Origin of the sequence: Desulfogranum mediterraneum DSM 13871 (assembly GCF_000429965.1) — a bacterium.
In the GTDB taxonomy this organism is placed as follows: Bacteria; Desulfobacterota; Desulfobulbia; order Desulfobulbales; family Desulfobulbaceae; genus Desulfogranum; species Desulfogranum mediterraneum.
This window is the reverse complement of the sequence record NZ_KE387005.1, coordinates 199006-314348: the sequence shown is the minus strand read 5'-3', so window position 1 is coordinate 314348 and position 115343 is coordinate 199006. Positions and strand designations below refer to the sequence as shown.

Below are 115343 nucleotides of genomic sequence, written 5' to 3'. Positions count from 1 at the left end.
ACTACCTCAACTGCAGCGATCGCAGGTTGGCCGGATTTCTCAATGGCCTGATTATCGACCGACGCGGCCGTCGGCAAGGGGAGCAGCCAAAGGCGGAGAAGCGCTTGACCAACAATCTGATCTTCAAAAAGTTGAAGATTGCCCTGGATCTGCAGGCAGAGGAGGTCCTGGCCATCATGGATCTGGCCGACCTGGCCATCAGCAAGCATGAACTCAGTGCCTTTTTTCGCAGGCCTGACCACAAACACTACCGCCTCTGCAAGGACCAGATCCTGCGCAACTTCCTGCACGGTCTTCAGCTCAAGTATCGCCCCAACACGAGCAAGTGAGCTGGGTATGTGCTAACTGGGGCGTATCTTTCATTAAGGGGGCTGTTTAAAGAAAACGGTCGTCCGAGCGCCTGGCCGCCACCTCTTCGGGGCCGGCCTGCATCCAACCGGAGCGACTCTCCTTTACCAGATCAAAGTTCTCGATATAGGGTTTGATATCCAGCAAGGGGGTCTGGTCCACCGTATCGATGCCCTGGATGGTGAGGATATTGTCCCTGATCCCCAGCAGGCGGACGATGGAGAGGCCGATATGGCTGGGGCGCAGGGGCGAGCGGGTGGCAAACACCCCCCGCTGGCTGGTGTCCATGAACGGGGTGACCTCCAGGCTGGTGCGTTTTGCCAGGTGGAAGTGGTAGATCAGGTAGAGATGGCTGAATCCCTCCAGGTCGGCCAGACCCGCACTGAAGCGGGGAAATATCTCGATCTCGCCCTGGAGCCCCTCTGCGCCCCTGGGCTGAATAGGGGCATTTTCCGGGGTGTCGATGGGGGAGTGGATTGTGCCGATGGGTTCAATCGTGAGCATGGCTCTACCTTGGTTGAAAGGGGAGGGGCAGGGTAGCCGAGGCGCTGTCGCCCCGGGCCCCTTTGCTTGGTCTCTGGTTTAAGAATAGCGGAAAGCTGCCTCAGCTCCTGGTCCTGGACTGGACCATGTAGTAGAGCACCGGTACCGCCATTCGGCTGATAAGCAGCGAGGCAATCTCGCCGAACATCAGGGAGATGGCCAGTCCCTGGAAGATCGGGTCCGCCAGGATCACCGAGGCGCCCACCACCACGGCCAGGGCGGTGAGCAGCATGGGCCTGAAGCGGATGGCCCCGGCCTCCACCACGGCCTCGGCCAGGGAGAGGCCGTGGCCGAGGCGCAGCTCGATGAAGTCCACCAGGATGATGGAGTTGCGGACCACGATCCCGGCACCGGCCATGAAGCCGATCATGGAGGTGGCCGTGAAAAAGGCCCCCATACCCCAGTGGGCCGGGAGGATGCCGATCAGGGAAAAGGGGATGGCCGCCATCACCACCAGGGGGGTGGTATAGTTCTTAAACCAGCCCACCATCAGCATGTAGATCAGGACCATCACCACGCAGAAGGCCAGGCCCAGGTCCCGGAAGACCTCCAGGGTGATGTGCCATTCACCGTCCCACTTGATGGCCGGCTGTCGCTCGTTAAAGGGCTGGTTCAGGTTATAGACGCGGACAGTCTCTTCCCCAAGGCTTCCCCCGTAGGCCTGGGCGGAGAGCGTCTGTAACTGCCTGTTCATCGCCAGGATGGGGTAGACCGGACTCTCCGCCGCTCCGGCCACATCACCGGTGACGTAGATCAGCGGCCGCAGGTTCTTACGGTAGATGGGTTGATCCACCGCTGCGCTGCTGACCCGGACCAGCTCACGCAGGGGCACCAGTGGGGCCTGGGGATTGTGGGGCGGGCGCAGGGCGATGTTGAGCAGGGTGTCCACCCGGGCCCGCTGATCGGCGGGCAGCTGGAGGACGATATTGATCTCCTCCTTGTCCCGTGGCTGATGAAAGAGGTCCACCGAGAGTCCGGCCAGGCCCAGTTGCAGGGCCTGGGTGATGTCGGCCTCGGAGATCTGATGTAAGGCGGCCTTTTCCTTGTCCACCGTGATCAGGGTCTTGGTTCGATCCTCCTGGCGGTACCAGTCGATATCCACCACCCCAGGGGTTTGGGCAAAGATCGCCTTGACCTCCCGGGCCAGCGCCTGCCGTGCCGCATCGCTGGGGCCATAGATCTCGGCCACCAGGGTCTGGAGCACCGGCGGCCCGGGCGGGACCTCGGCCACGGCCACCGTGGCCCCGTATCGTTCGGCAATGGCGCTGAGGGCCGGGCGGATCCCCTTGGCAATGGCGTGGCTCTGCCTGTCCCGTTCATGCTTGGGGCTCAGGTTGACCTGAATATCGGCCACCGCAGGGCCGGAGCGCATGAAGTAGTGACGGACCAGGCCATTGAAGTTGTAGGGTGCAGCCGTGCCGGCATAGATCTGGTAGTTGACGACCTCGGCCACCTCTGCGATCACCTCGGCCATCTCCAGGGCCACCCGGCTGGTCTGTTCCAGGGTGCTGCCCTCGGGCAGGTCCAGGATGATCTGGAACTCGGACTTGTTGTCAAAGGGCAGCATCTTGACCTTGACCAGCCCCAGGTAGACCATGGCGCAGGATCCCAGCAGCAGGATAACGATGACCAGGAAGAACAGGCTGCGCCAGAGCGCACTTGCCAGCAGGGGATCCATGATCCGGTGATAGAACCGGGTGAAGAAGTCGTCCGGCGCATGGTCGGGATCATGGCCTCTGTCGTCAGCGGCCGGTTTGCGGCGAAGGATGCGCACCGAGGCCCAGGGGGTGACGGTGAAGGCGATCACCAGGGAAAAGAGCATGGCTGCCGAGGCCCCGATGGGGATAGGGCGCATATAGGGCCCCATCAGCCCACCCACAAAGGCCATGGGCAGGATCGCGGCGATCACCGCCCAGGTGGCCAGGATGGTGGGGTTGCCCACCTCGATAACCGCGGCGATGGCGATCTCCTTGAAGCTCATCCGCTCCTGGCCGGGCAAGCGGAGGTGACGGACGATGTTCTCCACCACCACGATGGCGTCGTCCACCAGGATACCGATGGAGAAGATCAGGGCAAAGAGGGTGATCCGGTTGAGGGTGTAGCCATAGAGGTAGAACAGCAGCAGGGTCAGGGAGAGGGTCGAGGGGATGGCCAGGAGCACGATCATGGATTCCCGCCAGCCCAGGAAGAACAGGATCAGCAGGGCCACCCCAAAGACCGCGATTCCCATATGGAGCAGCAGCTCGTTTGATTTTTCCGCAGCGGTCTCCCCATAGTCGCGGCTCACGCTGACCTGGATGTCGTCCGGGATCAGCTCTCCCCTGAGGCTCTCCACCTTTTCCAGGACCGTGTCCACCACCTTGACCGCGTTGGCGCCGGGCCGCTTGGCCACCGACAGGGTGACCGCCGCCTCCACTTCGGACTGGCCCGGTTGACCGTAGAGCACGTAGGATTGCGGTTCTTCCGGGCCATCCAGGATCCGGGCGACCTCGTCCAGGTAGACCGGTTTGCCCCCATAGACGCCCACCACGATGCGGCCCACGCTCTGGGCAGAATCCAGGAAGGTCCCGGTCTGGACCAGGATCTCCCGATTGAGCGAGCGGAGGGTGCCGGAGAAGGTCTGGCGGTTGGCCTGGCGGAGGTGGCTGATCAGCTCGGCCGGGGTCAGGTTGCGGGCTGCCAGTTTCAGGGGATCAAAGAGGACCCGGAGCTGGCGTCTGCTGCCGCCGATCAGGGTGGTCTCTGCCACCTCAAAGATGTTCTTGATGGAGTCATCCACCTCTGCTGCCAGCCGGCGCAGGGTGTAGTGGTCATAGTTCCGGGAGTGAAAGGTCAGGGCCAGGATCGGTACATCGTCGATGGTGTGGGGCTTGACCAGGGGCGGCGAGACCCCGTGGGGGATCCGGTCGAAGTTGGTCTGCAGCTTCTGGTTGAGGCGGACGATGGCGCTGTCCAGGTCCTCACCCACATAGAAGCGCGCCACCAGCAGGCTCTGGCCGGGCAGGGAGGTGGAGTAGATATACTCCACCCCGGGCAGTTCATAGAGCAGTTTCTCCATGGGGATGGAGACCCGCTGCTCCACCTCCTTGGCCGTTGCCCCGGGCATGGAGACCAGGACGTCGATCATCGGTACCTTGATCTGGGGCTCCTCCTCCCTGGGCAGCAGGTTCAGGGCCAAGAGCCCCAGGAGCAGGGAGGCGGCAATGGTGATCACCGTCAGCTTGGAGTCGATGAAGGCTGCCGCCAGTCGGCCGGCAAAGCCGGGCTGTTGCCGCTTCATGGCTGGACCTTGAGCTGTTGACCGTTGACCAGGGGCGCTTCACTGCTGGTGACTACCCGTTCTTCGGGGTCAAGACCGCTGAGGATCTCCACCATCCCCTGGTGGATCCGGCCGGTGCGGACCAGGCGGAGCCTGGCCCGCTCCTCTTCCACCACAAAGACCCGGTCCAGCTGGCCCCGGGAACGAACCGCCTCCCTGGGGATGAACAGGGTCTGCTCGGCAGCACCCGGAAGCAGTACCCGTGCAAACTGGCCGGTGCGCAGCTTGGCATCACGGGGAAGGTCGATGGTGATCGGGGCGGTGCGGGAGGCAGGGTCTGCCGCCGGGGCGATCTCGGCGACCACCCCACGGGTGGTGACCCCGACCGCAGGTATGGTGATGGTCAGGCTGTCGCCGATCTCGATCTCCAGCACCAGGCTCTCCGGTACCGCGGCCACCACCTGGAGCTGTTGGTCATCTTCCAGGCGCAGCAGTACCACCCCAGGGCTGGCCAGGTCCCCCTCATGGATCTTCTTCTGGGTGATCACCCCGGAGAAGGGGGCGTGGATCCTGGTGTAGCCCAGCATGGTCTGTGCCTCCTGAAAGGCTGCCCGGGCCACCGAGTAGCGGTCCTCCATGGACTTGACCGTCTGTGCGGTGGTGGCCTCCTTCCTGAGCAGCTTCTTTTCCCGCTCCAGGTTTCTCCGGGCCTCTTTGAGTTGGGCTTCGGCCTGTTTGAGCTGGGCTGTGATCTCTTCGGCGCTGATACTGACCAGCAACTCGCCCGGGGCAACTTTGGAGCCCAAGACCACGGGTACCCGGGTAACCACCCCGGTGACCTTGGCGGCAAGGGAGGCGCGCTTTACGGCCTGGAGGGTGCCCACCACTTCAACCAGGACCGGTACCTTGCCCAGGCGGACCAGGGTCGTGCTTACCCCGACGGCCTGGCTGCCGGCCTGGGGAGAGGTGGCGCCGACCAGTGGCGGCAGGGAGAGGAGCAGAGAGCTGACGAGCAGGAGCAGATGAGAGGGGGTTCGCATGATGAGTTGTAGGCAGGAGTGAGCAGGATCGATCAGGGGGTTTGGGGGAACTGTTTGAGCCCCCCGGCCCGGCGGAGATCGGCGATGGCTATCTTATGGTCGGCATTGGCCAGGGCATGACGGACCCGGGCATCGGTCAGCCGGTTTTCAATGTCAATCAGCTCTGAGGAGAGGAGGAGCCCCTCCTTGAAGCGGGCCCTGGAGAGGCGGGCACTCTCCTGGGCGGATTCCACCATCTTGGAGGTGACCTGGATCCGCTTCTCTGCCTGCTCCAGGCTGAGTCGGGCCTGTTCCAGCTCCAGACTGTAGGCCAGTTCCAGTTTGCGCAGTTGCTCCCTGGCCTCGGTAAGCTGGGCCTGGGCCTGTTCCACCTCTGCCCTGGTGCGGTGGCCGTTAAACAGGGCGTAGTTGATCTGTATCCCGGCCAGCCAGGAGTTGCCGGAGCCCTGGTCCAGTTCAAAACCCTTATCCAGCTGATAGCTGCCAAAGGCATCTGCCGTGGGGTAATAGCCGGCTTGAAATTGACGGACAGCCGCCTCCAGCGCCTCTAAGCGCGCCTGCATCTGTTTGATCTCAGCGCGGTTGTGAAAGTCGGGACGTTCCGGGACCGGTTGGGGGCGGCTGCCGGCCAGGTCCAGCTCTCCCCTGGTTTCGTTCAGACCAAGCAGGTTGAAGAAGCCGCGTCTGGCCAGGGCCAGGCCATGCCGTGCCTGGATCAGGTCCTCCCGGGTCAGGGCGTGTTGCACCTCCAGGTTGAGCAGCTCTTCCTTGAGCAGATCACCCGCTTCAAACCTGGCCTGGGCCGCCTTGATGGCTGCTGCCAGGGAGGTGACGGCACCGGTTCTGGCCTGGACCGTCTCTTCGGCCTGGATAATGGTGAAGAAGGCGCGGATCACGGCAAGGCTCAGGGTGGAGCGGATACCCTGTTTGCGGAAATCAGCAGCCTGGCGGCCGGCGGTGGCCCGGTCCAGGGCGGCCTGGTCCCGGCCGCCGTTATAGAGCCGGTAGCTGAGCTCTGCCTTGAGCTGGAGATTATCGGTGACTCCCGGGTCGTTGAAGTCCATGCGGTTGTTGAAGACACCCTGGTTGAGGATGTTGCCAAAGGAATACATGGGGTTGTTGGTGGAGCCGTACCCACCCTGGAGCTTGAGCTGGGGGTAGAAGGCGGCCCTGGCCCGCTGGATATCGGCCTGGGCCGCCTGGATCCGGTGCAGGGCAGCCTTGGCGTCGGGGCTGTGGTCCAGGGCAAAACGGACAGCCTCCTGGGTGGTCCAATGGCTTGGCAGGGTGGACGGCCCGGCTGTTGTCCCTGTCGCCTGATGGGCGGTGAAGAGCAGCAGACCCAGGGAAAGAAGCGTCATCAATGTGGGGCGAGCGGACATGGTACCTCTCGTTGAATGGTGAGAACTTTGTGGTGGAAGACAGGGGGGTCCGGAGAGCTGCGAGCTGGCCCGGCATCCTGCCCGTTGAAACGAGAGGGTCAAAAATCCCCTGCTGCCTGGCTGTGACCAGGATCTGCACCCCTGCAGGCCTGTGTCCTTGCAGCTTGAGTGAAAACAGAGGTGGCCCAGATGGTGCTGCAACGCCGGGGTGCATTCGCTACATTATACACTATCCCAGGGCGATCAATACAAAATTTGAAAAAATCGGCAGAACCGGCGTCTGGAAATTGGCTGTGATTGCAGCCGGGTACTACGCTGTGACCCTCTTTGTGTTTTTTGGGGCTTGGCTGCGGCCGGCTACCCATAAAAGGAGTGGCAGGGTTGTGAAAAAAAATCCTGTCAGGCCGAATTTAATACCTATAGAATACAGGAACATGTATGTTGGTGGCAGGCTATATCCTCAAAATAACAAATCCATGCAGGCCTTGAAGGAGGAGATGGTTTCCCGGCAGGCCTGGCTGAACAAGGAGGCATTATGGAGTGTAAGCAAGGGAACAGGCGGCAGTTGATCTGGGCAGTGATGACATCGGCGACCCTGGTACTGGCCGGCGCGGCCGGCGCCACCGAGGGGCAGCAGAAGCCGGCCACCTGGGATGCCGCCGGCAAGGAGGTCAAGGAGGCGGCCGGCGCAGTGGCCGAGGCCACCGGCGAGTCTGCGGAAAAGGGCTGGCAGAAGACCAAGGAGGTGAGTGCCGAGACCTGGGATAAGACCAAAGAGGTAAGCAGCGAGACCTGGGACAAGACCAAGGAGGAGTCTGCCGAGGCAGTGGAGGCGACCAAGGAGGCAACCCAGAGCGGCTGGCAGAAGACCAAGGCCAAGAGCAAGGAAATGTGGGAAAAGAGTAAGGCCAAGGTGCACGAGGCCACGGCCCCTGCCCCCAAAGAGTAGTCGCCCTTCTTTCCCTGGAGCAGGGCTGTTCAGCCCGGCTCCAGGGAAAAGCTCTGGTGGTTGTCCGGGAGGATAACCCTGGTGCCGGTCAGGAGGGCGCCAAAGGTGGTCATTGCCTCTTCCTCCCCGTGGACCAGGAAGGTCAGCTCCGGACTTCCGGTCTGGCGGTGCCAGTTGAGGAGTTCCTGTTGATCGGCGTGGGCGGAAAAACCACCAATGGTATGGATGTCGGCCCTGACCTCGACTTCTTCCCTGAAGATGGTGATGGAGGGGGCACCGTCGATGATCTGCCGGGCCGTGGTGCCGACCCCGGCATAGCCGACAAAGATGACAGCCGCCTCTTCGCGCCAGAGATTGTGCCGGAGGTGATGGCGGATCCTGCCGGCGGTGCACATCCCTGAACCGGCTATAATCACCACCCCCTGCATCTCTTTAAGGGCTATGGAATCCTCGGTCTCCCGGGAGAAGTGAAGCCTGGGCAGTTCAAAGGGGTCCCGTCCCGAGGCGATCACCTGCCAGGTCTCATCGTCAAAACATTCCGGATGTCTCCGGAAAATCTGAGTGGCCGAGATGGCCATGGGTGAATCGAGAAAGACCTCCAGGTCCGGAGGGAGCAGCCCGTTTTCAATACCCTCGCGCAGATAATAGAGGATCTCCTGGCTCCGTTCCAGGGCAAAACTGGGGATCAGGACGTTGCCCTTTCGAGCCACGGTGGTGGTGATCGCCTGATAGAGCTCGCTCACAGATGGTTCCAGCTGTTTATGGCGGCGATCGCCGTAGGTCGTCTCCATGACAACGATGTCGGCTTGGGGAGGAGGGGTCGGGTCTGGGAGAATAGCCCGGTCACAGTAGCCCAGGTCACCGGAGAAGAGCAGTCGTTTGCTTTGGCCCTGCTCCTCCAGTTCCAGCAGGATGGAGGCTGAGCCGAGAATATGGCCGGCATCGTAGAAGGTCGCGCGGATTCCCGCTGCCAACTCATGGGGACGTTCAAGGGAGACCGTGCAGGTAAAATAATCGAGACTGTTGAGGGCATCAAAGGTGTCGTAGAGGGGGAGTAGGGGTTCCCGGTCTCTGTCGTGTCTGTTGCTCTTGTAGTTTCGATACCTGGCCTCCTCTTCCTGGATTCGGGCCGCGTCGAGCATCACCAGTCGCGCCAGGTCACGGCTGGCTGCGGTGGTGACGATGGTGCCTGTGAAGCCTCGTTTTACCAGCAGCGGGATGCGACCGCAGTGGTCCAGGTGACCGTGGGTGAGCAGCAGCAGGTCAATGGCGGCCGGATCAAAGCCGAAGTCATTGTGATTTTCTTCAGCCAGCTCCCTGCTTCCCTGGTAGAGACCGCAATCGATCAGAATCATGCTTTGACCGCACCTGAGCAGGTGGCAGGAGCCGGTGACGTTCTTGGCGGCACCGTGAAATTGCAGTTCCATGGGTTGTCGTCCGGAGTTGATGGTTGCTCGCCGGAGCCCCGGCCTAGTTGCTGCGCAGGGAGATGGTCACCCGACGATTGAGCGCCCTGCCCGCAGTGGAGCTGTTGGAGGCCACCGGCTCGGCATAACCGTACCAGTAGAGCAGGATCCGCTCCGGCTTGAGTTGAAATCTGTTCAAGAGGTAGCTGCGAACCCGCTCTGCCCGGCGTTTGGAGAGCCTGATATTGTAGGCCTCGGTGCCGATGTTGTCGGTAAAGCCGGAGAGCACGGCATAGCTCTGGGGATGGTGCTCCAGGAAGCTCCCCAGTCTGGCCAGGACCTCCTCCTCCTGGGGGCGGATCTCTGCCCGGTCAAAGTCAAAGAGCAGGTTGCTGAACTGGGCAGAGGTCGTGTTCATGAAGAGCTTGCCAAAGAGGTGCTCCGGATGGTCGTAGACCGTATCAAAGGCCATCACCTGGGAGCAGCTGTTCACCGCACCAAGGGCCTCCACCAGCTCTCTCCCTTCCGGATCAGAGCTGGAGTCGATCACCGTGAAGCAGAGATCAAAGCGCGTCGCCAGCTTCCTGGCCTGTTCCAGGGGAGGGAGCTCCAGCTCAGGAAAGGTTGAGGCCTTGCCGTCGGTGAAGATAAAAATTTCGGTGCGGCCTCCCAGGCCCAGGAGGTGCTCGAGCTTCATCAATCCGGCCTGGAGCATGGGCGGCCCCTGGGGGGTGATGGGCAGCTCGGCGATGGCCGCTGCCAGGGCGCTTTGCTGGTAGCGCTTGAGGGGGTAATAGGGCTTGAAGGCCTGGGGAGAGCCGTGGAGCCAGAGTCCGCCCTTCCAGTGGGGGTAGAGTCCGACCTGCCAGCCCAGCTCAGGCAGGGTGGCATTACTGGCTGTGAGGATTCTGCGTTGGGCTGCGATCCGATTGAGGCCCGTATCCCGGTAGGGGCGATCCATGGTGGTGGAGGGGTCGTAGAGAATGAAGAAGTTGTCGCTCATCCTGAGCAGGCCCTGGTCGGTGGCGCTCACCTGGGGCTGAACCTGGCCGGCGGTCGACCCTGCGGCTGACAGCGGCCTGGGGCTGATCAGCAGGGGCAGCAGGAGGAGAAGACAGAGGGTGGCAAGGCGAGGATAATAGGGATTCATGGGCAAGGACTCCTGTGGCAAGTGGATATCTCAGACTGCGGTGCAAAGGGGTAGCCCTGACGCAGAAGGGGCTCAGGGAGTGGTGGTTTGCTCAAACTCCCCTCCAGCCTTTCCCGGGGCACGGCTGTCAGGGCGTGGACAGCCGGGGGGAGCCGTATGGGTGCGGGCCGGTGATCAGGCTCGCCCCAGGCTTCCTGCCGGGAACCCCAGGAACTGAAAGAGCTGCTCTTCCAGCTCCTGGCAACGGCTGAAGTTCCGGGCAATCAACTCTTGGCGGACCGGGTCGTTCTCTCCATAGTGCTCAAGGATATATTCCAGCCGCTCATCCAGGCTGACCACCCGGTCATGGCGGACACGTTTATCGGCATAGTAGACGATCTCCTGGGCAGTGAATCGACCCTGGCTGCAGCGTTCGGGCTCATGGCCTTTCAGCAGGACATGTTCGGCCACGATGATCGCCACCTCAGGGTAGCCGTGCTCGGCACAGATCTCCGCTCCCACCCGGGCATGGTCACAGGCCCCCTTGAGGCAGGGGGTCTTGGCGATGTCGTGGAGGAGGGCGCCGGCGATGATCAGTTCCCGGCCCCCCGGGGGAGCCGGCAGGCCCCGGCGGAGCAGGGTGGTGATGATCTGGTCGGCCAGCTGGGCCACCACCAGGGAGTGGCGGCGGATATTGCTCAGCATCCCGTAGTGGTCCATCAGCGCGGCACATGCTGCAAGGCCTGGGATCCGGGGTTCCATCTCCTGCCCTCCGTGCCCTTACCTGCCGCTGAAGCGGTGGACCGCTTCTACGGCTATCCGGGCCTGGTCTGGAGAGGTCTGGGGCTGGATGCCGTGGCCCAGGTTGAAGATGTGGCCACGGGCGCCGGCGGCATCCTCCAGCAGCTGCTTGATCCGCTGCTCCAACTCTTCTTTGGGCAGAAACAGGGCCATGGGATCCAGGTTGCCCTGGACAGCGTGCTCGCCGATGCGGGCAATACCCTCCTTGATGTTGAGCCGCCAGTCCAGACCCAGCACATCGGCACCGGCTGTGACGGTATGTTCGATCAGGGTGGAGCCGTTGTTGGCAAAGTAGATGATCGGCACATCGGTCACCTTGCGCAGATCAGTGATGATGGACTGGACGTAGGGCAGGGCAAAGCGGGCATAGTCGACGGGTGCCAGGATTCCGGCCCAGGAGTCAAAAATCTGCAGGGCCTGGGCCCCGGCCCTGGCCTGGGCCTGGAGGTAGAGGCTGGTGCAGCGGGTGATCTTCCGGAGCAGGGCATCGTAGAGTGCAGGCTCCTCAAACATCATCCGCTTGGTCTGATAAAAGACCTTGGAGGAGCCGCCCTCGATCAGGTAGGTGGCCAGGGTAAAGGGGGCCCCGGAAAAGCCGATCAGCGGGACCTTCAGCTCGTTGCGCAGCAGACGGATGGTCTCCAGGACAAAGGGCATGGTCTCCTCGGGATCCGGGATGATCAGTTCGTCCACCTCCTGCCGGCTCCGTACCGGATCTGGAAAGACCGGGCCGCGGCCCTCGTGGAACTCCAGCCGGAGGTTCATGGCCTCCATGGGAATCAGGATGTCGGAGAAGAGGATGGCGGCGTCAAAGTCGAAGATATCAATGGGCTGGAGGGTGACTTCGGTGCAGAGCTCCGGGTTCTTGCAGAGCTCCAGAAAGGTGACCTTGCCGCGCACCTTTTGGTATTCCGGGAGATATCTCCCGGCCTGGCGCATGAACCAGACCGGGGTATAGGCGGTCTTTTCACCGCGACATGCTTTAAGAAAGGTATCGTTCATCGAGCTCCTCTGGGCTGAAGGCAGTGGTGGCGTTCAACTGCCTGGTTGGTAATGACAGAATGGTTCCTGGGCCAGGTAGTCGCCGGTCATGGCATAGGCACGGGCCCGACAGCCGCCGCAGACCTTGAGGTATTCGCAGCGGCCGCAGTTGTCCTTGTAGCTCTTAAAGTCCCGCATGTCCTTGAGCAGTTTGGAGTTTTCCCAGATGTCCTGAAACGACTGCTCGCGGAGGTTGCCGCCGGAGAGGGGGAAGTAGCTGCAGGGCAGGACATTGCCGTCCACATCGATCAGGCAGATCAGCTGCCCGGCCAGGCAGCCCTTGGAGCCGCCGGTGGAGAACTTGAGGTTGCGGCGTTTGAAGCGGCTGCCCTCTTCCTTGGAGCGCTGGAGAACGATCCGGTAATACTGGGGCGCACAGGTGGGGCGGACCAGGATATCCGATTCATCCTGTTCCATCTCATAGTGCCAGTTGAGCATATCCTCGTACTCCTCTTCCGGGATCAGCTCGGCCATGACCTCCTCGCCACGGCCGGTGGGGACGATCATGAACAGGTACCAGGCCGTGGCTCCCAGGGACTTGACCAACTCGTAGATCTTGGGGGCCTCCTCCTTGTTGCGTTGGGTAAAGCTGGAGTTGACCAGAAAGTCGATCTTATGCTCGTTGAACAGCCGGATGGCATTCATGGTACCCTCAAAGGCCCCTGGCTGATTGCGAAAATCGTCATGGACGGCAGCGCTTGAGCCGTCCAGGCTGAGGGAGACCATTTTGATCCCGGTCTCCTTGATCTTGCGGCAGGTCGTTTCGTTGACCAGGGTACCGTTGGTAGCCAGGCACATCCGCATGCCCAGTCCTGTGCCGTAGGCGGCAATCTCGAAGACATCGTTGCGGAGGAGGGGCTCCCCTCCGGAGAGGACCATCACCGGGTCCGCATAGCTGTGGATGTCGTCAAGGATACGCTTGGCCTCTTCCAGGGAGAAGTCGGGATGGTCGTTGACCTCCAACTGGGAGGAGGAGCGGCAGTGCACACATTTCAGGTTGCAGCGGCGGGTGATTTCCCAGGCGATCCATTTGGGTATAAATTCCATGCTCAACTCCGGCAAAGGTATTTTCAGAGAAAGTATTAAAATATAGGCCCTGAAGTCGAACCGGTCAACTTCTTTCCTGAAATCATTGTCCTTTGCCCTTGTGTTGGTGCGCCGCTTGTGCGACAATGTCAGTAGAAAAATGTGAATAATGACTAGCGTTTTAGCATCCCGTAAAGAAGAACGATCTGTGACAACGATATCAGAGGAGGTAAGTATGCAGGAAATTAAACGTGTGCTCACGCCTATTGACTTTTCAGACAACGCCGGAAAGATCGCCAGTGCTGCGGCCTATGTTGCCGGCACCTTCAATGCTGAGCTCCACCTGGTTTTTGTGGCCCAGAACTTTGAAGATTACAGCGGTTTCTTTGTCCCGCCGGTGAACCTGCCCAACCTGGAGGAGGAGCTCTTTGACTCTGCCCAGCAGCGGATGGTCTCGTTTCTGGAGGAACACAAGGCGACCTTTGAGACCTTTGGGATCTCCGGGGTGACCAGCGAGGTGCTCTCCGGCGATGTGGCCGAGGAGATCCTGGGTTATGCTGCTGAAAAGGAGGTTCAACTGATTATCATGGGCACCCATGGCTACAAGGGACTGGAGCGGATCATGTTCGGCAGCGTGGCGGACAAGGTGGTGAAGACCGCCTGCTGTCCGGTGATGACCATCAACCCCTATCGTAAGGAGTGCGAAGAGAAGACCAGCTGATTCTGCCTCCCCTTCTACACGCTTAGATTCGGTTGCTACTGCGGTTGTTGCCCACGGCCAATCGCAGTAGCAGGAGGGATGGACTTTCCCTCCCGGCAACCCTTGCTCGTGGAGCCAAACGTTCCGATCTCAGTCCCCATTGATTCTGCCCCTCTCTCTTGAAGCCCCCCTGAGCCTTCGCTCCCATGGTTGCTCTCCTGGCATCGGCCGCTGACAATTATTCGATATATTTTCCAACCATATCTGCTCCTGTTTCGCTTCCCGTCCTGTCCGTCCGCTACGTTTTCTGCTGTCCTCTCGGTCCTTGCCCAGGGGTAAGGCCCTTTTAAGAGTCAGCCCTTGGATTCGCCCGGCTACCCTTTGCTGCAGGGATGAGACTGTTCTGTGTCGGAGCGTGTTGATCGCGGTGGGAGTTCTGCCCTGGCAATGTGCAGTGGGCCTCTGGGGCAGAAAGGAGCGCATTGTTACTGGACTCTGACTCGGTTCTGTTGTAAGGAAACGCTCCGGAAGGTGTTCAGCTTGAAATATTGTTCAGGTCTGATATTTTCTGGGCACGATGTTTGCTTAAGTAGAGTTGGGGACATTGAGTGCCCCCTGCGATGTGAGTGATCCGGGTTAGGCTGTAAACCTGATCGCTGTCTTGGTTTAACATCGTAGAATAAGGGAGATTTCCCGATAATAGCAAAGCGTCCCGAAAGGGCGCGACGCAAAGCCTCCGGCCTACGTTTCCAGGCAAAGGAAATAGGGTAGCGGGGTTACCGAAAGAGGTATCCTATGAAAGTTTCGAGTATTATTTCAAGTTGTTTCTCTCTCCTCATCCTCTGCATGACCGCCCATGCAGCCCAGGCCGCCCAGGCTGAGTTCAGTTGGCTGCCCAACACGGAACCGGAATTAGCTGGTTACAAAATTCACTACGGGCTAACCTCTGGTAATTACACGGCTGTAATTGATGTCCAGTTACCGACTGTAGTCGATGGCAGGGTCAGTGCCTCTGTCGATGGCCTTGAGGAAGGGGTCACCTATTTCTTTGCTGCCACCGCCTACAACGGTGAAGGTGCAGAGAGTGACTATTCTGCAGAGGTGGTGCATAGTGTCGCGGTAACTTCCTCAACAGAGGGGCAGGCTGATTTCAGTTGGTTGCCCAACGATGAAGCTGATCTGGCCGGTTATAAAATTCATTACGGAGAGGCCAGCCTGAGCTATTCCCAGGTGCTGGATGTAGGGCTGCCTGCCACCGTCGATGGTCGAGTCCAGGCAACGGTGACTGCGTTGCAGCCAGGAACCACCTACTACTTCGTCGCTACTGCCTACAATGGTCTGGGTGAAGAGAGCGATTACTCCGCCGAGGTAGCCTACACCGTGCCCAGTGGCGATCAGCCGGCGGCTCCGGTTGCTCAGGACCTTCAACTCGTCACCATGGAAGACAACCCTGTTGGCGGAGCGTTTAGCGTGGACAATCCCTCGGGCGGCACCCTCCACTATACGATCGTTGCTGCCCCAGCTCATGGGACGCTGACCATCCACGATCCCTCCGGGACCTTTACCTATACCCCTGCCTCCGACTTTAACGGCGCAGATGGTTTCAGCTATACCGTCAGTAACGAGGTCGGCGTATCCAACATCGCCAACGTGAGCCTGACTGTCAAGGCCTCGAACGATGCACCGGTTGCCCAGGATGACACCCTGGTCATTGCTGAAGATCTCACCGTGGCCGGCCAACTGCTTGCCACCGATTCCGACGGGGATGCCCTCAGCTTCCAGCTGGTCAGTGCACCGACCCGAGGCACCGTCAGCATTGGCGCCAACGGAGCCTTTAGCTATACCCCCATGGGGAATGCCTTTGGGGAAGACAGCTTCAGCTTCCAGGCCAGTGACGGTCTCCTCTCTTCAGAAACGGCTGTTATCACCCTTACCATCAACCCGGTCAACGATGCTCCGACAGCGGCAGCCGGCTCTTTTACGGTCAACGAAGATGCGAGCTACAGCGGCCAGCTTTCTGCCAGCGACCCTGACGGCGGCTCCCTCAGTTACCAGTTGATCGCTACCCCGAGCAAGGGGACGGTTACGGTAGCAACTTCAGGGGCCTTCAACTATACCCCTGCGGAGAATGTCTCCGGCAGCGACTCCTTTAGTTTCCGGGTCAGTGACGGTGCACTTACCTCAGCCGCGGCAGTCATCACCATCATCATTAATCCGGTCAACGATGCCCCTGTGGTGTCAGCCAGCTCCTTTAGTGTGGATCAGGGCGCCAGCTACAACGGTCAGCTTGGAGCCAGTGATCCGGATGGCGACACCCTGAGCTATCAGCTGGTCACTCCCCCTGCCAAGGGCAGCGTCACCATCGGGGCCTCTGGCTCCTTTAGCTATAGCTGTCCAGCTGCGGCAATGGGAAGCGATAGCTTCAGCTTTAAAGCCAGTGATGCCAAACTCAGCTCAGCTGTCGCCGTGGTCAGTGTGACGATCAATGCCGTCAATAAGGCCCCTGTTGCCGTTGCCGGCTCCTTTAGTGTGGATCAGGGCCGGAGTTATTCCGGGCAACTCTCGGCAAGCGATCCGGATGGCGATCCCTTGAGCTATACCCTGGTGTCGGCTCCTGCCAGCGGCACGCTTCAGCTGGATCCCAGCGGGGCCTTTTCCTACACGGCTGATGCCGATGCAGCCGAGAGCGATCACTTCAGCTTTCAGGTCAGTGATGGGGCCACGGCCTCAAATCCTGCCTCGGTCACCATTGTCATCAATGAGCTTGCTGCGGAATTTCAGCTTGAACTCGGAGAGCTGGAGGTCAGCTCTGCCTGGCAGCAGGTAGTCTTTGAGAATGCCTTCAGCCAACCGGTACTGGTCGCCAAGATGGCTTCCTCCAACGATCCTGAGCCTGCCGTGGTCCGGATCCGTAACCTGAGTTCAACCGGGTTTGAGATCCGTATCCAGGAGTGGAATTACCTCGATGATACCCATCCCGCAGAAACCGTCTCCTTCATGGTCATGGAAGAGGGCGTTCATCAGCTCAACGAAGAGATGCAGGCCGTTGCCGGATGCAGCAGCGTAAGCGGAGTGAACAACTATCAGACGATCTCTTTTGACAGTCCCTTCGGCAGCCAACCGGTGGTCATGAGCTCGGTGGTCAGTGACCAGGGCAGTGATGCCGTGACCCTGCGAACCAGGGAGTTGACGCCCAGTGGGTTTGAACTGAGCCTCCAAGAGCAGGAGTTGGATGGAACCAGCCATGTGGAAGAGGCAATCTGCTATATCGCCCTGCAACAGTGGCAAGGTCTGCTGGGGAACCTCATGGTCGAGGTCAAGGCCACTGATCCGGTCATCACCGATCAGGTAAGCGTGCTGACCTTTAGCCAGCAGTTTACCGAGGTACCCCTGGTCCTGGCTGCTCAACAGACCGCCAACGGGCCGGACACCGCAGTGCTTGGCCTGGACAAGCTCGATCTGAGCGGTGGGGAGCTGAGGGTTGTGGAAGAGGCTTCCATGGACAGTGAAACCAGCCACGCAGCCGAGATCGGCGGCTATTTTGCGGTGAGCTCTTTTGATCCCCTTGCCGACAGTGATAACGATGGCCTGAGCAACGGGGAAGAGCTGGCCCTGCCGACCCACCCCGGTCGTTACGATACCGACCAGGACGGTCTGAGTGATGGCGAAGAACGGACCTACTGGCAGGATAACGGCCTGGATCTGAGCGCCGACAGCGATAAGGATGGTCTGCCTAACCTGGTGGACCCAGATAGTGATAACGATGGCAGCCTGGATGGCTTGGAGATCCTGGAAGGCTATGACCCGGCCGATCCCCAATCAGTACCCTCCGAACTGCCCATGGAAGTCGGTGAGGTAGCCGTAGGCAGTGAGCTGGTCAGGGTTGCCTTTAGCCGATCTTTTCTTCAGCCGGTGGTGATAGCCAACATCATTAGCCGCAACGATGCAGCTCCCAGCCTGGTACGGATCAGCGAGGTCGACCAGAAGGGTTTCTCCCTGCGGATCCAGGAGTATGGATACCAGGACGACAGTCATGGTGAAGAGATCGTGAGCTACCTGGTCATCGAGCAGGGGGAGTATACCCTGAGCGACTCCACCAGGATCGAGGCAGGCACCTTTTCCACCAACGCCACCTCTGCCGAGCAGCAGACACTGAGCCAGCAGTTTGCGGCGGCGCCGGTGGTGATGACCACGGTCATGTCCAGCAATGATCCGGATGCCGTGATCGGACGGGTGGCTGAGGTAAGCACCACCAGTTTTGCCTATCACCTGCAGGAGCAGGAAGCCAATGCCCAGTCTCATGGGCAGGAGACCGTCGGCTACCTGGCCTGGTCCGCTGGTGCAGGAAGTGTGGACGGGCTGCAGTTCCAGGCCGGGGTGACCCCGGACAAGGTTAGCCATGCCCCCTATACGGTTCAGTTCGACCAAGGGGCCAACAATGCCGCCCCCTTCCTCTTTGCCGGGATGCAGACCAGCGATGGTCCAGATACCTCCCAGCTGAAGATCGCCTCCTTCTCTTCCACCTCCATGGATATCCTGGTCGAAGAGGAACAATCCCGGGAGCCAGAGGTACAACATACCAAAGAGGTGGCGGGTTATTTACTGCTGGTAACCCTCTAGTTTTTCCCTCTCCCTGTTTCCCGTCGAACTCCTCTCCGGAGTTCGACGGGAGCCCCTCCCCGCATACCCATGGGGGAAGAGGCCTTCTCTGTGAAGGCCTCTTCCCCTTTCTCTTTTTCCATTGTATCTGTTGAGGCTGATCTTTCCCGCTGTACTCTTCGAGGCGGCCAGCCAACAGGCTGCTCTGATCCTGCCCGCTTCGCTCGCTGTCAGAATAAGGTCCCGATTCAGGGTGAAGCCGGTCTGCAGCCCTGGCACCTGGCTTTAAGGATCAGGGCCCAGGCCGGCAGTCCCCTTGAGTCTCTGGGCCTATTCCTGTTCCCAGAGGCCGATGAGGCAAGCCGGGGTCTGGCCCCTGTTGTCCTCGGAGTGGGAGAGGGGGCCCAGGAGCAGTTGCAGGGGTTGGCCTGCAAAGGGCTGGAGGGTCAGCCGCGATCTGGAGCCCTCTTCACCGGCCGTGGCCAGCCGCTCCAGTTGCTGTTCCCATTGGCTGAGCAGTGGAGCCAGGTCTTGGGGAGAGGAGCTTTGGTCGAGGAGTCGGCAGCAGAGCTTCTCGAAGATACCGCCGCCGGGGAGAGGCGGAGGGGACTGGGGAGGCGTGCCGAGGCTAGAGGGGGCGGCTGGAAGTTCGATGCTCACCGAGGGGAAAGGTGGTTGGGACGGCTCATTTACGCCCAGATCCAGGCATTTTTCAAAGATATCCCCCTGGCTGGTGATAAAACAGTTGATATCCTTTGCAGCGGAGGCCGAACCCAGGTAAAACAGTTGGCTCCAGGCCTTGAGACGCAGCTGTGCCATGCCGTCGCCCTGGCTGATTGGTTGGCTCAGGCCGCGGGTCAGGGAGAAGAGGCTGTCACTCTCTTCGCGCAACTCGTCAAGGAGGTGGTCCTGTTGCGCGGCCAGTCTCTGCAAGCGAGCGGCGATCTCCTGCTGTTCCCGGTCAAAGAGTTCTCCCAGCTTGAGCACCAGCCTGGCCTGCCAGAGGAGCTGCTCCAGTTCTGACTGCCTGCTGCCCGGGGCACTGAGTTCACTGATGAGCGAGGATCTGGACTCTCCCTCGCGCCTGTCGGCCAGGTGGGAGAGGGAGAGGGCGCTGAGCTGATGGAGGTAATCGTCGCGGCGTTGCTCCAGGTCGGAGACCAGGGCCAGGAAGCGATCACGCTCCTTTCCCAGGGGCGCCGGGGCGTGGAAGCGGAGTTGTTGCCTCTTGCTCAGCTCCTGGCTCAGGGAGCCGGGTGCAAAGCTGCAGGCCGGATCATCCTCCACCCCCTGGAGATAGACCAGTGAGGGACAGAGGGCGGCAAGGGAGAAGAGCAGAGGCTCTTGGACAAGGGTTTGGGGAAATATATAGGCAGTACAATCTGACATGGGAAATATGCGAGAAAAAATTACGTTTATGGTGACCGTGGTGGTGTATGTTCTCTTCCACCTGCGGCTGGGTACGGATCTGAGGAGTACCTGCAATGGTACCCTCTACCAGGTCATGCTGACCGCACCCTATGCTCTGGGGTTTACCTATATCACGGCCATAGTCTTCAAAAGGCTCTCCGGTACAGCTACCTTACCCTGGAATCGGCTGGTGCGCATCTACTGTACCATCGGTATCCTCTTTGCCTTCTTTTTTGCCCTCTATGAGTACGCCGAGAGAGGGCAGCAGCCAGCTGAAGTTCTGGGCCGCAGGCTGTCAGCGGAGCAGACTGCTGGGCGGGTGGTAACCTGAGGGGGCCGTGGTGTTGGGCATCAGGGCGCAGTCTTTGGCCATGATGGTGCCGGGGTTGGTCACGGAGTTACATCCGGTCTGGCTGTTGTCTCCCAGGATGGCGCCGATCTTGCGCAGTCCGCTGTCGATCAGTCCTTCCGGTCCCTTGATGCTGACCGAGCCGGGGAAGAAGCGCAGGTTGGCAAACTTGGTGCCTGCCCCCAGGTTGACGTTGTTGCCCAGGATCGAGTCGCCCAGGTAGGCGAAGTGGCCTGCCTTGGCATCGTTGAGAAAGATCGAGTGCTTCAGTTCGGTGGCGTGTCCCACCACGCAGCGTTCTCCGATGATGCAGTGACCGCGGATATAGGCCCCATGGCGGACCACCGAGTGGTCGCCGATGATCACCGGCTCCTGGATGTAGCTGCCGGACTCGATCAGCACCCCCTTGCCTATGTTGATCTGCTTGCCGATCAGCACTGCACCGGCCATGATCACCGAGGCCCCTTCCAGGGGTTGACCGTTTTCCTTCACCTTCAGTTGCCCCTTGGTGGCGTCGCCGAACTCGATGGTGCACTCACAGGCGTTGCGGAGTTTACCGTTATGAACGATGAACGGGCTCAGCAGGGGGACGCCGTCGGCAAGGCAGCGGTGGCTGAATTCCGGTCTGGTCCGCCTGGAGGTATACTCCTTGAGCTGTTTGAGCACATCCCAGACATGGATGCAGTTGCTGAAGATATCTTTTTCCGGAAAGGTTTCCAAGTCGAAAAACGATGCTGGGCTGAGCATGATGGTGTCCTGTTGGCTGGAGAAACTTTAGGGCAAAATGGATAATAGATCCTCTATATTGGCAGCTTGATATTTATTCAAGTAAATTATCAAGTTCTTTAGACCGTTGTCCGTGTCTTGACTTCACTTACGGTTGTGTTTACCTTCCTGTGGACATTAATTACCCAGTACTCGCCACAGGCGTTTGAAGAGGAGGAAAAACGTGGAATTCGATGATTCGTTGTCCCACAGCATGGATGATTTCGGAGAAAGCCCAAAGGATCTTGAAATTCCGGAATCCGTACCCATGATGGCGGTACGGGATGTGGTTGTTTTTAACTACATGATAATCCCACTGTTTGTCGGCCGTCCTGGTTCGGTCGAGGCCGTCAACGAGGCGGTCAATGGCAACAAACTGCTGATGTTGGTCACCCAGAAAGACCCGACCAAGGATCAGCCGGAAAGTGAAGATCTCTATCAGGTGGGCATGGTTTCGATGATCATGCGAACCCTGAAGTTGCCCGATGGCCGGCTGAAGGTCCTGGTCCAGGCGCTCTCCAAGGCCAAGATCCGTTCCTACCAGCAGAAGGATCCCTACTACCAGGTGGAGATTGATCTCCTGGAGGAGGTCGAGACCACCGAGGTCTCTGTGGAGATGGAAGCCCTGATGCGCACCGTCCGTGAACAGACCGAAAAGATCATGTCCCTGCGCGGCATCCTCTCCTCGGACTTGATGATGATCATCAACAATATCGAGGAGCCGGGGCGACTGGCCGATCTGGTCGGCTCGAACCTGCGCCTGAAGATCGCCGAATCCCAGCAGATCCTGGAGACCCTGGACCCGGAAGAGCGCCTTCGCCTGGTGGCGGAACTGCTCCGCAAGGAACTGGAGGTATCCACGGTCCAGGCCAAGATTCAGTCCGATGCCAAGGAAGAGATGTCCAAGAGCCAGCGGGAATATTTTCTCCGTGAGCAGATGCAGGCCTTGAAACGGGAACTGGGTGATGAGGACAGTTATTCCCAGGAGATCGAAGACCTCCAGAAGAGCCTGAAGAAGAAAAAGATGCCCAAGTACGCCCGCAAGGAGGCGTATAAGCAGCTGAAGCGGCTGGAGATGATGCATCCGGATGCCTCGGAGGCGACCATTGTCCGCACCTACCTGGACTGGTTTCTGGATCTCCCCTGGAAGGAGAAATCCAAGGATCGGCTGGACCTGAAGCTTGCCACCCAGGTCCTGGATGAGGACCACTATGGCCTGGATAAGATCAAGGAGCGGATCCTGGAATACCTGGCGGTGCGCAAGCTCAACAAGGATACCAAGGGACCGATCATCTGTTTCGTCGGTCCTCCAGGGGTGGGCAAGACCTCGCTGGGCCAGGCCATTGCCAAGGCCATGGGTCGGAAGTTCTACCGCCTCTCCCTGGGGGGGATGCGCGATGAGGCCGAGATCCGCGGCCATCGTCGTACCTATATCGGGGCTCTGCCCGGCCGGATTCTCCAGGGCCTGAAGACCGTGGAGACCAACAACCCGGTGTTCATGATGGACGAGATCGATAAGATCGGCGATGATTATCGGGGCGATCCCTCCTCTGCCCTGCTGGAGGTGCTTGATCCGGAACAGAACTCCACCTTTTCCGATCACTACATGAACCTGCCCTTTGATCTCTCCAAGGTGATGTTTATCACCACGGCCAACCGGGGGGATACCATCCCCGGACCCCTGATGGATCGGATGGAGGTCATCCAGTTGTCCGGCTACACCCTGGAGGAGAAGAAGGTCATCGCCCGTCGTTACCTCCTGCCTCGCCAGATCGAGGAGAACGGTATCCGGCCCCGTCAGATCAAGCTCAACGATGCCATGCTGGAGACGATCATCAGCAAATACACCCATGAGGCCGGGGTCCGCAACCTGGAGCGGGCCCTGGGTAAGGTCTGCCGGAAGATTGCCCGTAAGGTGGCCGAAGGCGGCAAGGGACCCTATGCGGTCTCCGAAAATACCCTGGAAAAGTATCTCGGCCCGCCCAAGTATCTGCCGGAAACCGAGCTGGATACCAGTATCCAGCCTGGCCTGGTCACCGGTCTGGCCTGGACCGAGGTCGGTGGAGAACTGCTCCACATCGAGACCGCTGTCCTGCCCGGCAAGGGGAAACTCATCCTCACCGGTCAGCTGGGTGATGTGATGAAGGAGTCTGCCCAGGCTGCCCTGAGTTACTGCCGGGGCAGGAAGGACGAGCTGGGGGTGGATGCCGACTACTTTGACGCCATCGATATCCATATCCATGTCCCTGCAGGTGCCATCCCCAAGGATGGGCCATCGGCCGGGATCACCATGACCACGGCCCTCTTCTCTGCCATCAGCACCAAGACCGTCCAGAAGAACATCGCCATGACCGGCGAGGTCACCCTTCGAGGGCGGGTGCTGCCCATCGGCGGATTGAAGGATAAGGCCCTGGCTGCATTACGGGCCGGGATCACCAAGGTGATCATCCCCCATGAGAATGAAAAAGACCTGGTGGAGATTCCCGAAGAGTTGCGTAAGAAGATCACCTTCTATCCGGTGCAGCACATGGATGAGGTCATCGCCCTGACCCTGGGAAAGATCGGTAAGGGCGGCCGCAAGAAGAAGGGAGCTGGGGCCAAGAAATAGTTTCATCCCTGACTCTCCCTGTCGATACTCTACGCCTGGCGGGCTCTGTTCCGCCAGGCGTCGTTGTCTGTAGGCTCCGCTGCCGTCTCTCCACTCCTGTTGCTTCCACGAGATATACTCTATGCGCACTTTTTTTTATTGGCTCAGCGCCCTCATCCTTATCCTGGTCCTGGGGCTGGGTGGTTGGCTGGGGAGTTACCTGCTCTCCAGTTCAGCCGGCTCAGGAGTGGTGCGGGTGGAGATCCCCCAGGGGGCCGGTGTCCGTGAGATCGGTGAGATACTCCAGGAGCAGGGCCTGCTCAACGGTGATCTCCGCTTTCTGCTCCTGGTCCGTTTTGCCGGCCTGACCACCAGGTTGCGGGCCGGGGAGTATGCCATTCCCCACGGCTTGACCCCCCTGGGGGTGCTCCGGGTGCTGGAGCAGGGCAGGGTGGTCTACCATCCGGTCACCATTCCCGAGGGCTTGACCGTCCGTCAGCTCGCCGAAATTTATGGCCAGGGGGGATGGGCCGACCCCGAGCGGCTGGTCGCCCTGGCCGCTGATCCTCTGTTTGCCCGTTCGCTTGGGGTGGCTCAGGCGGGCCTGGAAGGCTATCTCTTTCCTGACACCTACTTCCTGGCCAAGGGCACGGTCGATGAGGCGGCTCTGCTGAAGATGATGGTGAACCGGTTTTTTCAGGTCGCCGACACCTTGCCGGCTCTGGAGGAGAGTGGTCTTGAACTGCACCAACTCCTGACTCTGGCCTCCATCATCGAGAAGGAGACCGGCGCTGCCCATGAACGGCCCCTGATCGCCCGGGTCTTCCTCAACCGGCTAAAGCGGAAGATGCGCCTCCAGTCCGACCCCACCGTTATCTACGCTATCCCGGCCTTTAACGGTAACCTTACCCGGGCGGATCTGCGGCGTCCCACCCCCTACAACACCTATGTCATCAAAGGATTACCTCCGGGACCGATCTGTAATCCCGGTAGGGAGGCCATCCTGGCTGTGCTCCGGCCGGCAAGCTCCAACGCCCTCTACTTTGTCTCCAAAAATGACGGTACCCATGTTTTTTCTTCTTCCCTGAAGGCCCATAATCGTGCTGTCAAGATATTTCAGCGACGGAAAGCAGAAAGTGGTCAATAATTTCTTTGTTTTTACAGGTAATAGTGGTAATGTCGCCTTATTCAGTAGCCCATTTCCTGTTTTTTGTGCAGCTTAGTATCGGATATCTTTAGTGATGTTTGTAAGGCTGCGATGCAGGAAAAAGACAGGGGGTGGGATAAAACATGCAGCCTAATAAAGGAGATATTAAGGGCAATGTTGAAAGGAACTGTCAAGTGGTTTAACGAGTCGAAAGGGTTTGGTTTTATCGAGCAGGAAGAAGGGCGAGACGTATTTGTTCACTATTCTGCGATCAATGGTTCAGGGTTCAAGACTCTGAGCGAAGGCGACAAGGTCGAATTCGAAATTGTTGATGGACCCAAAGGGCCTGCCGCAGCCAATGTGATGAAACAATAAATTTCAAGATTGACCACCCGACAGGCGCTCTGGCTGCTGTAGAGTCGCTTGTTACAGGCAGCTGTTGCGCCTGGTGATGGCTGCCGACCTCTACTCATGGCTTGCATGAGCTCTTCCCGGAGGGGTTCCTCCATTCCAACTTCGAGCCGAACCTGTTCCCCACCTGTAGCACCGTTACTCCCAGATTAACCTTTCCTCAACCTTCCAATTGCCGTGAAAATAGCCCTTGTTCAAACCAATCCGATTATTGGTGCCTTTGATCGTAACCTGGAGAAGATCCTCTCCTGGCTGGGAAAGGCCCGCGCCGCCTCCTGTGATCTTGTCATCTTTCCCGAGCTGGCCCTCTGCGGCTATCCGCCCCAGGATCTGCTGGAACGGCCGAGCTTTATTCGGGCCCACGAGCGCGCTTTGGAGCGCCTGATAGAGGCGGTCACCGATATCACCTGTGTCATCGGGGTGCTGGAGCCCAGGACCGGGGTCGGCAAGGCGCTCTACAACTCCGCCTTTGTGATTGAGCAGCGTCAGGTCCTCCACCGTGCCAGGAAGCAGCTCTTGCCCACCTACGATGTCTTTGACGAGTCCCGTTATTTTGAACCAGGTACCGAGTCCACGGTCTTCTGCTGCCAGGGGCTCCACTTCGGCCTCTCGGTCTGCGAGGATATCTGGAGTGAGTGCCAATCCTACCCGGTCAACCCCCTGAATGCCTTTGTGATCGGCTCGGTGGTGCCCGACGGTTTGATTAACATCTCTGCCTCCCCCTACTATCATCACAAGCTGGAAGAGCGAAGGGCGGTTTTTTCCCAGCTCTGCCGGCAGAATAACTATCCCCTGCTCTATGTCAACCAGGTCGGGGGGCAGGATACCCTGGTCTTTGACGGTCACTCCCTGGTGGTGAATACCCAGGGGGAGGTGATCCGAGCCGGCCAGGGATTTGTCGAGGACATGGTGGTGGTGGAAAGCGATCAGCTGGCCCAGGGAGGCGATGCCGCACCTGTGGATGGTATCGAGCAGGTCCGTGATGCCCTGGTCTTGGGAGTGCGTGATTATCTCCACAAGACCGGCTTCAGCAAGGCCGTGGTCGGGCTGTCCGGGGGCATCGACTCCGCAGTGACCGCGGCCCTTGCCTGCACCGCCCTTGGTCCTGAAAACGTGCTCTGCGTGGCCATGCCCTCGCCCTATACCTCCCAGGCCTCTGTCGATGATGCCCGGGCCCTGAGCGAGCGTTTCGGCTGCGGCTTTGAGTGCCTGGAGATAGCCGGACTGATGGAGGGCTACCAGCACCTCCTTGAGCCGCTCTTTCTCGGTTTGGCAGAGGATGTCACCGAACAGAACGTCCAGGCTCGAATCCGGGGCAACCTGCTGATGGCCATCTCCAACAAGATGGGCGGCCTGTTGCTCTCCACCGGCAACAAGTCGGAGATGGCGGTGGGCTACTGCACCCTCTACGGGGACATGAGCGGCGGCCTGGCCGTGCTGGCCGATGTGCCCAAGGATATGGTCTATCAGTTGGCGCGACTCTATAATCGAGACCAGGAACTCATCCCCGAGCGGATCATTACCCGGCCGCCCACGGCCGAGCTCAAGCCCGAGCAGTGTGACCAGGATGACCTGCCTCCCTATGAGATCCTTGATCCGATCCTGGAGGCCTATCTGGAGCGACACCAGAGTGTTGAGCAGATGGTGGAGCAGGGCTTTGAGCGAGCCACGGTTGAGGATATCGTCCGCCGGGTGAACCGCAATGAGTACAAGCGGAAACAGGCACCCCTGGGAATCAAGGTGACCAGCAAGGCCTTTGGTCCCGGGCGCCGTTATCCGGTGGTCCAGAGTTTTCAGGAGTGAGGCTGAACCAGGGTCGCCTCTGGATATCGGCCAGGGGCGAGATCTTCCCGCCGGAAATCAGTCCCCTTGGCGCTGAGCCGGGAGTGCTATGAATCGTCTACAGGGGAAGTTGCGAGCGATCCTGGTTGTGGTGCCCTGTATCTTAGTTGGGCTGGGGGTCCTGTTCTTTAGGGAGACCACCACAGAGCGCCCGGAAGAACTGACCGTGACCACGGCCGGCTACGTGGAGATGTGTCTGGCCTGCCATACCAGGGAAAAACTGGATCCAGCCCACGACAGCCTGATCGTCGGCTGTTCGTCCTGCCACCTGGGCGATGCCCTGGCCGTAGATAAAGATCAGGCCCACAAGGGCATGGTCCTCAATCCCGGAGACCTGCGGGTGGTCGCCCGGACCTGCGCGATTGAAGGCTGCCACCCTGCGGACCTGGCCAAGGTGAAGAACTCCCTGATGGCGACCAACCGGGGTATCCTCTCGACCCTGCTCTACTACTGGGGGGAGCGGGAAACCCAGGACGCCGAGATTACGGTGGAGCAGCTCCTGGCCAGTGGTGAAACCTCCCTGGCCCTGGACTATTACCGTAAGCTCTGCGCCACCTGCCACCTCTGGAAACAGAAGAATGACCTGCCCGGCGCCCCTGCCTTTTTCAATGAAAAGGGCGGCGGCTGCTCGGCCTGTCACTATCAGGAGGTGAAGGGGGGGGAGCGGAGCACCGTGACCTCCTTTGGCGGCGCCCAGGGGGCTGATCCTGCCAAGGTGGTGACCAAACCCCATCCGCGCATCGTTAAAAAAGTCGCTGACGACAACTGTATCCGTTGTCACAATCGTTCAGGTCGGATCGGCCTCTCCTATATCGGCCTGTTTGAGGCAGAGGGGTACGGTACCCCCTATGAACAGGGGGGAACCTCGTCCAAGAAATTACCAGGAGACCGCTTTTACCTGGAGATCGGTGAAGACGTTCACCATGCCAAGGGGATGTCCTGTATCGACTGCCACACCAGGGAGGAGATCATGGGCGATGGCAACCAGTATGCCCACTACGAAGAGCAGCTGGAGATCAAGTGTGTCAGTTGTCACCAGGACAGGCCGGGTACGACCAGGAAGGGAAATGAGCTGACCAATGTGGTGCGCGCTGCCGAGGGGATGGTGCTGGTGGGGAAAAACGATGCTGCCCAACACCCCTTACGGCCGCCCAAGCCTTCGGCCTGCGGCTATCCCGGCCATAGGCGGCTGAGCTGTGAGGCCTGCCACTCCACCTGGGTACCCCAGTGCTACGGCTGTCATGCCAAGCGTGACCAGCGGGAGACCCATCTGGATAAGCTCAGCCTCAAGGAGACCCCGGGTTGGTGGGAAGAGGGGCGTTCCTACATCCGTTACGAAAAACCCATGCTGGCGGTGTGGCAGGATGAGGTGGTCATCGTTACCCCTGGTTGCCAGGATATCGTCACCCTGGTCGATGATCAGGGCAAGGTGGAAGAGAGCTTCAACCGTTTCACCATGGCTGCGATCAACCCCCATACCACCCAGGCCAAGGGCCGGAGCTGTAAGGAGTGCCATGCCTCTGCCAAGACGGTGGGGCTGGGGGAGGGGACTGTCCAGAAAAAAGGGGGAGAGTGGACCTTCCAGCCGGTGGATCGGGGCGTGGATACCCTGGACGGGCGCAGCGTGGGCCTGGATAACTTTGTCACCATAGAGGGGGAGCCGCTCCAGTATGGCTCCCGGCCGGACCTGCGTCCCTTTAACCGGGACGAGTTGCAGCGGATCCTGCGGGTTGGCCTCTGTCTGGATTGCCACAGCAGCTACGATGATCCGGCCTATCAACAGTATGATCCCCGTCGACCCTGCCCGGTCTACCAGGAGCCCTGAGGAGTGACGGGCTCACGGTCATGGTGCCGGATCCCATCGTTATGCTGAAAAAAAATATTGGGAGCAGCTCCCTGTGGTCTTTTTTTTTGAATGGGATGATCTTGGACAAAATATCTCAATATTCAAGCCGGCTTTGAGCCTTTTTGGAAAAAATTCAGTTGTGAAAAGCGGCTGAACACGTTAGAGCTTACCGTTCTCTTGTTCAGCCGGAAAACGTTTTTAAAGGAGAAATGTATGTCGTCAGAACCCATAGCGCTTGCAGATCGGGTGCTGCAGATTGCCCCTTCGCCTACCCTTGCCGTCAATGCCAAAGCCAAGGCCTTGCGGGCGACAGGCGCTGATGTTCTCAACTTCAGTGTTGGTGAGCCTGACTTTCCCACACCTGCCCACATCTGTGCAGCGGGAAAACAGGCCATTGATGACGGGCATACCCGCTACACTCCGGTACCGGGTGTTTTGGAGCTGCGGGAAGCCATCAGCCAGAGGTTCAAAGAGGACCATGGCTGGGATTATGATCCGGATCAGATTCAGGTCTGTTGCGGCGGTAAACACGGACTCTATAATCTCTTCCAGGCAGCCCTCAATCCCGGGGATGAGATCTTGATCCCTGCCCCCTACTGGGTCTCCTATCCCCCCATGGTCCAACTGGCTGGCGGGGTGCCGGTGATCGTGCCCCTGGATGAAGAAAAGGGTTTTGACCTGGATCCGGCAACCCTGGAAAAGTATGTCACGCCCAAGACCCGGGGCATCGTCCTCAACAGTCCCTCCAACCCTACCGGTGCAGTTCTTTCCAGTCGCGCCCTGGAGGCGGTTGCCGCCCTGGCCCTGGAGAACGACTGGCTGGTTGTCTCCGACGACATCTATGAGACCCTGACCTATGAGCAGGGCGTGCTGCCCCACATCCTGGATGTGGAGCCTGCCATCAAGGAGCAGTTGATCATCCTCAACGGGGTTTCCAAGTCCTTTTCCATGACCGGCTGGCGGATCGGCTACTCGGCTGGTCCGCTCCATCTGATCAAGGCCATGAACAAGATTCAGAGCCAGTCCACCTCCAATCCGGCCGCACCTTCCCAGTATGCCGCTCTGGCTGCCCTGAGCGGGCCCCAGGATTTTCCCAAGGTCATGCAGGAGGCCTTTGCCCCCAGGCGAGCCTATATGGTAGAGACCCTAAACAGCATCCCAGGGGTAAGCTGTGTTTCCCCTGGTGGCTCTTTCTATGTCTTTCCGAACTTTTCGGCCTATTACGGCAAGGCCTTCTACAACCATGCCATCGTCGACTCGCTCTCCCTGGCCGACTATCTCCTGGACGAGGCCATGATCGCGACGGTGCCCGGAGTAGCCTTTGGCGCAGATGACTTTATACGATTTTCCTTTGCCACCTCCATGGAGGTGCTCTGTGAAGGGATGACCAGGCTGAAGAAGGCTTTGGAGGCCCTGCAGTAAGAGGGGCCGAACACTCAGGGGGCGGGAAAACCCGCCCCCGGCGAGGTGCACCACGGGGAGAGGGGTGGAGCCTCGGACTCGGAGGCGGATTAAGGCGGATTACAGCTCTGGCCGGATCGGCCGGGGGCGACGGGCAGGAGCTCAGCTCTCCTGCTGCTCTTTCTCTGTCCGGTATTTTTCCAAAAACGACTGGAGCTTGGAGGGGAAGGAGAGGCATTCCTTGCTCTGGATGCTCTCTGCGGCAAGCTCGCAGAAGGTGAGAAATTCCGCCATCAGCCTGGTGATGATCTTGTCCTTGTGCTGGATGATCCTGAGCTGACGACGCATATCGATGCCCTCGATGGGCAGGATGTTGAGCCAGCCGTGTTCGGTCTCGCGGCAGACGGTGAGCATGGAGAGGCAGGCCGCGCCGGCGCCCGACTCCACGGCCTTCTTGATGGCTTCGGTGTGGCCGGTTTTGGTCACCACCTTGAGCATGGAGGCGTGTTTTCCCAGCTTCTTGGTAAAGATCTCCGCGGTTCCCGAACCCTCTTCGCGCATGACCCAGCTGGTTTCCTTAAGGTCTTCCGGGATCTTAAAGTGACTGCGCTCGGCCAGTTTATGGCTGGGGTTGACGATGATGCCCAGCTCATCTTCAAACCAGTCGGAGGCAACCAGGGAGTCGATATTGATCTCTCCTTCGACAAAACCGAGATCCGCCTCTCCCTTGGCCACCAGATGTTCGGCAGCCATGGTGTTGACCACCAGCATGTTGATATGGGCATCGGGGTGGAGGCGCATGAAGGCCCCGATCAGGTGGGGCAGGACATAGTTGCCGATGGTCGAGCTGGCCACAATTTCCAGTACCCCGGCCACGGTATCCCGCTGCTCGGTGAGCATGGTCTCCACGTTGGCGACCTGGCTGAGAATCTGCTTGGAAAGTGGCAGCAGGTAACGGCCGCGGTCGTTGAGCAGCAGGCTGCGACCGTGACGGTCGAACAGGGGCCCGCCCAGCTGGTTTTCCAGCTCACCCAGGGCCATGGAGACGGCAGACTGGGTGAGGAAGAGTTTCTTACTGGCCCTGGTTACCTGCTGGGTCTCGGCGACGGCGATGAAGATTTCGAGTTGTCTGAATGTGATGGCCATAGTTGGTTGATATCAAGATAATTGAACGTTAGTATTATTGCAATTGAAGTCAGTGTGCTACACTACCACTTCGGTAAAATTGGTCAATGATTTTTAGTGGATTTTTTATCCGTATCTTTGAGGTCTTGGCGTGGTACGCTCCTAATATGTTGGAAGTTTTGCGCTTGACAGGGAAAAAAAATCTCGATATATATATTAAGATGTGCTGATGTGAAGTATCAGTTTAGCTTATGAAGGGGGTGCTTAGAGGTGGTGTCTATGGAGCCGGTTGTTTTAACCAACATTGTCTATGTTGCCATTTTTTTGATAGGAGCCTTACTCTTTGGGGTCGGTCCTATCGTAATCGTCAAGTTATTCAGTCCTACCTCCCATACCCGGCAGACCGCCGGCAAGACCGGGCAGTTGATCGAGTGCGGCATGGAGCCCATCGGCAGCGCCTGGATCCGTTTTGGGATCATCTACTATCTCTATGCCTTGATCTTCCTCGCCTTTGATGTGGACGTGCTCTTTCTCTTTCCTGTGGCTGTTGCCTATAACAGTCCTGAGTTCGTGATCCGCGATTTTGTTGAGGTGGTTATCTTTGTTGGTATTCTGTCGCTGGCCGTTGTCTATGCCTGGATTAAAGGAGTGTTCGAGTGGAACCGGAAAACGTACCGTCATCAATAGTTCAATTCAGCCAGCTGGATAAGCTGCTCAGTCTCGGACGAGCCAACTCGCTGTGGCCCATGACCTTCGGCCTGGCCTGTTGCGCCATCGAGATGATGTGCACCGGCGGCTCCCGTTACGATATCGCCCGTTTCGGTGCAGAGGTCTTTCGTCCTTCTCCCCGCCAGAGTGATGTCATGATCGTGGCCGGCACCATCAACAAGAAGCTGGAAGAGGCGGTTAAGACCCTCTATGACCAGATGCCCGAGCCCAAGTGGGTGATTGCCATGGGCAACTGTGCCATCTCCGGCGGCCCGTTCAAGGTCAAGGAAAATTACAACGTGGTGGAGGGTGCGGATCAACTGTTTCCGGTGGATGTCTATATCCCCGGTTGTCCGCCGCGTCCCGAAGCCCTCCTGGAAGGCATTATGAGCCTGGAAGAGAAGATCACCGGCAAGCGCCGGTGGCCAAGAGTCTGAGACCCCAGTGGAATAATCTGATGACTATTTTAGAACAAACGCAAGCAGCTTTGGCCCCACTGTTCCCTGCCCAAGAGGAACCGCCTGCCGCGGCCGAGCCGGAGGGTGAGGAGCCCGTCGAAGCGGCCACTTCCCCTGCAGAACGCAGGCCGGGAGTGGCGACGACCGAATATAGCCGGCAGGGCTACCATCTTGAGGTGCTCTGCGAGCCCGGACAACTGGTGGCAGTGGCCGAGATCCTGGATCGCCAGCGATTTTTCATCGAGTCCATCGCCGGGGTTGACTGGCCCAAGCAAGAACAGCTGGAGGTAGTCTACGATTTCACCACCTATGAGGCCGAACCCTGCAGGGTCGCGGTCCGCACCGTGGTGCCGCGGACAGCGCCGCTGGTGCCCACTATCTCCGGGGTCTTCAGCGGTGCCGACTGGCACGAGCGGGAGACCTTTGACTTCTACGGCATCATCTTTGACGGCCATCCCGATCTGAGCCGCATTCTTCTTCCCGAAGATGCCGATTTCCATCCCCTTCTCAAGGACTATATGCCATGACGCTCCCTGTTGAATTGCGGCATGATGAAACCTTTGTGCTCAACCTCGGTCCCCAGCACCCCGCCACCCATGGGGTGCTCAGGGTAAAGCTGACCATGGACGGGGAGTACATCGTCCATGCCGAACCGGTCCTGGGCTACATCCACCGGATGCACGAAAAGATTGCCGAGGCCGGCAGCTTTCCCCAGTTCATGCCCAACACCGCCAGGATGGATTATCTCCATGCCCTGGCCTTTAACCATGGCTATGCCCTGGTGGTGGAGAAGGCTGCAGGCATCGAGGTGCCTGAGCGGGCCGAATATATCCGGGTGATCACGGTGGAGCTGAACCGGATTGCCAGTCATCTGCTCTGGTGGGCGGCCTTTCTCCTGGATCTGGGCGGCTTTACCCCGCTGCTCTACGCCTTTGATGACCGGGAAAAGGTCCTGGATCTGCTCGAGCGGATCACCGGCTCCCGTCTGACCTACTGCTATATGCGTTTTGGCGGCGTCTATAATGATATCGACGATGAGTTCATTGCCGGTACCAGGGACTTCATCAGACGGCTCCGTTCCCGGATGCCCCGTCTCTACCATGACCTGGTCACCCACAACATCATCCTGATCAAGCGGATCACTGATATCGGCTTCATCTCTGCCGAGCAGTGTCGCCGCTACGGGGCCACCGGCCCGGTGGCCCGTGGTTCAGGCATCGATTTCGATGTCCGCAAGAACGAACCCTACTCGGTCTATCCGGAGTTTGATTTCGATGTACCGGTCTACCACGAGTGCGACTCCATGGCCCGTTACATGGTCCGGGTGGATGAGATGGAACAGTCCATGCGGATCATCGAGCAGGCCCTGGATAAGCTCCCCGACGGTCCGGTCCAGGCCAAGGTACCCAAGAACCTGAAGCCAGAGGCCGGTTACTACTACTCTGCCGTAGAGACCGCCCGTGGTTCCTTGGGCCACCGTTTGGTTTGTGACGGCGGCAAGAATCCCTACAAGCTCAAGCTTCGTTCCCCGACATTCTCCAATCTGAGTCTTTTTGGCGAGGTTGCCGAAGGCATGCTCCTGGCTGATGCCCTGGCCTTTATGGGGAGTCTCGACCTGGTTATTCCTGAGATTGATCGCTAAGTTCTGCATTTAGAGACAACACGTTATGGAAACATCTATCTGGCGTCCGATTATTTATCTGGTGGGTATCATGGCCTTTGCCGGTGTGAATGCCGCCTACCTGGGCTGGTGTGAGCGCAAGGGCGCAGGTCGCATCCAGCGCCGGCCCGGTCCCAAGGAAGTGGGCCCTGCCGGGCTGCTCCAACCCCTGGCCGACGGCATCAAGCTGATGACCAAACAGCTCCTGGTCCCCCAGGGGGTCGACGGGATCATCTTCCGGGTGGCCCCGGTCATTGCCATGATCCCGGCCATCACCTCCATGGTGGTGATCCCCTTTTCCGGCAACATCCAGGCCCGGGCCATGGAGCTCTCGGTACTGCTGCTCTTTGCCCTGGCCTCCCTGGCCATGATTGCCATCCTCCTTGGCGGCTGGGCCTCGGGCAACAAGTATGCCATCATCTCCTCGGCCAGGGCGGTCTCCCAGAACCTGGCCTACGAGATCCCCATGCTCCTGACGGTGATCGCCATCGTCATGATCTCCGGTTCCATGAACCTGCGGGATATCGCCATAGATCAGCAGGGCGGCTTCTGGCACTGGAACATCTTCCGCTTTGAAAATGGCCACTTCCTCTATATGTGGGTGGGCTTCATCATCTTCTTCATCTGTTCCATTGCCGAGACCAACCGGGCCCCCTTTGACATGGCCGAGGCCGAGAGTGAGCTGGTGGCCGGATTCATGACCGAGTACAGCTCCATGGGCTTTGGCCTCTTCATGATGGGCGAGTACCTCAACATCGTGGTAGGCGCCTGCCTGACCGCCACCCTCTTTCTCGGTGGCTGGGACTGCCCCTTTGGGCAGACCCCCGGGGTCTGGTGGTTCCTGTTGAAGATCTACATCCTGATCTTCACCGTGATCTGGGTGCGCTGGACCTTTCCCCGGACCCAGGTGTACCGCCTGCTCAACCTTTCCTGGAAAATTTTAATTCCGTTTTCCCTTGTCAACGTGCTGGTGACGGCGGCATTCATCAAGGTGTTTTGATTATGAGTGGATACTGGAGTGATATTCTGGTGGGCAGTAAATCGCTGCTCACCGGTATGATGATAACGGCCCGGGAATTCTTCCGGCCCGTGGTAACTGAGAACTACCCCTATGAGGTCCCGGTGATGACCGAGCGCTTTCGCGGTCATATCGAACTCATCCCCAACGAGGAGAGCGGCAAACCCAACTGTATCGCCTGCATGGCCTGCCAGCGGGCCTGCCCGTCGGATTGCATCTCGCTCAAGGGGAGCAAGAAGGAGGGGGACAAGAAGAAATCATTGGACAGCTATATCCTTGATTTCACCAAGTGCAGCCTCTGCGGTTCCTGTGTGGAGAGCTGTAACTTCAATGCCCTTCGTTTTTCCAAGGAGTATAATCTGGCCAGTTTCAATAAAGATGACTTCATCATCGACCTGCTCAAGCGACTGGAGGATCAGAACTGATGCAACCACTTGTCTGGCCGCCGATGGCCAACCCAACCCTCTTCAGCCTGGAAGGGGCCGTCGGCATAATTTTTCTGCTGACCATCGCCCTGGTGGTCACCGGCGGGTTGATCGCCGTGGTCTCCCAGCGGCTGGTCCGCGCCGTCTCGGGGCTGGCCATCTGCTTCACCGGTCTGGCCGGGGTCTACTACTTCCTGCTCAGTCCCTTTGTGGCCATGATGCAGCTGTTGATCTATGTGGGCGCGGTCTCCATCCTGATCGCCTTCGGCATCATGATGGCCACCCCGGAACAGGAGATCGGTCCCGGCAACGCCTGGATATCCAGGCTGGTCGGCCCCCTGGGCGCCAGTGTGGGCGGGCTCTTCTTTGCGGCCCTGACCATCCTCGGACTCAAGACCCCATGGCAGGTCTTTCCGCGCACAGCGGAGGCGAGCGGGGATATCGAACAGGTCGGTAAGACCCTTCTGACCAGCCACTCCATGGTCTTTGAACTCATTTCCATCGTGCTGCTGATGGCCATCATCGGCGCACTGGTCATTGCCCGGAGGGGGAGGAACTAAGGTATGCTTGTCTTGAATCTCTATAACTGTCTCCAGACCTACCTGGCCCTGGGGGCCCTGCTCTTCGGCTTAGGAGTCTATGGCCTGGTGGTCCACCGTACGGTCATCGGCATGCTGATCTCTTCCGAATTCATCCTGGCCGCTGCCTCCACCAACTTCATGGCCTTTAACCGCTTTCTCGCCCCGGACCCGTCCATCGGTCAGGTTTTTACACTGTTTATCATGGCCATTGCCGCGGCTGAAGCCGCCATTGCCATCAGTATCGTGATTGCGGTCTACCGCAACTATAAAACCATCGATGTCGAAGATCTTGGCGATCTACAGGGGTAACCGGAGATACACACCATGGATGCTGTTTCCACCACCAATATTGTTGAAAATTCCAACCTGCTGCTGGCAGTGATCATCCCGCTGTTCGGCAGCCTGGTGGTCATGACGCTGAAAAAGAACCCCAACCTGCGGGAGGCAGTCTCCTCCTGCGCCTCGGTGCTGCTCTTTCTCATCGTCCTGTCCTTTATCCCTGCCCTCAAGGCAGGTAAGACCTTGATCTACCCGCTCTTCCAGCTCCTGCCCGGGCTCTCCATCACCCTGCGGGCCGATGGCTTTTCCATGATCTTTGCCCTGGTAGCCTCTTCCCTGTGGATGATCGCGGTTTTCTACTCCATGGGCTACATGCGAGCCCACGACGAGCCCTGCCAGACCAGGTTTAATGCCTGCTTTGCCCTGGCCATCTTCGGGGCCATCGGGGTGGCCTTCTCGGATAACCTCTTTACCCTCTATCTCTTCTACGAGATCGTCTCGGTCTGCACCTATCCCCTGGTGGCGCATCACCAGGATCAGGAATCCTATGACGGTGCCAGGAAGTACATCATCTACCTGACCACCACGGCCAAGTTCTTTCTCCTCCCGGCTTTGATCCTGATCTACGTGCTGGTGGGTAACCTGGACTTTCCCCATAACATCTTCACCGGGATCATCCCCACCGACACCAAGAGCTGGGTGGTGGTGATGCTCTATGTGTTCTGCATCTTCGGCTTTGCCAAGAACGGGATCATGCCCTTTCACCACTGGCTGCCCGGCGCCATGGTTGCCCCCACCCCGGTCTCGGCCCTGCTCCATGCGGTGGCCGTGGTCAAGGTCGGGGTCTTCTGCACCACCCGGACCATGCTCTATGTCTTTGGGGTGGATACCATGCATGCCCTCAACCTGGGGATCCCTACGGCCTACTTTGTCGGTTTTACCATCATCATGGCCTCGGTGATCGCCCTGTCCAAGGATAACCTCAAGGCGCGGCTCGCCTACTCCACGGTGAGCCAGCTCTCCTATATTATCCTGGGCGTGGCCATGCTCACCCCCCACGCCATCGACGGCGGCCTGATCCATATCGTCAACCACGCCTTTGCCAAGATTACCCTGTTCTTCTGTGCCGGCGCCATCTACATCGCCAGCCATAAAAAGTATATCTCGGAGATGAGCGGCCTGGGACGGACCATGCCCTTTACCTTTGGCGCCTTTGCCGTTGCCTCGCTCTCCATGATCGGAGCACCGCCGGTGGCCGGTTTTGTCTCCAAGTGGTATCTGCTGGTCGGATCCATGGAGGCCCATCAGATCGGCATCCTCCTGATACTGATCACCTCCACCGTGCTCAACGTGGGCTACTTTGCCCCGATTACCTACAAGGCCTTTTTTGGCAAGCCCCCTGCCGGTGAAGCGGCTGTCGGCATCAAGGAGGCACCGCTCAGCATGCTGATTCCCATCCTCATCGCTGTGACGGTCTCCGTGATCATCGGCATCTTTCCCGGATTTATGATGCAATTTGTTCAGATGGTGACAGGATGATACCCATAATTGAATACCTGACCAAACATCTCAAGCCCTTTATCTGGGTATGTTGCGGCATCCTTGCCGTGATCATCGGTTTTTCCCTGGTGGTGGATACCAGTCATGCCCACTCCTGGGTGGAACAGCACATTCCAGCCTTCTGGTCCCTGTTTGCTGCCGCTGCGGCTGCGATCATCATGGTGGGCGCAAGCTGGCTGGGCCGTGCCGGGCTGCAGGTGCGACCAGACTTTTATGGCTGCTGCCCGGAAGCAAAGACCAGTGAGGAAGAATAATGACCAGTAGTTTTATCCATCCATCGTTCCTGTTCATTGCCGGAGCCCTGATTCTGCCCTTTGTCCGGGGGCCTCTGCGCAAACCCTACCTCTTTCTGGTGCCCATCCTGGCCCTGGCCGCGGTGGCGATGAATGCCAACCTCTCCGATACCTTTGCCACCTTCCAGTTCATGGACTGGCAGCTGATCTTCGGCCGGGTGGACAAGCTCTCCTCGGTCTTTGCCCTGATCATGGCAGTGATGGCGGTGATCGGCACCCTCTACGGCCTCCAGGTCGATCGGGCCGGAGAACACATGGCCGCCTGGTTCTATGTGGCCGGCTCCCTGGGGACCATCTACTCGGGTGACTACCTGAGTCTCTTCTTCTTCTGGGAGATGATGGCCTTTTCCTCGGTCTTTCTGATCTGGTTTCGGAAGGGGAAAAAGAGCCTGGCCGTGGGCTATCGCTACCTGCTGGTCCATACCGTGGGCGGGATCATCCTCCTGGCCGGAATCATGCTCCGCTACCAGGCCGAGGGCAACATCGTCTTTGAGCTGATGGATGTCACCCATCCCGCACTCTACACCTGGCTGATCATGATCGGCTTTGCCCTCAACGCCGCGGTGGTACCGCTTCACTCCTGGCTGCCCGATGCCTATGGTGAGGCCTCCTACAACGGCGCGGTCTTCATGTGTGCCTTTACCACCAAGACCGCCGTCTATACCCTGGCACGAGGCTGTGCAGGCATGGACATCCTGATTGTCCTGGGTGTGGCCATGGCCCTCTACGGGGTCGTCTATGCGGTGCTGGAGAACGATATCCGCCGGCTGCTGGCCTGGTCCATCGTCTCCCAGGTAGGCTACATGGTGGCAGGCGTCGGCATCGGCAGCGACCTGGCCATCAACGGGGCTGCGGCCCATGCCGTGGTCCACATCCTCTACAAGAGTCTGCTCTTCATGGGCACCGGCTCGGTACTCTACATGACCGGCAAATCCAAGTTCACCGAACTGGGCGGGCTCTACCGGAAGATGCCGGCAACCCTCTTCTTTACCGTGATCGGTTGCCTCTCCATTTCGGCGGCTCCCTACTTTGCCGCCTATGTCTCCAAGTCGATGATCATAACCGCCGGCTTTGAAGAGCACCTTACCTGGGCCACCTGGCTGTTGATGTTCGGTGCCACCGGAACCTTCATCTACAACGGCCTCAAACTGCCCTACTTTCTCTTCTTCGGCAAAAACAACTGCAGCGATGAGACCTGGGAGGCGGCCGGCGATCCACCCTGGAACATGATGATCGCCATGGCCCTGGGCGCCACCCTCTGCGTGGTGGTGGGCTCTGCCCCCAGCTTTCTCTATGAGATGCTGCCCTATCCGGTCCACTACAACCCCTTTACCAGCTATCACCTCCTGGAGACCCTGCAGTTGATGGGTGCTGCCAGCGTGGTCTTCTTTCTCTTAAAAGGGCTGATTGCCCCCCAGGACCGTATCAGCCTGGATCTGGACTGGTTCTACCGCAGCCTGGGCCGGGTCTTCCTCTGGCTGGTCCGCAATCCCATCCAGTGGTTTGACACTGCCTGGGGCGAGGCCTACAGGGCCGTGGGCCTGCGCAGCCTGATGACCCTCAGCCGTTTCTGGGCCTGGTTTGACTGGCACGGTATCGACGGGGTCGTTGACGGCTTTGCCCGTTCGGTTCGGGCCCTGGGCGGTCGGGTGCGGACGCTCCAGTCCGGTCAGCTCCAATATATGCTCTTTTACGCCTCCAGCCTGGCTGGAGTGGTCTTAATAACATTCATATTATATCAATATTTATAAGGGGTAGGGGGGAATGGACGTACTACTAATCAAAGAGGGCTTTCCTCTGCTCAGCTTCCTTATTTTTTTCCCACTGGCCGGCGCTCTGGTGCTGCTCGCCTTTCCCAAGGAATCCTTTGCCAAACTGTGGACCCTGGCCGTGACGGTCATCACCGCGGTGGCCTCGCTGCCGCTGTTGATGGACTTTGATCCGGCCACCACCAAGTACCAGTTTGCCGAGTTTCACCACTGGATCCCCCAGTTCAAGATCAACTATATCCTGGGTGTGGACGGCATCTCCATCCTGTTGGTCATCCTGACCACCCTGATCATGCCCTTCTGCGTGCTGGCGAGCTGGAACTACATCTCCCGGCGGGTGACGCCCTTCATGTTCTGCCTGTTGATCATGGAGGCCTCCATGATCGGGGTCTTTGTGGCCCTGGACTTTGTCCTCTTCTATATCCTCTGGGAATTCATGCTGATTCCCATGTACCTGCTGATTGCCATCTGGGGCGGGCCGCGTAAGGTCTATGCCTCGATCAAGTTCTTTCTCTACACCCTGGCCGGCTCGGTGCTGCTGTTGGTGGCCATCATCGCCCTCTACCTCAAGACCGGCAGCTTCTTTATCCCGGATATGATGTGGCAGCAGACCTCCAGCCTGTTTCAGATCCTGGTGTTCCTGGCCTTTTTCCTGGCCTTTGCCATCAAGGTGCCGATGTTTCCCTTCCACACCTGGCTGCCTGCAGCCCATGTGGAGGCCCCGACCGCAGGTTCGGTTATCCTGGCCTCGGTGCTCCTGAAGATGGGGACCTACGGCATGCTTCGCTTCTGCCTGCCGATCACCCCGGAGGCCACCCTGCTGCTGGCACCCTATATCCTCTGGCTTTCCATTGCCGGGATCATCTACGGTGGCTTTACCGCCCTGGCCCAGCATGACATGAAGAAGCTGATCGCCTACTCCTCGGTGGGCCACATGGGTTTTGTCACCCTGGGAATCTTTGTGCTCAACACCCAGGGGGTGGAAGGGGCGATCATGCAGATGATCAACCACGGGGTCACCACCGGTGCCCTGTTCCTCTGCGTGGGGATGATCTATGAGCGGACCCACAGCAGGGAACTCAGCAAGGCCGCCGGGGTAGGCAGGTACATGCCCTGGTATGCCACCTTCCTGGTCTTTTTCAGTCTCTCTTCCTTCGGCTTTCCAGGCACCAACTCCTTTATCGGTGAGTTCCTGGTGCTTGCCGGGACCTTTGAGTTCAGCACCCCGCTGGCCCTGGCAGCCATCCCGGGAGCGGTTCTGGCTGCAGCCTATATGCTGCGGATGCTGCAGAAGATCGTCTGGGGCGGGACCGATAATCCGGATCAATCCTACTTAAGCGATTTGAGCAAACGGGAGATCGTCATCCTGACCCCCTTCCTGCTCTTTGTCTTCTGGATTGGCCTGGGACCGCAACCCTTTATCGACCTGATCCATCCTTCTGTGGCGAACCTGCTTGAACAGCTGCAGCAGTGGCAACACCATCAGGTGGCCCTCCTCACCCTGCCCTAGGGCAGGGGAGCGGTCCACCGTGGAGAACTTTGTCTCCTGTCCGCAGATTTGATCTGCGGCAAAGTTGATGAACACTCACCTAAGGCGTATTTATGATAGCTCTCTTACCTGAACTTGTGCTGACCTTTGGCGCACTTCTCTACTTCATTGTCAGCCTCTTCAAGGCACCCGATATCGGGCTGCAACGTAACGGGGCCATTGCCATAGCCCTGCTTGCCTTTGCCACCGCCTGTCTGGCCGGGGGCCAGGAGGCCACCCTGTTCTACGGGGCCTACCAGGTGGATACCTTTTCCCAGCTCTTCAAGGTCCTGATCAGCTTTGCCTTCCTGGTGGTGGTCATCTTTGGCCAGCACCTCAAGGGGATTCGCAGCGAGATCCGTCCTGAATACACCATGTTTCTGCTCCTCAGCGTCCTGGGGCTGATGCTGCTGGTCAGCTCGGTTGAGCTGATCGCCATCTTCATCTCCCTGGAGCTCTCCTCCTTTGCCCTCTATCTGCTGGTGCCCCTGCGTGACGACCACCACGGTACCAGGATGCAGATGGAGGCCGGGATCAAGTATATCCTCTTTGGGGTCATGGCCACCGGCCTGATGCTCTATGGGATGAGCTACCTCTTCGGGCTCACCGGTTCCACCTATCTCAGCGAGATTGTTCCTGCCATCTCGGCCATGGGTGATCAGCCGGCGGTGCTGATCGCGGTGGTTATGATCCTTGCCGGTTTCTTCTACAAGCTGGCGGTCTTTCCCATGCACTTCTGGGTTCCGGATATCTACCAGGGAGCCAGTAACGAGACCACCGGTTTCATCGCCACCGTTCCCAAGCTGGGGGCCGTGGCCCTGTTGATCCGTTTCATGACCCTGCCCACCGGCTATCCCGAGTTCCTGAGCGAGCTGCTCGGCGGGGTGGCTGTCTGTTCGATGTTTTACGGTAACCTCAGCGCCCTGGTGCAGACCGATGTCAAGCGGATCCTCGGTTATTCCGGGATCTCCCACGCCGGCTTCGTGATGCTGGGTCTGCTCACCCTGGGGGCCGAGGGCTATGGGCTGGCCATCTACTATATTGCCGGCTATGTGGTGATGAACCTGGCCTGTTTCCTGGTGATCTGTCAGGTCTCCCGGGAGGGGGAAAATCTCAGCGTCAAGAGCCTGGCCGGACTCCACCGTCGCCAGCCCATCCTGGCGATCATCCTGGCGGTCAGCCTCTTTGCCCTGGCCGGGATTCCGCCCATGGTCGGTTTCATGGCCAAGTTCTTTCTGCTCACCTCCACCCTGGAGCAGGGGCACCTGGTTCTGGTGATCCTGGCAGCCATCAACACCGCCATTGCCATCTTCTACTATCTCTCCATGGTCAAGGCTGCCTATACCGATGATGCCGATGATGCCGATGATGCCGATGATGCCGATGACGCCCATGAGGCTGAAGGTGCAGGGGCTGGTGGAGAGCTGCAACTGGATCCCCTGACCCGGATGACCGGGGTGAGTCTGGTTGTCCTGATCCTGGTCATGGGCGCTCTTCCTGCCAAGCTGGTGGCCATGGCCGGCAACATCGTCCAGACCATCATGTAGCCAGAGGGCATTGCCCACAAAAAAAGGAGGTTCATCCCTGGATGAACCTCCTTTTTTTATGCCCGGCTGCAGCAGCGCTGCAGCCGGGTTGGAACAAATGGTCCGGGCGTAAGACCGGCTGATCAGCCCTTGCTCAGGTGCTCCAGGCCGGGTGCCGGAAAGGCAGCGCAGAGGTCCTTGACCGCCTGGGCCGTCTCTGCCTGGAGGGCCTGGTCCTCGGGAGCAGAGACAATGGCGTTGATCCAGTTGCCGATCTTGACCATCTCCGCCTCCTTGAAGCCCCTGGAGGTGACGGCCGAGGTCCCCAGACGGACGCCGCTGGGGTCAAAGGGTTTTCTCGGGTCAAAGGGTACGGCATTGTAGTTGAGGACAATACCGGCCGCATCCAGGGCCTTGGCCGCCACCTTGCCGGTAACGCCCTTGTTGGTCAGGTCAATGAGCAGCAGGTGGTTGTCGGTGCCGCCGGTGACCAGGTGGAATCCCTGCTCATTCAGGGTGGTGGCCAGGGTCTTGGCGTTGGCCACGATCTGGGCGGCGTACTCCTTGAATGCCGGGCTGGCCGCCTCTTTCAGGGCCACGGCAATGGCTGCGGTGGTGCTGTTGTGCGGCCCACCCTGGATCCCCGGGAAGACCGCCTTGTCGATGGCCTGGGCATGCTCTTCTTTACAGAGGATCATGGCGCCCCGTGGTCCCCGCAGTGACTTGTGGGTGGTGGTGGTGACCACATCGGCATAGGGGATGGGGGAGGGGTGGGCGCCACCGGCCACCAGACCGGCAAAGTGGGCCATGTCCACCAGCAGCAGGGCATTGACCTCGTCGGCGATCTTGCGGAACTCGGCAAAGTCCAGCACCCTGGAAAATGCGGAGTGGCCGGCGATCAGGATCTTTGGCTTGCAGGCCTTGGCCTTGGCGCGGATGGCATCATAGTCCAGGGTGCCGGTCTCCTGGTCCAGGGAGTAGGATTCGGCATTGAAGTATTTGCCGGAGATGGAGACCTTGGAACCGTGGGTCAGGTGACCGCCGTGGGGCAGGGCCATGCCCAGGATGGTATCTCCGGGCTTGATGAAGGCCAGGTATACGGCCAGGTTGGCCGGGGAACCGGAGTAGGGCTGGACATTGACATGGTCGGCGCCAAAGAGGTCCTTGGCCCGCTGGATGGCCAGGAGCTCAACCTGATCCACATACTGCTGGCCTTCGTAGTAACGCTTGCCGGCATAGCCTTCGGAATACTTGTTGGTAAAGACCGAGCCAGTGGCCTCCATCACGGCGCTGGACACGTAGTTTTCCGAGGCGATCAGGCGGATCTTGTCGGCCTGGCGTTGTTCTTCCTGCTGGATCAGGTCATAGATCTCCTGATCCTGCTGCTGTAGGTTGTTCATGGGTTCTCCTTCATTATCTATTGTCCCGCTCTCTGGCGGGATTGGTTGGTCAGCTATGGCTTCCCTCACCCGGGCCAAGGCCGCCTTTTGCGGCCCCTTGCCCCTGGCTGGGTTTTTGGCTGATCGCTATCATAATCAACCTTGCAGTGCTTGCACAGCAGAAAATCCCATGCCATGGTCCGGAGTTGCAGCCGGTCAGGCTGCCCTCTTGGTCCGGCGGTCAAACCGCAAGCTGCGATTGCCATTTTTCGCCAGGAGCATTACTCTTTTTCAGACAGAGGTTCAAGATTTTATCCGCACCCCTCCTGCCTGACGCTCTTAGTTTCAGGTGAGGAACCCAAGGGAGAATGTTATGCATCCTCTAGTACTCTCCTGCCTCCTCGTCCTGCTCGGCCCTCTCCAGGCCAAGGGTACAGAGGTCCTCTACACCGTTCAGGACCAGACTTTTGCCGGTTCCTTTTACAGAGCAGGAGCCGCCGCACCCCTGGTGGTGATCCTCCATGACTGGGACGGGCCCACAGCCTATGAACAGAGACGAGCCCGGATGTTGGTCGAAGAGGGCTATGATGTCTTTGTGGCTGATCTCTATGGAGAGGGTGTCCGGCCGACAGAACGTGCGGAGATGCGACGTCTGGCCGAAGAGCTCTATGGAGATCGCCACCGGATGCGACTCCTGATGGATGCGGCACTCAAGGCAGCCGGCGGCCAGGGGGCGGATCTGACAAACAGCCTTGCCGTGGGCTACTGCTTCGGTGGGGCCGCGGTCCTGGAGTGGGCGCGTTCCGGGGCCAAGCTCAAAGGATTTGTCAGCTTCCATGGCGGATTGGGGACCCCGGAAGATCAGGACTACAGCCGGGTCAGAGGAGAGGTGCTGGTCTTCCACGGCAGTCGTGATGCCGCAGTCAGCCTGGAGGAGTTTGCCGAGCTGGCCGAGGACCTGGAAGCGGCCTCCATCCCACATGAGATGACAACCTACAGCGGTGCTCCCCATGCCTTCACGGTCTTCGGCTCGCCACGCTATCACCCGCTTGCTGATCGTCGATCCTGGGCAAGGTTCCGCTTCTTTCTCAGGGAGGTGCTTCACTGAGCAGCCGTCACACCATCATGCTCTTGGTGCAAAAGGGTGTTGGGGAGCCTTACTGTCTGCGGGAGGATTGACAGGGCCCCTGATTTGGGGAACAATAGCACCGTTTCAGAATGACAGTCAGGAGAAGGGGGCAACTCTGCCCTTCTCTACGGTTCCCCTCTGATCTAGGAGAAGGTATGGCGAGTACTCAAGGATTACTGCTGGTGTTTACCGGCCATGGTAAGGGTAAAACCACCGCAGCCCTGGGCATGAGCATGCGTGCCGCCGGCAACGACATGCCGGTCTGTTTTATCCAGTTTATCAAGGGGGCCTGGAAATATGGCGAGCTAGATGGGCTGGCACGTTTTGAGGATCTCATCGATCTTCATGTCATGGGACGGGGCTTTACCTGGAAGTCCGATGATCCTGAGCATGATCGCGCCCTGGCCCAGGGTGCCTGGGACAAGGCCAAGGAAGCCATCTTTTCCGGCAAGTATCAGCTGGTGGTGCTCGATGAGTTCACCTATCTGCTCTCCTACCGGATGATCGAACTCTCCGAGGTCCTGGACGTGCTCGGCCGTAAACCCCCTGAACTGCATGTGGTGATCACCGGACGGGATGCCGCCGGAGAGCTGATCGAGCTTGCCGATCTGGTCACCGAGATGCAGGTGGTGAAGCACCCCTACCAACAGGGGATCAAGGCCCAGAGAGGGGTGGAATATTAGCCGCTCTTCCCTGGGGCAGCAAATCTCAATATCGCGGAGATGCAGCGGCTTACCGGCTGGAGGAGCGTGGCCGCTCCATGCCTGCCGGGCAGCTGCCCTGTTTTTTTTTTAGGGGCTTGGAAAATAAAATACGATGCGGTATGGTACCCCTTTGATTTTGGAAGAACCCTGCTGGGGAGTGTGTAACGGCAAGGGCCGTGCGCTGCCCGAGGAGGGCACGGTTGTTGTGATTGCAGTGCCTTCAGGCGAAGCAGGCAGAAGACGACAGCGGAGGTAATTGTCGGGTATGTCCGGCCTTGCGGCTCTTGTCGAGGGTCGAGGGAATGAAAGATGGAATGAAACAACGGGTAAGGAACGCTATGGGAGAAAAATCTTTATTTTGCTACGGTACGTTACAATCACCGCTGGTCATGAAAGCTGTTACTGGAAAGGCATACTCCGGCCAGGAGGCGACCCTGCATGACTGGGCGCGCTACCGGGTAGAGAAAACAGAGTATCCCGGAATTATCGTCGAAGAGGGTGGAGCGGTTTCCGGGAAGATCTACTGGGGGATGGATGAGCAGGCCATTGCCAAACTCGATGCCTTTGAAGGGGACAAGTATGAGCGGGTGGTGGTTGCGATCACCCTGCCTGACGGATCCGTTGAAGAGGCCTGGGCCTATGCCATCAAGGAGGAGTATACAAAACTGCTCTCCGGCGATCCCTGGGAATTTGATCGTTTTCTCCAAAACGGCCTGGAACGATTCATCAACTGGTTTGTCGAGGATCGCCGGGATCTGTTTGATCGGGGTGATATCTAAATCCTTCCAGGGGACAGCGGGTCGATCCTTCCCGAACACCCCTGCCAAGATCTTTGGACCCCTCCATAGCCGACCTCTCTTGAGGTCGGCTATTTTTGTTTTAAGCCCCAGGGCAGAGCGTGGACAAGGCAGCCCTGCCGGCTCAGGGGCGGAGCTGTTTGTCCCTGGGCAGTTCCGGGTTGGCCCGGTAGAGGAGGACCATCTTGCCGATGAGCTGGACCAGGGTGGCTTCGCTCTGCTCGGCTAGGAGTTCGGCCGCCTCCTTCTTGGCAAGGGGGCAGTTGGAGCCGAGTTTGATCTTGATGAGTTCATGGGCCTTGAGGGAACTTGCCGCCGCCTTGACCACACTGGCGGTGACCCCCTCTTTGCCGACGTACACCGTGGGTTCCAGGTGGTGGCCATGGCCGCGGAGGTTCTTTTTCTGTCTGGTGGTCAGGCTCGGGGTATGATCTTCTGTCATGCGTTGCTGTAATGGTAGAGGTGAATAAAAGGACTGTCGGCCAGCTGCTGTGCGGTACTTAAGGTTCAGCTCAACAGGTTGCTGACGATCCGGTAGCCGCCCAGCCAGGTACCGATACTGGAACCCAGGCCGGTGAGGAGAAAAACCAGAAAGACCCGGAGGAGCTTATTCTTCCACCAGCCGGTGAGCGAGGAAATATCCTGGCCCACCCGGTCAAACTCTTTGACCACAGGTGGTTTGGTCATGATCTGGACAAAGGCGCAGACATAGCCGGCGCCGATCACCGGAGTCAGGCTGGTGAGCGGTGCTGCGGCAAAGGCCGAAAAGATGGTGGCCGGATGGGCCAGGGCAAAGAGGGCGCCGATGGAGGAGGGGATCCCGTTGGCCAGAATCCAGTACAGGGCATTGGCGCCGGCCTCACCTGCCCCCTGTTTGAGGCCGATCAGGAGGATGGAGCAGAGGATCAGGACCGGAATGGACCAGCCCAGCATCTTCCAGGCCCGCGACACCGGCGGGATGGTATTGATCTCTTCCATCAGGTGCTGGTTGTCGTTTTCCAGGGCCTGGATAATCCCGGCCACATGACCGGCTCCCACCACGGCAACGGTGCGTTCTCCGGGGCAGTGTTTGATCTTCTCCGCCATAAAGACATCCCGTTCATCGATCAGGACCCGTTTGGTGTCGGGAAAGGTGCCGCCCAGTTCCTCCATCAACTCGGAGAGCATATCCTTGCTCCGCAGTTCGCTGAGCTTGTCTTCGTTGAGCTGGGTGCTGTCAAAGAGACTGGCCAGCAGGCTGGTGAGCAGGTAGCCCTTTTTAAAGAGTGAGGTCGCTCGCCAGGCACGGCGCAGGGTGATCCGGATGTTGCGGTCACAGAGTTCTATGGGGATATCCTGTCGTTCTGCTGCCCGGGCGGCGGCGAGCAGTTCGGTTCCCGGCATCACCCCGAGCTGTCCGCCGAGTTTTTTCTGGTAGGAGGAGAGGATCAGGTTGACCATCAGGGTGGAGAGCTGTTTTTTGCGCACCACCTCCTTGAGGTCAAGGTTTTCCCAACGCTGGGGCTTGGACAGGGCGGCGTAGCGTTTCTCGTCGAGCTCTATGCAGACCATGTCGGCATCTTCCCGGTTGATGATCTCCTCGACGAGATCCGCTGACTGCCTGGAGATATGGGCGGTACCCACCAGGAGAATGGTTTTTTGGTTAAGCCGGATCGTGGTGACATCTTCGGGATAATCGCCAATGGGAAAGTTGGTTGTATTCATAAAACCGTAGAGAAGATGGGATAGAGGTAGGTGATCAGAGCTGTTTTTGCCTGAGGGTGTTGGATCCTGGGACTGGCTGCTTTGCCCCTTGTCGCTGGATAAGGGTTGGTGGACAGGGTGGGAAGAGCTGGTCGACGACTCTTTGTCTTTGAGGCGGCCCAGGCGGCCTAGGTTTGAGGGGGACAACCCAACCCCCCCTGTCTGTTCAAGGACAGCTCATACCATAAACCGATTCAGAGAGAATGCAACTCCAAGTCGATGCAAAATCCCGGCTAAGGAGCAGAATGATTGCGGAGCCGTCGTTCTTCAGGGAGGAGACCACTCGGGGGGCCGGCTCTGTGGCCATTAAGCTGGAAAGAGCGGTAGCCATATACCTGCAGCCTTATACCTTCTTGATGACCAGTTTGACTCCCGGATGGATCAGGTTGGAGGGGAGGTTGTTCCAGGAACGTAACTGCCGGGCAGAGACCTGAAACTTTCGGGCAATGGTCCAGAGGGAATCGCCGTTTCTGACCTGATACCAGACCTGACGTTCTGCGGCCGGGCTGGCTGTAGCCGGCTGCTTTTTCTGGGCCCTGAGGATGACGACCCCGCTGGTTCCGGCAGGATCGGCTGCAGCCAGGCGGACCGGTTCAGGGGAGGCGATGTAGAGGGCGATCTGCTCACCGGCCCGGATCTTACGGACATCCCTGATTCCGTTCCACTGCATGATCACGGCCACCGGCACATCGTAGCGTTTACCGATCTTGGAGAGGGTGTCACCCTTCTGCAGCTGGTGGAGGATCATCCGCCCGTCTTTGCCGGCTGAGGCAAAACGACTTGCCGGAGTCTCCCCCTCCTTGAGCAGGATATACTTGGTGGTCCGGTAGGGGATCCGTAGTCGCTGGCCCTTGCGGAGCGAGGCGGTGCGCAGCTTGTTGGCCTTGAGCAGGATGGTCTTGTTGATCTTGTACTGCCTGCAGACCTTGGTGAGGGTATCACCCCTGCGGACCGTATGGGTGGTATAGGCGGTGGTGATCACCGGGTGGAGGCGGTGCATGTTCTCGGCCACCAGTTGGCGGGTGCCCTCGGGGATGCGCAGCAGGTACTCCTTCTTGCCCGGCGGGGTCTGATTGCGGCGCAGTTCGTTGTTGAGCCTGCGCAGGGTCTTGATATCTGTGGCTGCGGTGACGGCCACGGCCTCCAGGTCGGTGGCCGCCGGCACCTTGATCCGGTCAAAGGTGGCCGGGCTCTGGTAGGGTACCTCATTGAAGCCGTATTTTTCCGGGTCGCGGCCGATGATGATGGCGGCAATCAGTTTGGGGACGTAACGTTTGGTTTCCAGGGCGAGGTACCTGCGGCTGGCCAGATGCCAGAAATCTTTGGATTTGTAGCGCTTCAGGCCACGGCCGATCTTGCCTTCCCCGGCGTTATAGGCTGCCACGGCCAGGTGCCAGTCGCCAAACTCCCGGTAGAGGAAGGAGAGATACTGGATCGCTGCCCGGGTGGCCTTTTCCGGGTTTCTGCGTTCATCGACCCAGGAGTTGATCCGTAGGCCGTAGCTGCGACCGGTGCCCCGGATGAACTGCCACAGCCCGGCGGCATGGGCCTTGGAGTAGGCGGAGGGGTTAAACCCCGATTCGATCATGGCCAGAAAGACCAGGTCCCGAGGCAGCCCGGCCTTGTTCAGCTCTGCCTCGATAAAGGGTTGAAACTGGGTGGAGCGGGCCAGCCAACGTTGAAAGTGGCGCCGCTGTGGTCCCTGAAACTGATCAAGGTAAAACTGGACCTGGGTGTTGATGGTGATGGGAAAGTCATAGATGACTGCAGCTGGCCCCTGGGATATCTCCTCCGGGGCCGTGGCTTCCCAGGCTCCGGCCTGCTCCAGGGCAGCCAGCTCTTCATCCAGATGGTCTTCGCTCTCTATGTCCAGGTAGCTGATCTCTTCTGGAGTGGGCTGGTCGAGGGCCTCGTTGGCGGCCTCGATGCCTCCCCCCAGGGTCGAGGGCTGGAGGCTGGTGAGGGGAGCACAGGCGGAGAAGAGGGCGGCGCAGCTGCAGAGGGCGCAGCAGAGGAGTAGACGGGACGATACAGTCATAGAAATAGGTAGATAGGGCTGCGCGGATATTGCCTTGGAATCATATTGTTTTTTTTGGGCTCCGCAGTATGATGATCGTGAAAAATCACTATTCTGCGAGTTTAATACCACTACCAGGTGGTATTGTACAGGATAAATTCTGAGGGTAACTCGCCTTTTTTGCCCTGAGTTCTTTCTTTTTTTTGATCTGAGCGTCCTGCAGCAGGCGGCGGCCGGAGGGGCCGGCGCTGGCCTGGGCAGACTAGAGAAATCACTAATTGACCTTTGGTCCTGGATGATATGTGGAAGGTGTTGAAATACTGTATGCTGGTCGGCTGTTTTCTGGCCTTCTTAGGGGCGGCCCTGGTGGCCGGCGGACTCTACTATCTGGTGGTGGTCAATCCCGGACCTGAGATTGAGACCGCCTACATCGAGGATATCCTCGGCCGCGAGAGTCAGGTCTACTTTCAGGACAACACCACCAAGCTGGGGGTGCTCTTTGAAGGGATTCATCGCCAGTACCTGGGCTACCGGGATATCCCCCCCCACTTTGTCAACGCCATCGTTGCCGCCGAAGATGATGAGTTCTTCAGCCATTTCGGAGTGGATATTCCCGGGATTATCCGGGCCATGGTGGCCAATCTCAAGGCAGGGCGGGTGGTCCAGGGGGGCAGTACCCTCACCCAGCAGACCGCCAAAAATCTCTTTAAGCGCGAGTCCCGCAGCTATAAGGCTAAGCTCAAGGAGCTGCTCTTTGCCCTGCGCCTGGAGTATCGCTATCCCAAAGAAAAAATCTTGGAATTCTATAGTAATCAGTTCTTTGTCAGCGGTAACGGCCACGGGCTGGGGGTGGCGGCCCGCTACTACTTCAACAAGGAACCTGCGGCCCTGGATCTGCTGGAGTGCGCCTTTATCGCCGGCAGCGTCAAGCGGCCCAACTACTATAACCCCTTTACCACCTGGAATCAGGCCCATCCTGCGGCTGCCAGAAAAAAGGTCGACCAGCGGCTGGGCTACGTCCTGGCCAAGATGCTCAAGGCCGGCACCATCACTCCAGAACAGTATGCAGCGGCAAAGGAACGGGATCTGATCTTTGATCGGGGCAAGATGGCCTATCGACTCAATACGGCCATGGACATGGTCCGTGACGGTCTCCGCACCCAACTGGTCTCCCAGGCCCTGGAAGAGCACGGCATCTATAATGTGGCCACCTCAGGGATCAGGGTCATCACCACCCTGGATCAGGAGATCCAGCGTCGGACCCTGTACGCCCTCAGGTCTCACCTCTCCGGCCTGGATGTACGCCTGCGCGGCTACGACCGCCGGACGGTCCAAGAGGAGTACGCTGCCCTGGATTATAAGGGAGACCGTGAACTGCTGCCCGGGGCCTTTGTCTTTGGGACCATCCTGGAGATTGCGGACCAGAAGCAGCAGGGAGCCGTGATCACCGTCAGCCTGGGCAGGGAGGATGGGGCCCGGGCCGTGATCGATGAGGCCGGGCTGGAGCGCATGGTCGAGGCCCTGGCCAAGAACCGCAACAACCGCTGGAGCACGGCCGCTCCCGAGGATCGCAAGGCCCTGCTGCGCCAACTCCAGCCAGGAGATCAGGTCTACCTGAGCCTCAAGGAGGAGCAAGAGCAGACAGCAGCCAGCGATCTGGAAGATGCACCCTTGCTCCAGGCGCGTCTTGAGCGCTATCCCCAGGTGGAAGGCGGGGTCCTGGCCCTCCAGAAGGGGGCCATCCGGGCCATGGCCGGAGGAATGCAGGATCGTTTTTTCAACCGGGCCGTCGATGCCCGGAGGCTGATGGGTTCCACCTTTAAGCCCTTTGTTTTTGCCGCAGCCATGCAGTTGGGCTGGAGTGCGGTGGATATCCTGGATAACCGTCGTGATGTCTTTGTCTTCATGGGCCACCCCTATTTTCCCCGGCCCGACCATCACAGTCCCCATGAACGGGTCTCCATGAGTTGGGCCGGAGTCAGTTCAGAGAATGTGGCCGCGGTCTGGCTGCTCTATCATCTGGCCGATCACCTTACCCCGCCCCGGCTGCGCGAGCTGGCCCAACAGCTGGATATGGCCCCACGCCGGGACGGTGAGCAGGAGGAGGGCTACCAGCAGTTTCGTCGGCGCATTCGGGACGACTTCGGGGTGGTGGTGAGCAGGGAGACACTCAGGGAGGCGGCCTTTACCAAGGCGAAACAGGCCCTGCGGGCCGACTTTCTCTTTGACGATGACAGTGCGGGGTATGAACAGCTCAAGCGCCTCCACTATGGGCTGGGTTTTGGGCGTTTCCAGGAAGAGTTGGCAGCGGCACAGAAGGCCAAAGGCCTTAGGTCCAGGGAAAAGGCCGAGCTCAAGCTGCGCCTCCGTCTCCTGGAGTCGAGTTATCTCAGTCTGGCCGAGGTATATCAGGGCTTGACCACCCTCCGCAGTCAGGTTGAGCAGGCCGTGCACTTCAGCGGCAGCAGCCCTGCCTGGCAGCAGCCCTTTCCCGGGAGCCTGGTTCAGGATGGGCAGGGCCGGGTTATCTATACCTTCAAGAAAGAGCTGCCCGAGGGGTGGATGGTCTGGCCCATGGAGCAGGTGGTCTCCTTTGTCGCGACCCTCAACTCCGCTCAAAAGCTCCAGTTTTGGGAGGAACTCCAGCTGGAGGGGGTGGTGACGCTCTCGGCCTATCAACGCCTGAAGGAGCAGGTCGCACGGGAAGAGGCGGCCCTGGCCGGGTCGCTTCCCTACTCTCTGGAGGTCCTGGGGCATGTCCGTGACTATCGGGTCATGCTGGGGCTGCGTTATCTGGTGCGACTGGGCGAACGCTGCGGCCTGAGCTCCAAGCTTGAGCCGGTGCTCTCCTTTCCCCTGGGCTCCAATGTGATTACCCTGGTTGAGGCGGTTCGGATGTATGAGACCCTGGTTACGGGTAAACGCTATCAGCCGATCATGCCCCGGGAAGCGTCTGAGGAGCAGGAGGAAACCGCTGCCGATCTTGCCGGCCTGGCCATTATCCAGCGGATAGAGGCCCCGGATGGCGAGCTCATCTACCAACAGCAGATGAGTGCGGAGCCGGTGTTTGATGCCAAGACCGCGGCTGCGACCAGCCATATCCTGGAAAATACGGTTCAACACGGCACCGGCAGGTACGCCCGGAGGGCAGTGCGGCTGCACAGCGTCAACCCTGAGCGGGAACAGGGCTTGGCAGAGCTTGATCTGCCGGTACCGCTTCTGGGAAAGACCGGCACTGCCAACGGTTACCGTAATGCCTCCTTTCTCGGCTATGTGCCGGTGCTCCAGGGCGAGAACGAGGCCCTGATGCAGCTCGATCAGGGCTACAGTCTGGGGGTCTATACCGGCTATGACACCAACGAATCCATGGTCAAGGGTACCAACAGGGTCAGCGGCGCCATGGGTGCCTTGCCTATCTGGAGCGAGGTGGCCGAGGCCCTGCTTGCCCGGGACGGGGTGGGTGAGAGGCTTGACCTGGTGGATCTGACCTTCAACGGTCTGCAGCTCCGCTACCCTCCGGTTGATCAGGTCTTTGTCCGGGTGCAGCCCAAGCAGGGGGGGCTGTTGCCTTCCCGCGGCAGCCTTGTCCGTCGTCGAACCCCGGGTCGTGCCCCGGTCAGCCTGAGCTATGGAACCATGGCCAGCGATGGCCAGTTTGAGCCCAGGCGCTACTTCCGTCCCTACTGGGCCAACATCCCGGAGAGGAACAGCCCGGAGGGAGCCCTGTCTTCTGCGCCCTGATTGCTGCCTTTCCCGGGAAGCCCGGGGGAGGGGGGGCGGCTGCTGTAGCAGGGAGACGACAGGGTAACTGGCTGATCTTTGGTTGTTGGCTGGTCGCTCCGGACAGGCAGCTGTCGGCGCAGGGCTACAGTGGACCGCTTACAGTCGTGGCGGTCGGACCTGCACGGAGTGTAACTCTCTGTTGATCGGTGGTTTTAGCTGCTGGCACAGTGATTGCTTCAGAGGGGGATCGGTGCCTGGATGGCTGCAGTGGGCTGCAGCAGGTCCAGGCATTCCTATGACCAGCTTGAAAGATACGATTCAAGCTGGCCCAATGATCAACCATCACTGTAGAGGAGAATAACCATGGGACGAACACGCGTAATCCTGACAATAACGGCAATGGCAGCCCTGTTGGCCGGGGCGACGATCAGCTCTGCCGATAATGTCCCCCTGGAGCTTGATCTCGATCGAGACGGCTACATTTCCGCCCAGGAGGCCGAGCGGGTGCCTGAGCTGCTGGAACAGTTTGGGGTGCTTGATATTGATAAGGATGGAAAAATCAGCCACAGTGAGCTGATCCTCTTTGTCCAGCAGTAGCTGAAACCCCGGGTGCAGTGATCGCCCCTGCTGTACCCGCTGTTCCCTGTCAGGGATTCTCCCCGCTGTTGAGCCGAGAGCTGCATTCAAGCCAGACTTCATCCTTTCTGCTCAGCCTTCTGCCAAGGCTGTTTTTTTTCGGGCATTTTTTCTGCCGGAGCCCCTCAAACCACTGGATTTTCCCGCTAGTGCCACGCTGTGTCTCTTGCCTGGTCCGGGACCTTGGCCTATGATTGCACTCGCTGTATAGGATTTTTCATTAGCTTAACCAGAGGGGGAGCGTCGTGGAAATAGATGGAAGCGTAGCCAGGGAGAGCGTTCAACTGCAGAGGTCATTGCTGAGCCCGGAGGTTGAGTCCGGCCGCCAGGCTGCTGCATCGAGGGAGGCGGTCAAAGGCGGTGATACGGTTGGCAGCGACACGGTGGAGCTTTCCGAAGAAGGGCTGGTGAAGTCCCAACAGGGTCAGGAAAAGACAGCAGCCAGTTCTGAGGAGTCCCAGTCTCCGGTTGAACAGCTTCTCAAAAAGATGGAAAAGCAGATTGAGGAGCTGAAAAAGGAGATCCAGGCCCTGGAGCAGGCTGCTGCTGTGGATGACGAGGAGCAACAGGAGATGATAGCGCACAAGAAGGAGCAGCTCCTCCAGTTGGAAGTGCAACATGCCGCTGCCGTGGCCGCTAAAGAGCAGGGGGAGTCCTAACCTGCCTGCTGGAATAAAGGCCAGCTTGAAAAGTTGGCTTATCTTCCAACCTCTACTTTGCTCTGCTTTATGGTGAAGATTTTATCCTCATAATATCAAACCGCTGCCTCAGGTGAAATCTATCTTGCGACTTAAGCTAGAGCAAAAGCTCTTATTTTTCAAGGTACCTGGAGGGGGCTCTGCCTGATTCGCCGGCCTCTCGAAAAACGGGGTATGATATTCTGAAGGCCGGTCTCGCCAGAGGGCGTGAAGAGGCCCCCTGGCCATGCGCCCCGCCAGCTCCTGCCCCTGATTGCTTTTCCCTGGTTTTTCCTGCTTTTGGTAAGAAAGCGATTGTCCCTCCCGCTTTTATTTGATATCTTTCCGCATATTTTTATCTTATCCCTGCCCATTTTCCCCCCTGTATCCGAACCTCTCCGCAGATGACGGTGTGGTGCTGCAGGGAGGGCATCGATCCGGCCCTGTCCGCGGCAGCCGCCGGAGCGATTGTGCTCAGCCGTCAGCAGCGCTCTGCGCCCCGCTGAGAGGCCGAGTCTTGGGTGTCACGTGGTTTCAATAAACAGGCGAGGTTTTGTGGTAAACGTAATCCAGGCCAGTGTGGTCGGTGCTGCCGGGCGATGGCTCAGCCTGGGCGGCTGTTGTCTCCTCCTGCTGGGGGGCTGTGTCGCCCAGAAACAGTCCATCAGCCCCTATGAGGGCCGAGCGCAGCGTCAGGCAGCTATCCAGCGTGAAGGTGTCGAAATCGCCCCCCTCCGGGTGGAGGAGAAGGAGCCTGGGGCGGTGGTGCCGGTTCAGGAGCTGCTCATGCCCACCCTGACCCTGATCAACGACCGGATCTATGCCTATGAGCAGCGCTTGGAGAGGCTCCAGGCCCTTCAGCAGCAGGCCGCCAACCGTCCCCGGTCCCAGGAGTTGCTCAATACCCTCAGTGCCTGCCGGGTGCAACTTCAGGAGATCCTGGTGGGCTACAACGCCCTCCATCGGCGATTGCTCGATAAGGAGGAGCTCCAGGCTGCCCAACTGCTGGCTGCCGACTCCCTGCTCAGTCTCAGTGAGCAGGATTTCCGCTATCTGGAGGGCGACTGTAATCAGGACCTCACCACGGCTCCGCCTGCCCAGTCCCTGGAACGGGTTCAGGTCTCCACCCTCCATGCCGAGGAAGAGCAGCTCAAGAAACATTATGACCAGGGGGAGTATGCCCAGGTCATCAGCCGTTACGAGCAACTCCCCCTTGAAGAAGGTCAATCCCCTGCCTTTACGACCACCTTTCTCTATGGCCAGGCCCTGCTGAAGAGTCGCCGTGAGGCCGAGGCCCGCCCGGTTTTTGGCAATCTGCTGGCCACCATCCGCAAGCAGGACCAGGCCCAATGGGAATTTCGCCTGATTCAACTGATCGGCGATCTGGAGTTCGGGCTGGAGATCTATGACTCGGCCCGGGCGAGGTATCGGGAGATGGCTGAGATCTACTCCAGGCTGGCCGTCAAGAATGGCTGGGCCGATCAGCAGCTCTCTGCCCTGGAACGGCAGAGCTATCAGGGCGAGGAGGTCAAGGGCTATGCAGCCCTGTTGCGCAGTTACCTGGGCTATAATCCGGACCGGGATGGCTACGGGGTGGTACAGCAGGCCCAGCAGTACATTGAGCAGTATCCCTACTCTCCGGTTGCCTCCAATGTCGATGTTCTTCTGAAGCTGGCCCGTAAGGAGGCTGATCAGTGGCTGGAGAAGCTCCTGGCAAAGATCGACACCCTGGCCGGTGGCAAGGAGTATCAGGAGGCCCTGCTGATGATCGAGCGGGTTCCCCGTGGAATTCTGCCCCTGGATAAACAGGAGCTGCTCCGCCGAAAGAGTGAACAACTCCTGACCTCTGAATCCATCGCCATCGAGACCGATCGGCTGGTTCAGGAGCAGGAACTCCAGGAAGATTGGAACCAGGGGATGACCCTGCTCGAGGCGCGGGAGTATGATCAGGCCATCGAGGTCTTCACTACTCTCCTGGCCTCACCCTATGAGGGCAAGGCCAGGGTGCGGATCGATGAGGCGGCCCGGCTGGCAGCCGTCGAAGATCGGGGCAGGGCAGCTGAACTGTTTGTTCGGGCCAACCGCACCGGAGATCCCGCCGGCAAGGCCAAGCTCCTCTTTGCCTCCCGGAAACTGCTCCAGGATATCCTGGTCAAGTATCCCCAGGCCGGCCTGGATGAAAAGGTCAGGCGGAACCTGGTGCGGATTAACGAGGAGATCGAGTCGCTTGACCCGACGCTGTTGACGGCACCTCTGACCGTCGGCAACGATGCCTCCCTGGAGGGGGGCCTGCCGGTCGAGCTCGTACCTTCGGCAGGAGATGAAGCGAATAATTGATGAATCTACATCAAAGACCGTAACTTATCACAGGAGTATGCACATTATGGAGAAGAACAGGAATTTGATCATTGGGGGGTTGGTGGCGCTGTTAGTGGTCTGCTCAATCTGGGGTTCTATTAACAGTCGTGCTGCCAAGACGCTTAAGCTGGAGTTGAAGGCAGCCCAGACCGAAATGGAGGCCCTCCAGGCCGAGCAGCCCGCGGCCCCGGCCGAGGCCGTGGTTGAAACCATCGTGGTGACGGAGGATGCCGGCGAGATTGAGGCCCTCCAGGCCGAGATCGCTGCCCTCAAGTCCAAGGCACATCAGGTCCAGGCCGTGGTTCCCAAGCTGCAGAAGGCCCGCAAAGAGCTGGTGGTGTTGCGTAAGGCCAACAAACGCTTCGAGGCCCAGGCCGCCGAACAGCAGGCGGTTATTGCCAAGCTGAAGCAGGCGGTCAGCGCCCAGCAGCAGCAGGGGAGTGCGGTCAGTGAAGCGAAGAAGGCGCTCCAGCAGGAGCTGGCCTCCAGCCGCCAGGCTCAACAGGCTGCAGAGGCTGCCGGCGTAGAGCTGGCTGAGGCCAAGGCCGATCTGGAGAAGCAGCTTGGCCAGCTGCAGGAAGAGTTGAACCTTGCCCAGGAATCCGTGGCCGCCTATCAGGAAGAGCAGGCTGTGGCGGTTGAAGAAGAAAAAGAGCTCTCTCTCAAGATCGTGATGGATCTGGAGACCGCCAGGGCCCAGGTCATTGGCTTGGAAAAGATCGTTGAAGAAAAAAATGCAGCCCTGGAAGAGACCAGCCTGGAACTCGATCGGATCAAGATCAACATGGATGTGCTCCTGGGCAAGATCTCCGACCAGCAGGACACCCTCCAGGAGCTGGAGCAGGAAAACATGGATCTGGTCAAGGACCTGACCGAAAAGAATAAGCAGCTCGCCGATTTTCAAGACCAGTTGCTGCAGACTCCTCTGCAGAATTAATCGTCCTGTTCTCTCTTTGTCCAACGAGATGTACCGGGGAGCGGCCTCTGGCCGCTCCTTTTTTTATGGGCAGCCATGGCACGACAGGACGAGCACGCAGGCCCCTGGCTGAGCGGCCGGACCAGGCCGCAGCAAGGCCATCTTCCCGGCTTATCCCTTGAGCGTTGACAAAGGAGCTGATCTCGCTTACTTCTTTCTGGTGTCGACCCGTGGCGGTATCTTGAAGGAGACCTCCACCGAGCTTCCCATCAAAAGGAGATCTACAACTCATGACTGAAATCGCTCAACAACATCTTGACTGTGACGGCTGTCCGGTCCATTATCTTGAGGCAGGCGATCCTGCCGGTCCTGTGGTGGTACTGCTCCATGGTATGAAGTTCAACGCCGCGACCTGGCAGGAACTGGGAACCATCGAGTTCCTGGCCGGCCTGGGCTATCGGGTGATCGCCGCGGACATGCCCGGCTTCGGGAACAGCCCGGCTGCAGAGCGGCCGCCGGTGGAGGTGCTTGAGCGGTTTTTGGCAGCACTGTCGCTTAGCCAGCTGACCCTGGTCGGCCCATCCATGGGAGGGCGCACTACCCTGGAGTATGCCCTGGCCGATCAGAGCCGCCTCCAGGGGCTGGTGCTGGTCGGAGCCGTGGGGGTGGCAGAAAATAAGGAGCGGCTCTCGGAGATCGCCGTGCCCCTGCTGGCTATCTGGGGGGGAGAGGATGCGGTCTCGCCCGTGGTGCTGAGTGAGTTGCTCGTTGAGCAGGTGGTCGCTGCCCGTCGGGTGATTTTCCCCGGTGCCCCCCATCCCTGTTACCTGGAGCAGACCGATCAGTTCCATGAAACCCTGAAAGAATTTCTTTCCAGCCTCTAACCCTTACCTGCGCACAGCGATCCCATGGAAAAAACACTGATCATTGCCGAGAAACCAAGCGTTGCTGCCGATATTGTCAAGGCGCTGCCAGGCAAATTTACCAAGTCTAAAACCCATTTTGAGGGCGACGACTATATCGTTTCCTATGCCATTGGTCACCTGGTTTCCATCGCCTATCCCGAGGAGATCAGCCCGGATTTTCAGAAGTGGTCCCTGGACAACCTGCCGATTCTCCCTGAGGAGTTCCCCCTGAAGGTTCTGCCCGGGACCAAGAGCCAGTACAACGCCCTCTCCAAACTGATCCGGCGCCGTGATGTGGGCGTGATCGTCAACGGCTGTGATGCCGGTCGGGAAGGGGAGCTGATCTTCAAATATATCCTCAAGCAGGCCTCTACCCGCTCGGTCCAGTCCAAGCAGATCCGGCGCCTCTGGCTCCAGTCCATGACCCTGGACGCCATCCGGGAGGGGATCGCCCATCTCCGGGCCAACGAGGAGATGCTGCCCCTGGAAGACACCGCCCTCTGTCGCTCGGAGGCAGACTGGCTGATCGGGATTAACGCCACCCGGGCCCTGACCTGCTACAACTCTCGCTTCGGCGGTTTTCGTAAGACCCCCTGTGGCCGGGTGCAGACCCCGACCCTCTCCCTGCTGGTCAAGCGTGAGGCAGAGCGGCGGGCCTTTGAACCCACCACCTACTGGGAACTGCGCGGCAGCTTTGTCTGCGAGCAGGTGGCCTATGAGGGGGTCTGGATTGATCCTGACTTCAAAAAAGACGAGACCCGGCCCCATGGCCGGCAAAATCGGATCTGGGAGCAGACCAAGGCCGAGGAGATCATCGCCCGCTGCACGGCTAAACCGGCCCAGGTGGAGGAGACCAGCAAGCGCTCCACCAAGGGGGCCCCGCCCCTCTATGACCTGACCCTGCTCCAGCGTGAGGCCAACAGTCGTTTCGGCTTCTCTGCCAAGAATACCCTGGGCCTGGCCCAGGCCCTCTACGAGAAGCACAAGCTGCTCACCTATCCCCGAACCGACAGCCGTTGTCTGCCCGAGGATTACCTGCCCACGGTCAAGAAGGTGGTAAGCGCCCAGCAGCAGTGGCAGTACGGCGCCTTTGCCCGCGAGGCCCTGGAGAAGAACTACCTGAAGAAGGATAAGCGGATCTTCAATAACAAGAAGATCAGCGATCACTTTGCCATCATTCCCACCACCGGGATCGCCACCACCCTGAGCGAACCGGAGCTGAAGATCTACCAGATGGTGGTCCAGCGTTTCCTGGCGGTCTTCTTCCCGCCGGCGGTCTACCACAACACCAGGAGGATCTCCCTGGTGGAGGAGGAGACCTTCCTCACCGAAGGCAAGATCCTGGTAGAGGCCGGCTGGAAGGCGGTCTATGGTGCCGGCAGTGGTGCTTCCAAGGAGGACAACGAGCTCCAACCCCTGCCTGCAGGCAAGGGCGTGGACTGTAGCGCGGTGGAACTCCTGGAACAGCAGACCAAACCTGCGCCCCGCTTCTCCGAGGCCACCCTGCTCTCGGCCATGGAGCATTCCGGTAAGCTGGTGGATGATGAGGAACTGGCCGATGCCATGAAAGAGCGGGGCCTGGGGACTCCGGCCACCAGGGCCTCGATCATCGAAAAACTGCTCAAGGAGCAGTATATTGTTCGCGAACAGCGGGAGCTGGTTCCCACGGGTAAGGCCATCGAACTCCTGGCCCTGCTGGAGGCCAGGAGTATCGATGTCCTGGCCTCGCCTGAGCTCACCGGTGAGTGGGAGTATAAGCTCAACCAGATCCTCAAGGGATCCCTGACCCGTGAACAGTTCATGGAGGAGATCCGGAAGATGACCAGCACCATCGTCGGCAAGGTCAAATCCGGGGAAGAGTCCTCCACCAAGGAGGCGCCCTTCTCGCCCCTGGATGGTCGGCGTTTCTTTGAAACCGCCACCGCTTTTGAGTCTGAGGATAAGAAACTGGTGATCCGCAAGGTCCTGGGTGGTCGGGTGATGAGCGAGGCGGAGATCGTCGAGCTGATCAGCGGCAAGACCCTGGGGCCCTTTGCCGACTTCCGTTCCAAGAAGGGAAAACCCTTTACCGCGGCGGTACGCATTGCCAACTCCAAGGTGGAGTTCCTCTTTGCCGATTCCACCGATGAACTGGATCTGGAGGCGATCAGGCAGCAGGAACCCCTGGGACTCTCGCCGGTGGATCAGACCCGGGTCTTTGAGACGCCGGTGGGTTTCCTCTCGGATTCCGCCCTGGAGGGGGACCGCAAGAAGGGCTTGCGGATCTCCAAGATGATCCTGGGCCGCCGCCTGGACCGGGACCACATCGAACAGCTCCTGAACCAGGGCAAGACAGAGTTGATTACCGGTTTTATCTCCAAGAAAAAACGTCCCTTTGATGCCTTCCTGCTCCTGGACAACAAGGGCAAGATCAGCTTTGAATTCCCGCCCCGCCGGAAGCGGGGCGCTACTGCAGGCAACAAGGAGTGAGCCGGGGGATGACTGGGATGCTGGCCGGGGGCCCCCTGTCTGTCCGTCCCGTCAGCCGAAGAGGCGGATGGAGGCGGATGGAGGCGGATGGGGGCGTTCGAGTCTGTCCCTGGCTGCGGCATCCTGCCTGGGCCCAGGCCGAGAAGATGCCGGGGGTGCGCGAAGCGTCCTGGTGAGAATATAAGAAGAGATCCTGGTTATTTGTTATTGAATTTATCCCGGGGCGTGGCCTGACCGCGACCCGATGAGGAACCCATGAGACAGTTAAAAGAAGAGTACCGCGAGAAAACAGGTGAAGAACTGGCCGCGATCAGCGCCAAGGTCGCCCTGGATGCCAAGGCAGAAGATCTGGTGGTGCTCGATGTGCGGGGCATTGCCTCGTTTACCGATTATTTCATTATCATGAGCGGCCGTTCCAGCCGGCATGTCCAGGGCCTGGCCGAGGCCATCGAGAGTGAGCTGCGCTCCAAGCGGGTGAGCAGTAAGCACAGTGAGGGCCTTGGGGAGGGGCAGTGGGTGTTGCTGGATTTCGGTGACCTGGTTGCCCATATTTTTTACAGTGAGAAGAGAAGTTTTTACGACCTGGAAGGCCTGTGGCACGATGTCCCCAGGCTGGAGGTGGAGGAGCTGATCAGGGGACTGGAGTAAGCAGTCCGCCTGGCCTGCGTCGTTGGCTCGCCGTCCATGGTGAGTACCGTTGAAGAGAGTACCATACAGGAAACTACCATGCGCTATATTAGTACCCGGGGCGGGATTGATCCGATCCCCTTTAGAGAGGCCGTGATGATGGGGCTTGCCAGAGATGGCGGCCTGCTCCTGCCCCAGACCCTGCCCACGATCACTGCCGGCCAGCTGGCAGGATGGCAGAACCTGAGCTACCAGCAACTGGCGGCCGAGGTGATCTCCCTCTTTGTGGATGACATCCCCAGACAGGTCTTGGAGGAGCTGATCGAGCGCTCCTATGGTTCGTTCAATCATCCCCAGGTGACCCCGATCACCAGGCGGGGCGGGCTCTATATCATGGAGTTGTTCCATGGTCCGACCCTGGCCTTCAAGGACGTGGCCCTTCAACTCCTGGGCAACCTCTTTGAGTATCAGCTGGGCCTGACCGGCGGCCACATGAACATCCTGGGCGCCACCTCCGGGGATACCGGCAGTGCTGCCATTGCCGGGGTGCGGGGCAAGAAGGGGATCAACATCTTCATCCTCCATCCCCATGGTCGGACCAGCCCCATCCAGGCCCTGCAGATGACCACGGTCCTGGACGAGAACGTCTTCAACCTGGCGGTGGAGGGTACCTTTGACGATGCCCAGTCCATGGTCAAGGAGTTGTTTAACGACCTTCAGTTCAAGGATGCCTTCCAGCTCGGAGCCATCAACTCCATCAACTGGGCCAGGGTCCTGGCCCAGGTGGTCTACTATGTCTATGCCTATCTCAAGCTGCAGAAGCAGGGGGCCGAGGCCGTGGACTTTTCGGTGCCCACCGGAAACTTCGGGGATATCTTTGCCGGTTTTGTGGCCAAACGACTGCTGCCCGCCGGCTGTATCGAGACCCTGATCCTGGCCACCAATGCCAACGATCTGCTCACCCGCTTTGTCAACCAGGGCCAGTATGCCAAGGGCGAGGTCAAGGTCACCTCCAGCCCCTCCATGGACATCCAGGTGGCCTCCAACTTCGAGCGCTATCTCTACTACCTCAGGGACGAAGACGGCGCCCAGGTGCGGGCAGACATGGAATCCTTTGCTGCCAGCGGCAGCCTGGATCTCAGTGGGCTGCGTTCCCGGGTGGAGCAGGAGTTCAAATCCCGTTCGGTCTCAGAGGCAGAGACCGAGGCCATGATCCGTGATTTCTATCAGGCCGAGGAGTATCTGCTGGATCCCCACACCGCGGTAGGGGTCAAGGCGGCCCTGGACTGCAGGGTTGATGGCCGACCGGTGGTCTGTCTGGCCACGGCCCATCCGGCCAAGTTCGGCGAGGCCGTTGCCCGGGCCATCGGCTCGGAGCCCGAGCTGCCGCCGGCCCTGGCTGAGCTGGCGGACAAGGAGAGCCGCTGTGAGCTGATCGCGGCAGACCCGGCCCTGGTGCGCTCCTTCATCGAAGAGCACGGCCTGCGCTGATGGCCGGGTTAAGCTACAGGCAAGAGGTGGAGGAGTGCGTGGCCTTTCTCCGCACCAGGCTGGAGCCCTTGCCCGAGATCGTCATTCAGCTGGGCACCGGTCTGGGGGACCTGGCGGAGCGACTGGAGGGAGCGGTCAGCCTTCCCTACAGTGAACTGCCCCACTTTCCCCTGTCCACGGTGCCCAGCCACCAGGGCAACCTGGTCTGTGGCCGGCTGGGGCGTCACCAGGTGGCCGTGCTCCAGGGGCGGTTCCACTACTATGAGGGCTACTCCACCCGGGAGGTCACCTTTCCCATTCGGGTCCTCTCCCTCCTGGGTGCCACCACTGCCATCATCACCAATGCCAGCGGCGGCCTGCGCAGTGAGCATGCCCCGGGTGAGATCATGGTGATCGACGACCACCTCAACCTGCTGCCGGAAAACCCCCTGCGGGGTGCCAACGTCGAGGCCTGGGGCGAGCGCTTTCCGGATCTCTCCACCCCCTATGACCCTGTTCTGCGGGAACAGCTCCTGGCTGTGGCCAAGACCAGGGGGATCACCGGGCTCTGCAGCGGCACCTATGCCTGTATCCCCGGTCCCAGCCTGGAGACCCCGGCAGAGACCCGCTACCTGAAGATCATCGGCGCCGATGCCGTGGGCATGTCGTCGGTGCCCGAGGTCATCGTCGCCATCCACGCCGGGATGAGGGTGCTGGGCCTGTCGGTGGTGGCCAATGTCAATGACCCGGATAACTTTCAACCGATCCTCCTGGAGGAGATCGTCCAGGCGGCCCAGGCCGCCGGACCCCGTCTCCAGGAGCTGATCGCCCACCTCCTGGAGGAGTTCTGATGTCTAGCCCTGTTGCCGTTGATCTGCTCCTCTTTGGCCGCTACCTCCTTACCATGGATGAGAAGCAGGCCATCCTGGAGCATGGCGGTCTGGCCATTGCCGGGGACAGGATCGTGGCCGTGGGCACGCGCCAGGAACTGAGCCGTGCTTATACCGCTGCCCAGGTCATCGACGAGCCCCATGGGCTGCTCATGCCGGGTCTGATCAATACCCACACCCACGGAGCCATGACCTGCTTCCGTGGTCTGGCCGACGACCTGCCCCTGATGCAGTGGCTCCAGGAGTATATCTTTCCGGTGGAGGCCAAGCTCAGCGGCGAGATCGTCTATCACTCCACCCTGCTGGCCCTGGCCGAGATGATCCGCTCCGGGACCACCAGCTTCTGTGACATGTACCTCTTTGCCGCCGATGTGGCCCGGGCCGTGGAACAGTCCGGGATGCGGGCCTGGATCGGTGAGGTGCTCTATGACTTTCCCTCTCCCAACTATGGGGAGCTGGAGAACGGCTTCAGCTATAGCCGCGATCTCCTCGCCCACTACAGCGATCATCCCCTGATCCAGGTGACCATCGATCCCCATGCGGTCTACACCTGTTCACCGGAGCTCCTGACCCGGCTGGGGCAGCTGGCCCACGATCACCAGCGGCTCTACCACATCCATCTCTCGGAAAGCCTGGAAGAGGTGGAGACCTGTCGGCAACGCTACGGCTGTTCTCCGGTGGAGCACCTGGAACGACTGGGTCTTTTGGGTGAGCAGACCGTGGCCGCCCACTGTGTCCAGCTCAGCAGAGGCGAGATCGAGCTTATGGCCAGGCGGGGGGTCAAGGTGGCCCACTGCCTGGAATCCAACATGAAGCTCGCCTCCGGGGTTGCGCCGGTGCCCGGCATGCTGGCCGCCGGCATCACGGTGGGCCTGGGGACCGACGGACCCGCCTCCAACAATGACCTGGATCTCTTTGGCGAGATGAACGCGGTGGCCAAGGTCCACAAGGTGACGGCCATGGACCCCACGGTGATGGATGCCGCCACCACCCTGGCTGCCGCCACCAGGGGAGGCGCTGCCGTGCTGGGCGCAGCCGACCGGCTGGGCAGCCTGGAGGTCGGCAGGCAGGCGGACTGCATTGTCCTGGACCTGGACCAGCCCCACCTGACCCCTCTCTATAACCCGGTCTCCCACCTGGTCTATGCCGCCGGGGCCGGTGACGTCATCCACTCGGTGATCAACGGTCGGCTGGTGATGCAGGATCGTCGCCTCCTGACCCTGGACGAGGAGGCCATTGTCGCCAAAATGGCCGAGATTGCAGCAGGGATCGGCAGCCAGGGGAATGGCGGTTGACACGGCCCCGACCATAGTGCTATTATTGACCGTCTATATTTTCTTGAGTTAATTTTTACTGAGGTATCCTCATGTTCGGACTCGGAATGCCGGAACTGATTATCATTCTGGTTATTATCGTTATTATCTTTGGCGCTGGTAAACTGCCGGAAATCGGCAGCGGGATCGGTAAAGGCATTAAAAATTTTAAAGATGCCACCAAGCATGAGGAAGAGAAGAAGTCCATCGAGGACGATAAGGATAAAGAGGCCTGAGAGCGCTGAGCCAGGCTCTCCTCCATCATTACTTGAATTCCCAGGAGACTGACCATGTTTGGATTGGGTACCCCTGAGCTGCTCGTTATCTTCGGCCTTGCCGTGGTGATCTTTGGGGGCAAAAAACTGCCCGAGCTCGGCAGCGGCCTGGGTAAGGCCATGGGCTCCTTTAAAAAGGGGCTCAGCGAGGCCGAAGACCTGGGCCTTGATCTCAGCCAGCAGCTCCCCGGGGTGCGTGAGGTGAGCGCTGTCCGGGACAAGGTGGATAGCGCCAAAAAGCTCTCCAAGGTCTTGACCAAGTAAGTTCCCACCTCTCTGTTTCCCAGCCTTCATCGCTCCAGCTGTCCCCCCTTGGCAGCCTCTTTCCCTGCAGGCCCGGGATAGTTTCCGGTTGCATCAGATATATCAGATACTAGATATCAGTATCGCCTAACGTGTTGAGTTAACCAGAGAAATCTCCTTTGCTCTTGACAGGGCGACCCCGTTTCAGTACCTTCAATGTCCCGCAATTCAGCGAACATCTCGTCCGACAGCACCGCACAGCCCTGCCGGCGAAATGAGTTCTGCCTGTACTGTGCACTCAGGTTACCAGTTTCCTGGTTTTTATCCGTTTTCAAGAACGACTTTTCAGGAGTAATGCATGTGCCGATTAGCTCTAAAAAGCGCAGACACCCCTTTTTCCCCCTACGAAGTCCTGACTGCCATGGAGGCCATGCAGGAGGGCTATGACGGGAGTGGTCTGGGGCTGTTGCTGCGCGGGGTGAAGTTTGAAGATTTCAAGCTCAAACCCAACCATGTGATCCTCTCCGGGATCGCCCATACCGAGGCTGCTCTCCAGCGTATGGCCGACTTCATGGGCGAGTATGGTTTTGAATTAAAATACCAGCATGACTTTGAGATGCGGCCCGGGGTGATTGAAACCTGGGACCGGGATCGCTACAAGTATGTGGTCCGGGTCTACAAGACCCCGGACTGGAAGTATCTGAGCACCGAGCAGAGAGAATTCAACCTCACCGAAACCAGGCTGGCCCTGCGCAAAAACGGTGAAGATCACGGCGGCGACCTGACCGTCTTTTCCCTCTGGCCCGATGTGGTGACCATCAAGGAGGTGGGCTGGCCCCTGCAGGTGGGCGACGGCCTGGGGTTGGATGACGGCCGAATCAAGGCCAGGGTGGTCATGGCCCAGGGGCGGCAGAACACCAACTACGGCATCAATCTCTATGCCTGTCACCCCTTCTTTATCCAGGGCATCTCCACCATGACCAATGGTGAGAATACCGCCTTTATCCCCATCAAGGAGTACCTGGAAGGGCGCGAGATCCCCGGATATATGGGCTATCACTCCGACTCGGAGGTCTTCACCCATATCCTCCATTACGTGACCAAGGTCCTCAAGCTGCCCCTGGAAGTCTACAAACACGTGATCACCCCTTTAAAGAGCGAGGAACTGGATGTCCATCCCCAGGGCGAGTTTCTCAAGGGCTTAAGGACCGCCTGCCGCCGGCTGATCATCGATGGCCCCAATGCGGTCATCGCTACCCTTCCCGATGAGACCTGTATGCTGGCCATGGACCAGAAGAAGCTGCGTCCTGCCACCGTGGGCGGTCGTCCCGGAGCCTGGGCCATGGCCTCGGAGATGTGCGGGGTCGATGCCCTGGTCCCTGATCGCGATCCGGCCCTCGATTTCCAGCCCATGCGGGAACACACCGTCATTATTCCACCTGAACGAAAGGAACTCTTAATATGGTCTCAGTTCGATCCCTTTACACTTCCCCAGGCAGCTTAACCTACCACGATCTTCCCTGGGTGATCCATCACCGGGAGGATCGCTGTACCCTCTGCGGCCAATGTACGGCGGTCTGTCCGGTCAATGCCATCTATCTGACTTATCGTCGCCAGCGGGTTCCCAAGCTCGATGTGCTCAAGAAGAAGCGGGGCAACGAGTATCGCCATTTTGTCGGCATCCGCCAGAAGACCGATATTGCTCACCGCTGCATCGGTTGTGGAATGTGCTCCATGGTCTGCCCCAACGAGGCCATCGGCCCGGAACCCAATCAGAACGAGAATCGTTCCCACTTTCTCCACAATCAGAAGGGCGAGGCCTATAAGCGGGGCGGTCGGCGCAACATGCCGGGAACGACTATCCTGGACCGGATCTCCTTTGACCGGATCTCCATGCTCACCGACCCGGCCCTGGATGCCGGCCGCCATGAGTTCAACTACAACACCGTGCTGGGACGGGTCCTGCCGCCCGAGGAGTTCCTCCAGAAGAGCGCCAGCGGCGAATGGGTACCGCCCACCCGGGAGGTTTTCCCCTTTATCATCGGTTCCATGTCTTTTGGGGCGCTCTCGCCCAACATGTGGCTGGGTCTGCTCCAGGGCGTGGCCTACTGTAACGAGGTCCTGGGGATCCCGGTGGTCATGGCCACAGGGGAGGGCGGCTGTCCACCCTGGGTACTGCGCTCGCCCTTCCTGAAGTACATCATCCTCCAGATCGCTTCAGGCTACTTTGGCTGGGATGAGATCATCCGGGCCATCCCGGAGATGCAGTGCGATCCTGCGGCCATTGAGATCAAATACGGCCAGGGCGCCAAGCCCGGTGACGGCGGTCTGTTGATGTGGTTCAAGGTCAGCAAGCTGATCGCCCGCCTGCGCGGGGTGCCCGAAGGGGTGGACCTGCCCTCGCCGCCGGTGCATCAGACACTCTACTCCATTGAGGAGAGTGTGATGAAGATGATCCAGACCATGTCCATGGCCTTTGGCTTCCGGGTACCGGTCTATCCCAAGATCTCCGGCTCCACCTCGGCCAAGGCGGTCTTGAACAACCTGGTCCGCAATCCCTATGCCGGCGGCCTGCTCATCGACGGTATCGACGGCGGCACCGGTGCTGCCTATGACGTCTCCATGCAGGCCACCGGTCATCCGGTGGCCTCCAACCTGCGGGAGTGTTACCTGGACCTGGTGGCCCAGGGGAGGCAGAACGAGATTCCCCTGTTTGCGGCGGGCGGTGTCGGCAAGAACGGCAACGTCACCCAGAACGGCCTGGCCCTGATCATGCTCGGCGCCTCCGGGGTCCATATCGGCAAGTACATCATGCAGGCCGCCGCCGGTTGCCTGGGCAACGAGCTGGGTCGCTGTAATGTCTGCAACACCGGGATCTGCCCCAAGGGGATCACCAGCCAGAATGAGAAACTGTTCCGCCGACTGGATCCCGATGATGTCGCCCAGCGGGTGGTGGATACCTTCATGGGCATCCGCACCGAGATGAAGAAGGTCATGGCTCCCCTGGGACGTTCGCAGAGTCTGCCCATCGGCATGTCCGATGCCCTGGGAATCGATGATGCCGATGCTGCCAAGCGGCTGAAAATTAACTATATCTGTTAATCGCGAATATTATGACACAAGAAAAAAACAAGATGGTCACCGTCCGCGGCAGGGATGAAAATAATCTGCGGGTCTCCTCCAAGGTCTTTGAGGAGGAGGTGCGTGGGGCCAGTGCGGCTGCAGATACCCTGCTCTTGGAATCCTTTGGCCAGCATAATATAGGTATCCGTCTCGGCTCCCTGGACCGTCCGATCCATCTCACCGTCACCGGCCCGGTGGGCCAGCGGTTGGGCTGTATGGGGTTGCCCGGGGCCACCATCGTCTGTGAAGGGTCGGCCTCCGATGATGTGGGCTACCTCAACATCGGCGCAGACATCGTGGTCAAGGGCGATGCCACCAACGGGGTCTGTAACGCCATGGCCGCCGGTAGGGTGATGATCGGCGGCTCCATCGGCTCCCGCGGCCTGACCATGACCAAGTGGAATCCCGATTATGCCAAGCCCGAGATGTGGGTCCTGGGTTCGGTGGGTGATACCTTTGCCGAGTTTAACTGTGGCGGCCTCGGGGTTATTTGCGGGGTGGAGGCCAAGAATCCGGACAATGTCCTGGGCTATCGTCCCTGCGTGGGCATGGTGGGCGGCAGGATCTTCTACCGGGGCAAGACCGACGACTCCTTTTCCAGGAACAACGCCAAAGAGGTGGCCCCCAGTGACGAGGACTGGGCCTGGCTGATGGCTCAGCTGCCCGAGTTTCTTGAGAGGATCGAGCGACCAGAGCTGCTGGAGTCCCTGTCGGTGCGGGCGGAGTGGTCCATCCTGGAGGCGATCACTCCCCAGGAGCGGGCCCTGATGTTCTCCGGTCCCATGCCCATGGAAGAGTTCAGCCGGCGGATCTGGAGTGCTGGCTTTGGCGGTGGTGACCCCCTCCGCGATCTGGCGCCCACCCTGGAGCGGGGCGTGATCGGCGTGGTGGAGACCGGCGAGTTCCGCCGCAAGAAGCCCTTCTGGGCCAACCGCAGCTCCGCCGCCCCCTGTACCTTCTACTGCCCCATCCATATCCCCACCATTGACAGGCTGCGGATGATCCGCGAGGGCCGCAATGAGGAGGCCTATGAGATGCTGCTCCGCTACACCCCCTTCCCGGCCTCGGTCTGCGGCACCATCTGTCCCAACCTCTGCATCCAGAACTGTTCCCGGGAAAAGGTCGACTACTCCATCGATGTTTCGGTCCTGGGCCGGGCAGTGCAGGCCGTGGATCCTCCTGCGGCCGAGCCCGGCATCGGCAAGCGGGTGGCGGTGATCGGCGGCGGTCCTGCGGGTATGGCCGTGGCCTGGCACCTGGCCCTCCACGGGGTGGAGGCCCATATCTATGAGCGCGACAGCTTCCTGGGCGGCAAGCTGGCCCAGACCATTCCCTGGGAACGCCTCTCCAAGGCGGTCTGGGAGATGGAGGTGGAGCGTTTCCTGAAGAGCGAGAATATCCAGGTCAACCTGGGGGTCAGCCTGACTCCGGAGAAGGTCGAGGAGCTCAAGGCCGAGTATGATTATGTGGTGGTCGGCGTCGGTGCCCACCAGCCCAAGATCCTCTCCTTTCCCGGCCATGAACGGGTGATTCCGGCCCTGGACTACCTCAAGGCCGCAAAGAGCGACACCCCCATGGTCACCGGCAAGCAGGTGGTGGTCATCGGTGCCGGTAACGTGGGCTGCGATGTGGCGGCCGAGGCCTATCGTTTAGGCGCGGAACAGGTCACCCTGGTTGACATCCAGAAGCCCCTGGCATTCGGCAAGGAGCGTGATGCAGCCGAGGCCCTGGGCGCCACCTTCCAGTGGCCGGTGATGACCAGGGAGGTCACGGCCGAGGGCCTGATAACCGCCGAGGGTGAGCTGATTCCGGCCCAGACCGTGATTATCTCCATCGGCGATATCCCCAACCTGCCCTTTCTGCCAGCCTCGGTTGAGGTTGTCGAGGTGGCCGGCGGTTCCTGGATCAAGACCGACGAGACCGGCCGGACCACGGATCCGCAGATCTTTGCGGTGGGCGACGTGGAACGTCCGGGCCTGGCTACCAATGCCCTGGGAGCGGGCAAGCGCACAGCCGAGTACCTGGTGGCCCAGTTCAAGGGAGAGCCCTGGCTCCCCTTCAGTCAGCGTCTGATCAAGTACGAGGACCTGACCATTGCCCACTATGATCCGGAAAAGGACCGTGCCCTGACCGAAGACCAGCAGGCGGCCCGCTGCCTGAGCTGCGGCTCCTGCCGCGACTGTCATCTCTGTGAGACCATCTGTCCCACCAACGCCATCAGCCGCCAGGACAAGGCGGTGATCGGTGCCGATGGGGTGGACTATGAGTATGTCTCCGATGACAATAAGTGCATTGCCTGCGGCTTCTGTGCCGACACCTGTCCCTGCGCGATCTGGGTGATGCAGCCCTTCTAGGCCGCAGCCCATCCCTCCACCAAAAAAAAACCTCCCCTGCCGGCCGGCAGGGGAGGTTTTTTTTGGGCGTGTGCCTTGGCTTACTTCTTCATGAAGCGCAGCTTGACCTTATAGCGGCGACCGTCCAGATCCTTGGGCAGGGCCATGCCGTTGGGGATCAGGAGGGTCAGGACCTGACCGTTATGGGGGTCCTGGCGGAACTGCCTGCGCCGCTCCTCTCCCTCGGGGCGTTTGATGGACTGGCGGGGAGGGCGGACGTTGAGGATCTCTGCCTCCACGGTGCCATCATGGGTGGCGGGTTTGCCTGCCTCTGTTCCGGTGGGCTGGATGGAGCCGATGATGATGTCAACCATGATGCTTCCTCCCTGAAGGTTGGTGCCGCTGTACCTGCGTAGAGCTGAGTATACCTTGTACTATATAGTGTATCGTCTTGAAAGACCAGCGCTTTTAAGCCTGCCCTTCACCGGTCTGCTGTTCGGGCGCTGGGCTGGGGAGGTCGTGTTCTGGGCAGGCACGGTCGATAACCTTGAGTAACAGGGCCTCCAGGCCAAGCTGGCGCTGGAGCAGGAGGCCGGCCGCCCGGTCGAGGCTCTCCACCTTTTCTTTGCCAAGGGCCTGCGTGATCCGGCTGCAGCTGTAGTTGAGGCAGAAGATCGGTTTGAGCAGAAAGCTGCAGCCCCTGGATCCCAGGTAGCAGCAGCTCTCTTCGCTGCCTCCCCGGTGGTCCGGGGCACAACCCAGCAGGCGGTTCATCAGCAGCTGGATCACATCGGTGTTGCCTCCCATAAAGGCGCTGCAGCAGCCGCCTCCCTCATCGGCGGCGCAGCCGCTGCAGAGGAGGCCCAGGCCCATGGCAGCCATCATCTCGGCCAACTGGTCCATGGCTGGCTGGAGTTCTGCCATGGCCTCCCGGATCTGCGGATCCCTGTGGATGACCTTGCTCCAGGTATGGTCCAGTTCCCCGGCCAGGGCGTGTTTCTCGGCGATGCTGCCCTCGTAGTAGCGGTTCAGGGGAGAAGGGGGGGGAGAGTGGGCTGGTGATGTGTTGGGGTTCATGGTCGGGCCTCCTGCATAAAGGTTTTCCAGATGGGTGCCGCTGCCCGGCCGCCGGTTTCGCCCTTTCCCAGGGGCTGATTGCGGTCATGGCCCAGCCAGACGCCGGCCAGGAGCCGGCCGCTGAAGCCGATGAACCAGGCATCGGTGTTGTTGTTGGAGGTCCCGGTCTTGCCCGCGGCCCCGGGGATGCCGGCCGCCTTCCTGCCGGTGCCCCGGCTGACAGCCTGGCTGAGCAGCCCCTTGATGGAGCGGGCAGACTCGGGCCGGATGATCTGGCGGGCTTTGGGTTGGGGCCAGGCCCGGCGTCTGCCGCGATGGTCGCGCACCGAGGTGATGCAGACCGGCCGGATGCTGTACCCCTGGCCGGCAAAGGCGCTGTAGGCCCCGGTCATCTCCAGAAGAGAGACCGGTGAGGTGCCCAGGGCCAGGGTCAGGTCAGGCTCCAGGGGCGTACTGATCCCGGCCTGGCGGGCCAGGCGGATGACCGGCTTGATTCCGGTCTTGCGCAGCAGCTTGATGGCCACGATGTTGCGCGAGTGGATCAACCCCTGGGCCAGGCTGGTCGGTCCCCTGAAGCTGCGGTCATAGTTATGGGGCCGCCAGGTGCTGCCGTTGCGGTTGCGGATGGCCAGGGGGGCATCGTTGATCTGCTGGTTGAGGCTCATCCCCTGCTGCAGGGCCGCGGCATAGATCAGGGGCTTGAAGACCGAGCCCGGCTGCCTCTTGGCCTCCACCGCCCGGTTAAAGGGACTGGCGCTGTAGTTGGTGCCGCCGACCATGGCCCGAATACGGCCGCTGTCGGCCTCCATGGCCACCAGGGCGCCCTGGGGCGGCGTCTTTTGCTGGCGCTCGCCCACCTGGCGGCTGCCCTCCAGGATGGCTCGCTGGGCCAGGCGCTGCAGTCGGCTGTCCAGGGTGGTGGACACGGTCAGGCCCTGGTGGAAGATCGCCTCTCTGCCGTAGCGGGCGGCCAGCAGGCTGCGGACATAGGCGCTGAAGTAGCCGTTCTGGCTCTTGTCTTCTCCGGCCTTGCGGTAGCGCAGCGGCTGGATGTAGGCCCAGCGGGCTGTGGCGGGCTGGATATAGCCCTCTTCGGCCATCCGGTTGAGCACATAGCGCTGTCTGGCCTTGGCAGCCTGGGGATGTTTCAGCGGTGAGTAGCGGCTGGGTGCCTGGGGCAGGCCGGCCAGGATGGCGCACTCGGCCAGGTCCAGTCGATTCAGCGGCTTGCCGAAGTAGACCTGGGCCGCGGCAGCCACCCCGTAGGCCCCGGCCCCCAGGTAGATCTCGTTGAGGTAGATGTAGAGGATCTCTTCCTTGCTCAGGGTCCGGTTGAGCCGATAGGCCAGGATGGATTCGGTCAGTTTACGGCGATAGCTCTTTTCCCTGGTGAGCATCAGGGCCCGGGTGACCTGCTGGGTGATGGTGGAGCCCCCCTGACTCCGCCTGCCGCTGATCAGGTTGTTGACCGCGGCCCGGCCGATGGACCAGAGGTCCACCCCGGGATGCTCCCAGAAACGACTGTCCTCGGCGGCGACAAAGGCCTGGGCCAGGTGTCTGGGCATCTTGTTTAAGGGGGTCAGCAGGCGATACTGGTTGTAGATGGCGTCCAGGGGCTTGCCGTGGCGGTCCAGGATGACAGTGGCCACTTGGGGCCGGTAGTCGTCGATGGAGCGGATATCAGGGATCTTCAGCATCAGCAGCCAGGCCAGGCCGGTGCCGATCAGCAGGGTGACCAGGCCTCCGCAGGCGAGCAGCAGCAGGCAGAGATGTATATGGCTGTAGCGCCTCTTTGGCCGGCTTTTTTTTCGAGCCGGGCTGCGTTTTTTTTGTGCTGGTTTGGTAGACAAGGCAACAGAGAAACAGTAGTGTTAAGGGGGAAAACAGCCAGGACAGCCGGGGCCACTGATTGGCCGGCAGCCGGCTGGGCCTGGGATATTGGTAGGATCGTTTCTACCATGATTGTCCGGCTTGAGCATCATTAAACCACTTCTTCTACCAGGTCTACCAGGTCTATAAGGCGGGCACGTGTCGCGGATTCGTATTCTCTCAGAACATCTCTCCAATCAGATCGCCGCCGGTGAGGTGGTCGAGCGTCCGGCCTCGGTGATCAAGGAGTTGATCGAAAACAGTGTGGATGCCGGAGCCGGCCGGATCGATATCCAGGTGGAGGGCAGCGGGGTCCGCCGGATGCGGGTGGCCGATGACGGCTGCGGCATGGTGGAAGACGATGTCCTGCTCTGCCTGGAGCGTCACGCCACCTCCAAGATCCGGGATGAGAGTCAGCTCGCTGCCATCGCCACCCTGGGCTTTCGGGGCGAGGCCCTGCCCAGTATAGGCTCGGTGGCCCGGATGACCATCCTCTCCCGGGCCCGCGAGCGGGACACCGGGACCAGGGCCGAGATCCGCTACGGGGTGCTCCACGCCGTCCATGAGGCGGGCTGCTCCACCGGTACCATCATCGAGATCCAGAACCTCTTTGCCAATGTCCCGGCCCGTAAGAAGTTTCTCAAATCTGCCCGCACCGAGACCTCCCATATCGAGGAGGCGGTCAGGAACCAGGCCATGGCCATGCCTGAGCTTGGCTTCAGCCTGCAGCTGGATCAGCGGAAGGTGCTGGACTATCCACCGGGCGGCGACCTGGAGCGTCGGGTGCGCCAGGTCTTTCGCTACGACGGGCCCCTGCTCAGCCTGGAGCACTGCGGGGCCGGCGCGGACGAGACCCTCCAGGTGGGAGGCTACCTGCTCCTGCCCGAGGCCATCTCCGGGCGGAGGGCCAAGCTGCGTTTCCTGGTCAACGGCCGGGCGGTCCAGGACCGGATGCTCCGCCACAGCGTCATCGAAGGGCTGCAGGGCTTTCTGATGAAGGGCTATCAGCCGGCCGGGGTGGTGACCATCCAGTTGCCGCCGGAGCAGGTGGATGTCAATGTCCACCCTGCCAAACGGGAGATCCGTTTCCGTAACGCCCAGCAGATCCACGGCCTGGTCTCCAGGGTGGTGGCTGCGGCCATCCAGGCCCACCAGGAACATACCCGGGAGCAACTCTTTACCCCTGCCGCCACCGGGGCAGGGGAGAGGGCGGTGGAGCGGGTCCGGGAGCAGGAAGGGGCCGGCCCTGTCGCGGAGGCGCTCGAGCAGATGCCGCTTCCCGGCCCTGCGCCTGGGCGGCAGCCGACAGGGGCCTCGCCCTCTGGCTGGTCCAGGTCTGCAGCAGCAGAGCAGGCAGAACCGCGCCAAGCCCGCGAACCTGGGCGCCCCTCCAAGGTGGCAGGGGCAGAGCAGCAGGAGGCGGAGCCCTTATCGGCGGCGGCCGATCTCCTGACCAGGGAACCGTCTCCGCCAGGATCGCCGACCCCGGCAGAACAACAGCAACTGGAGCCAGAGCAGCTGGGGGAACCGGGCCAGGCTTTTGGCGGTCTGAGGCTGATCGGGCAGCTCTTCTCCCTCTACCTGCTCTGCGAGAAGGATGGCCACTTTATCGTCATCGATCAGCATGCCGCCCATGAACGGATCCTCTACGGTCAGTTGAAACAGGACTACCTGGAGCGCACCATTCCCAGGCAGCGGCTGCTCTATCCGGCCAGCGTGGAGCTGGGCCCGGATCAGATGGAGACCCTGGAACGCTACCAGGACGAGCTGGTCCAGTTCGGCCTGGAGGTGGATTATTTCGGCGACACCACCTGGGTGATCAAGAGTGTGCCGGCCATGATCGGTTTTCAGGAACCGGCCGCCACCCTCCACGAGCTGCTGGAGGCACTGGCAGGGCAGGGCGGCAGACCCCAGGGCTTTGTGGCCGGGGTCGTGGATGAGCTCCTGGCCTCCATGGCCTGCAAGGCCGCGATCAAGGCCGGCAACCGCCTGGCACCGGAGGAGATGATGGGCCTGCTGGAGCAGATGGAGGCCAGCGGGGTCTTCTCCCACTGTCCCCATGGTCGGCCGGTGATCAAGCTCTTCTCCCGGACCGACCTGGAGAAATGGTTTCACCGCCACGGTGGCTAAAGAGCAGCAGAGAGTGGCTAAAGAGCGGCTGAGGGTGGCGGAAACGAGAACTGAAGATAAGAAAAGATCTGTACTAAAAAGGAGTTGGAATGGTTGAAGTAGTGCGTGCAGCCGGTAAAGAGGGCCAGGAGCGGCTCGAGCGGCTGAGAAATCGTTTTGTCGAGGCAGACAGCGGCTGCCGGGATGCGGTCAGCGAAATCCTCCAGCAGGTCCGCCAGGACGGAGATCAGGCGGTGCTGGAGTATACCCGCCGCTACGATGCCCCGGAGATGGAGCTTGGCGGGCTGCGGGTGGCCCCGGAGGAGTTTGAGCGGGCCCGGGAAGAGGTGGACCCCGCCTTCCTGGAGACCCTGGGCCTGGCTGTCCAGCGGATTCGGACCTTCCATGAGCGGGAGATGGAGGATTCCTGGATGCTGACCCGAGAGGACGGCACCATCACCGGCCGGTTGGTGCGACCGGTGGATTCTGCCGGCCTCTACGTTCCCGGCGGCCAGGGCGGCTCCACCCCCCTGGTCTCTTCGGTGCTGATGAACGGGATCCCGGCAGCCATTGCCGGGGTTGAGCGGCGGGTGATGGTCACCCCGCCCAATCAAGAGGGCCTGGTCAATCCTGCCCTCTTGGTCGCTGCCCGGGAGATAGGCATCAGCGAGGTCTACAAGACCGGCTCTGCCTGGGCCATCGCAGCCCTGGCCTACGGCACCCCCACCATTCCCAGGGTGGACGTGATCGTCGGTCCGGGCAACCAGTATGTGGCCGAGGCCAAACGTCAGGTCATGGGCAGGGTGCGCATCGATATGATCGCCGGGCCCAGCGAGGTCCTGATCCTGGCCGACGACAGCGCCGAGCCCGCCTTTATTGCCGCCGACATGCTGGCCCAGGCCGAGCATGATCCCCAGGCCGCAGCCCTGCTGATCACCACCTCAGCCGAGGTCGGTAAAGAGGTGGGCAAGGAACTCGAGAGCCAGCTGGAGCAGCTCTCCAGGGCCGAGATCGCCCGTACAGCGCTCCGGGATCATGGCGCTATCCTCCTGGTGGACAGCCTGGATCAGGCCGTGGCCCTGGCCAACGAGATCGCCATCGAGCACCTGGAGCTGCAGATCCGTGATCCCTGGGCCTGGCTGCCAAAAATTCGTCATGCCGGAGCGATCTTCCTCGGCTCCCACACCCCGGAGGCGGCCGGCGACTATGTGGCCGGCCCCAACCATGTCCTGCCCACCATGGGCACGGCCCGGATCTCCTCGGCCCTGGGGGTGGAGACCTTTCTCAAGAAGAGTTCGATCATCTCCTACTCTGCCCAGGCCCTGCAGCAGGACGCAGAACACATCCAGCGGCTGGCCGCCCTGGAAGGGCTCACCGCCCACGGCAACTCCGTGGCCATCAGGGTGAAGCGTGGAGAGTAGAGAACTGCTCCGTTCGGGCGCTGCCAGCCTGGGGGTGGAGCTGGGCGACGAGGAGCTGGAGCGGCTGCTGATCTACCTAGGGGAACTGATCAAGTGGAGCCGGCGGATCAACCTGATCGCCCGGGACAGCGACCCGGCCACCATCATCGAGAACCATTTCCTCGACTCCCTGACCCTGGTCTCCCTGGTGGACCGCCCCGGGCTGACCCTCCTGGACGTGGGCAGCGGGGCCGGCTTTCCGGGCCTGGTCCTGGCCGCGGTGCTGCCTGCCCTGGAGTGCACCCTGGTGGAACCCCGCAAGAAGCGGGTCTCCTTTCTCAACCATATCATCCGCACCCTGGGTCTGGGCAACGTCCGGGTGGTGGCCGACCGGGTGGAGACCCTGGCCGAACCGGCCGCAGGGCCCTACAGCTTTGTCACCAGCCGGGCCGTTGCCAGCCCGGAGCTGTTTCTTCCCCTGGTGGAGCGCTTTCTCCGCCAGGGCTCCCGGGCCCTGGTGATGGCGGCCCACAGGGAGCGGTTGGCCGAGATCCCCACCGGGGAAGGGCACTTTCGGCTGGAGCAGGTCAAGGAGATCAGACTGCCCGTATCCCGGGCACCCCGGCTGGTGGCCCTGGTGAGTGCTTGCCAAGGCCAGCCTGCTGAGGCTAGCTGAGAGTTCGCACTGGTAACTTGCCCGATTTTCTGGTAGGTAAAAAGGTTCGCGCGGGCACAGCCACCGAATGCAGGGGGTATTTTCCCCTGCAACCCTGGCGCTCGGCAGACGAGACTGGTTTTTTCCTGCCCCAGGCTGCAGCGGGGCCAGGTTATTCATTATATTAAGAGGAGTCGTATGAACAGCAAAATCGCGGTACTGGCCGGTGATGGCATCGGACCTGAGGTAATGGCAGAGGCACTGAAGGTTCTTGGGGTGGTTGAACAGAAATTTGATTGCAGCTTCGAGTTCACCACCGCGGATGTGGGCGGCATTGCCATCGATAACCACGGCCAGGCCCTGCCCCCTGAAACCCTGGCGGTCTGCGAACAGAGTGATGCGGTCCTCTTCGGCTCTGTGGGCGGACCCAAGTGGGAAGGCCTGCCTCCGGAAGAGCAGCCCGAGCGGGCCGCGCTCCTGCCGCTGCGCAAGCATTTTGACCTCTTCTGCAACCTCCGGCCTGCCCGGGTCTTTCCCTCCCTGGCTGCGGCCTGTCCCCTGCGGCCCGATATCGTTGGCAACGGCTTTGATATCCTGGTGGTCCGTGAGCTGACCAGCGGGATCTACTTTGGACAGCCCAAGGGGCGAGAGGGCAGCGGTCCCGAGGAGCGGGCCTGGGACACCATGGTCTACACCCGTTCCGAGATCGAGCGGATCACCCGGATGGCCTTTGAGGCGGCCATGGTCCGCAACAAACGGCTGACCTCGGTGGACAAGGCCAACGTCCTCACCGTGATGGTGCTCTGGCGGGAGGTGGTCAACCAGATCGCCCAGGAGTATCCCGAGGTGGAGTGCAACCATATCTATGTGGATAACGCCACCATGCAGCTGGTCCGCGACCCCCAGCAGTTCGATGTGATGCTCTGCGGCAACATGTTCGGGGATATCATCTCCGATGAGGCTGCGATGATCACCGGCTCCATGGGCATGCTGGCCTCAGCCAGCCTCAACAGCGATAAGTTCGGCCTCTACGAGCCTGCCGGCGGTTCTGCCCCGGATATCGCCGGTCAGGGCAAGGCCAACCCCGTTGCCCAGATCCTCTCCGCTGCCATGCTGCTGCGTTACAGCCTGGGCCTGGAGGATGCGGCCGCTGCCATCGAGCAGGCCGTCTCCACCACCCTGGAGCAGGGGATCATGACCCAGGATATCGCCACCCCGGGATGTAGTCCGGTCTCCACCGCCGCCATGGGCGACGCCGTGGTCGCTGCCCTCTCCTAGGAAACGATAAGGAGCGGAATACGGAGCGGAATAAGGAGCGGAACAAAGAGCAGCCCAAGAGAGAGGCAGACCATGGCAAAACGAAAGAGTATTCTTCTGATCAACAACCAGGCCGCCAGGGACCTGGCCGGGGCGGTGGCCCAGGAACTGGACCTGCCCCGCACCGAGATGAAGCGGCAGAAGTTTGCCGACGGCGAGATCTACCATGCCTTTCCCGTGGATCTGGCGGCCAGACATGTGGTGATCATTGCCTCCACCCCGGATGACTCTGCCCACCAGGAGCTCTTGGACCTGATCGCCGGGGCCCGGTACTGGAACGCCATCTCGGTGAACGTGGTGATCCCCTACCTGGGTTACTCCACCATGGAACGGGCCCGGCCCGAATCCGGTGAGATCCCCAAGGGGGTCACCCGCACCCGGCAGATCTTTCGGGCCCGCCCCAACTACGTGGCCTTTGTCGATCTCCACTCCGAGGCGGTGCTCCATGCCCATAGCGGCGAGGTCCGGACCCGTCATCTCTGGACCGAGCGCTATGCCGCGGAAAAGATCCGCGACCTGGGGCTGAGCGACTATGTCCTGGTCAGCCCGGATTACGGTTTCTCCAAGCGGGTCTCCCGGCTGGCCGGGCTCCTGGACTGCCCCCATACCGCGGCCAACAAGGACCGCTATGATGTGGATCAGACCATCGTCAGTCAGCTCTCCGGGGTGGTCCGGGGCAAGACCGCCATTATCTGTGACGATATGATCCGTACCGGCGGTTCCATGCTCCAGACCGTGGAGCGTTGCTATGAGGCCGGGGCCGTGGACGTGGCCGTGATGGCGACCCACCTGGTCCTGGCCGGCGAGGCGCGCAAACGTTTTCGGGAAAAGGGGATCAACTGCATCATCGGGGCAGATACCTATCCGGGGAGCAGAAGCGATGAACTGGTGGAGACCTACTCGGCAGCACCCCTGATTGCCCGGGAACTGTGCTCCTATCTACGTCTGAAGAAATAACATCAAACTATCACCATATCAGTTGAGAACAAGCATGAAAAAAGTAGGGATTGTCGGTTGGCGAGGAATGGTCGGTTCGGTCCTGATGGATCGGATGCGGGCGGAAGATGATTTTCAAGGCTATGAGCCACGGTTTTTTTCCACCTCCCAGGCCGGCCAGGCCGGGCCGGAGATCAAGGGCACGACCTACCAGTTGCTGGACGCCCTGGATGCCGCCCAACTGGCCGAGCTGGATGTGATCGTCTCCTGCCAGGGCGGCGACTATTCCGGCCGGGTCTATCCCCAGCTGATGGAGCTGGGCTGGCAGGGCTACTGGATCGATGCGGCCTCCAAGTTCCGGATGGACGCAGACTCGATCATCGTCCTGGATCCGGTGAACCGCAAGGTGATCGACCAGGGACTGGCCGCTGGGGTGAAAAAATACATCGGCGGTAACTGTACGGTCTCCCTGATGCTGATGGCCCTGGGCGGTCTCTTTGAGCAGGGCTGGGTCGAGTGGGTCACCTCCCAGACCTACCAGGCTGCCTCGGGCGCCGGTGCCAAGAACATGCGCGAGCTGGTGGAGCAGATGCGGATCATCGGCGAGAATGCCGGCAATCTTCTGGATACCCCCTCCTCGGCTATCCTGGAGCTGGACCGCAACATCACCTCCACCCTGCGCAGTGAGCTCTTTCCAGCGGCCAACTTCGGCGCACCCCTGGCCGCCAGCCTGATCCCCTGGATCGACAGCCCCATGGAGAACGGCCAGACCCGTGAGGAGTGGAAGGGCTGTAGCGAGACCAACAAGATCCTCGGAACCGGCGCCAGCCTGATCCCGGTGGATGGCTGTTGTGTGCGGGTGGGAGCCATGCGCTGTCACAGCCAGGCCTATACCATCAAGCTGAAGCAGGATGTGCCCCTGGCCGAGGTGGAACAGGCCCTGGCCCAGCAGAACGACTGGGCCTACCTGGTGGCCAACACCAAGGAGGAGACCCTGCGGGAACTGACCCCTGCCCGGGTCACCGGTACCCTGGATATCCCGGTGGGCCGGGTGCGCAAGATGAACCTGGGACCCGAGTATATCAGCGCCTTCAGCGTGGGCGACCAGCTCCTCTGGGGTGCGGCCGAACCCCTGCGGCGGATGCTCAAGATCGTCCTGGAGCATCTGGACTAGTCCCCCCTTTTCCCAGGCAGGGTATCAGTCGGCTGATACCCCCATTCCCCAGCGCATCCGGCAGAGAGGATGCCTCTTTGCCGGTGCGCTGCCACTGCCCCCGCCCGGGAGGCAGTCCTGTCCCCGGGCCAGATGAGGAGGTGCACTGCCATGGCCATGGATTATCGGGGAGATATCTTCAGACCCCCCAGCGAGGCCCACTCCATCTTGCTCCAGGTGACCACCGGTTGCTCCCATAACCGCTGTACCTTCTGCGATATGTACAGCCAAAGCCCCTTCACCATCAAGCCCGAGGCCACGGTGATGGCGGATATCGCGTTTGCCGCCCTCCACTGCCGTCGTCAGAGCCGCCTCTTCCTCTGCGACGGCGACGCCCTGATTATGCCCCAGCAAAGGATCCTGACCACCCTGGACAGGATCGCCGAGCAGCTGCCCTGGGTGGAGCGGGTCTCGATCTATGCCAACGCCCGTTCCATCCTCCGCAAGAGCGAGGCCCAGCTGGTGGAACTGCGCGAGCATGGCCTGGCCCTGGCCTACCTGGGGCTGGAGTCCGGCGATGACCAGACCCTGGCCGCCGTCAACAAGGGCGCCGATGCCCGGGCCATGATCCAGGCCGGCCAGCGGCTGCGCCGGGCCGGGATCAAGCTCTCGGTCACCGTGCTCTTAGGCCTAGCCGGTCGGGAGCGCTCCCTGGAGCACGCCCGGGCCACCGGTGCGGTGCTCACTGCCATGGACCCCGAGTATGTGGGGGCGCTCAGCCTGATGCTCACCCCGGGCACGCCACTGCACGACGACCACCGCAAGGGCAGCTTTGATCCTCCGGGCCCCCTGGGGCTGCTCAGGGAACTGGGGGAGATGATCGAACATACCGAGCTCAGCAGCGGCTACTTTCACGCCAACCATGCCTCCAACTACTTGCCCATCAAGGCCCGACTGCCCGAAGACAAGGAGGCCACCCTGGAGTTGATCCGCAAGGCCATCAAGGGTGAAGTCAGCCTCAAGCACGAGGCCTCTCGCCTGTTTTAAGGGAGGGGCTCGCCGTGTGCTGGTTGTGGTGTTTGTTGTCGTGAATGCAAAGGGTTGATTTGGTCCGATCCCGGATTGACCGGAAACGCCCTGTACGGACCCGCATGCAGTGTGTTGTGGGGGCTGGGGGAGAAATTCCCCCGGCTACCCGATTATCTGATATTTAATTGTAACTGCATTTCTATTAGTTGGTGCTTGCCGACGACTTCAACGTTTTGGATAAAGTAAAAACCAAATTTTTCATAATATTTTTTTAAGTGTTCATGCGCATGAATTTCAATAGTAGAATAACCTGATTTTTTAGCATGAGATATTAGGACATTTATTATTTTTACTGCGATTTTGTTACCTCTATACTCTTCGGTTACAGCCACTCTTGCCATTACAGAATGCTTTCCGTCCGATGAATATAGACGTGCAGTTGCTATTGGTGAACCGTTATCAGTTACAAGAGCGTGACTTGATTTCTCGTCAAGTCCATCAAGATCCAATTCAGGGGGAATACCTTGTTCGCCTACGAAAACTTTGTGACGAATGATCTGTGATTTTTTAATTATATCAGTATTGTTTCCGATTTTTAATTCCATTTATTCTGTTTTTCCTTTACACCTAACGTTAAGTTAAGTTCACCGGTCGAGTAGCCCGAGGTTATCCCTAGGCCCTCACAGAACCGTATGTGAAACTCTCGCTTCATACGGTTCCTCGACGTTTGGCGTGAATTTCATTTAAAAGATCAAAATCACACCAAAGGTCGAGGAGCCATATCCAGTCGCCCTATACGCTCCTTCCTGTTAGCACCCAACTGGAGGTTTTATTCCCTAGCCGATTACGCCCCCTCTTTACACACACACCTTTCCAAGAAGAGACGACATCTATCCTAATAGAGGGGGCCATCACTTCATTTCTTGAAGAGCACAACGTTATGCTAACCGGCGCAAAAGAGTGAAGGGAGCAATAGCGGCCGGAACCCTTTTGCGTCCTAGTTCAGCGCCGGGCTATATTTCGACTGTTGCCCCTTTCCAACCCGAATATGAATTCTCTGCAACAACTAAGGTATTTTGGGTCCGATCTGCGGCTGCAATTAATCCAGATGGTCCCCAGATAGCGCTTTTGCCTGTCGGAACCCAGGCGCCGGTAGGTTTGTTGTAATTTGCCATTGCAACGAGCAAACTAAATTTTCTGGCATAGCTCTCTAACTTTTGCGTATCAGTTTCATATCCGTCAGCGCTAACGAGAACTCCAGCAATATATATCGATGCGCCCATATTAACGCAGGCTTCAACATGGTTCGGATTGTTTGTATCAGCACAGATCGCATTGAATATATTTAATTTACCGAAACTGACGGAATGGTAGCTTTTGCCGACAGAAAAATATTTTTCTTCTCCCGGATGTAAATTCATTTTAGAATATGTTTCGATCTGTCCGTTAGGCGTTATAATAAACTCACCGATACAAGGGAGGCTGTCGTTTTGCAGCGGAGCTCCTGCAACGATATGAATTTTATAATCAACTGCTGCTTCTGTTAATGGCTTTAACCGGGGATCATTTTTAGAAAAAGCCAGTTCCGCTGACAATTGCGGTTCATAGCCTGTCAATGATAATTCGGGAAATACAATATATGAAATGCCAGAATCGACAGCTTTTCTCACTGCATTAAGGTGCATTTTGATATTGGTAGAAACATCGCCTTTTACTGAAGAAATCTGAGCAACTGAAATTTTGAAATTATTATTCAATTTTACCTCGAAATATAACGTACTGCTCGAGTGCAGCAAATTGTGTACGCCCGGCATGGGCGTGATCTTATGGGGTGCAAGTCCCCTCTATGTAAACCCTGTTACTGTCGTGATGACAGGAGCATAAATACTAGCCGAAAGCAAGGGCGACCTGGCGTACCTTAAATAGGGTCAGAGTAAAATTAAATTGTTTTTTTTCGTCACCCCAGCGGCCGTCCCCTTTTTCTTGCCTTTACCCTCCTGCCGTTTAACTTCTCAATTTCTTTTTTAAATCGATGAGTTCCGACAGCCAGCCCTTTGTTGGTATTCGCTCGTACTTTTGTCAACAATCTCCCTTCTACCTGCTGGGCAAACAGAGCACGATACCTATTCCGCCGTTCCACGGAATCGGTACCCAATCCAAGGTATTCAGGGTGCGGTGTACACAGATCAGAAGCAACACCGAGTCCATTGACCGGATAATCTGCTGGAGTACTCTTTGAGCCAACCAGCATATGCGCCAAAGTCTTCTTCTGAAGCAAAACAGATCTGGCCATTGCTTCTTTACGGGAGTGGTGATAGTTATGAACGTCGACTTACCATTCCTGAGATCGTATTGATACAGTTTAATTTTACTCTGACCCCATTTATTTTAGACCAGTATTACCGAGTATTTCACGAGAAATCGTACTTTGAGAACGGCCGATATCTTTTGCGATCTGGTTGCGAGATACTCCCTTTTTTCGGCTTGTCTCGATATAGTGCCTTTCTGCAAGGCTTAGGTGTTGGTAGCTCATTTGTGCCCTCTGGAAATAGTTTGGTAGCTTTTTCCAAAATACACCTAAGTCTTGCTTTTCTCAAAGATGCGTTTCTCTTCAGCTACCTACAGAGGTTATGCGCTTATTATACGAATTCAGGAAATATGAGAAAATCTCCCTGTTCGCCTATGACTCAATCGCCGAGGCCCGCAAATCGATCATGCGCTATCTTGATTGGTACAATCGCAATAGACCCCATTCAAAATTAGAGAAGAAGACGCCCGATGAGGCGTATGCCGTAATGTTGCCGACGGTCGAACAGGCAGCGTAACTTGGCAGGAGATTCCACCTTAAAAGCAGTAAATCTTGTCCAAACAAACGAAGCCACCTCTCCTATGATGTAATAATTGTCCTATTTTCAAGTATTAGTTGGTTTGGATCGCCTTCCGCCGCCAGCCAAACAGCCCAGCTAAACCGAAGCCCAATAAGAGTAGAGTGGTGGGTTCGGGGACGGGGAGCACATTTACACTTGTGTTTTCCAGCGTGGGATCCGCTAGGACAAGCCCAAGAGCATCGCTCAGAACGACGTTATCAAAAATGAGACCGCTACCCCCTAGGTCCGCCGCCGTAAAAGTTACACTCACGAGGAGGAAGCTCTCCGGTTGGAGGAGGTCTAACTCACTATCGAAAAGCAGGGAAACCTCCTCCACATGGACTACCCCGGGTATGCTTGCATCCACAAATGTACTGGTCTCGAAGGCAAAAGGATCCGGATCCCCCAAGAAGGGAAAAAAATGCACAAACTCGAAGTCCAGGATCGTGCTGTCATATGTGATGTCAAATTCGAAGGCGCCCAGGGACTCAGGCCCTCCAGAGGCCAGGTCAGAGATACCAGCACTAACCACTACCGGCGCGCCTGGTGTAATAAGATGCGGCGATGAGGCCGAGAGGGACAGCGTGATCGCCATGGCCTGCCCGGCAACCATGGTTGTGGAAGAAAGCAGGATGAATAGAACCAGGAGCCTTCTCATTTTCTCTCTCCTTATTTAATTGTTAAAGGATAGTGATTCAACTATCTTCCCATCTAGCAGAAGAAGTGGAAGTTATAAGGCCACCTTGAAAAATTGCTTTTTCTTCCAATCTCGGCGTTGCACTCAAAATTTTATCCTCGGAATATCAGATATATGCCTGCGGTAAAATTTATCGCACGCCTTGACCTTGATCGAAAAATCTAATTTTTCAAGGTACCCATAAGTCAAATCATTCCTGACAGCGTGCTCCTCGAGGATTGGTGAAGTAGGTGACCAACTTACGCGCATCAGCGATGTTCACTGCCCCGTCTCCATTGATATCAAACTCCAGGCCCGGGTCCACCTCGGAACGCCCTCGGATAACATTCAGGAGAAGGTTTAAATCCAATCGATCCACGCAGTTATCGGCGTTGAGGTCGGTATCAGTAAGCACAATCCTCCACACGCCTCGACCAAGCGTGCCGATGTAGATGTTTAGCCTGCCAACCAACTTGTCGTTCACTATCCCGGCCGGCTCATGGTCAAAGTAGGCAAACCAGGGATTCGGCAAGTGCGGGACACCGGAGATGCCGGAATCGAAGGGATCGGTCAGCAGGTCCCAGTGAAATCCTCCGTCTTGGCTGAGAAATATCCCCGAGTCATGGCCAGCCGCCACGATGAGGTTTGGGTCCTCCGGGTCGAAGGCGATCAATGTGGGCTGGGTATAGCCCGCAAGGCCACCAAAGGCGCTTGAGCCAAGGAACGTGTTGGGACCCATAAAGTTCTGGTACTTAAAAATCCCTTTGCCTGTCATTCGGCTGTCTAGCCCTACCATCTCCTCAGATCTGGGTAGATCGCGATCTCTCTGCCAGGTTGTGCCACCGTCATTCGAGAAGAGCATCCCCCGAAATACCCCCACCTCATCAAAGTACGAAGCATACAACCGATTGGGATCACTCGGAGCTACTGCGAAGATTCCAACGCTTCCGCTATCAAGACCGCCGGGGATGTTGGTGTCAATGCGCTCCCAGTTACCTGTCCCGTCTATTCCCTCGAACTTCCAGAGCCTATGAGCCACGCGTGATTTGTCGCCAGGGAAGGCTCCTACCAGAACATAAAATGTCGGTGTGCCGCTGTCATCGACGGCAACCTGAACTTCACCAAGCAGATCGATTTCGCTAATGTCAGTGGGTGGTTTGGTTGTCTTCCCAAGCTCTGTCCAGGTGATTGTATTGGCAGTAATATCATCGGTAATGAAGACGCCGCCGTCTTCACTCATGGCTCCGCTAGGGCAGGGAGACAGGGTATGCGTAGTGGAGTCTTGATCGCAGTCCTGCGTCAATACAACAAAGTGATTCCGCTCCCAAGTGGCCACTCCCTGTGCGAAATGACTATTATCGATCGCACCATGACCGGGATTAATATTTGTATTTCCAGCCAAATGTCGATCGGTCAGAAGGAGGCCTCCAGCATTGCTGGTATACAACACACTGTTCCCATCCGTAGCCACGTCATAGACATCGCAACAATGTCCGGCTTGCCAGTCGGGTTTTGGGCTCTGCCCGGCATTCGTGGTGCCCCAGATGGCATTATCCTGCGTGCCGAAATAGAGATCTTCCTCGGCGTCGCCTGGCTGATCGGCGCCTCCCATCCCGTACACCCACAGCACGTGCGGGGAAACATCTGGCTGTTCCCACTGTGGATTTTGACAACTTGCGCTGACGTCGGTGTTGTAGTAAACCCCACCGTCGTTGGAAAACATCAGCGGGCACGCGTTCTGGACCACCCTCGAATCTTCGAATACAATGCTCCCAACATCGACGTGAGCGCCGCTTGATGCGTACTCCCAGGCCGGCAGGGGAGGCGTTGCCGATGCCAAGGGACATCGTAGCCCGCCACCAACTGGATTGCTTTGGCAGCCGACCCGATACAGATAGACGTCACCAAACCAGAGGTCAAAGGCATCTCCTGTCCGCGCATTCGTTTCCACGAATGCGATTCGATGAGCCGTCCCGGTTGTTTCGGGGGTTCCCAGATTGTTCCAGGTTATGCCCCCATCGTCCGATTCATAGGCATGCTCGTCATTGGCGGCAATGAAGAGCACATCCGCCTCGTGGGGAGAAACAGCGATAGAGCAGCGCCCCTTTGGTACTCCGCCGCCTCCGGTCCATGTGTTCCCATCATCGATTGAGCGGAGATGGCCGTCATCACCACAGATGTCAATTATCCCGTTATCGTGCACGACGACATCCCAGATGTTATTGGCAGAGTTGGAAGGACTAGGTGTGGGGTCCACAAATCTCCAGCTAAAACCGGAATCGTTGCTGATTGCAAGACCACAGTTCGTACCGATGTAGACGTTCCGAGTATTGTCTGGATCGATACTTATCCCAAAGGCTGAAGGCTCGTCTCGCGCATCAATGTTCCTGTCTTTAGCAGGGTCTAATTCACAGAAATTTTTCGGCGGGATGGCCGTGGTGGGATGCACCCAGGATTCGCCACCGTTTAAGCTCACCTGGATGCCTGAGAGGGGAAATGATCGGCCATCGTAGAAAGATGTCGCGTATATTTTTTCTGCGTTAGTCGGGTCAACCTCCACATCCCACATGGCGGTCGGAAGGTGTCGATCCAACCTAAACCATTTTCGCCCCTTATTCGTTGTCTTGTAAAGCCCGCCCCATTCGCTGGCTGCATAGAAGACATCATCATTGCCAGGGGCTCTCGCAAGCCCGTTAATACGACCGGATGAACCCACGCTGGGATCGAGATTTGAGTTGTCAGGGTTGATATCCTGGATGGAGATTAATTCTAATGCTGCGCTGGCGGGGAGCGTGAGCACCAACGCTGCCGTGATGTTCAGGAAGAAGAGGATGGCAAATCTTTCCAGTCTGTTATAAAGACGATCATTCATGCACTTCACCTCCTCTTTCTATTGAGTTTAGTTTTTCACACCTGCCAACTTAGCTAAGACTCCTTTCAATTGAATTGGGTCTGTCCAGTCAGGGAATCGGGCAGGATAAACCGCCGCCCTTTGCCTGACTTTTACTTTTTTAAGGAAATCAATTATCTCATTGTTTGTTTTCTGTCTATACAGTCTCCTCTTTTGGAATTACTCCTATGCGGATCTCATAAAAAAGCCTCTACTGTAGAGATGAAACTCTGTATAGACTTTAAAGTTAATAACTTCGGACTTTTAAGGTGTGTCATGGTCGATGTTTTAATAAACGATATTTTGGTATTTTTGAAAATGGCAAGGTGCTGACTTGTAAAAATGCAATTTCCGCACCTAAAGATTAACATGGCACTTAACAGTTTTGAATCATGAGGTTAATACGTCGAGGTGTTATCTTGAGAGGGGACGGCAAAGATGGAAATTCCCGAATAACGGTTTGGACTTCTGGAATTAATCGGCATAGACGGAAAATTTAAGCTCTTTTTTTTGTAATGACCACACGAGCCGAGGAAGCTATTTCAGCAGCTATTCAAAGAGGTTTTTATCATTAATGATAAATGAATATTTGAGCTGGCAGGGGTAAATTTTCGGAATTGGACAAGTGTAAAGATGTTTCCTGATTATACCTCAACCTTCGGGTGCGCCAGGCGAAGTCTGGCTGAAACAGTATCGCAGCTTCTTTGGGTTTTCGATCCGGGCTCAGGGCGTTGGCAGATTCGGATAGATCTCAAAAAGTCTATGAAATCAAGAGGATGTTAGTCTGTCGTTTGAAGGGTGCTGTCCATGCTGTGGAGAGGCAGGGGCAGGCAGCGTGGGAGGGGCGAGCCCGTCTGGTCCTGGGGTGATTACCAGGGGCTTGCTGGAGGATGGTGTGGGGGGAGTCAAGGCGCAATCAGCCGGGTGACAGCAGCCGGTTTTTCCGGATCCGGGTGACAGCTGCAGGGCTTCAGGGCAGATGGTTCCTGATTTCTGATAACTCCGGGTCAGGGGGCGAGTGGCCAGAATAGGGGGATCGTCACCATCAGGATGACAAGAATCAGCAGGCTCAGCGGCACCCCGACCTTGACGTAATCCATAAAGCGATATCCGCCCGGCCCCATGACCAGGACATTGGCCGGATGGGAGATGGGTGAGGTGAAACTGGAGGAGGCTGCCATGGCAATGCCCATCATCAGAGGGTAGGGGGAGATTCCAAGCCCGGCAGAGGTCTTCAGGGCAATGGGAACCATCAGTACCACCAGGGCTGCGGTGGGAATGATGCTGGTGGCGGTAAAGGTTATGACAAGCATCCCGAAGAGGATCGCCTCGGGGCCGTAGGGCCCGAGGACGTCAATCACATTTCCGGCCACCAGGGCTGCGGCCCCGGATCTTTCCAGAGCCGTTCCCAGGGGAAGCATGCCGGCAATAAGAAAAACCGCCTTCCAGTCGATGTAGCGGTAGGCCTCATCCATGGTCAGACATTTGCTCAGCACCATCAGGGCAGCCCCGATCACCACGGCGATATAGATCGGCACCCAGCCAAGAATCACCGGCAGGAGGACCGCAACCATGATCGCCAGGGCGGTCGTGGCCTTATCTTCCCGGGCAGGTTCCTGCATATTTTCCGTTAACACCAGGAAATCCGCCTCCTGGCCGAGAAAGGACAGCCGTTTCCAGTCGCCAAAGAGCAGCAGGGCGTCCCCCAACTGCAGCCGCAGGTCCCGAAGTCCTGAACGGGTGACCTGGCCATTGCGCCAGACGGCCAGCACCGTCAGACCATATTTCTCCCGGAAACGGAGTTCCCGCAGGCTCTGGCCCAGATGGGTGGAGTAGGGGGAGAGCGCAACCTCCACCAGGCCCACCTTCTCGTTCTCCAGGATTGAGATATCCTCGCTGCTCTCCTCATCTTTCACAAAAACTCCCTCAAGTCCGCGCATCAGGAGGACGGCGATCATATCCGAGAGTCCGGAGATGATCAACCTGTCGCCCGGCTCAAAGTGCATATCAGAGGAAGGTATCATGGCAGTGCCGTCTTCCCGGACGATGGAGAGAATCTGCATGTCCAGGGCATCTCCAAGGCAACTTTCACTGACCGTCTGGCCCAGGAGTTTGGAGTCCCTGGGCACGCTGAACAGGCGCATCTTCCTGCCAAAGGCATAGTGACTCCGGATCACTGCTTTCTCCAGGACTCTCGGCGGCAGCACTCCGGCGATCGTAGCCAAGGCGTCAATCCGGGCAATTGGCCCGCATACCACCAAGGTATCCCCATCCTGGAGCGGCACGGTCTTGACATTCTCGATGATCTTCTCCTCATCTCGCTGGATAAAGAGGACATTGAGCCCATACTGGTTGCGAAAACCAATCTTGGAAATGGTCTTTGCCTGGAACTCGGATCCTGTACCAAGCCGGACCTCCGCCACCTGGATGCCGTACTCATGGAGGCTTGATTTGTCGGGATCCCGGGCCTCGCTTAAGAGCTGGCCCCAGTTATTCATCTCCTGGATCCGGTCAAGCCGCCCTTCGACAACCAGCTCATCTCCCGGCAGGATGGTTTTGGTTATCTCCGGGGCAAGATCCGAGATCCCTCCACGATTAATGCCTATCACATTCAGACCCAGGCGTGAGCCAAGGTGGCTGTCTGCCAGGGTTTTGCCGATCAGGGCGGAATGTTCGGGGATCTTGATACGAAAAAGCCGTTCCTGCAATCGATAGTGGGCCAGTACCCCCTTGTTTTCCGTTCCTGTCGGGCTGACGACGCTGGTTTTCCGGGGAAGCAGGCGCGTACCGATATAGGTGACAAAGAGGATGCCGCTCGCCATGACCAGTAAGCCGATCGGTGAAAAGTCAAAGAGTCTGAACGGTTCAAGCCCGTTGGCGCGTAATGCCTCACTCACCAGGATATTGGGTGGGGTCCCGATCATGGTGGTCACCCCGCCCAGCAGCGTTCCATAGGCGAGGGGCATCAGCAACAGCGAGGGGGAGCTCCGGGTCTTTCGGGCAACATCCATGACCACCGGCAACATCAGGGCGGCCACGGCAACATTGTTCATAAAGGCTGAGAGAACCCCGGCGATCAGCATGATCACGATCACCAACCGGGATCTCCTCCTGCCGACCACCCTGAGGAGAAACCTGCCGAGGATGTTGGCGATCCCGGTCCTGGTCAGACCGCCGCTGAGGATAAAAACGGCCCAGATGGTGACCACCGCCGGGTTGCTGAATCCGGCCAGCGCTTCAACCGGACTCACCAGGCCGGTCAGTGCCAAGGCGCCCAGAACGAGGAGGGCCAGGACCTCAAGCGGCATCCACTCGGTGATCAGGACAAGGAGCACCACCGCCAGGATGCTGAATACCATGGTGATTTCCGGTGTCATCGGTGCATGCCCTCTTTGTATGTGACCGATCAATGGTGCGCGGTGGAGCTGCCAGATTCCTCTAGCTGACGAACGGGAAAGTGGTTTCTTGAGATAAGTATAGCATACTCCACCCGGGAGTGGTTTTCCTGCACTTATCGGCGGGAAAAAACTGCTTAGCCATGAAACGCAGCCATTTTTCTTCTATCTCGGGGGACAGATTGAATTTTTTGGTACTGAGGTAGGGGGCAGTTTTTTTCTGTCATTGCCACGCAGGCGGGAAGCCCATCTTTGAGGGACCAGGCAGCGCTCCAGCGTCTCCATCTTGGCGAGCAGACCGAAGGGGACACTCTACACCGGTGTGAGCAGCGATCAGCTAAGGCCTTTCTGGGAACAGAAAAACATTCAAATAGAAACCCTTATCAAAAAAAGAAGCAGTGATGAAATGCCCCCCAGTGCATCGCATTATATCAGGCAAGACTATATCTTGATCGAAAAATATCATTATTCAAGACACCCATAACAGACCCGGATGCCTGCCTGCGCGGGCATGACGGTAGGGGCAATGGCATGACGGTAAAAGAAGAAAAAGGGAAATAGAATCAGCGAACTGTCTACATAGATAGATATATCTTGGCTGAGTATTATACGTAATTGCATAACAAAAGTGGCCGCTTCAGGCAGATCTATGACAGAAAGGGGGGCTCTTTATTCCAGGGCTCAATTGACCTTGAGGTCACCTCTGTTTTCGTCTCTCAAAAGTGCGTTCTGCCTCCTTTCCTCTACCTGTGGGGTCCCTGCGCCATGCTCTACTCCTGATCGCCGAAGATGGGGGCGAGAGTTTGAGAACTCGCTGCGCTTGCACCGTTCACCCCCTCTCAGACCAGGTTCAGGAGTAACGCGGGGTAGGGCTTATCAGCTCGACTTGATCCACCATGAAGCGCGGCAGGGAACTCCTGCCGCGCTTCTAAAAAAAATGCCGATTACTTTCACCCGGCCTTTTTTATTTTTGAGAGATGGACCGTTTCACCGCTGTAGCAGCACTGGAAGAGCATTCTCATCTCCTCCGGAGTCGGCTTTCTGGGATTTGTACCGGTGCAGGGGTCTGCCATGGCGTTTTCCACCATTGCCTCCAGTTTTTCTTCCCATGCCTTCGGATCAATGCCGTATGCCTGGAAGCTGTCTTCTATTCCTACCCTTTCACGGAGTTTTTCGATCTCGATGACGAACTCTTCAACAGTTTTCTTGCCAAGGGCCTGGGCCAGCAGGGAGTACTTATCGGTTTCCTGGCTGTTGTAGCGAATGACGTTGGGCATCAGGATGGCATTGGCACGGCCGTGGGGAACTCCGAACATTCCACCTATCTGGTGAGATATGGAGTGAACAATTCCAAGAATGGCGTTGGAAAAGGCCATTCCCGCCAGGCAGGAGGCATCATGCATGGCCTGACGAGCCTCTATCTCTTCTCCATTCTCGCAGGCACGGGGAAGGTTCTTAAAAATCATCCGGACTGAATCGACAGCCAGGGCGTCGGTGTGAGGGCTTGCCAGAGCTGCGACAACGGCTTCAACATCGTGGGATAGGGCATCCATGCCGGTGTTTGCAGTGACGTTGGGAGGCATGCTCTTGGCCAGCTCACCGTCAACAATTGCGATGTCCGGGCAGATCTCATAGGAAACCAGCGGATGTTTAATTCCCTTGGCGGTGTCCGTGATAACCGCCACGCAGGTAGCCTCGGTTCCTGTTCCGCTGGTGGATGGGATCGCCACGAAGCGGGCCTTGTTCCGCAATGGCTTGATGGTGAAGGGGGCTGTTATCTCATCAAATGTTACTTCAGGATATTCATAGAATACCCACATGGCTTTGGCTGCATCAATGGCTGAACAACCACCCAGGCCGATGATGAGGTCAGGGTTTTCACGGTTGAAGAGATCAACGCCCTTCATGACGGTTGTAACAGAAGGGTCGCTCTCCACGCCTTCAAAGACCACCGAGGCTATGTCCGCTTCCTCTAAAAGGGCGATGGTTTTTTCCAAAAAACCGAACCGTTTCATTGAGCTGCCGCCGGTGACGATAACTGCCTTTTTCGCTCGAACTTCCTTCAGGTTCTCCAGGGAGCCGGGGCCGTGATAGGTGTGTCGTGGAACTATAAATGAGGACATGAATTACTCCTTGTTGTTGGGTGAACTTTCTGATCTTGTGGATGCACTGCTTTGTTGAGCTCGGCTGGAAATATAGGTGCATCTGCGGCAGAAGGGAATATCTGTTTCTCTCTAAATATTGCCTTTTTATGTCATTCGGGATACTCTGAGGTCGTTAATTGGTTCAATTCATATCTTTTGCTGTCGCCGAGAGGCCTGGTAAAGAATGGGGTGCAAGGAGGTCGTCCATGTTCGGGATGATAGGGCTGCTTGAGCAGTTTTGTCTGCAGGAACTGTTCACAGAGTCACGATTGAAAGGGGTTCGATTCTTCAAATCCTGTAACCATATTCCAAGAACCCCGCTTATCTATGATTCTGGAATTTTTATAGTCGCTCAGGGGCGAAAGATAGGTTACCTGGGGGACCGGACCTTCCAGTATGATGCCAATAATTACCTGGTCGCTTCTGTTCCCATCCCATTCCAATGTGAGACCTTTACCAGTGGGAGTGCGCCGTTTTTGGGGCTGTATATTGACATCGAAATGGTCATCCTCCATGAACTGATAGGACTGGTGGGACAGCACAGCGGGGGAGAAAGCGCTAAACCGAGTGAGATTCCCAAAGGGGTAGGCCCGGCTATGCTGGACGAGGAGATGTATGACGCTGTTTGCAGGTTGTTGAAGAGCCTTCAGTCTGAAACTGAAGCCAGGATACTGGCTCCGGGATGTGTCAAGGAGATACTCTATCGAGCCCTTTGCGGGACCCAGGCTCCGTCACTGTATGCGCTCGCCATGCACAATGGGAATTTTGCACGGGTTTCAAATACATTGAGATTGATTCACAGTGACTATTCCGCGAAGCTTGAGGTGGAGCAACTGGCCCGGCTGGCAAATATGAGTTTGTCCACCTTTCACAGAACCTTCAAGGAGGTGACCTCCGAATCACCTGGCCGCTATTTGAAAAAGGTACGCTTGACCAAGGCCCGAGATCTTATCCAGCACGAAAAGATGAAAGTATATATTGCGGCCGATAAGGTGGGCTATGAAAGCGTTTCCCAGTTCAGTCGTGAGTTTAAACGCTATTTCGGTCAGAGCCCGGCTCAAATGATGAGAGCCTTTCGTGGGGAATAGATCCCGGGATCTGGTGTGCGATCGGAATATGTCAATGGTTATGAGACAGCAGTATTCGTTCATGAGACGCCCGTTCCTTCTCTGGAACTGGGGGGCGGGGCGGCGGCAGGGTGTGGAGTCTGCACCCTGTGAGCGCTGCCCCTGGGGATATGATCTTGACTCAACAGTCAATTTTCTGTTGACCCGAGTGGAGTTGCTATGCTTCAATTTGGTAGGTTGTTTACTCATCTTTCCATGGAGAAATCTTATGCAAGAGGACAAGACCATCACCGTTAGCTGCCCCAAGTGCGGCAGCAAGATCACCGAGAAGCTCAGCCACTTCAAGACACCGGGCAAATCCTGCACCGCTTGCTGTCGTCCCTTCTCCTCGACCCGATTCAAGATGGCCATCGAAAAGGCTCAGGAGTAGCTGCCTCGGAGGCGCCTGCTGTGCAGCCGGGCTGAGGGCCGTTCGGGCGCCAGCCTCGAAGCAGGCCGGCTCGGATGAGGGTGGAGAGGCTCCCCGAACGACTCCTCCCTTGAGGCGTACCGGCAAAGGCCCTTTGTCGGCAGCCACAGGGGGGGTGGGCGAAGCTGGGTGCCAGGATCGTCACCAGGGGCGCAGCAGGACTGCGCTCCCTGGTGACGATCTTGGCCGACTAGATTTCGATCTTGGCACCCAGGAGGTGGATAAACTTGGCCAGCCAGCTAGGATGGGCCGGCCAGGCAGGGGCGGTCACCAGGTTGCCCTCCACATGGGCCGCATCCATCTCCACGGCCACGTAGCTGCCTCCGGCCAGGGCCACTTCCGGAGCACAGGCAGGGTAGGCCGAGCACTCACGTCCCTGGAGTACGCCTGCTGCGGAGAGCAGCTGGGCGCCATGGCAGATGGCGGCCATGGGCTTGCCCGCCTGGGCAAAGGCCCGGACCAGCTCCAGCACCTCCGGGTTGAGGCGCAGGTATTCCGGGGCGCGACCGCCGGGGACGATCAGTCCCAGGTAGTCTTTTGCCGAGACCGCTGAAAAGTCCGCATTCAGGGTAAAGTTGTGCCCCCGTTTCTCACTGTAGGTCTGGTCGCCCTCAAAGTCATGGATCGAGGTGCGGACGATTTCGCCACCCTTCTTCTCCGGACAGACGGCATCCACCTGGTAGCCCAGCATGGACAGGGCCTGAAAGGGGACCATCACCTCATAGTCTTCCACGTAATCGCCGACAAGCATCAACAGCTTCTTGCTCTTCATATACCTTCTCCTTGACTGATTAATACCCAACTCCTGGGTAGTTTATACTGACTGGCTCAGAGCGGGAACCATGGGAGGCGGCCACAGCTCCCAAGGCCAGGGCTTCACTTGCCGGCGCTTCGGGCAAGGCCGGCAATTCCGACGGATCAGCGGCGCTGCTCACCGGGACTATCGCCAGCAACAGCCCGGCTGCAGGCAAGCAGTTTTTTTCTGGAAAAACAAGCCGGCAGCTGCGCCCCTGCTCCAGGCTGAAGGCTACAGTCCATTGCCGGACCATCCTAATTGGTCTGGCTTGATGCCTTCTCTCAGCTGCCTTTATCGGTGCCATTATCGTTATCTTCCTCGACCACTGCGATAACGACGATTCCAGCCTTTTGCTCTGTCTCCACATAACGATAGGCAGCAGCGATCTTTTCCAGGGGATACTCTCTGTCTATGACGGCGCGGAACTCACCCGCCTGGATACGCTCCCTGAGAAAGGCGAGAAAGGACGGGTCCTGACGGGGGATGGGGAACACCACCCGGCCGGTGCCGGTGAGTGCCGACCAGGTCGCCAAGAGGAGATTTTGCCAGCAGGGGCCAAGATCTGTCGCAGCAAAGACGCCGTCTCTTTTCAGCAGAGGGCGACATTGCAGGTAGGAGCTCTTGCCGACCGCGTCGAGCACGAAATCAAAGCAATTCCCAAGCGCTGTAAAGTCTTCGGCCGTGTAGTCGATGACCCGGTCCGCCCCGAGCTCTCTGGCCAGGCTGAGATGGGGGGGCGAGACCACTGCGGTCACCTCGGCCCCATGGATTTTTGCAAGCTGGAGGGCCGAGGTGCCGATCGCTCCGGATGCCCCGTAAATCAGGATCCTGTGGCCGGGGCCAAGCCTGAACCTCTCCAGGTAGGTGTTGGCGTACCAGGCGCCCTCGCAGACGACCAGCTCTTGAAATCGTTTGCCGGGCGGCATGGGGCTGACCGCACCTTCTGCCGGCAGACAGAGGTACTCTGCGTGTGCACCGTATCCGTCCGGGGTCAAACCGAAAACGCGGTCTCCCTCGTGGAATTTTACCACCCCCCTGCCGAGCGCCTCCACCGTACCGGCGAAGTCGAGGCCGAGTATGGTTCGCCTTGGACGGAGCAGCCCTGTGGCCGCTCTCACGAAAAAGGGATGGGCCCGCAGGGCACAACTGTCGGTGCGGCTCACCGTTGTTGCATGGACCCTGATCAGGATTTCCCCGGCCTCTGGTTGCGGTGTAGGCAGTTCTCGGATATCGAGGCGGTCCGGCGAGCCATACGCTTCATTAACCACGGCTTTCATTGCAGCTGCTCCGCTGAGATTATTGCCTTATTGCCTTATGCTGATGACGATCTTTCCCCTGTGCTGCCCTCTTCCGAAGTAAGCCAATGCCTGGGGCACCTGGCTCAGGGGATAGATCCTATCGACCACAGGGAGAATCTTGCCGGATTCGATCAGCTCCCTCAGCTCTGCCAACCCCTGATTTGGCCCCTCTGCCACGAGACAAAGTTTCCGGTCATCGTGGGTCAGTCGCCCAAGGAGGCTTAACAACCACAGTTGGTAGACTCCTGTCATGGAACCGCCGACCATGGCATAGGTGCCTCCAGGTTTTAAGGCACGCCTATTGGCGAACATGGAACGAACATTCCGGCAATCGATGATCAGGTCGTACGTTTTCCCGGTTTGGCTGAAATCTTCCCGGGTGTAATCAACTATATGGTCTGCGCCAACAGAGCGAAGGAGCCTGAGTTTAGCTGCGGCATCCACGGCCGTTACTTCTGCTCCACAGAGCCTGGCAAGCTGCAGGGCAAAGGTACCCACGCCGCCTCCGGCCCCATTGATCAAGACCTGCTCTCCCGGCTGTATCTGTCCGGCCTTGCGAAGTCCCTGCAGGGCCAAGACCCCTGCCTGGGGTACGGCTGCTGCCTGCTCAAAGCTCAGGTTCACCGGCTTTGCTTCAAGGGCCGTTTCGTGGGCGCAGGCATATTGGGCAAAGCCGCCCCAGTTATCCCAGAGGTCCCCGAAGACCTCGTCCCCAGGCCGGAAACGCGACACCTTTCTGCCCACCGATTCGACTCTCCCTGCAATGTCAGCGCCCAGTACCTGTTTTCTCGTTTTTGGTCTGAAGAGGCCGTAAAGGAGTCGATTGAGGAGTGGTCTGCCGCTCATAAACTCCCAGTCCCAGGAGTTGACCGATGAGGCGTACACTTTTACGAGTACGTCATGGTCATCTGCTAAAGGCTTGGGAACCTCTGTCAGCTGCAGGGCGTCCGGAGTTCCGTATCTGCTAAAGACGATCGCTTGCATCATTCCCCTCTACGGACAGGATTGCTGATTGCATCCGGATGTCGCAGCTCCTGATGGTAAAGCTGTGCTGATGGAAGGTTTGAGCGTGTGGGAGCTCTGTTGTTCACTCATACCATAAAGAGGGTCCCTGCCTGCGCGGGAATGACAGCCCAAAAATGGATGACTGGGAGGGGGGAGCCCCCGGAGTTCATGCCTTGGGAGATCCGGATAGACCCCTTTTTTTTCCAGGCCTTGCTCTTGAGGCCACCTTGAAAAAATCCTTTTTCTTCCAATCTCGGCCTTGCGTTCAAAATGTTATCCTCGGAATATCAAATAAATGACTATGGTACAATTTATCACGTGCCTTGACCTTGATCGAAAAATCTAATTTTTCAAGGTACCCTTGAACAAGATCGTTCACTATTCAGGCTGGTCTAGAGTAATTTTTTGACCAGGGACCTGGCCTTTGCCTCCTGCTTTGCCGAGAGCTGCTGATCCGGCTCTTTGCCAACCAGGCCTGTAAAAAGGGTACCGACCGGGGTGGCGCCGATCATCTGAGCGGTGGTCTTGAGTTGCTTGCGGGTCCCGTAGAGCCAGCGGCCAAAAAAACCGGGAGCTGCGCACGAGGAGACAAGCAGGGCCTTCTTCTTGGCCGCATTGGCCTTGCGCAGCTTGGGCGCATTCATCTCCCATGGCCAATAGCCATAGACCATCAGTCGTTCCAGAAAGCGCTTGAAGAGCGCCGTGACCGTGCCGAAGTTGGTGGGTGAGGCCAGGATAAAGCCATCACTCTGTTCTATGGTCTTGATCAGCTCCCCCATGGCATCATTCCGGATGCACCTGCCCGGCAGTTCGCCGGGCTGTTGGCAGCACTCCCGGCAGTTACAGCAGAACTCGATGGGGTAGTTGCGCAGCAGGATCGTTTGGATCTCTGCCCCGGCGCTCTCAAGTTCCTCTGTCATCGTCGTGATAATCTGGTCGGTAATACCCCTGTCCCGGTATGAGCCATTGATCACCAGTATCCTGGTCACGGTTTCTCCTCCCTAAAAAAACTGATATGCCGGGTTTCTCTTTCCCCCAGAGCAGCTCGTTTAAGTGATTATGGGCCACCTTGAAAAATTGCTTTTTCTCCCAATCTCGGCGTTGCACTCAAAGTTTTATCCTCGGAATATCAGATATATGCCTGCGGTAAAATTTATCGCGCGCCTTGACCTTGATCGAAAAATCTAATTTTTCAAGGTACCTTATGATCTATTTAATCACAATGAACGGCTTTTGAACATGGGGAGAATGGCTGGTGGATGGGGCTGGCCGGATCTCCCTTGACAGGAGCAGCCAGCAGGAGTACCCACTTGGGAAGATCAGGGCTTTGAGCTCTTTTTTGCGGACCATGATTCAGGTCCGTGGTCAGGACAGTGGGCCCAGATTCTGGAGGTTCTTGCCTGCCAGGTGCAAGCGTTCCATAAACCGGAGCACAGCCCGGCATCCGAATCAGGAGTTGGAAGATCACCGCAGCTGAGATGGAAAAGCAATGCCAAGATTATATCTCGAAGAGTATCACCAGGCCTTAACAGGCAAACATATCACCATCGCCTGTCGGGAAGGTATCTTACGGGATAACCTGCCCCACATCCTGGCGGATGTGAAGTTTTTGGTCCGTCACGGTATCCGGACGACGATCTATCACAACATGGCCAACCGTTTTGCCAACCAGAAGCATTTTCGTCTGCTTGCCGAGCGTCTCCCTGAAACGGAAATTCGGCGTGTACCGGCGGAGCAGGATTTTTATAGCTATGTGCTTGACCGGGAGCAGTCGGTCTTCAAACTTATTTTTTTGGAACGAAAATATCTCTGTGATCGCAAGGGGCATCGGATCAACACCCTCACCACCAGAGATACCATCGAGAAAACCACCGAAATCTTTGCCAATGTCAACATTACCGGGGTCTTGAACCAGATCTGCAGTCGCATCATCGCCGGGGCCTATGATCGAGTCCATATTCTGCCGGCAGGGAAAAACACCATCAAGCATGAGCTGTTCACGGTTGAAGGCACCGGAACCCTGATCGCCAATAACTTTGAAGAGCAGTTTCTCCCCGCTCTCAGCGATCAGGAGGTAGAGATGGTGGCCGGCATCCTTGAGCTCTATAGTAAAAAGGGATTTCTTAAACCGCGAAACAGGAAATATCTCTATGCACATCGGGGGCAGTTCCACCTTACCATGATCGACGGGATCGGGGTTGGCTGTGTGGAGATGATCAGGATTGATTCCCGTACCGTTGAACTCGGAGCCCTGGCCATCTCCACCCGATTCCGGAATCAGCGGATAGGCGTCTTTACGGTTCGCGCCTTTGAAGCCGAGGCAAGGCGGCTGGGCTTTAAGCGTATCATCTCGCTCACCAACAACCCCCGTCTGCATGCCCTCTATCTCCAACTCAACTACCAACAGGGCAGTCTGCCGGAGTATGCTGCACGACAGGCAGCATCAGCCGATGTGGCTATGTTTTCTAAAACCATCAGCTGAGGAGCTGATACCTGGGAGGTTTTTGCCAGCAGGGCGGGGCACATGCTTCCGGGCAAATTGCTTCCAGGAAAATGGTCGCTTCCAGGCCGGAACGATTGCAGCGATGCAGGAACTGTCCGCCAGGAATGGTATGGCGGATAGCGGGACCAGGAGCCCCCTGCCATTTTTTATGAAGAGTAGAGACCTCAGAGTGGTCGAATGCCTTGACCGCTGGCAGGTTCCTGACCATTGTTACCTCAAGGTCAGGGCTGATGACGGGGCTCGCTCCATCATCCGTCACCATGTGGCTGCCGGTCATCGGCAAGGGGCCATGTTTGAGCGAAGCCGCTGAGGCGGACAACCTGCAGGGAGTATTGGATATGACACTGAAACTGAGCTCCAGCGCATTTTTCCATCTTTCCCCAATTCCTGTAGTGCATACCTGTGACGGCCGTGATCTGTCACCGCCTTTGAGCTGGACCGGGGTGCCGCCGGGGACGAAAAGTCTGGCTCTTATTGTCTCTGATCCCGATGCCCCGGATCCGGCTGCACCCAAAATGACCTGGGTCCACTGGGTGGTCTATAATCTGCCCGGCGATGCCACCGGCCTGCCCCAGGACGTTGGTGCAGCCCTCCCTGCCGGTACCAGGGAGGGCTTGAATGACTGGCACCGTACCGGTTACGGCGGCCCGTGTCCGCCCATTGGCCGGCATCGCTATTTCTTCAGACTCTACGCCCTGGGTGTGGTCTTGCCCGATCTGGGCAGGCCGACCAAGACGGCATTGGAAAAGGCCATGCGTGGCCATGTCCTTGCGGAAACGGAACTGATGGGCACCTATCAGTGCTGAGAGGGCTGCACACCGCTCACCAGCTGCTGCAGCATCTGGAGATTGCGCGCGCTAGAGCCTTTTTCATCGTTATCAAGGCAACCTGAAATGGCCGGCCTCTGCCTCCCTTATCCAGTCTGCTCCAATACCTTCCGGATACAAAACACCTTTTTTTGATTGTACACCAGCCTGAGCTACAGATACGGATATCGTCTTCGGGCGTGTCATTCCTTTGAGGTGTTCTTCTTTGACTCAAACTCGCTGAGGGGGGCATTCCAGTCCGAGGGCTTGGTATCGGTAATTTCCGTACCAAGATCATCCGGATTGTCGATATCGAACGGACCTGACCAGTTTTCCGGGGCTTCACATGGCTCTATCTCCAATTGATACCAGGTCGCAAAGTCTAACTCTTCCACATCGCCGTCAAAGTGTTGTATCTCGACGGTCCGGGTGTCTTCATCCACCACGACCACGAAAAAACGTTGCCCCTTATCCAGATGGCAATACCAGTTTCCGGCAATCGGATATGTTGCTGTAGACATGTTGCTTCTCCTTTTTAAGATCTGACCTGACTTGAAGTCGGGCAGGGGGAAACTTTCCAGCTGTTGTCGTCTATAAGCTCTCAGATTCGTCTGCTCCTTTTTGTACACTCAAAGAAAAAGGGTCTATCCTGCTTGATGTAGGATACTATAGTTTTCATCCCTATAGTTTGTACATTTGAAATCAGGGACGAAAATCCAGCGGAGTAGTTCGCCTCACGCTGAGGTTGCCCTAATCTGTAAGCTGTTGATGTCTGGGCTGGTAAATCAAGAAGTTTTCTGCCGGCAGGGGGACGAACATTCTCGCGGGCCGTCGCTCGTTTTTTCCTGCAACGATTGCAGCGATGGAGGAATCTCCTTAAGGGGGGAGGGTAAAGGAAAACAACCTCGGAAAAATAACAGACAACTGCTCCCCGGCATGCCGAGACTGCTTCTCCCTGTCTCTTCGTTAATCCGAGAGTTGTTCCCTCAGCATATGAAATTCTTCCTCTACCTCTTCAAAGGCCGCGACAAGAACTGGATCAAAATGGGAACCGGAACAACCGACGATCACCTCCCTGGCCTTTTCCCTGTTGAAGGCCTCCTTATAGATCCGTTTTGTGGTCAAGGCATCATACACGTCTGCCAGGGCCATGATTCGTGCGGCAACGGGTATATCCTTTCCTGCAAGGCCTAAGGGGTAACCAGTGCCGTCCCAGCGCTCATGGTGATACATGGTGATCTCATATGCCAGGCGAAGTCTCCTTGAGGACGATTTTCTCAGGATGCTGCTGATCAGATCTCCGCCAATCTTGCAGTGTGCCTGCATCAGGTTGAATTCAGCAGTTGTCAATCTTCCAGGTTTGTTCAGGATTCCATCTGCAACCCCAACCTTGCCGATATCATGCAGCGGGCTCATCCTGGAAATATCACGGGCAATACTCTCGGTTATTCCTACTCCCCGATTTCCTTTAATAAGCTGAAGACTGAGCAGCAGGGTGAACTCCTTGACGCGCTCCAGGTGCTTTCCCGTTTCCGGGCTTCTGCAGTCTGCAAGCTTGGCCATGGAAAAGATAAGATCATCCTGGCTCTCCAGCCGCAGTAATCGTTTGCCGTTTTTGAGCCGCAGGTTCAGCTCCCTGTGAAAGATCGGCTTGTGCAGGTAGTCGTTTGCACCGTACTCAAAGGATTGTATCAGCGAATCACGATCCGAAGAGACGGTGATCACGATTATGTAGATCTGGGTCAGCTGGGTTTGTCGTATCTCGCGGATGAGTTCAAAACCATCCATCTCCGGCATGATCAGATCGGTAATAACCAGGTGTAAGTCGAAATTTTCTTCTATGATCCGCAGGGCTTCGATACCGTTGGTCGCTTCAAAGACGGCAAACCCTCCCTTTTCCAGGTGCCTCTTGATCAGGTGACGCTGGCTGGGATCATTTTCGACCACCAGGACCTTGTCCTTTTGGTTGAGGAGTTGGAGTCTCTGGTGTAGCTCGCCTTGATCCTGATTTTGACGGTAGCCAAGATCTGTGAAGAATCCTAGGTCGGTTTTGAGGACGTGGTTGGCCAGCCAGACTTTGAGCTCTTCCAGGAGTTGACCGGCTCGTGCCGAATCGCTTTCGTCCCCGGTAAAACGTATTTTTTGTAATTTCTCTGTGAATGTTTGATGCGATCTGTGGTGTGTCTGATACTGCGGATGAATTGCGAGCATCTTTTCTTCTGTTCGGAAGTGTAATTCTGTATGCGCTACTACCCCGCTGAGTATTTTTTCAAACTCTTCCCGGCTGTTGTTGTGCTCAAGGGCAATGATCAGCTTGTTGACAAGGGAAAACAGTTGCTTGTGCTGTTGGTCGAGTAAGTCTATGCCAACGGAAAATGAGTCATGCCATTTAATCAGTTTCATCCAGTCTCTCCGGTGTAAGTCGGTACTAGTCCTACCGGGTAGTATGGCATGTTTCCAAGCCGGTGAGAAGGTAAAATCTCTCAATAGGTTGTTGCCCAGTCGAGGTAACAACCTATTGATCGAGGGGCAAGCGCGGTCAGGATAGATGAGAGGAAGCGATTTTTATGCAATTGCGCCAGTTGAGTGGCTAGGTGGAGAAGAGGGCAGGGGACAACTGTTTCATTCGGTGCTGGTGTCCTGAGCAGTATCCGACTCTTGCCGGCGACCAACTTGTCCTCTTGATCGGTCGGCTACTTGAGCAGGGTGGTGATTTGCGATCAAGAGGGAACCGGTCACTCTTGTTCTGTTCAACAACAATAAGTCGGTTCCCTCTGAGCTGGCCGCGGGGCTGCGACCCCTTATCCGGCGACGTTCCTAGGGTTTGGTCGCTGCTCCCCCCTGCTCCACAGAGATCTTCTTGGAAAAACGTTTTTTCAGTCTTGTCAGGAAGCGGGATATGATCAGTAGGATCTCCTCATCATGGAGATGATGGCATTTTCGGGCGATCTTATCCACCTGCTCAAGGCTTAGGGTCTTGGACTCCAGATCTGCAAAGTGACTGTGGGGGTTTTGGTTGATGTGATTCATGACACCTCCTTTCTATCGATTATCGATAATGTGAGTTACGGTTATTTTTTACTCTTCCCTGGGTATTCGTATCCCCTGCCGTACTGTTCGCCTTAGCGTTTGTCCTGCCAGTGTCTGCCGAGTTCGCGGTAGTGATTTGCCAGATGGCGGGCAGCATCCTGGCGCTGCTGTTGCTCAAGTGCGGCCACTATGGGTGGATGCAGGGCGTAGAGCTCACCCAGGGGCATGGCCGCCTCTATATGGGTGGAGAAAATTTGTAACTGGATCTTGAGGGACTCCCACATCTCCAGCATCCGCCGATTATGGGAGGATTCGATGATCAGCCGGTGAAACATGTTGTCGGCCTGGGTAAACGAGTTGAGATCATGGCTCGCCAAGGCCTGGTGCATCCTGTAGAGTTGCTCCTTCAGTTGGCCGCTAAGTCGGCTTATTTCCGGTTCCGCCACAATCAGGCAATGGCCTTCAAGGGCTTCGCGGATCTGGTATGCCTCTTCTATCTCTTTCTTGCTGAATGTTTTTACCAGGGCTCCCACGTGAGCCTTGTGCTCCACATAGCCGAGGGCCTGGAGGCTGCGAATTGCCTCCCGCACAGGGGCCTGGCTGGTACCAAACTCTGCGGCGATCTGGAGTTCCTTGAGTCGGTCACCAGGTGAGAGGGTCCCCTCAACGATCCTGTCGATGAGAATGGATTGTATCTGTTCCGTGAGGCTCTCACGTCTGACCCGCTTATGCTGCATCGTACCCCCTTGGTTGATTATCAATTATCGATAATATGCAGGGCGACTCCTGTCAAGACAAAACAGGGAGCCGGAAGCCACCGTTTCGGTGTGACCGTGGCCAGAGATGGTTGCCTGTCCAAGCCATCCGGTCCATTGCAGAGCTGCCGGTTTGGACGGCTTGCTGGTTGGTGGGCTGATCCCGGTTAAGCCCTGGCAGGGAATCTCGATTGCTGTCCAGGTGATGGTTAGCTTGAAGAGTTGCCTGTTCTTCCTGGCTCGGCACTCTGACTACATTCTTGGAGGTACACTTTTGGGTATACTCTTATCCGCGGAATATCCGTGTCATCCCTCCAGCACAGCTCTATACATGGTCTGCTCTCGCTTGAACAGGCTCATCATTCAAGCTCCCCAATATACGCTACGGACGTATTGCCCGGACGTAGCCGCTTGTTTTCAGTGCGTTGACATAACGGAACTCAGGGTCACAGAGGATGTAGCTTTCCCAATGGCCAAGACTCGCCTTTCCAGCTCTTGAAACAGACCAGAATTCACCGCTTTGCTTGAGCTCACAGCCCTGGTTCTTTTTCCAGAAAGAGAGGCGGAACAGCTGTAACAGTTCTTCGTTGGCAGGTAGGCGCCAATCATCGTAACCGCCCAGTTGTAATTGGGCTGCATACTGTTCAGCCTCCTGCAGGGAAGAGAATGGGCCCCCTCTCTCCAGCTGCCACATCTTTCCTGAGGTGAGTTCCTGACAGAAGCCTTTCCCCTCTCCACCAAGCAAGATGTTTTTTTGGGGGGCACAGCCAAAGGCTGCCAGGCTGAGAACTGCAAGAACCATGGCGGTAATGAGTTGATCTTTCATGGCAGTCTCTCCTTTTCCTCTGTTGGATATGAAAGGATCATTTTGCCTTGCCTGAACGGCCTGTGCTCCGGGGGAAGAGATTTGGGCCCCTCCATATTGGAGTAGCAGCCATCTTGAATAACGAGCCGCTTGGACCAAGGTGCTCAAACTGAAGCTGCTCAAGGTGAAGCTGCAAGAGGGGTGGGGGGCATCTGTCCAATATTCCACGGATACTGTATCGTAGCATACGCTCGGGCCATAGATCAAGAGTCAAAGGTGGAGCCGATCTATTGGTCGGGCGTCCCCTGAGGCTTAGCTTGACAGTCACTCTCTGTGACTGCTAAAGTTTAGCATGACCATGAAATATGGAGCAATAACCCTGCTGCTTACTCTTTTGACCGTCCTCAGCGGCTGTGCCAGGATGGTCGCGGGCAGCTTCATCCGACCGACCCTGGCCAACCTGCAGCGCCAGACCGACATCGAGCTGGTCTGCGAAGGAACCCCCTCCTTCCTGCTGATGATGGACAGTATGCTTGCCTCGTCCCCCAGGGATAAACAACTGCTGCTCACCGCCACCCAGGCCTTCAGCGGCTATGCCGCCGCCCTGGATGAATGCAACCGGCCGGAGCGTGCCGTCACGGTAAGCAACAAGGCCAGGCTCTACGGCATGTCCCTGCTCTGGAACGGTGCTGATCCCCAGGAGGTGTCGACCCTGCCCCTGGCCGATCTGGAGCAGACCCTGGCCGAGTTGGACAGGAGTAGGGTCGACCACCTCTTTTGGGCCGGCAACGGTTGGTCGACATGGATTCGCCACCAGCAGGGATCACCGGCATCCCTGGCCCAGCTGGTACGGGTGGAACAGATCATGTTGCGGGTGCTTGAGCTGGACGAGTCCTACTACCACGGAGGCGCACACCTCTTTCTCGGCAGCTACTATGGTTCCAAACCGAAACTTCTTGGCGGAAAACCGATGACCAGCCGCGCTCATTTTGAACGGGCCCTTGCCCTGGGCAAGAGGCAGTTTCTGCCGGCCCTTGTCCTCTATGCCCGGAGCTATGCCCGAATGGCCTTTGACCGTGAGCTCTTTGTCAAGCTGCTGGAGGAGGTGCTTGACTTTCCTCTGGAGAGCCGGCCAGACCTCGGCCTTGCCAATCAGCTGGCCAGGCGGCAGGCAGCCAGGCTGCTGGAACAGACCGATCAATTTTTCTAAGAGGCCCCATGGATCTTTACAGGCGCAACCCACTCCTGCTGACCCTCTTCTTCGCCTTGCTGCTCAGCTGCAACCAGGTTCAGGCCAAACCCAGGTACCTGTTCAAGGTTGCCTCCATCGCCCCTGAGGGCAGCATCTGGATCAAGCGCTTTCACGATTTCGCCGCAGAGGTCGGCCGGAGGAGTGATAATGCGATAGGCTTCAAGGTGTATCCCGGCGGTATCATGGGAGATGATCGCGCGGTGTACCGTAAGATGCGGATAGGCCAGCTCCAGGGCGGCGGCTTTACCATGACAGGCATCGGCAGTGTGGTACCCGATTTCCGGGTCATGGGGATCCCCTTTCTCTTTCACTCCTATCAAGAGGTCGATCACGTGAGAAAGGGGTTGTGGCCCTTCTTCAGCAGCGCCTTCGCTGCCCAGGGGCTGGAGCTCATTGCCATGACCGAGGTGGGATTTGTCTACTCCATGTCCACCTCGCCGCTCTCCACGCTCAAGCAGTTACGAAAGAGCAAAATCTGGGCTCCGGAGAATGATCCCGTCAGCATCGCCTACCTTGAAACCCTGGGCATAACGCCGCTGCCCCTGGCCATCCCCGATGTGCTGACCTCGCTCCAGACCGGTATGCTGGAAACGGTCTTCAACTCCCTCTATGGTGCCATTGTGATGCAATGGTTCACCAAGACGAACTATATCTCCGACATTCCCTTTGGTTACGCCTATGGCGCCCTGCTCCTGGATCGGAAAAGATTCGCCAGCCTGCCCCAGGCCGACCAGGCGATGATCAAGGAGACGGCCAACAAACATTTCAGTCTGCTGGTCAGTGATACCAGAGAGAGTAACCGCGACTCCAGGCAGGTACTCAGGGATAACGGGGTCTCCATGGTCGCCCCTGAAGCGGGAGAGGTGGAAGAACTGACCAGGATGCGCGATAGAACGGTGGAGCGGCTGCAGGACACCGCCTTTAGCCTGCAGGTCTACCAGACCACCATGCAGCTGCTCCGTGAGTATCGGCAACAGGCCCGGACCGAACAAGCCGAACCGGGTAAGGAGTAATCCACCAGATGAGCCAGCCCGCGGACCGCAGACAGATTATCACGCAGCTTGCAGTCTTTGCAGGGCGGCTGATAGACGGCCTGCTCTGCCTGCTGCTGCTGGCGATGATCATCCTTGCCTGCCTGCAGATCGGCCTGCGCACCTTCTTTTCCGGCGGTCTGCTCTGGGTCGACCCGTTGCTGCGCTACCTGGTCCTCTGGTCCGGTATGCTGGGTGCCGTGGTGGCAACCAGGGAGGGAAAACACATCTGTATCGACGTGGTCGGCTACCTGGCGCCGGAACCGCTTAAGCCCTGGATAGGGGTGGTTATCGATCTCTTCTCCACCCTTGTTGCCGCCGTCCTTGCCTGGGCGGCGCTCCACTTCGTCGGCAACGAACGCCTCTTTGCCGGCCCCGCCCTGCTGGGAATCCCCTCCTGGTGCTGGAACCTTGTCTTCCCCCTGGCCTTTGGCCTGATCACCCTCTACTTTTTCCAGGCCGCCATGGCCGGGATCAAGACCATAGCCTCCTCCCTGGTCCGGGATAGTGCAACAGGAACGGGTGGATGAACAGTCTCAAGCTGCTCACCCTTCTCCTGGCCCTGCTGGGTTCTCCCTTATTCATCGTCATCGCAGCCGTGGCCCTGCTCTCCTTTGCAGGTGTGGGGATCGATCTCTCGGTGGTGATCATTGAGATGTCCCGCCTGGCTGATACCCCGCTGCTGCTGGCCCTGCCCCTGTTCATCTTTGCCGGAACCGTGCTCTCGGAGAGCGGCACGCCCAAACGGCTCCTTCACCTCTCCCGGCTTCTTTTGGGGTGGCTCCCCGGCGGTCTGGCCGTTGTCTCTCTGCTGGTCTGTGCGGTGTTCACCGCCTTTACCGGTGCCTCCGGGGTGACCATCTTTGCCCTGGGCGGCCTGCTCTTCCCTGCGCTGATCAAGGACCGTTACCCGGAGAACTTTGCCCTTGGCCTGATTACCTCCTCCGGCAGCCTCGGCCTCCTCTTTCCACCCAGCCTGCCGCTGATCCTCTACGGCGTCATTGCCGAGGTCCGAATCGATCAGCTCTTTCTGGCCGGTATCCTTCCCGGGGCCTTGATGCTCAGCCTGCTGGTGGCCTACTCCATGTACAGGAGCCCTCCCAAAAGGGATCCAGGCGAACGGGTCAGCAGCCGGACCATCTTTGCCGGTCTGAAAGAGGCTGGCTGGGAACTGCCCCTGCCCTTTATTGTCCTTGGCGGCATTTACGGCGGTTTCCTGGTGGCCTCGGAGGCGGCTGCCGTTACCGCCCTCTATGTCCTGGTGGTCGAGGTCTTTCTCTATCGGGACATCAGCCTGGGGCAGCTGCCCCGGCTGATGGTCAAGTCGATGATGCTCTTTGGCGGGATCCTGGTGATCCTGGCCGCATCCATGGCGGCAACCAACTTCCTGGTGGATCAGGAGGTGCCCATGCGCCTGTTTGAGTTCATCCGCCACTATATCTCCAGCAAGTACACCTTTCTCCTCCTGCTGAATATCTTCCTGCTGATTGTCGGCTCCATGCTGGATATCTTTTCCGCCCTGATCCTGGTGGTGCCGCTGATCGTTCCCATTGCCAGGGGCTACGAGGTTGACCTGATCCACCTTGGAATCATCTTTCTGACCAACCTGCAGATCGGCTACTGCACACCGCCGGTGGGCCTTAACCTCTTTCTGGCCAGCTACCGCTTTGAACGACCGGTGATCCAGCTCTATGGTGCCAGCCTGCCCTTCCTTGCCCTGTTGATGTGTACCCTGGTCATCATCACCTACCTGCCCCTGCTGAGCCTGTTTTTAGTACGCCTTTTCGGCTGATGCGAGCTGCCGCTATTGCAGCTCGGTTTTGAAAAGAGGTTGCTGAAGATAAGGCAGAACCTGCCCCTTGAGTGCTGGTTCTGCTCGGCTGGAGGTCTGGAGCCGAAGGATGGGGAAGGGGCGTGTTGATCAGGAATAGGGGGCAGGAGGCCTCAGGGGCAGGCCACGCAGGCAAAGCCGTTCTTGCCGTCTCTTTTTACCCCATACATGGCCATGTCGGCCTGACGGATGAGGTTGTCGGCCACCAGGCCGTCTCTGGGGTAGAGGCTGACCCCGATGCTGACGCTGATGCCCTGATAGTCCTGTTTTTGGCCGAAGGCGTCATCGATCAGGCCGCAGATCTTCCGAGCTACCAGCATGGCATCCTCTTCAGAGCTCAGGTTATGCAGGGCGATCACGAACTCATCGCCTCCCCAGCGGCAGAGCAGGTCCGAGTCGCGCAGGCAACGGCGGAGCAGGTTGGCCAGTTTCTGGAGCAGGAGGTCGCCCTGTTCATGGCCGTGACGATCATTGATTTTTTTGAAGTTGTCCAGATCAAGGAAGAGAAAACCCACCATCTTGCCCTCGCGCAGGGCCTGACGCAGGCACTGGTCGATCAGGTCATGGAAGAGGCGTCGGTTGGGCAGGCTGGTCAGCTGGTCGTGGTAGGCCAGGTGCTGGAGCTGCTCCTTGACCCGGTTGAGGTCGGTGATGTCATGGAGCGAGATCACGGCCCCGAATTTTTCACCCTTACGGTCAAACATGGCCTGGCCACTGACGCGCAGGGTGCGCGGGGTACCGTGTTTCGCGCTCTTGATGATAATCTCCTGGTTTTTGACCTGCTCTTCATGGAAGGCCTTGACCAGGGGGATCTCCCCGGTGGCAAGCAGGGTCGCCCCATCGGACTGGTAGAGTTTATAGTGGGTTGCCCACTCTGCCATGGGGACCTGGCTGATATCCTGGCCATGGATCTCTTTGCTGGTGCGGTTGAACAGGGTCAGTTGTCCCTGGGCGTCACAGGCGACAATGCCGTCCTGGATGTGTTCCAGTACCGCCTCCTGAAATTTCTGCTGGACCTGGACCGCCCGTTCGGCCTGCCGCAGCGAGGTGATATCAAAGAAGTACCAGACCCTGGCCAGGTAGTTGTTGCCGTTGTAGAGGGGGTAGGAGTGGCGGAAAAAGGTGCGGCCATCCACAAGCTCAATCTCGTCGGTGGAGCTCTCGTGGGGGGCCTTGTAGAGGGCATGGACCTTTTCCAGAAACTGTTCCGGCTTCCTGACCTGTTCCAGGATCGTCTGCAGGCACTCCCCATCATCCCGACTCGCAGAGACCTGCTCGGGTATGGACCACATCTGGAGGAACTCGTCGTTAAAGGAGAGCATCTCCATCTCCTCACTGACCAGTAAGATTCCGGCAGGGTTATGGGCGTACTGGGCTTCCAGGATGAGACGCTTGCTACAGGGGACGGTACAGGCCTTGGTGGTCGCATCCTGGCGTTCCAGCAGCAGGAGCAGGGCGTTGTCCGGAAGGCGTGAGGCCTTGATGGTAAGGTCGATTTCCTGGCGCCTGGCAGTGTAGGCTCTGCTCAGGCGCACCAGGAGCCGGAGGGGGCGGCCATTGACTTCGCTGAGGGCGGTGGTGACGGCCTGCCGCTGCCAGCGGGTGATGGTCTTCAGGAAGGAGGTGTCCTTGAGGTCCGAGGGGGCAGCGGCCATCAGCTCGTCGGCCTGGGCGTTACTGTTTCTGATAAGGAGTTGAGGGTCGAGGATCAGCGCCGGACAGGGGAGGTGCTCAAACAGGGGGATCAGGGTCAGCCCCTGGTGGTGTGCTGCGTCTCGGCAGCTGCTGTTGCTGGTGGTTTCGAGTACGGGCATATCCGGCTACCTGATTGTGGAAAAGAGATGGTCTACGCTCGGGTCTCATATCCTCTCATCCTAGCACGGATGATGATAAATGGTGAGTAATTTTTTGATGTAAAATCAAAGAGAAGGGCTTGCGGGGTGAGGTCTGGAAAAAGCCTTTGTTTGCAGTGCTTTCAGAGGGGTGGTTTTCCTGGTCAGGGGGGCGTACTTTTTTTAGAGTCATGGATGGCGGGGTGCCGCAGCTCTTGCGGCAGGGTTACGGCTCTTTATGAGGGCGGGGAGAAGACCACGGTTGAGTTGGGCAAAGCAGGGCCTATCAGGAAGTGCTCTGCCCAACCTGGAACAGGCTACTCTATGCGGGTGACCGAGGTTCTGGTGGTGGTGGTGGGTCCTTGAAATTCGGCAAAGACGGTCTGGTCTATGGCCATCGCATCGGCGGAGATCTCCCTGCCGTCCTGATCAACCAGCCGGTCGGCAAACATCTCCAGGGATATTTGGTAGAGATTACCAACGCTTGAGACGTAGAATCGTTTGTGCATACTGTCCTCCGTTTTCTGGTCTATGAATAGGGAATACAGGCGTGCTGCCGTTCAGCAAGCCACCACAGCCTGGTTCAGGTCCGCAGCGGCTCCATTTCGGAGGCCTGCTTCCCTCCAAATACAGCGAGCAGCAGTTGCACCGCTGCCACCGCAGGCAAGGTACCCTCTGCTACCTGCTCTTCAATGGTGCCCAGGATCT

The 115343-nt window shown here is 58.5% G+C and carries 100 protein-coding genes and 1 riboswitch (2 of these 101 only partly in view); of the genes, 61 read left to right on the top strand and 39 right to left on the bottom strand.

Translation table 11 applies throughout. The features are described 5' to 3' along the window. A protein-coding gene (locus tag G494_RS0118040) for a YehS family protein (protein ID WP_028585645.1) crosses the window boundary here: on the top strand, positions 1–329 show its 3' portion. The gene continues 142 nt to the left of window position 1, outside the view; the window shows 329 of its 471 coding nt (coding positions 143–471); its start codon lies beyond the left edge, outside the window; it ends in the stop codon at positions 327–329. Positions 330–375: 46 nt separating this feature from the next. On the opposite strand, the gene tsaA is transcribed toward G494_RS0118040, so the two are convergent. From tsaA to G494_RS0118020, 4 genes are all read right to left on the bottom strand, one after another. Beyond that, on the bottom strand, positions 376–852 hold the full coding sequence (tsaA, locus tag G494_RS0118035; RefSeq protein WP_028585644.1) for a tRNA (N6-threonylcarbamoyladenosine(37)-N6)-methyltransferase TrmO: 477 nt from the start codon (positions 850–852) through the stop codon (positions 376–378). A 100-nt stretch (positions 853–952) separates the two neighbouring features. Continuing rightward, positions 953–4171 carry an efflux RND transporter permease subunit gene (locus G494_RS0118030; protein ID WP_028585643.1) on the bottom strand — a complete coding sequence of 1073 codons (3219 nt, stop codon included), beginning with the start codon at positions 4169–4171 and terminating at the stop codon, positions 953–955. Beyond that, entirely contained in the window at positions 4168–5190 is a 1023-nt protein-coding gene (locus G494_RS0118025; RefSeq protein ID WP_028585642.1) for an efflux RND transporter periplasmic adaptor subunit, read from the bottom strand. The genes G494_RS0118030 and G494_RS0118025 overlap by 4 nt, the downstream gene beginning before the upstream one ends. A 32-nt stretch (positions 5191–5222) precedes the next feature. Then, positions 5223–6572, bottom strand: coding sequence for a TolC family protein (locus G494_RS0118020; RefSeq protein ID WP_232362594.1), 1350 nt, complete (start codon positions 6570–6572; stop codon positions 5223–5225). 164 nt (positions 6573–6736) lie between these two features. Here G494_RS0118020 and G494_RS0118015 point away from each other — a divergent pair, with 164 nt between their 5' ends. Both G494_RS0118015 and G494_RS25780 read left to right on the top strand, forming a co-directional pair. After that, the gene (locus G494_RS0118015; protein WP_153305940.1) at positions 6737–7141 is read left to right on the top strand and encodes a hypothetical protein; all 405 of its coding nucleotides are present in this window, start codon (positions 6737–6739) and stop codon (positions 7139–7141) included. Then, the gene (locus G494_RS25780; RefSeq protein WP_051305844.1) at positions 7108–7521 is read left to right on the top strand and encodes a hypothetical protein; all 414 of its coding nucleotides are present in this window, start codon (positions 7108–7110) and stop codon (positions 7519–7521) included. Before G494_RS0118015 ends, G494_RS25780 begins: the two co-directional genes overlap by 34 nt. A 29-nt stretch (positions 7522–7550) precedes the next feature. On the opposite strand, the gene G494_RS0118005 is transcribed toward G494_RS25780, so the two are convergent. The 5 genes from G494_RS0118005 to G494_RS0117985 form a co-directional block, all read right to left on the bottom strand. Continuing rightward, entirely contained in the window at positions 7551–8948 is a 1398-nt protein-coding gene (locus G494_RS0118005) for an MBL fold metallo-hydrolase RNA specificity domain-containing protein (protein ID WP_028585639.1), read from the bottom strand. Positions 8949–8991: 43 nt separating this feature from the next. Then, complete coding sequence (locus G494_RS25775) at positions 8992–10077, bottom strand: OmpA family protein (RefSeq protein WP_051305843.1); 1086 nt, start codon at positions 10075–10077, stop codon at positions 8992–8994. A 174-nt stretch (positions 10078–10251) separates the two neighbouring features. Next, positions 10252–10818, bottom strand: a complete 567-nt coding sequence (locus G494_RS0117995; RefSeq protein WP_028585638.1) for an HDIG domain-containing metalloprotein — start codon at positions 10816–10818, stop codon at positions 10252–10254. An 18-nt stretch (positions 10819–10836) separates the two neighbouring features. Then, positions 10837–11859 (bottom strand): uroporphyrinogen decarboxylase, encoded by a 1023-nt coding sequence (hemE, locus tag G494_RS0117990; RefSeq protein ID WP_028585637.1) that lies wholly within the window; start codon positions 11857–11859, stop codon positions 10837–10839. A gap of 33 nt (positions 11860–11892) precedes the next feature. Continuing rightward, on the bottom strand, positions 11893–12945 hold the full coding sequence (locus G494_RS0117985) for a radical SAM/SPASM domain-containing protein (RefSeq protein WP_028585636.1): 1053 nt from the start codon (positions 12943–12945) through the stop codon (positions 11893–11895). A gap of 214 nt (positions 12946–13159) precedes the next feature. Here G494_RS0117985 and G494_RS0117980 point away from each other — a divergent pair, with 214 nt between their 5' ends. Together G494_RS0117980 and G494_RS0117975 are read left to right on the top strand one after the other, a co-directional pair. After that, complete coding sequence (locus G494_RS0117980) at positions 13160–13645, top strand: universal stress protein (RefSeq protein ID WP_028585635.1); 486 nt, start codon at positions 13160–13162, stop codon at positions 13643–13645. Positions 13646–14315: 670 nt separating this feature from the next. Beyond that, positions 14316–14408: riboswitch (cyclic di-GMP riboswitch) on the top strand. Between the two features lie 11 nt (positions 14409–14419). Further along, complete coding sequence (locus G494_RS0117975; RefSeq protein ID WP_028585634.1) at positions 14420–18244, top strand: Ig-like domain-containing protein; 3825 nt, start codon at positions 14420–14422, stop codon at positions 18242–18244. A 309-nt stretch (positions 18245–18553) separates the two neighbouring features. Here the strand turns inward: G494_RS0117975 and G494_RS0117970 are convergent, their stop codons facing one another. Then, entirely contained in the window at positions 18554–19612 is a 1059-nt protein-coding gene (locus tag G494_RS0117970) for a hypothetical protein (protein WP_028585633.1), read from the bottom strand. A gap of 7 nt (positions 19613–19619) precedes the next feature. On the opposite strand from G494_RS0117970, the gene G494_RS0117965 reads away from it, so the two are divergent. Beyond that, the gene (locus tag G494_RS0117965) at positions 19620–19964 is read left to right on the top strand and encodes a hypothetical protein (RefSeq protein ID WP_153305939.1); all 345 of its coding nucleotides are present in this window, start codon (positions 19620–19622) and stop codon (positions 19962–19964) included. Here G494_RS0117965 and G494_RS0117960 read toward each other — a convergent pair. Next, positions 19929–20729, bottom strand: coding sequence for an LbetaH domain-containing protein (locus tag G494_RS0117960; protein ID WP_028585631.1), 801 nt, complete (start codon positions 20727–20729; stop codon positions 19929–19931). The genes G494_RS0117965 and G494_RS0117960 overlap by 36 nt on opposite strands. A 202-nt stretch (positions 20730–20931) precedes the next feature. On the opposite strand from G494_RS0117960, the gene lon reads away from it, so the two are divergent. The 6 genes from lon to G494_RS0117930 all read left to right on the top strand — a co-directional run bounded on the left by lon (position 20932) and on the right by G494_RS0117930 (position 30002). Next, positions 20932–23355: an endopeptidase La gene (gene lon, locus G494_RS0117955; protein WP_051305842.1), complete on the top strand. Its 2424-nt coding sequence runs from the start codon at positions 20932–20934 to the stop codon at positions 23353–23355. Positions 23356–23476: 121 nt separating this feature from the next. Then, positions 23477–24481 carry an endolytic transglycosylase MltG gene (gene mltG, locus G494_RS0117950; RefSeq protein ID WP_028585629.1) on the top strand — a complete coding sequence of 335 codons (1005 nt, stop codon included), beginning with the start codon at positions 23477–23479 and terminating at the stop codon, positions 24479–24481. Between the two features lie 174 nt (positions 24482–24655). Then, entirely contained in the window at positions 24656–24856 is a 201-nt protein-coding gene (locus G494_RS0117945; RefSeq protein ID WP_028585628.1) for a cold-shock protein, read from the top strand. 213 nt (positions 24857–25069) lie between these two features. Continuing rightward, positions 25070–26695 (top strand): NAD+ synthase, encoded by a 1626-nt coding sequence (locus G494_RS0117940; protein ID WP_028585627.1) that lies wholly within the window; start codon positions 25070–25072, stop codon positions 26693–26695. An 88-nt stretch (positions 26696–26783) separates the two neighbouring features. Beyond that, a complete protein-coding gene (locus G494_RS0117935; RefSeq protein WP_028585626.1) occupies positions 26784–28559 on the top strand; it encodes a hypothetical protein in 1776 nt (591 codons plus the stop codon). Positions 28560–28793: 234 nt separating this feature from the next. Further along, a complete protein-coding gene (locus tag G494_RS0117930; protein WP_028585625.1) occupies positions 28794–30002 on the top strand; it encodes a pyridoxal phosphate-dependent aminotransferase in 1209 nt (402 codons plus the stop codon). A 141-nt stretch (positions 30003–30143) separates the two neighbouring features. On the opposite strand, the gene G494_RS0117925 is transcribed toward G494_RS0117930, so the two are convergent. Then, positions 30144–31127: a LysR family transcriptional regulator gene (locus G494_RS0117925; RefSeq protein ID WP_028585624.1), complete on the bottom strand. Its 984-nt coding sequence runs from the start codon at positions 31125–31127 to the stop codon at positions 30144–30146. A gap of 258 nt (positions 31128–31385) precedes the next feature. On the opposite strand from G494_RS0117925, the gene G494_RS0117920 reads away from it, so the two are divergent. The 13 genes from G494_RS0117920 (at position 31386) to G494_RS0117860 (ending at position 42932) form a co-directional block, all read left to right on the top strand. Then, positions 31386–31793 (top strand): NADH-quinone oxidoreductase subunit A, encoded by a 408-nt coding sequence (locus tag G494_RS0117920; protein ID WP_028585623.1) that lies wholly within the window; start codon positions 31386–31388, stop codon positions 31791–31793. After that, positions 31763–32251: an NADH-quinone oxidoreductase subunit B gene (locus G494_RS0117915; RefSeq protein WP_028585622.1), complete on the top strand. Its 489-nt coding sequence runs from the start codon at positions 31763–31765 to the stop codon at positions 32249–32251. The genes G494_RS0117920 and G494_RS0117915 overlap by 31 nt, the downstream gene beginning before the upstream one ends. A 155-nt stretch (positions 32252–32406) precedes the next feature. Continuing rightward, a complete protein-coding gene (locus G494_RS0117910; RefSeq protein WP_232362593.1) occupies positions 32407–32799 on the top strand; it encodes an NADH-quinone oxidoreductase subunit C in 393 nt (130 codons plus the stop codon). Continuing rightward, a complete protein-coding gene (locus G494_RS0117905) occupies positions 32796–33914 on the top strand; it encodes an NADH-quinone oxidoreductase subunit D (RefSeq protein ID WP_028585620.1) in 1119 nt (372 codons plus the stop codon). The genes G494_RS0117910 and G494_RS0117905 overlap by 4 nt, the downstream gene beginning before the upstream one ends. 25 nt (positions 33915–33939) lie before the next feature. After that, a complete protein-coding gene (nuoH, locus tag G494_RS0117900) occupies positions 33940–34932 on the top strand; it encodes an NADH-quinone oxidoreductase subunit NuoH (RefSeq protein ID WP_028585619.1) in 993 nt (330 codons plus the stop codon). Between the two features lie 2 nt (positions 34933–34934). After that, positions 34935–35375, top strand: coding sequence for a NuoI/complex I 23 kDa subunit family protein (locus G494_RS0117895; protein WP_028585618.1), 441 nt, complete (start codon positions 34935–34937; stop codon positions 35373–35375). Continuing rightward, positions 35375–35935, top strand: a complete 561-nt coding sequence (locus G494_RS0117890) for an NADH-quinone oxidoreductase subunit J family protein (RefSeq protein ID WP_051305841.1) — start codon at positions 35375–35377, stop codon at positions 35933–35935. Before G494_RS0117895 ends, G494_RS0117890 begins: the two co-directional genes overlap by 1 nt. Positions 35936–35938: 3 nt before the next feature. Further along, complete coding sequence (gene nuoK, locus G494_RS0117885) at positions 35939–36265, top strand: NADH-quinone oxidoreductase subunit NuoK (RefSeq protein WP_028585616.1); 327 nt, start codon at positions 35939–35941, stop codon at positions 36263–36265. 15 nt (positions 36266–36280) lie between these two features. Beyond that, entirely contained in the window at positions 36281–37774 is a 1494-nt protein-coding gene (locus G494_RS0117880; protein WP_028585615.1) for a monovalent cation/H+ antiporter subunit D family protein, read from the top strand. Then, positions 37771–38049 carry a hypothetical protein gene (locus G494_RS24330; protein WP_051305840.1) on the top strand — a complete coding sequence of 93 codons (279 nt, stop codon included), beginning with the start codon at positions 37771–37773 and terminating at the stop codon, positions 38047–38049. Before G494_RS0117880 ends, G494_RS24330 begins: the two co-directional genes overlap by 4 nt. After that, the gene (locus G494_RS0117870; RefSeq protein WP_028585614.1) at positions 38049–39839 is read left to right on the top strand and encodes a Na(+)/H(+) antiporter subunit D; all 1791 of its coding nucleotides are present in this window, start codon (positions 38049–38051) and stop codon (positions 39837–39839) included. Before G494_RS24330 ends, G494_RS0117870 begins: the two co-directional genes overlap by 1 nt. A gap of 13 nt (positions 39840–39852) precedes the next feature. After that, positions 39853–41367: an NADH-quinone oxidoreductase subunit M gene (locus tag G494_RS0117865; RefSeq protein ID WP_028585613.1), complete on the top strand. Its 1515-nt coding sequence runs from the start codon at positions 39853–39855 to the stop codon at positions 41365–41367. Between the two features lie 92 nt (positions 41368–41459). Further along, positions 41460–42932, top strand: coding sequence for an NADH-quinone oxidoreductase subunit N (locus G494_RS0117860; protein WP_028585612.1), 1473 nt, complete (start codon positions 41460–41462; stop codon positions 42930–42932). A 122-nt stretch (positions 42933–43054) separates the two neighbouring features. Here G494_RS0117860 and G494_RS0117855 read toward each other — a convergent pair whose 3' ends face one another. Then, positions 43055–44311 (bottom strand): serine hydroxymethyltransferase, encoded by a 1257-nt coding sequence (locus G494_RS0117855; RefSeq protein WP_028585611.1) that lies wholly within the window; start codon positions 44309–44311, stop codon positions 43055–43057. A 352-nt stretch (positions 44312–44663) separates the two neighbouring features. Between G494_RS0117855 and G494_RS0117850 the strand changes: the two genes are divergently transcribed. The 3 genes from G494_RS0117850 to G494_RS25770 all read left to right on the top strand — a co-directional run bounded on the left by G494_RS0117850 (position 44664) and on the right by G494_RS25770 (position 46902). Then, entirely contained in the window at positions 44664–45398 is a 735-nt protein-coding gene (locus tag G494_RS0117850) for a dienelactone hydrolase family protein (RefSeq protein WP_028585610.1), read from the top strand. Between the two features lie 176 nt (positions 45399–45574). Further along, on the top strand, positions 45575–46102 hold the full coding sequence (gene cobO / locus G494_RS0117845) for a cob(I)yrinic acid a,c-diamide adenosyltransferase (RefSeq protein WP_028585609.1): 528 nt from the start codon (positions 45575–45577) through the stop codon (positions 46100–46102). A 323-nt stretch (positions 46103–46425) separates the two neighbouring features. After that, positions 46426–46902 carry a gamma-glutamylcyclotransferase family protein gene (locus tag G494_RS25770; RefSeq protein WP_084457057.1) on the top strand — a complete coding sequence of 159 codons (477 nt, stop codon included), beginning with the start codon at positions 46426–46428 and terminating at the stop codon, positions 46900–46902. Positions 46903–47044: 142 nt separating this feature from the next. On the opposite strand, the gene yhbY is transcribed toward G494_RS25770, so the two are convergent. The 3 genes from yhbY to G494_RS24320 form a co-directional block, all read right to left on the bottom strand. Continuing rightward, positions 47045–47362: a ribosome assembly RNA-binding protein YhbY gene (yhbY, locus tag G494_RS0117835; RefSeq protein WP_028585608.1), complete on the bottom strand. Its 318-nt coding sequence runs from the start codon at positions 47360–47362 to the stop codon at positions 47045–47047. Between the two features lie 65 nt (positions 47363–47427). Beyond that, positions 47428–48624, bottom strand: coding sequence for a TraB/GumN family protein (locus G494_RS0117830; RefSeq protein ID WP_028585607.1), 1197 nt, complete (start codon positions 48622–48624; stop codon positions 47428–47430). Positions 48625–49006: 382 nt separating this feature from the next. Beyond that, complete coding sequence (locus G494_RS24320; RefSeq protein WP_051305838.1) at positions 49007–50701, bottom strand: LysM peptidoglycan-binding domain-containing protein; 1695 nt, start codon at positions 50699–50701, stop codon at positions 49007–49009. A gap of 288 nt (positions 50702–50989) precedes the next feature. On the opposite strand from G494_RS24320, the gene G494_RS24315 reads away from it, so the two are divergent. The 16 genes from G494_RS24315 to G494_RS0117740 all read left to right on the top strand — a co-directional run bounded on the left by G494_RS24315 (position 50990) and on the right by G494_RS0117740 (position 72659). Then, on the top strand, positions 50990–54421 hold the full coding sequence (locus G494_RS24315) for a transglycosylase domain-containing protein (protein WP_161630013.1): 3432 nt from the start codon (positions 50990–50992) through the stop codon (positions 54419–54421). 345 nt (positions 54422–54766) lie between these two features. Then, complete coding sequence (locus tag G494_RS0117810; protein WP_035247320.1) at positions 54767–55000, top strand: EF-hand domain-containing protein; 234 nt, start codon at positions 54767–54769, stop codon at positions 54998–55000. 284 nt (positions 55001–55284) lie between these two features. Then, entirely contained in the window at positions 55285–55698 is a 414-nt protein-coding gene (locus G494_RS0117805; protein WP_153305937.1) for a hypothetical protein, read from the top strand. A 573-nt stretch (positions 55699–56271) separates the two neighbouring features. Beyond that, positions 56272–58053, top strand: coding sequence for a hypothetical protein (locus G494_RS0117800; protein ID WP_028585604.1), 1782 nt, complete (start codon positions 56272–56274; stop codon positions 58051–58053). 46 nt (positions 58054–58099) lie between these two features. Then, positions 58100–59011: a coiled-coil domain-containing protein gene (locus G494_RS0117795; protein ID WP_028585603.1), complete on the top strand. Its 912-nt coding sequence runs from the start codon at positions 58100–58102 to the stop codon at positions 59009–59011. Between the two features lie 269 nt (positions 59012–59280). Further along, the gene (locus G494_RS24310) at positions 59281–59874 is read left to right on the top strand and encodes an alpha/beta fold hydrolase (RefSeq protein WP_051305835.1); all 594 of its coding nucleotides are present in this window, start codon (positions 59281–59283) and stop codon (positions 59872–59874) included. A gap of 24 nt (positions 59875–59898) precedes the next feature. Further along, on the top strand, positions 59899–62364 hold the full coding sequence (locus G494_RS0117785) for a DNA topoisomerase III (RefSeq protein ID WP_028585602.1): 2466 nt from the start codon (positions 59899–59901) through the stop codon (positions 62362–62364). Between the two features lie 255 nt (positions 62365–62619). Continuing rightward, entirely contained in the window at positions 62620–63012 is a 393-nt protein-coding gene (gene rsfS / locus G494_RS0117780) for a ribosome silencing factor (RefSeq protein WP_051305834.1), read from the top strand. 78 nt (positions 63013–63090) lie between these two features. Continuing rightward, the gene (gene thrC / locus G494_RS0117775; RefSeq protein ID WP_028585600.1) at positions 63091–64482 is read left to right on the top strand and encodes a threonine synthase; all 1392 of its coding nucleotides are present in this window, start codon (positions 63091–63093) and stop codon (positions 64480–64482) included. After that, positions 64482–65312, top strand: a complete 831-nt coding sequence (locus G494_RS0117770) for a purine-nucleoside phosphorylase (RefSeq protein ID WP_028585599.1) — start codon at positions 64482–64484, stop codon at positions 65310–65312. The genes thrC and G494_RS0117770 overlap by 1 nt, the downstream gene beginning before the upstream one ends. Continuing rightward, entirely contained in the window at positions 65312–66646 is a 1335-nt protein-coding gene (locus G494_RS0117765; RefSeq protein ID WP_028585598.1) for an amidohydrolase family protein, read from the top strand. Before G494_RS0117770 ends, G494_RS0117765 begins: the two co-directional genes overlap by 1 nt. A gap of 71 nt (positions 66647–66717) precedes the next feature. Next, positions 66718–66900, top strand: a complete 183-nt coding sequence (tatA, locus tag G494_RS0117760) for a twin-arginine translocase TatA/TatE family subunit (RefSeq protein ID WP_028585597.1) — start codon at positions 66718–66720, stop codon at positions 66898–66900. A gap of 54 nt (positions 66901–66954) precedes the next feature. After that, positions 66955–67203, top strand: a complete 249-nt coding sequence (locus G494_RS0117755; protein WP_028585596.1) for a Sec-independent protein translocase subunit TatA/TatB — start codon at positions 66955–66957, stop codon at positions 67201–67203. Positions 67204–67540: 337 nt separating this feature from the next. Further along, positions 67541–68686, top strand: coding sequence for a class II glutamine amidotransferase domain-containing protein (locus tag G494_RS0117750; protein WP_028585595.1), 1146 nt, complete (start codon positions 67541–67543; stop codon positions 68684–68686). Then, entirely contained in the window at positions 68644–70284 is a 1641-nt protein-coding gene (locus G494_RS0117745; protein WP_028585594.1) for a glutamate synthase-related protein, read from the top strand. The genes G494_RS0117750 and G494_RS0117745 overlap by 43 nt, the downstream gene beginning before the upstream one ends. 11 nt (positions 70285–70295) lie before the next feature. Continuing rightward, complete coding sequence (locus G494_RS0117740) at positions 70296–72659, top strand: FAD-dependent oxidoreductase (RefSeq protein ID WP_028585593.1); 2364 nt, start codon at positions 70296–70298, stop codon at positions 72657–72659. An 80-nt stretch (positions 72660–72739) separates the two neighbouring features. Here the strand turns inward: G494_RS0117740 and G494_RS0117735 are convergent, their stop codons facing one another. The 3 genes from G494_RS0117735 to G494_RS24305 form a co-directional block, all read right to left on the bottom strand. Then, entirely contained in the window at positions 72740–73012 is a 273-nt protein-coding gene (locus tag G494_RS0117735) for a hypothetical protein (protein WP_028585592.1), read from the bottom strand. A gap of 94 nt (positions 73013–73106) precedes the next feature. Further along, complete coding sequence (locus G494_RS0117730) at positions 73107–73715, bottom strand: hypothetical protein (RefSeq protein ID WP_028585591.1); 609 nt, start codon at positions 73713–73715, stop codon at positions 73107–73109. Continuing rightward, positions 73712–75565, bottom strand: a complete 1854-nt coding sequence (locus G494_RS24305; protein ID WP_051305833.1) for a penicillin-binding protein 1A — start codon at positions 75563–75565, stop codon at positions 73712–73714. The genes G494_RS0117730 and G494_RS24305 overlap by 4 nt, the downstream gene beginning before the upstream one ends. A 178-nt stretch (positions 75566–75743) precedes the next feature. Here G494_RS24305 and mutL point away from each other — a divergent pair, with 178 nt between their 5' ends. The 7 genes from mutL (at position 75744) to G494_RS0117690 (ending at position 84201) form a co-directional block, all read left to right on the top strand. Then, a complete protein-coding gene (gene mutL / locus G494_RS0117720) occupies positions 75744–77714 on the top strand; it encodes a DNA mismatch repair endonuclease MutL (protein ID WP_028585590.1) in 1971 nt (656 codons plus the stop codon). A gap of 89 nt (positions 77715–77803) precedes the next feature. Then, complete coding sequence (hisD, locus tag G494_RS0117715; protein ID WP_028585589.1) at positions 77804–79114, top strand: histidinol dehydrogenase; 1311 nt, start codon at positions 77804–77806, stop codon at positions 79112–79114. Next, on the top strand, positions 79104–79769 hold the full coding sequence (gene rsmG, locus G494_RS0117710) for a 16S rRNA (guanine(527)-N(7))-methyltransferase RsmG (protein ID WP_051305832.1): 666 nt from the start codon (positions 79104–79106) through the stop codon (positions 79767–79769). Before hisD ends, rsmG begins: the two co-directional genes overlap by 11 nt. Positions 79770–79946: 177 nt before the next feature. Further along, positions 79947–81026: a 3-isopropylmalate dehydrogenase gene (leuB, locus tag G494_RS0117705; protein WP_028585587.1), complete on the top strand. Its 1080-nt coding sequence runs from the start codon at positions 79947–79949 to the stop codon at positions 81024–81026. Positions 81027–81098: 72 nt separating this feature from the next. After that, the gene (gene prs / locus G494_RS0117700; RefSeq protein WP_028585586.1) at positions 81099–82022 is read left to right on the top strand and encodes a ribose-phosphate diphosphokinase; all 924 of its coding nucleotides are present in this window, start codon (positions 81099–81101) and stop codon (positions 82020–82022) included. 34 nt (positions 82023–82056) lie between these two features. Continuing rightward, on the top strand, positions 82057–83175 hold the full coding sequence (gene asd, locus G494_RS0117695; protein ID WP_028585585.1) for an aspartate-semialdehyde dehydrogenase: 1119 nt from the start codon (positions 82057–82059) through the stop codon (positions 83173–83175). 150 nt (positions 83176–83325) lie between these two features. Then, a complete protein-coding gene (locus G494_RS0117690) occupies positions 83326–84201 on the top strand; it encodes a radical SAM protein (RefSeq protein WP_332307539.1) in 876 nt (291 codons plus the stop codon). A gap of 152 nt (positions 84202–84353) precedes the next feature. Here G494_RS0117690 and G494_RS0117685 read toward each other — a convergent pair whose 3' ends face one another. The 4 genes from G494_RS0117685 to G494_RS28185 form a co-directional block, all read right to left on the bottom strand. Beyond that, the gene (locus tag G494_RS0117685) at positions 84354–84788 is read right to left on the bottom strand and encodes a GNAT family N-acetyltransferase (protein WP_028585583.1); all 435 of its coding nucleotides are present in this window, start codon (positions 84786–84788) and stop codon (positions 84354–84356) included. Positions 84789–85196: 408 nt separating this feature from the next. Beyond that, positions 85197–85940 (bottom strand): carbon-nitrogen hydrolase family protein, encoded by a 744-nt coding sequence (locus tag G494_RS26470; RefSeq protein WP_161630012.1) that lies wholly within the window; start codon positions 85938–85940, stop codon positions 85197–85199. 200 nt (positions 85941–86140) lie between these two features. Beyond that, positions 86141–86476, bottom strand: a complete 336-nt coding sequence (locus G494_RS26465) for a hypothetical protein (protein WP_208597708.1) — start codon at positions 86474–86476, stop codon at positions 86141–86143. A gap of 90 nt (positions 86477–86566) precedes the next feature. Further along, entirely contained in the window at positions 86567–86716 is a 150-nt protein-coding gene (locus G494_RS28185; RefSeq protein WP_084457052.1) for a helix-turn-helix domain-containing protein, read from the bottom strand. A 97-nt stretch (positions 86717–86813) separates the two neighbouring features. On the opposite strand from G494_RS28185, the gene G494_RS0117680 reads away from it, so the two are divergent. Next, complete coding sequence (locus tag G494_RS0117680; protein WP_028585582.1) at positions 86814–87008, top strand: integrase core domain-containing protein; 195 nt, start codon at positions 86814–86816, stop codon at positions 87006–87008. 94 nt (positions 87009–87102) lie between these two features. On the opposite strand, the gene G494_RS0117675 is transcribed toward G494_RS0117680, so the two are convergent. The 4 genes from G494_RS0117675 to G494_RS0117660 form a co-directional block, all read right to left on the bottom strand. Next, entirely contained in the window at positions 87103–87708 is a 606-nt protein-coding gene (locus G494_RS0117675) for a VPDSG-CTERM sorting domain-containing protein (RefSeq protein WP_028585581.1), read from the bottom strand. A gap of 229 nt (positions 87709–87937) precedes the next feature. Next, positions 87938–90598 (bottom strand): WD40/YVTN/BNR-like repeat-containing protein, encoded by a 2661-nt coding sequence (locus G494_RS0117670; protein ID WP_028585580.1) that lies wholly within the window; start codon positions 90596–90598, stop codon positions 87938–87940. A 1025-nt stretch (positions 90599–91623) separates the two neighbouring features. Further along, positions 91624–93993: an SLC13 family permease gene (locus G494_RS0117665; protein ID WP_028585579.1), complete on the bottom strand. Its 2370-nt coding sequence runs from the start codon at positions 93991–93993 to the stop codon at positions 91624–91626. 968 nt (positions 93994–94961) lie between these two features. After that, a complete protein-coding gene (locus G494_RS0117660) occupies positions 94962–96134 on the bottom strand; it encodes an iron-containing alcohol dehydrogenase (protein ID WP_028585578.1) in 1173 nt (390 codons plus the stop codon). Positions 96135–96361: 227 nt separating this feature from the next. Here G494_RS0117660 and G494_RS0117655 point away from each other — a divergent pair, with 227 nt between their 5' ends. Together G494_RS0117655 and G494_RS27035 are read left to right on the top strand one after the other, a co-directional pair. Next, a complete protein-coding gene (locus G494_RS0117655) occupies positions 96362–97243 on the top strand; it encodes an AraC family transcriptional regulator (RefSeq protein WP_028585577.1) in 882 nt (293 codons plus the stop codon). 247 nt (positions 97244–97490) lie between these two features. After that, positions 97491–97652, top strand: a complete 162-nt coding sequence (locus G494_RS27035) for a hypothetical protein (RefSeq protein ID WP_153305936.1) — start codon at positions 97491–97493, stop codon at positions 97650–97652. Positions 97653–97881: 229 nt separating this feature from the next. Here the strand turns inward: G494_RS27035 and G494_RS0117645 are convergent, their stop codons facing one another. From G494_RS0117645 to G494_RS0117625, 4 genes are all read right to left on the bottom strand, one after another. Next, entirely contained in the window at positions 97882–98463 is a 582-nt protein-coding gene (locus G494_RS0117645) for a DJ-1/PfpI family protein (RefSeq protein WP_028585576.1), read from the bottom strand. A 305-nt stretch (positions 98464–98768) separates the two neighbouring features. Next, the gene (locus G494_RS0117640; RefSeq protein ID WP_028585575.1) at positions 98769–99764 is read right to left on the bottom strand and encodes an NAD(P)-dependent alcohol dehydrogenase; all 996 of its coding nucleotides are present in this window, start codon (positions 99762–99764) and stop codon (positions 98769–98771) included. Between the two features lie 27 nt (positions 99765–99791). Continuing rightward, positions 99792–100772: an NAD(P)-dependent alcohol dehydrogenase gene (locus tag G494_RS0117635; RefSeq protein ID WP_208597707.1), complete on the bottom strand. Its 981-nt coding sequence runs from the start codon at positions 100770–100772 to the stop codon at positions 99792–99794. 410 nt (positions 100773–101182) lie between these two features. Continuing rightward, the gene (locus tag G494_RS0117625; protein WP_028585573.1) at positions 101183–101779 is read right to left on the bottom strand and encodes a flavodoxin family protein; all 597 of its coding nucleotides are present in this window, start codon (positions 101777–101779) and stop codon (positions 101183–101185) included. Positions 101780–102279: 500 nt separating this feature from the next. On the opposite strand from G494_RS0117625, the gene G494_RS0117620 reads away from it, so the two are divergent. The 3 genes from G494_RS0117620 to G494_RS0117610 all read left to right on the top strand — a co-directional run bounded on the left by G494_RS0117620 (position 102280) and on the right by G494_RS0117610 (position 104099). Then, on the top strand, positions 102280–103272 hold the full coding sequence (locus G494_RS0117620) for a GNAT family N-acetyltransferase (protein WP_028585572.1): 993 nt from the start codon (positions 102280–102282) through the stop codon (positions 103270–103272). Positions 103273–103441: 169 nt separating this feature from the next. Continuing rightward, the gene (locus tag G494_RS24300) at positions 103442–103603 is read left to right on the top strand and encodes a hypothetical protein (RefSeq protein WP_153305935.1); all 162 of its coding nucleotides are present in this window, start codon (positions 103442–103444) and stop codon (positions 103601–103603) included. Between the two features lie 28 nt (positions 103604–103631). Further along, positions 103632–104099 carry a YbhB/YbcL family Raf kinase inhibitor-like protein gene (locus G494_RS0117610; RefSeq protein WP_028585571.1) on the top strand — a complete coding sequence of 156 codons (468 nt, stop codon included), beginning with the start codon at positions 103632–103634 and terminating at the stop codon, positions 104097–104099. Positions 104100–104302: 203 nt separating this feature from the next. Here G494_RS0117610 and G494_RS24295 read toward each other — a convergent pair whose 3' ends face one another. From G494_RS24295 to G494_RS0117585, 5 genes are all read right to left on the bottom strand, one after another. Then, positions 104303–104620 (bottom strand): DUF6763 family protein, encoded by a 318-nt coding sequence (locus tag G494_RS24295; RefSeq protein ID WP_051305830.1) that lies wholly within the window; start codon positions 104618–104620, stop codon positions 104303–104305. A 445-nt stretch (positions 104621–105065) separates the two neighbouring features. Further along, on the bottom strand, positions 105066–106502 hold the full coding sequence (locus G494_RS0117600) for a bacteriohemerythrin (RefSeq protein WP_051305829.1): 1437 nt from the start codon (positions 106500–106502) through the stop codon (positions 105066–105068). 414 nt (positions 106503–106916) lie between these two features. Further along, positions 106917–107129 carry a hypothetical protein gene (locus tag G494_RS0117595; RefSeq protein WP_028585569.1) on the bottom strand — a complete coding sequence of 71 codons (213 nt, stop codon included), beginning with the start codon at positions 107127–107129 and terminating at the stop codon, positions 106917–106919. A gap of 92 nt (positions 107130–107221) precedes the next feature. Next, entirely contained in the window at positions 107222–107866 is a 645-nt protein-coding gene (locus G494_RS0117590) for a GntR family transcriptional regulator (RefSeq protein WP_028585568.1), read from the bottom strand. Positions 107867–108266: 400 nt separating this feature from the next. Continuing rightward, on the bottom strand, positions 108267–108710 hold the full coding sequence (locus G494_RS0117585; protein WP_028585567.1) for an Lcl domain-containing protein: 444 nt from the start codon (positions 108708–108710) through the stop codon (positions 108267–108269). Positions 108711–109047: 337 nt separating this feature from the next. On the opposite strand from G494_RS0117585, the gene G494_RS0117580 reads away from it, so the two are divergent. The 4 genes from G494_RS0117580 to G494_RS0117565 are packed head-to-tail and all read left to right on the top strand — an operon-like array spanning position 109048 to position 112764. Further along, entirely contained in the window at positions 109048–109899 is an 852-nt protein-coding gene (locus tag G494_RS0117580; RefSeq protein ID WP_208597706.1) for a TRAP transporter TatT component family protein, read from the top strand. Between the two features lie 8 nt (positions 109900–109907). Next, the gene (locus tag G494_RS24290) at positions 109908–110954 is read left to right on the top strand and encodes a TRAP transporter substrate-binding protein (RefSeq protein WP_051305828.1); all 1047 of its coding nucleotides are present in this window, start codon (positions 109908–109910) and stop codon (positions 110952–110954) included. Between the two features lie 8 nt (positions 110955–110962). Further along, positions 110963–111502: a TRAP transporter small permease gene (locus G494_RS24285; protein WP_051305827.1), complete on the top strand. Its 540-nt coding sequence runs from the start codon at positions 110963–110965 to the stop codon at positions 111500–111502. Next, positions 111499–112764: a TRAP transporter large permease gene (locus G494_RS0117565; RefSeq protein WP_028585565.1), complete on the top strand. Its 1266-nt coding sequence runs from the start codon at positions 111499–111501 to the stop codon at positions 112762–112764. The genes G494_RS24285 and G494_RS0117565 overlap by 4 nt, the downstream gene beginning before the upstream one ends. Positions 112765–112916: 152 nt before the next feature. Here G494_RS0117565 and G494_RS0117560 read toward each other — a convergent pair whose 3' ends face one another. The 3 genes from G494_RS0117560 to meaB all read right to left on the bottom strand — a co-directional run. Continuing rightward, positions 112917–114617 carry a GGDEF domain-containing protein gene (locus G494_RS0117560; protein ID WP_028585564.1) on the bottom strand — a complete coding sequence of 567 codons (1701 nt, stop codon included), beginning with the start codon at positions 114615–114617 and terminating at the stop codon, positions 112917–112919. 335 nt (positions 114618–114952) lie between these two features. Beyond that, positions 114953–115144, bottom strand: a complete 192-nt coding sequence (locus tag G494_RS0117555) for a hypothetical protein (protein ID WP_028585563.1) — start codon at positions 115142–115144, stop codon at positions 114953–114955. A gap of 74 nt (positions 115145–115218) precedes the next feature. Beyond that, positions 115219–115343, bottom strand: the final stretch of a protein-coding gene (meaB, locus tag G494_RS24280) for a methylmalonyl Co-A mutase-associated GTPase MeaB (RefSeq protein ID WP_035247308.1). 1039 nt of this gene lie beyond the right edge of the window; only the last 125 of its 1164 coding nucleotides appear in the window; its start codon lies off the right edge, out of view; the stop codon is at positions 115219–115221.

Excerpts from the sequence above, each read along its gene's own strand:
- tsaA (WP_028585644.1), bottom strand. The coding sequence starts at position 852 with ATGCTCACGATTGAACCCATCGGCACAATCCACTCCCCCATCGACACC.
- G494_RS0118030 (WP_028585643.1), bottom strand. The coding sequence starts at position 4,171 with ATGAAGCGGCAACAGCCCGGCTTTGCCGGCCGACTGGCGGCAGCCTTC.
- G494_RS0118025 (WP_028585642.1), bottom strand. The coding sequence starts at position 5,190 with ATGCGAACCCCCTCTCATCTGCTCCTGCTCGTCAGCTCTCTGCTCCTC.
- G494_RS0118020 (WP_232362594.1), bottom strand. The coding sequence starts at position 6,572 with ATGTCCGCTCGCCCCACATTGATGACGCTTCTTTCCCTGGGTCTGCTG.
- G494_RS25780 (WP_051305844.1), top strand. The coding sequence starts at position 7,108 with ATGGAGTGTAAGCAAGGGAACAGGCGGCAGTTGATCTGGGCAGTGATG.
- G494_RS0118005 (WP_028585639.1), bottom strand. The coding sequence starts at position 8,948 with ATGGAACTGCAATTTCACGGTGCCGCCAAGAACGTCACCGGCTCCTGC.
- G494_RS25775 (WP_051305843.1), bottom strand. The coding sequence starts at position 10,077 with ATGAATCCCTATTATCCTCGCCTTGCCACCCTCTGTCTTCTCCTCCTG.
- G494_RS0117995 (WP_028585638.1), bottom strand. The coding sequence starts at position 10,818 with ATGGAACCCCGGATCCCAGGCCTTGCAGCATGTGCCGCGCTGATGGAC.
- hemE (WP_028585637.1), bottom strand. The coding sequence starts at position 11,859 with ATGAACGATACCTTTCTTAAAGCATGTCGCGGTGAAAAGACCGCCTAT.
- G494_RS0117985 (WP_028585636.1), bottom strand. The coding sequence starts at position 12,945 with ATGGAATTTATACCCAAATGGATCGCCTGGGAAATCACCCGCCGCTGC.
- G494_RS0117980 (WP_028585635.1), top strand. The coding sequence starts at position 13,160 with ATGCAGGAAATTAAACGTGTGCTCACGCCTATTGACTTTTCAGACAAC.
- G494_RS0117975 (WP_028585634.1), top strand. The coding sequence starts at position 14,420 with ATGAAAGTTTCGAGTATTATTTCAAGTTGTTTCTCTCTCCTCATCCTC.
- G494_RS0117970 (WP_028585633.1), bottom strand. The coding sequence starts at position 19,612 with ATGTCAGATTGTACTGCCTATATATTTCCCCAAACCCTTGTCCAAGAG.
- G494_RS0117965 (WP_153305939.1), top strand. The coding sequence starts at position 19,620 with ATGCGAGAAAAAATTACGTTTATGGTGACCGTGGTGGTGTATGTTCTC.
- G494_RS0117960 (WP_028585631.1), bottom strand. The coding sequence starts at position 20,729 with ATGCTCAGCCCAGCATCGTTTTTCGACTTGGAAACCTTTCCGGAAAAA.
- mltG (WP_028585629.1), top strand. The coding sequence starts at position 23,477 with ATGCGCACTTTTTTTTATTGGCTCAGCGCCCTCATCCTTATCCTGGTC.
- G494_RS0117945 (WP_028585628.1), top strand. The coding sequence starts at position 24,656 with ATGTTGAAAGGAACTGTCAAGTGGTTTAACGAGTCGAAAGGGTTTGGT.
- G494_RS0117935 (WP_028585626.1), top strand. The coding sequence starts at position 26,784 with ATGAATCGTCTACAGGGGAAGTTGCGAGCGATCCTGGTTGTGGTGCCC.
- G494_RS0117930 (WP_028585625.1), top strand. The coding sequence starts at position 28,794 with ATGTCGTCAGAACCCATAGCGCTTGCAGATCGGGTGCTGCAGATTGCC.
- G494_RS0117925 (WP_028585624.1), bottom strand. The coding sequence starts at position 31,127 with ATGGCCATCACATTCAGACAACTCGAAATCTTCATCGCCGTCGCCGAG.
- G494_RS0117920 (WP_028585623.1), top strand. The coding sequence starts at position 31,386 with ATGGAGCCGGTTGTTTTAACCAACATTGTCTATGTTGCCATTTTTTTG.
- G494_RS0117905 (WP_028585620.1), top strand. The coding sequence starts at position 32,796 with ATGACGCTCCCTGTTGAATTGCGGCATGATGAAACCTTTGTGCTCAAC.
- nuoH (WP_028585619.1), top strand. The coding sequence starts at position 33,940 with ATGGAAACATCTATCTGGCGTCCGATTATTTATCTGGTGGGTATCATG.
- G494_RS0117895 (WP_028585618.1), top strand. The coding sequence starts at position 34,935 with ATGAGTGGATACTGGAGTGATATTCTGGTGGGCAGTAAATCGCTGCTC.
- G494_RS0117890 (WP_051305841.1), top strand. The coding sequence starts at position 35,375 with ATGCAACCACTTGTCTGGCCGCCGATGGCCAACCCAACCCTCTTCAGC.
- nuoK (WP_028585616.1), top strand. The coding sequence starts at position 35,939 with ATGCTTGTCTTGAATCTCTATAACTGTCTCCAGACCTACCTGGCCCTG.
- G494_RS0117880 (WP_028585615.1), top strand. The coding sequence starts at position 36,281 with ATGGATGCTGTTTCCACCACCAATATTGTTGAAAATTCCAACCTGCTG.
- G494_RS24330 (WP_051305840.1), top strand. The coding sequence starts at position 37,771 with ATGATACCCATAATTGAATACCTGACCAAACATCTCAAGCCCTTTATC.
- G494_RS0117870 (WP_028585614.1), top strand. The coding sequence starts at position 38,049 with ATGACCAGTAGTTTTATCCATCCATCGTTCCTGTTCATTGCCGGAGCC.
- G494_RS0117865 (WP_028585613.1), top strand. The coding sequence starts at position 39,853 with ATGGACGTACTACTAATCAAAGAGGGCTTTCCTCTGCTCAGCTTCCTT.
- G494_RS0117860 (WP_028585612.1), top strand. The coding sequence starts at position 41,460 with ATGATAGCTCTCTTACCTGAACTTGTGCTGACCTTTGGCGCACTTCTC.
- G494_RS0117855 (WP_028585611.1), bottom strand. The coding sequence starts at position 44,311 with ATGAACAACCTACAGCAGCAGGATCAGGAGATCTATGACCTGATCCAG.
- G494_RS0117850 (WP_028585610.1), top strand. The coding sequence starts at position 44,664 with ATGCATCCTCTAGTACTCTCCTGCCTCCTCGTCCTGCTCGGCCCTCTC.
- cobO (WP_028585609.1), top strand. The coding sequence starts at position 45,575 with ATGGCGAGTACTCAAGGATTACTGCTGGTGTTTACCGGCCATGGTAAG.
- G494_RS25770 (WP_084457057.1), top strand. The coding sequence starts at position 46,426 with ATGAAAGATGGAATGAAACAACGGGTAAGGAACGCTATGGGAGAAAAA.
- yhbY (WP_028585608.1), bottom strand. The coding sequence starts at position 47,362 with ATGACAGAAGATCATACCCCGAGCCTGACCACCAGACAGAAAAAGAAC.
- G494_RS0117830 (WP_028585607.1), bottom strand. The coding sequence starts at position 48,624 with ATGAATACAACCAACTTTCCCATTGGCGATTATCCCGAAGATGTCACC.
- G494_RS24320 (WP_051305838.1), bottom strand. The coding sequence starts at position 50,701 with ATGACTGTATCGTCCCGTCTACTCCTCTGCTGCGCCCTCTGCAGCTGC.
- G494_RS0117810 (WP_035247320.1), top strand. The coding sequence starts at position 54,767 with ATGGGACGAACACGCGTAATCCTGACAATAACGGCAATGGCAGCCCTG.
- G494_RS0117795 (WP_028585603.1), top strand. The coding sequence starts at position 58,100 with ATGGAGAAGAACAGGAATTTGATCATTGGGGGGTTGGTGGCGCTGTTA.
- G494_RS24310 (WP_051305835.1), top strand. The coding sequence starts at position 59,281 with ATGACTGAAATCGCTCAACAACATCTTGACTGTGACGGCTGTCCGGTC.
- G494_RS0117785 (WP_028585602.1), top strand. The coding sequence starts at position 59,899 with ATGGAAAAAACACTGATCATTGCCGAGAAACCAAGCGTTGCTGCCGAT.
- rsfS (WP_051305834.1), top strand. The coding sequence starts at position 62,620 with ATGAGACAGTTAAAAGAAGAGTACCGCGAGAAAACAGGTGAAGAACTG.
- thrC (WP_028585600.1), top strand. The coding sequence starts at position 63,091 with ATGCGCTATATTAGTACCCGGGGCGGGATTGATCCGATCCCCTTTAGA.
- G494_RS0117770 (WP_028585599.1), top strand. The coding sequence starts at position 64,482 with ATGGCCGGGTTAAGCTACAGGCAAGAGGTGGAGGAGTGCGTGGCCTTT.
- G494_RS0117765 (WP_028585598.1), top strand. The coding sequence starts at position 65,312 with ATGTCTAGCCCTGTTGCCGTTGATCTGCTCCTCTTTGGCCGCTACCTC.
- tatA (WP_028585597.1), top strand. The coding sequence starts at position 66,718 with ATGTTCGGACTCGGAATGCCGGAACTGATTATCATTCTGGTTATTATC.
- G494_RS0117755 (WP_028585596.1), top strand. The coding sequence starts at position 66,955 with ATGTTTGGATTGGGTACCCCTGAGCTGCTCGTTATCTTCGGCCTTGCC.
- G494_RS0117750 (WP_028585595.1), top strand. The coding sequence starts at position 67,541 with ATGTGCCGATTAGCTCTAAAAAGCGCAGACACCCCTTTTTCCCCCTAC.
- G494_RS0117745 (WP_028585594.1), top strand. The coding sequence starts at position 68,644 with ATGGTCTCAGTTCGATCCCTTTACACTTCCCCAGGCAGCTTAACCTAC.
- G494_RS0117740 (WP_028585593.1), top strand. The coding sequence starts at position 70,296 with ATGACACAAGAAAAAAACAAGATGGTCACCGTCCGCGGCAGGGATGAA.
- G494_RS0117735 (WP_028585592.1), bottom strand. The coding sequence starts at position 73,012 with ATGGTTGACATCATCATCGGCTCCATCCAGCCCACCGGAACAGAGGCA.
- G494_RS0117730 (WP_028585591.1), bottom strand. The coding sequence starts at position 73,715 with ATGAACCCCAACACATCACCAGCCCACTCTCCCCCCCCTTCTCCCCTG.
- hisD (WP_028585589.1), top strand. The coding sequence starts at position 77,804 with ATGGTTGAAGTAGTGCGTGCAGCCGGTAAAGAGGGCCAGGAGCGGCTC.
- leuB (WP_028585587.1), top strand. The coding sequence starts at position 79,947 with ATGAACAGCAAAATCGCGGTACTGGCCGGTGATGGCATCGGACCTGAG.
- prs (WP_028585586.1), top strand. The coding sequence starts at position 81,099 with ATGGCAAAACGAAAGAGTATTCTTCTGATCAACAACCAGGCCGCCAGG.
- asd (WP_028585585.1), top strand. The coding sequence starts at position 82,057 with ATGAAAAAAGTAGGGATTGTCGGTTGGCGAGGAATGGTCGGTTCGGTC.
- G494_RS0117690 (WP_332307539.1), top strand. The coding sequence starts at position 83,326 with ATGGCCATGGATTATCGGGGAGATATCTTCAGACCCCCCAGCGAGGCC.
- G494_RS0117685 (WP_028585583.1), bottom strand. The coding sequence starts at position 84,788 with ATGGAATTAAAAATCGGAAACAATACTGATATAATTAAAAAATCACAG.
- G494_RS26465 (WP_208597708.1), bottom strand. The coding sequence starts at position 86,476 with ATGGCCAGATCTGTTTTGCTTCAGAAGAAGACTTTGGCGCATATGCTG.
- G494_RS28185 (WP_084457052.1), bottom strand. The coding sequence starts at position 86,716 with ATGAGCTACCAACACCTAAGCCTTGCAGAAAGGCACTATATCGAGACA.
- G494_RS0117680 (WP_028585582.1), top strand. The coding sequence starts at position 86,814 with ATGCGCTTATTATACGAATTCAGGAAATATGAGAAAATCTCCCTGTTC.
- G494_RS0117675 (WP_028585581.1), bottom strand. The coding sequence starts at position 87,708 with ATGAGAAGGCTCCTGGTTCTATTCATCCTGCTTTCTTCCACAACCATG.
- G494_RS0117670 (WP_028585580.1), bottom strand. The coding sequence starts at position 90,598 with ATGAATGATCGTCTTTATAACAGACTGGAAAGATTTGCCATCCTCTTC.
- G494_RS0117665 (WP_028585579.1), bottom strand. The coding sequence starts at position 93,993 with ATGACACCGGAAATCACCATGGTATTCAGCATCCTGGCGGTGGTGCTC.
- G494_RS0117660 (WP_028585578.1), bottom strand. The coding sequence starts at position 96,134 with ATGTCCTCATTTATAGTTCCACGACACACCTATCACGGCCCCGGCTCC.
- G494_RS0117655 (WP_028585577.1), top strand. The coding sequence starts at position 96,362 with ATGTTCGGGATGATAGGGCTGCTTGAGCAGTTTTGTCTGCAGGAACTG.
- G494_RS27035 (WP_153305936.1), top strand. The coding sequence starts at position 97,491 with ATGCAAGAGGACAAGACCATCACCGTTAGCTGCCCCAAGTGCGGCAGC.
- G494_RS0117645 (WP_028585576.1), bottom strand. The coding sequence starts at position 98,463 with ATGAAGAGCAAGAAGCTGTTGATGCTTGTCGGCGATTACGTGGAAGAC.
- G494_RS0117640 (WP_028585575.1), bottom strand. The coding sequence starts at position 99,764 with ATGAAAGCCGTGGTTAATGAAGCGTATGGCTCGCCGGACCGCCTCGAT.
- G494_RS0117635 (WP_208597707.1), bottom strand. The coding sequence starts at position 100,772 with ATGATGCAAGCGATCGTCTTTAGCAGATACGGAACTCCGGACGCCCTG.
- G494_RS0117620 (WP_028585572.1), top strand. The coding sequence starts at position 102,280 with ATGCCAAGATTATATCTCGAAGAGTATCACCAGGCCTTAACAGGCAAA.
- G494_RS24300 (WP_153305935.1), top strand. The coding sequence starts at position 103,442 with ATGAAGAGTAGAGACCTCAGAGTGGTCGAATGCCTTGACCGCTGGCAG.
- G494_RS0117610 (WP_028585571.1), top strand. The coding sequence starts at position 103,632 with ATGACACTGAAACTGAGCTCCAGCGCATTTTTCCATCTTTCCCCAATT.
- G494_RS24295 (WP_051305830.1), bottom strand. The coding sequence starts at position 104,620 with ATGTCTACAGCAACATATCCGATTGCCGGAAACTGGTATTGCCATCTG.
- G494_RS0117600 (WP_051305829.1), bottom strand. The coding sequence starts at position 106,502 with ATGAAACTGATTAAATGGCATGACTCATTTTCCGTTGGCATAGACTTA.
- G494_RS0117595 (WP_028585569.1), bottom strand. The coding sequence starts at position 107,129 with ATGAATCACATCAACCAAAACCCCCACAGTCACTTTGCAGATCTGGAG.
- G494_RS0117590 (WP_028585568.1), bottom strand. The coding sequence starts at position 107,866 with ATGCAGCATAAGCGGGTCAGACGTGAGAGCCTCACGGAACAGATACAA.
- G494_RS0117585 (WP_028585567.1), bottom strand. The coding sequence starts at position 108,710 with ATGAAAGATCAACTCATTACCGCCATGGTTCTTGCAGTTCTCAGCCTG.
- G494_RS0117580 (WP_208597706.1), top strand. The coding sequence starts at position 109,048 with ATGAAATATGGAGCAATAACCCTGCTGCTTACTCTTTTGACCGTCCTC.
- G494_RS24290 (WP_051305828.1), top strand. The coding sequence starts at position 109,908 with ATGGATCTTTACAGGCGCAACCCACTCCTGCTGACCCTCTTCTTCGCC.
- G494_RS24285 (WP_051305827.1), top strand. The coding sequence starts at position 110,963 with ATGAGCCAGCCCGCGGACCGCAGACAGATTATCACGCAGCTTGCAGTC.
- G494_RS0117565 (WP_028585565.1), top strand. The coding sequence starts at position 111,499 with ATGAACAGTCTCAAGCTGCTCACCCTTCTCCTGGCCCTGCTGGGTTCT.
- G494_RS0117560 (WP_028585564.1), bottom strand. The coding sequence starts at position 114,617 with ATGCCCGTACTCGAAACCACCAGCAACAGCAGCTGCCGAGACGCAGCA.
- G494_RS0117555 (WP_028585563.1), bottom strand. The coding sequence starts at position 115,144 with ATGCACAAACGATTCTACGTCTCAAGCGTTGGTAATCTCTACCAAATA.